The sequence below is a fragment of the Actinomycetes bacterium genome (assembly GCA_022599915.1).
Lineage (GTDB): Bacteria > Actinomycetota > Actinomycetes > S36-B12.
In genome coordinates this window covers 1-115343 of record JAHZLH010000001.1, presented here as the reverse complement: position 1 = coordinate 115343, position 115343 = coordinate 1, and the positions used below count along the sequence as shown (strand labels likewise).

At 61.2% G+C, this 115343-nt stretch carries 110 protein-coding genes and 2 pseudogenes (1 of these 112 running past the window's edge); 19 read left to right on the top strand and 93 right to left on the bottom strand.

Features of this window, described 5'->3' with window-relative positions:
* Positions 1–322 carry the 3' end of a fibronectin type III domain-containing protein gene (locus K0U62_00560; GenBank protein MCH9800007.1) on the top strand. 1364 nt of this gene lie to the left of the window's left edge, so only the last 322 of its 1686 coding nucleotides appear in the window; the start codon falls outside the window, past its left edge; it ends in the stop codon at positions 320–322.
* Between the two features lie 580 nt (positions 323–902).
* On the top strand, positions 903–1088 hold the full coding sequence (locus tag K0U62_00555; protein MCH9800006.1) for a hypothetical protein: 186 nt from the start codon (positions 903–905) through the stop codon (positions 1086–1088).
* Here K0U62_00555 and K0U62_00550 read toward each other — a convergent pair.
* The 6 genes from K0U62_00550 to K0U62_00525 all read right to left on the bottom strand — a co-directional run bounded on the left by K0U62_00550 (position 1085) and on the right by K0U62_00525 (position 6890).
* Positions 1085–2029: an NAD(P)-binding protein gene (locus K0U62_00550; protein ID MCH9800005.1), complete on the bottom strand. Its 945-nt coding sequence runs from the start codon at positions 2027–2029 to the stop codon at positions 1085–1087. The genes K0U62_00555 and K0U62_00550 overlap by 4 nt on opposite strands.
* Positions 2030–2222: 193 nt before the next feature.
* Positions 2223–2570, bottom strand: coding sequence for a hypothetical protein (locus K0U62_00545; protein ID MCH9800004.1), 348 nt, complete (start codon positions 2568–2570; stop codon positions 2223–2225).
* A 257-nt stretch (positions 2571–2827) separates the two neighbouring features.
* A complete protein-coding gene (locus K0U62_00540) occupies positions 2828–3307 on the bottom strand; it encodes a hypothetical protein (protein ID MCH9800003.1) in 480 nt (159 codons plus the stop codon).
* A gap of 383 nt (positions 3308–3690) precedes the next feature.
* Positions 3691–4932: an ABC transporter permease gene (locus tag K0U62_00535; GenBank protein ID MCH9800002.1), complete on the bottom strand. Its 1242-nt coding sequence runs from the start codon at positions 4930–4932 to the stop codon at positions 3691–3693.
* The gene (locus K0U62_00530) at positions 4929–5717 is read right to left on the bottom strand and encodes an ATP-binding cassette domain-containing protein (protein ID MCH9800001.1); all 789 of its coding nucleotides are present in this window, start codon (positions 5715–5717) and stop codon (positions 4929–4931) included. The genes K0U62_00535 and K0U62_00530 overlap by 4 nt, the downstream gene beginning before the upstream one ends.
* Positions 5718–5798: 81 nt before the next feature.
* Positions 5799–6890: a substrate-binding domain-containing protein gene (locus K0U62_00525; protein ID MCH9800000.1), complete on the bottom strand. Its 1092-nt coding sequence runs from the start codon at positions 6888–6890 to the stop codon at positions 5799–5801.
* Between the two features lie 359 nt (positions 6891–7249).
* Between K0U62_00525 and K0U62_00520 the strand changes: the two genes are divergently transcribed.
* The gene (locus tag K0U62_00520) at positions 7250–7633 is read left to right on the top strand and encodes a hypothetical protein (GenBank protein ID MCH9799999.1); all 384 of its coding nucleotides are present in this window, start codon (positions 7250–7252) and stop codon (positions 7631–7633) included.
* 32 nt (positions 7634–7665) lie between these two features.
* Here K0U62_00520 and K0U62_00515 read toward each other — a convergent pair whose 3' ends face one another.
* Together K0U62_00515 and K0U62_00510 are read right to left on the bottom strand one after the other, a co-directional pair.
* Entirely contained in the window at positions 7666–8913 is a 1248-nt protein-coding gene (locus K0U62_00515; GenBank protein MCH9799998.1) for an MFS transporter, read from the bottom strand.
* Positions 8914–8974: 61 nt separating this feature from the next.
* Positions 8975–10546, bottom strand: a complete 1572-nt coding sequence (locus K0U62_00510; GenBank protein ID MCH9799997.1) for a TM0106 family RecB-like putative nuclease — start codon at positions 10544–10546, stop codon at positions 8975–8977.
* Positions 10547–10798: 252 nt separating this feature from the next.
* Between K0U62_00510 and K0U62_00505 the strand changes: the two genes are divergently transcribed.
* Together K0U62_00505 and K0U62_00500 are read left to right on the top strand one after the other, a co-directional pair.
* Positions 10799–12679 carry a hypothetical protein gene (locus K0U62_00505; protein ID MCH9799996.1) on the top strand — a complete coding sequence of 627 codons (1881 nt, stop codon included), beginning with the start codon at positions 10799–10801 and terminating at the stop codon, positions 12677–12679.
* 336 nt (positions 12680–13015) lie between these two features.
* The gene (locus tag K0U62_00500; protein ID MCH9799995.1) at positions 13016–13837 is read left to right on the top strand and encodes a matrixin family metalloprotease; all 822 of its coding nucleotides are present in this window, start codon (positions 13016–13018) and stop codon (positions 13835–13837) included.
* A gap of 112 nt (positions 13838–13949) precedes the next feature.
* Here the strand turns inward: K0U62_00500 and K0U62_00495 are convergent, their stop codons facing one another.
* Complete coding sequence (locus K0U62_00495; GenBank protein MCH9799994.1) at positions 13950–15590, bottom strand: DUF389 domain-containing protein; 1641 nt, start codon at positions 15588–15590, stop codon at positions 13950–13952.
* A 101-nt stretch (positions 15591–15691) separates the two neighbouring features.
* On the opposite strand from K0U62_00495, the gene K0U62_00490 reads away from it, so the two are divergent.
* The 3 genes from K0U62_00490 to K0U62_00480 all read left to right on the top strand — a co-directional run bounded on the left by K0U62_00490 (position 15692) and on the right by K0U62_00480 (position 18558).
* On the top strand, positions 15692–16027 hold the full coding sequence (locus K0U62_00490) for a cupin domain-containing protein (protein ID MCH9799993.1): 336 nt from the start codon (positions 15692–15694) through the stop codon (positions 16025–16027).
* A 71-nt stretch (positions 16028–16098) separates the two neighbouring features.
* A complete protein-coding gene (gene trmB, locus K0U62_00485) occupies positions 16099–16707 on the top strand; it encodes a tRNA (guanosine(46)-N7)-methyltransferase TrmB (GenBank protein ID MCH9799992.1) in 609 nt (202 codons plus the stop codon).
* A 51-nt stretch (positions 16708–16758) separates the two neighbouring features.
* Entirely contained in the window at positions 16759–18558 is a 1800-nt protein-coding gene (locus K0U62_00480; GenBank protein ID MCH9799991.1) for a glycoside hydrolase family 15 protein, read from the top strand.
* A gap of 60 nt (positions 18559–18618) precedes the next feature.
* Here K0U62_00480 and zwf read toward each other — a convergent pair whose 3' ends face one another.
* Genes zwf through K0U62_00460 form a run of 4 tightly spaced genes read right to left on the bottom strand, consistent with a single transcriptional unit; the run spans position 18619 to position 25016 of the window.
* Positions 18619–20016 carry a glucose-6-phosphate dehydrogenase gene (gene zwf / locus K0U62_00475; GenBank protein MCH9799990.1) on the bottom strand — a complete coding sequence of 466 codons (1398 nt, stop codon included), beginning with the start codon at positions 20014–20016 and terminating at the stop codon, positions 18619–18621.
* A gap of 29 nt (positions 20017–20045) precedes the next feature.
* Entirely contained in the window at positions 20046–23402 is a 3357-nt protein-coding gene (gene treS, locus K0U62_00470; protein MCH9799989.1) for a maltose alpha-D-glucosyltransferase, read from the bottom strand.
* Between the two features lie 19 nt (positions 23403–23421).
* Positions 23422–24351: a cation diffusion facilitator family transporter gene (locus K0U62_00465; protein MCH9799988.1), complete on the bottom strand. Its 930-nt coding sequence runs from the start codon at positions 24349–24351 to the stop codon at positions 23422–23424.
* On the bottom strand, positions 24348–25016 hold the full coding sequence (locus K0U62_00460) for a histidine phosphatase family protein (protein MCH9799987.1): 669 nt from the start codon (positions 25014–25016) through the stop codon (positions 24348–24350). The genes K0U62_00465 and K0U62_00460 overlap by 4 nt, the downstream gene beginning before the upstream one ends.
* Positions 25017–25080: 64 nt before the next feature.
* On the opposite strand from K0U62_00460, the gene K0U62_00455 reads away from it, so the two are divergent.
* Positions 25081–25908 (top strand): aminoglycoside phosphotransferase family protein, encoded by an 828-nt coding sequence (locus K0U62_00455; protein ID MCH9799986.1) that lies wholly within the window; start codon positions 25081–25083, stop codon positions 25906–25908.
* Here the strand turns inward: K0U62_00455 and K0U62_00450 are convergent.
* The 4 genes from K0U62_00450 to K0U62_00435 form a co-directional block, all read right to left on the bottom strand.
* Positions 25874–26506 carry an alpha-ketoglutarate-dependent dioxygenase AlkB gene (locus K0U62_00450; protein ID MCH9799985.1) on the bottom strand — a complete coding sequence of 211 codons (633 nt, stop codon included), beginning with the start codon at positions 26504–26506 and terminating at the stop codon, positions 25874–25876. The two genes, K0U62_00455 and K0U62_00450, sit on opposite strands and share 35 nt — an antisense overlap.
* 14 nt (positions 26507–26520) lie before the next feature.
* A complete protein-coding gene (locus K0U62_00445) occupies positions 26521–27096 on the bottom strand; it encodes a recombination regulator RecX (GenBank protein ID MCH9799984.1) in 576 nt (191 codons plus the stop codon).
* Entirely contained in the window at positions 27093–28193 is a 1101-nt protein-coding gene (gene recA, locus K0U62_00440; GenBank protein MCH9799983.1) for a recombinase RecA, read from the bottom strand. The genes K0U62_00445 and recA overlap by 4 nt, the downstream gene beginning before the upstream one ends.
* Positions 28194–28460: 267 nt before the next feature.
* Positions 28461–28655: a DUF3046 domain-containing protein gene (locus K0U62_00435; GenBank protein ID MCH9799982.1), complete on the bottom strand. Its 195-nt coding sequence runs from the start codon at positions 28653–28655 to the stop codon at positions 28461–28463.
* 120 nt (positions 28656–28775) lie between these two features.
* Between K0U62_00435 and K0U62_00430 the strand changes: the two genes are divergently transcribed.
* The gene (locus tag K0U62_00430; GenBank protein MCH9799981.1) at positions 28776–33128 is read left to right on the top strand and encodes a DEAD/DEAH box helicase; all 4353 of its coding nucleotides are present in this window, start codon (positions 28776–28778) and stop codon (positions 33126–33128) included.
* Position 33129: 1 nt separating this feature from the next.
* Here the strand turns inward: K0U62_00430 and K0U62_00425 are convergent, their stop codons facing one another.
* The 10 genes from K0U62_00425 to thyX all read right to left on the bottom strand — a co-directional run bounded on the left by K0U62_00425 (position 33130) and on the right by thyX (position 43830).
* Positions 33130–34044 (bottom strand): PAC2 family protein, encoded by a 915-nt coding sequence (locus K0U62_00425; protein MCH9799980.1) that lies wholly within the window; start codon positions 34042–34044, stop codon positions 33130–33132.
* 8 nt (positions 34045–34052) lie between these two features.
* On the bottom strand, positions 34053–34343 hold the full coding sequence (locus tag K0U62_00420) for a helix-turn-helix domain-containing protein (GenBank protein ID MCH9799979.1): 291 nt from the start codon (positions 34341–34343) through the stop codon (positions 34053–34055).
* Positions 34344–34511: 168 nt separating this feature from the next.
* Positions 34512–35090, bottom strand: a complete 579-nt coding sequence (locus K0U62_00415) for a nicotinamide-nucleotide amidohydrolase family protein (GenBank protein MCH9799978.1) — start codon at positions 35088–35090, stop codon at positions 34512–34514.
* On the bottom strand, positions 35068–35685 hold the full coding sequence (pgsA, locus tag K0U62_00410; protein ID MCH9799977.1) for a CDP-diacylglycerol--glycerol-3-phosphate 3-phosphatidyltransferase: 618 nt from the start codon (positions 35683–35685) through the stop codon (positions 35068–35070). Before pgsA ends, K0U62_00415 begins: the two co-directional genes overlap by 23 nt.
* A complete protein-coding gene (rimO, locus tag K0U62_00405; GenBank protein ID MCH9799976.1) occupies positions 35682–37103 on the bottom strand; it encodes a 30S ribosomal protein S12 methylthiotransferase RimO in 1422 nt (473 codons plus the stop codon). Before rimO ends, pgsA begins: the two co-directional genes overlap by 4 nt.
* 43 nt (positions 37104–37146) lie before the next feature.
* Positions 37147–39585, bottom strand: a complete 2439-nt coding sequence (locus K0U62_00400) for a DNA translocase FtsK (GenBank protein MCH9799975.1) — start codon at positions 39583–39585, stop codon at positions 37147–37149.
* A gap of 55 nt (positions 39586–39640) precedes the next feature.
* Positions 39641–41227, bottom strand: coding sequence for a ribonuclease J (locus tag K0U62_00395; protein ID MCH9799974.1), 1587 nt, complete (start codon positions 41225–41227; stop codon positions 39641–39643).
* Between the two features lie 77 nt (positions 41228–41304).
* The gene (gene dapA / locus K0U62_00390) at positions 41305–42207 is read right to left on the bottom strand and encodes a 4-hydroxy-tetrahydrodipicolinate synthase (protein ID MCH9799973.1); all 903 of its coding nucleotides are present in this window, start codon (positions 42205–42207) and stop codon (positions 41305–41307) included.
* Entirely contained in the window at positions 42204–43094 is an 891-nt protein-coding gene (locus K0U62_00385; protein ID MCH9799972.1) for an RDD family protein, read from the bottom strand. The genes dapA and K0U62_00385 overlap by 4 nt, the downstream gene beginning before the upstream one ends.
* A gap of 7 nt (positions 43095–43101) precedes the next feature.
* Entirely contained in the window at positions 43102–43830 is a 729-nt protein-coding gene (gene thyX / locus K0U62_00380) for an FAD-dependent thymidylate synthase (GenBank protein ID MCH9799971.1), read from the bottom strand.
* A 186-nt stretch (positions 43831–44016) separates the two neighbouring features.
* On the opposite strand from thyX, the gene K0U62_00375 reads away from it, so the two are divergent.
* Entirely contained in the window at positions 44017–44973 is a 957-nt protein-coding gene (locus tag K0U62_00375) for a DUF389 domain-containing protein (GenBank protein MCH9799970.1), read from the top strand.
* Positions 44974–44991: 18 nt separating this feature from the next.
* On the opposite strand, the gene K0U62_00370 is transcribed toward K0U62_00375, so the two are convergent.
* Positions 44992–46617, bottom strand: coding sequence for an FAD-binding oxidoreductase (locus K0U62_00370; protein ID MCH9799969.1), 1626 nt, complete (start codon positions 46615–46617; stop codon positions 44992–44994).
* A 62-nt stretch (positions 46618–46679) separates the two neighbouring features.
* Here K0U62_00370 and K0U62_00365 point away from each other — a divergent pair, with 62 nt between their 5' ends.
* A complete protein-coding gene (locus K0U62_00365) occupies positions 46680–47381 on the top strand; it encodes a TetR/AcrR family transcriptional regulator (GenBank protein ID MCH9799968.1) in 702 nt (233 codons plus the stop codon).
* Complete coding sequence (locus K0U62_00360; GenBank protein MCH9799967.1) at positions 47374–48885, top strand: glycerol-3-phosphate dehydrogenase/oxidase; 1512 nt, start codon at positions 47374–47376, stop codon at positions 48883–48885. The genes K0U62_00365 and K0U62_00360 overlap by 8 nt, the downstream gene beginning before the upstream one ends.
* A gap of 40 nt (positions 48886–48925) precedes the next feature.
* Here the strand turns inward: K0U62_00360 and K0U62_00355 are convergent, their stop codons facing one another.
* The 8 genes from K0U62_00355 to rpsO form a co-directional block, all read right to left on the bottom strand.
* Positions 48926–49174: an SCO4226 family nickel-binding protein gene (locus K0U62_00355; protein MCH9799966.1), complete on the bottom strand. Its 249-nt coding sequence runs from the start codon at positions 49172–49174 to the stop codon at positions 48926–48928.
* A gap of 86 nt (positions 49175–49260) precedes the next feature.
* Entirely contained in the window at positions 49261–49833 is a 573-nt protein-coding gene (locus tag K0U62_00350; protein MCH9799965.1) for a hypothetical protein, read from the bottom strand.
* A 52-nt stretch (positions 49834–49885) separates the two neighbouring features.
* Entirely contained in the window at positions 49886–50356 is a 471-nt protein-coding gene (gene dtd / locus K0U62_00345; protein MCH9799964.1) for a D-tyrosyl-tRNA(Tyr) deacylase, read from the bottom strand.
* Positions 50356–50769 carry a hypothetical protein gene (locus K0U62_00340; protein ID MCH9799963.1) on the bottom strand — a complete coding sequence of 138 codons (414 nt, stop codon included), beginning with the start codon at positions 50767–50769 and terminating at the stop codon, positions 50356–50358. The genes dtd and K0U62_00340 overlap by 1 nt, the downstream gene beginning before the upstream one ends.
* On the bottom strand, positions 50766–51518 hold the full coding sequence (gene dapB, locus K0U62_00335) for a 4-hydroxy-tetrahydrodipicolinate reductase (GenBank protein ID MCH9799962.1): 753 nt from the start codon (positions 51516–51518) through the stop codon (positions 50766–50768). The genes K0U62_00340 and dapB overlap by 4 nt, the downstream gene beginning before the upstream one ends.
* The gene (locus tag K0U62_00330) at positions 51515–52882 is read right to left on the bottom strand and encodes an insulinase family protein (protein ID MCH9799961.1); all 1368 of its coding nucleotides are present in this window, start codon (positions 52880–52882) and stop codon (positions 51515–51517) included. Before K0U62_00330 ends, dapB begins: the two co-directional genes overlap by 4 nt.
* 1 nt (position 52883) lies before the next feature.
* Positions 52884–55088 carry a polyribonucleotide nucleotidyltransferase gene (locus K0U62_00325; protein ID MCH9799960.1) on the bottom strand — a complete coding sequence of 735 codons (2205 nt, stop codon included), beginning with the start codon at positions 55086–55088 and terminating at the stop codon, positions 52884–52886.
* A 166-nt stretch (positions 55089–55254) separates the two neighbouring features.
* Complete coding sequence (gene rpsO / locus K0U62_00320; GenBank protein ID MCH9799959.1) at positions 55255–55524, bottom strand: 30S ribosomal protein S15; 270 nt, start codon at positions 55522–55524, stop codon at positions 55255–55257.
* Between the two features lie 166 nt (positions 55525–55690).
* On the opposite strand from rpsO, the gene K0U62_00315 reads away from it, so the two are divergent.
* A complete protein-coding gene (locus K0U62_00315) occupies positions 55691–56902 on the top strand; it encodes a DUF1211 domain-containing protein (protein ID MCH9799958.1) in 1212 nt (403 codons plus the stop codon).
* Here K0U62_00315 and K0U62_00310 read toward each other — a convergent pair.
* From K0U62_00310 to K0U62_00275, 8 genes and pseudogenes are all read right to left on the bottom strand, one after another.
* Positions 56871–57839, bottom strand: a complete 969-nt coding sequence (locus K0U62_00310; GenBank protein MCH9799957.1) for a bifunctional riboflavin kinase/FAD synthetase — start codon at positions 57837–57839, stop codon at positions 56871–56873. The genes K0U62_00315 and K0U62_00310 overlap by 32 nt on opposite strands.
* Positions 57836–58771 (bottom strand): tRNA pseudouridine(55) synthase TruB, encoded by a 936-nt coding sequence (truB, locus tag K0U62_00305; GenBank protein ID MCH9799956.1) that lies wholly within the window; start codon positions 58769–58771, stop codon positions 57836–57838. Before truB ends, K0U62_00310 begins: the two co-directional genes overlap by 4 nt.
* Positions 58768–59214 (bottom strand): 30S ribosome-binding factor RbfA, encoded by a 447-nt coding sequence (rbfA, locus tag K0U62_00300; GenBank protein ID MCH9799955.1) that lies wholly within the window; start codon positions 59212–59214, stop codon positions 58768–58770. The genes truB and rbfA overlap by 4 nt, the downstream gene beginning before the upstream one ends.
* Before the next feature lie 15 nt (positions 59215–59229).
* Positions 59230–59525 (bottom strand): annotated as a pseudogene (locus K0U62_00295) (DUF503 domain-containing protein).
* A gap of 12 nt (positions 59526–59537) precedes the next feature.
* The gene (gene infB / locus K0U62_00290) at positions 59538–62315 is read right to left on the bottom strand and encodes a translation initiation factor IF-2 (GenBank protein MCH9799954.1); all 2778 of its coding nucleotides are present in this window, start codon (positions 62313–62315) and stop codon (positions 59538–59540) included.
* A 106-nt stretch (positions 62316–62421) separates the two neighbouring features.
* Positions 62422–62688, bottom strand: a complete 267-nt coding sequence (locus K0U62_00285) for a YlxR family protein (protein ID MCH9799953.1) — start codon at positions 62686–62688, stop codon at positions 62422–62424.
* Positions 62689–62727: 39 nt separating this feature from the next.
* A complete protein-coding gene (gene nusA, locus K0U62_00280) occupies positions 62728–63732 on the bottom strand; it encodes a transcription termination factor NusA (protein MCH9799952.1) in 1005 nt (334 codons plus the stop codon).
* Positions 63733–63749: 17 nt separating this feature from the next.
* Positions 63750–64208, bottom strand: a complete 459-nt coding sequence (locus K0U62_00275; protein ID MCH9799951.1) for a ribosome maturation factor RimP — start codon at positions 64206–64208, stop codon at positions 63750–63752.
* 92 nt (positions 64209–64300) lie between these two features.
* Between K0U62_00275 and K0U62_00270 the strand changes: the two genes are divergently transcribed.
* Positions 64301–64756 (top strand): hypothetical protein, encoded by a 456-nt coding sequence (locus K0U62_00270; protein MCH9799950.1) that lies wholly within the window; start codon positions 64301–64303, stop codon positions 64754–64756.
* A complete protein-coding gene (locus K0U62_00265; GenBank protein ID MCH9799949.1) occupies positions 64753–65325 on the top strand; it encodes a ferritin-like domain-containing protein in 573 nt (190 codons plus the stop codon). Before K0U62_00270 ends, K0U62_00265 begins: the two co-directional genes overlap by 4 nt.
* Before the next feature lie 93 nt (positions 65326–65418).
* Here K0U62_00265 and K0U62_00260 read toward each other — a convergent pair whose 3' ends face one another.
* From K0U62_00260 to K0U62_00050, 43 genes and pseudogenes are all read right to left on the bottom strand, one after another.
* Entirely contained in the window at positions 65419–65733 is a 315-nt protein-coding gene (locus K0U62_00260; protein MCH9799948.1) for a fibronectin type III domain-containing protein, read from the bottom strand.
* Between the two features lie 155 nt (positions 65734–65888).
* On the bottom strand, positions 65889–66338 hold the full coding sequence (locus K0U62_00255) for a hypothetical protein (GenBank protein MCH9799947.1): 450 nt from the start codon (positions 66336–66338) through the stop codon (positions 65889–65891).
* A 440-nt stretch (positions 66339–66778) separates the two neighbouring features.
* Positions 66779–68284 (bottom strand): FAD-dependent oxidoreductase, encoded by a 1506-nt coding sequence (locus tag K0U62_00250; GenBank protein ID MCH9799946.1) that lies wholly within the window; start codon positions 68282–68284, stop codon positions 66779–66781.
* A gap of 138 nt (positions 68285–68422) precedes the next feature.
* Positions 68423–70171 (bottom strand): proline--tRNA ligase, encoded by a 1749-nt coding sequence (locus K0U62_00245; GenBank protein MCH9799945.1) that lies wholly within the window; start codon positions 70169–70171, stop codon positions 68423–68425.
* A 112-nt stretch (positions 70172–70283) separates the two neighbouring features.
* Complete coding sequence (locus K0U62_00240) at positions 70284–71147, bottom strand: GNAT family N-acetyltransferase (GenBank protein ID MCH9799944.1); 864 nt, start codon at positions 71145–71147, stop codon at positions 70284–70286.
* Positions 71144–72295, bottom strand: a complete 1152-nt coding sequence (gene ispG / locus K0U62_00235) for a flavodoxin-dependent (E)-4-hydroxy-3-methylbut-2-enyl-diphosphate synthase (protein ID MCH9799943.1) — start codon at positions 72293–72295, stop codon at positions 71144–71146. The genes K0U62_00240 and ispG overlap by 4 nt, the downstream gene beginning before the upstream one ends.
* A 40-nt stretch (positions 72296–72335) precedes the next feature.
* The gene (locus tag K0U62_00230) at positions 72336–73646 is read right to left on the bottom strand and encodes a site-2 protease family protein (protein ID MCH9799942.1); all 1311 of its coding nucleotides are present in this window, start codon (positions 73644–73646) and stop codon (positions 72336–72338) included.
* Between the two features lie 22 nt (positions 73647–73668).
* Positions 73669–74838, bottom strand: a complete 1170-nt coding sequence (gene dxr, locus K0U62_00225) for a 1-deoxy-D-xylulose-5-phosphate reductoisomerase (GenBank protein ID MCH9799941.1) — start codon at positions 74836–74838, stop codon at positions 73669–73671.
* A complete protein-coding gene (gene rlmN / locus K0U62_00220) occupies positions 74835–75947 on the bottom strand; it encodes a 23S rRNA (adenine(2503)-C(2))-methyltransferase RlmN (GenBank protein ID MCH9799940.1) in 1113 nt (370 codons plus the stop codon). Before rlmN ends, dxr begins: the two co-directional genes overlap by 4 nt.
* Positions 75944–76804, bottom strand: coding sequence for a phosphatidate cytidylyltransferase (locus K0U62_00215; protein MCH9799939.1), 861 nt, complete (start codon positions 76802–76804; stop codon positions 75944–75946). The genes rlmN and K0U62_00215 overlap by 4 nt, the downstream gene beginning before the upstream one ends.
* Before the next feature lie 2 nt (positions 76805–76806).
* Entirely contained in the window at positions 76807–77364 is a 558-nt protein-coding gene (frr, locus tag K0U62_00210; GenBank protein MCH9799938.1) for a ribosome recycling factor, read from the bottom strand.
* 36 nt (positions 77365–77400) lie between these two features.
* Positions 77401–78171, bottom strand: a complete 771-nt coding sequence (gene pyrH, locus K0U62_00205) for a UMP kinase (protein MCH9799937.1) — start codon at positions 78169–78171, stop codon at positions 77401–77403.
* Positions 78172–78181: 10 nt separating this feature from the next.
* A complete protein-coding gene (gene tsf / locus K0U62_00200; GenBank protein ID MCH9799936.1) occupies positions 78182–78997 on the bottom strand; it encodes a translation elongation factor Ts in 816 nt (271 codons plus the stop codon).
* A gap of 32 nt (positions 78998–79029) precedes the next feature.
* Positions 79030–80148, bottom strand: coding sequence for a 30S ribosomal protein S2 (gene rpsB, locus K0U62_00195; GenBank protein MCH9799935.1), 1119 nt, complete (start codon positions 80146–80148; stop codon positions 79030–79032).
* A 78-nt stretch (positions 80149–80226) separates the two neighbouring features.
* Entirely contained in the window at positions 80227–80751 is a 525-nt protein-coding gene (locus tag K0U62_00190; protein MCH9799934.1) for a M23 family metallopeptidase, read from the bottom strand.
* A 130-nt stretch (positions 80752–80881) separates the two neighbouring features.
* The gene (whiG, locus tag K0U62_00185; GenBank protein ID MCH9799933.1) at positions 80882–81757 is read right to left on the bottom strand and encodes an RNA polymerase sigma factor WhiG; all 876 of its coding nucleotides are present in this window, start codon (positions 81755–81757) and stop codon (positions 80882–80884) included.
* Entirely contained in the window at positions 81732–82640 is a 909-nt protein-coding gene (locus tag K0U62_00180; protein ID MCH9799932.1) for a tyrosine recombinase XerC, read from the bottom strand. Before K0U62_00180 ends, whiG begins: the two co-directional genes overlap by 26 nt.
* Before the next feature lie 40 nt (positions 82641–82680).
* Positions 82681–83397, bottom strand: coding sequence for a DNA-protecting protein DprA (locus tag K0U62_00175; protein MCH9799931.1), 717 nt, complete (start codon positions 83395–83397; stop codon positions 82681–82683).
* A pseudogene (locus tag K0U62_00170) lies at positions 83394–84904 on the bottom strand (YifB family Mg chelatase-like AAA ATPase). Before K0U62_00170 ends, K0U62_00175 begins: the two are co-directional and overlap by 4 nt.
* Positions 84904–85329 (bottom strand): YraN family protein, encoded by a 426-nt coding sequence (locus K0U62_00165; GenBank protein ID MCH9799930.1) that lies wholly within the window; start codon positions 85327–85329, stop codon positions 84904–84906. The pseudogene K0U62_00170 and the gene K0U62_00165 overlap by 1 nt, the downstream one beginning before the upstream one ends.
* Positions 85330–85374: 45 nt before the next feature.
* Complete coding sequence (locus K0U62_00160) at positions 85375–86079, bottom strand: ribonuclease HII (protein MCH9799929.1); 705 nt, start codon at positions 86077–86079, stop codon at positions 85375–85377.
* Between the two features lie 9 nt (positions 86080–86088).
* Positions 86089–86832, bottom strand: coding sequence for a signal peptidase I (gene lepB, locus K0U62_00155; protein MCH9799928.1), 744 nt, complete (start codon positions 86830–86832; stop codon positions 86089–86091).
* Positions 86829–87188 carry a 50S ribosomal protein L19 gene (gene rplS, locus K0U62_00150; GenBank protein MCH9799927.1) on the bottom strand — a complete coding sequence of 120 codons (360 nt, stop codon included), beginning with the start codon at positions 87186–87188 and terminating at the stop codon, positions 86829–86831. Before rplS ends, lepB begins: the two co-directional genes overlap by 4 nt.
* Before the next feature lie 168 nt (positions 87189–87356).
* Complete coding sequence (trmD, locus tag K0U62_00145) at positions 87357–88073, bottom strand: tRNA (guanosine(37)-N1)-methyltransferase TrmD (GenBank protein ID MCH9799926.1); 717 nt, start codon at positions 88071–88073, stop codon at positions 87357–87359.
* A gap of 2 nt (positions 88074–88075) precedes the next feature.
* Complete coding sequence (rimM, locus tag K0U62_00140; protein ID MCH9799925.1) at positions 88076–88585, bottom strand: ribosome maturation factor RimM; 510 nt, start codon at positions 88583–88585, stop codon at positions 88076–88078.
* A gap of 1 nt (position 88586) precedes the next feature.
* The gene (locus K0U62_00135) at positions 88587–88823 is read right to left on the bottom strand and encodes an RNA-binding protein (GenBank protein ID MCH9799924.1); all 237 of its coding nucleotides are present in this window, start codon (positions 88821–88823) and stop codon (positions 88587–88589) included.
* A gap of 1 nt (position 88824) precedes the next feature.
* The gene (gene rpsP, locus K0U62_00130) at positions 88825–89403 is read right to left on the bottom strand and encodes a 30S ribosomal protein S16 (protein MCH9799923.1); all 579 of its coding nucleotides are present in this window, start codon (positions 89401–89403) and stop codon (positions 88825–88827) included.
* Between the two features lie 169 nt (positions 89404–89572).
* Positions 89573–91096 carry a signal recognition particle protein gene (ffh, locus tag K0U62_00125; protein MCH9799922.1) on the bottom strand — a complete coding sequence of 508 codons (1524 nt, stop codon included), beginning with the start codon at positions 91094–91096 and terminating at the stop codon, positions 89573–89575.
* A 120-nt stretch (positions 91097–91216) separates the two neighbouring features.
* Positions 91217–93589 (bottom strand): [protein-PII] uridylyltransferase, encoded by a 2373-nt coding sequence (locus K0U62_00120; GenBank protein MCH9799921.1) that lies wholly within the window; start codon positions 93587–93589, stop codon positions 91217–91219.
* Positions 93590–93603: 14 nt separating this feature from the next.
* The gene (locus K0U62_00115) at positions 93604–93942 is read right to left on the bottom strand and encodes a P-II family nitrogen regulator (GenBank protein ID MCH9799920.1); all 339 of its coding nucleotides are present in this window, start codon (positions 93940–93942) and stop codon (positions 93604–93606) included.
* Positions 93939–95258 (bottom strand): ammonium transporter, encoded by a 1320-nt coding sequence (locus K0U62_00110; GenBank protein MCH9799919.1) that lies wholly within the window; start codon positions 95256–95258, stop codon positions 93939–93941. Before K0U62_00110 ends, K0U62_00115 begins: the two co-directional genes overlap by 4 nt.
* A 161-nt stretch (positions 95259–95419) precedes the next feature.
* A complete protein-coding gene (gene ftsY, locus K0U62_00105; GenBank protein MCH9799918.1) occupies positions 95420–96589 on the bottom strand; it encodes a signal recognition particle-docking protein FtsY in 1170 nt (389 codons plus the stop codon).
* Between the two features lie 132 nt (positions 96590–96721).
* The gene (gene smc, locus K0U62_00100) at positions 96722–100261 is read right to left on the bottom strand and encodes a chromosome segregation protein SMC (GenBank protein ID MCH9799917.1); all 3540 of its coding nucleotides are present in this window, start codon (positions 100259–100261) and stop codon (positions 96722–96724) included.
* A gap of 96 nt (positions 100262–100357) precedes the next feature.
* A complete protein-coding gene (locus tag K0U62_00095; protein MCH9799916.1) occupies positions 100358–100555 on the bottom strand; it encodes a hypothetical protein in 198 nt (65 codons plus the stop codon).
* A gap of 95 nt (positions 100556–100650) precedes the next feature.
* A complete protein-coding gene (gene mutM / locus K0U62_00090; protein ID MCH9799915.1) occupies positions 100651–101505 on the bottom strand; it encodes a bifunctional DNA-formamidopyrimidine glycosylase/DNA-(apurinic or apyrimidinic site) lyase in 855 nt (284 codons plus the stop codon).
* Complete coding sequence (rnc, locus tag K0U62_00085; protein ID MCH9799914.1) at positions 101505–102212, bottom strand: ribonuclease III; 708 nt, start codon at positions 102210–102212, stop codon at positions 101505–101507. Before rnc ends, mutM begins: the two co-directional genes overlap by 1 nt.
* Before the next feature lie 2 nt (positions 102213–102214).
* Positions 102215–102388, bottom strand: a complete 174-nt coding sequence (gene rpmF, locus K0U62_00080; GenBank protein ID MCH9799913.1) for a 50S ribosomal protein L32 — start codon at positions 102386–102388, stop codon at positions 102215–102217.
* A gap of 1 nt (position 102389) precedes the next feature.
* Positions 102390–102932, bottom strand: a complete 543-nt coding sequence (locus tag K0U62_00075; GenBank protein ID MCH9799912.1) for a YceD family protein — start codon at positions 102930–102932, stop codon at positions 102390–102392.
* On the bottom strand, positions 102929–103408 hold the full coding sequence (locus K0U62_00070; protein MCH9799911.1) for a hypothetical protein: 480 nt from the start codon (positions 103406–103408) through the stop codon (positions 102929–102931). The genes K0U62_00075 and K0U62_00070 overlap by 4 nt, the downstream gene beginning before the upstream one ends.
* A gap of 26 nt (positions 103409–103434) precedes the next feature.
* Positions 103435–103914, bottom strand: a complete 480-nt coding sequence (gene coaD / locus K0U62_00065; protein ID MCH9799910.1) for a pantetheine-phosphate adenylyltransferase — start codon at positions 103912–103914, stop codon at positions 103435–103437.
* 55 nt (positions 103915–103969) lie between these two features.
* Positions 103970–104545: a 16S rRNA (guanine(966)-N(2))-methyltransferase RsmD gene (rsmD, locus tag K0U62_00060; protein MCH9799909.1), complete on the bottom strand. Its 576-nt coding sequence runs from the start codon at positions 104543–104545 to the stop codon at positions 103970–103972.
* Positions 104546–104561: 16 nt separating this feature from the next.
* Positions 104562–106742 carry an ATP-dependent DNA helicase RecG gene (locus K0U62_00055; protein ID MCH9799908.1) on the bottom strand — a complete coding sequence of 727 codons (2181 nt, stop codon included), beginning with the start codon at positions 106740–106742 and terminating at the stop codon, positions 104562–104564.
* A 54-nt stretch (positions 106743–106796) separates the two neighbouring features.
* Complete coding sequence (locus K0U62_00050; protein ID MCH9799907.1) at positions 106797–108419, bottom strand: DAK2 domain-containing protein; 1623 nt, start codon at positions 108417–108419, stop codon at positions 106797–106799.
* Between the two features lie 164 nt (positions 108420–108583).
* Between K0U62_00050 and rpmB the strand changes: the two genes are divergently transcribed.
* Entirely contained in the window at positions 108584–108772 is a 189-nt protein-coding gene (gene rpmB / locus K0U62_00045) for a 50S ribosomal protein L28 (GenBank protein ID MCH9799906.1), read from the top strand.
* Between the two features lie 197 nt (positions 108773–108969).
* Here rpmB and K0U62_00040 read toward each other — a convergent pair whose 3' ends face one another.
* On the bottom strand, positions 108970–109914 hold the full coding sequence (locus K0U62_00040) for a thiamine-phosphate kinase (GenBank protein MCH9799905.1): 945 nt from the start codon (positions 109912–109914) through the stop codon (positions 108970–108972).
* A 59-nt stretch (positions 109915–109973) separates the two neighbouring features.
* Here K0U62_00040 and K0U62_00035 point away from each other — a divergent pair, with 59 nt between their 5' ends.
* Positions 109974–110459, top strand: coding sequence for a DUF3515 domain-containing protein (locus K0U62_00035; protein MCH9799904.1), 486 nt, complete (start codon positions 109974–109976; stop codon positions 110457–110459).
* Here K0U62_00035 and K0U62_00030 read toward each other — a convergent pair.
* From K0U62_00030 to K0U62_00015, 4 genes are all read right to left on the bottom strand, one after another.
* A complete protein-coding gene (locus K0U62_00030; protein ID MCH9799903.1) occupies positions 110392–111483 on the bottom strand; it encodes a D-alanine--D-alanine ligase in 1092 nt (363 codons plus the stop codon). The genes K0U62_00035 and K0U62_00030 overlap by 68 nt on opposite strands.
* Before the next feature lie 163 nt (positions 111484–111646).
* Complete coding sequence (locus tag K0U62_00025; GenBank protein MCH9799902.1) at positions 111647–112240, bottom strand: histidine phosphatase family protein; 594 nt, start codon at positions 112238–112240, stop codon at positions 111647–111649.
* The gene (locus K0U62_00020; GenBank protein MCH9799901.1) at positions 112237–113247 is read right to left on the bottom strand and encodes an NAD(P)-dependent glycerol-3-phosphate dehydrogenase; all 1011 of its coding nucleotides are present in this window, start codon (positions 113245–113247) and stop codon (positions 112237–112239) included. Before K0U62_00020 ends, K0U62_00025 begins: the two co-directional genes overlap by 4 nt.
* A 97-nt stretch (positions 113248–113344) precedes the next feature.
* Entirely contained in the window at positions 113345–114031 is a 687-nt protein-coding gene (locus tag K0U62_00015; protein ID MCH9799900.1) for a 1-acyl-sn-glycerol-3-phosphate acyltransferase, read from the bottom strand.
* A 179-nt stretch (positions 114032–114210) separates the two neighbouring features.
* Between K0U62_00015 and cofC the strand changes: the two genes are divergently transcribed.
* A complete protein-coding gene (gene cofC / locus K0U62_00010) occupies positions 114211–114831 on the top strand; it encodes a 2-phospho-L-lactate guanylyltransferase (GenBank protein MCH9799899.1) in 621 nt (206 codons plus the stop codon).
* A gap of 63 nt (positions 114832–114894) precedes the next feature.
* Here cofC and K0U62_00005 read toward each other — a convergent pair.
* A partial coding sequence (locus tag K0U62_00005; protein MCH9799898.1) for a histone H1-like repetitive region-containing protein occupies positions 114895–115343 on the bottom strand: 449 nt, incomplete at its 5' end.

The window sequence follows — 115343 nt, the reverse complement described above, 5'->3', positions numbered from 1 at the left end:
CACGATATTTGTTGTCGATGCTCGCGACCACACGACGCTCGAGACCCTGTCAGTAGACGCCGCTGTCTCCAGCGTGGCAGTCGCCGACGGCTACCTCTATCTGGGAGTCGCAGATGCCGATCTAGGAGTCGCAGGCACCTCAGGGAATCCGGAAGCCGGATCCGCCAAATCCCAGGTACTGATCATGGAACGCGACAGCCGACAGGTGGTCGACAAGTTAGTCTTCGATGGCCTCTATGGCTTTGTCCAGAATGTGGGCACTGCGGTGATCGTGGGGGTCTTCCGCGGCCCCGGTGACGCAGATACCTACCTCATCGGCTAGCGATCGACGCTACGACCTGGTGTGATCAGCCCCGGGTGGATCGGCGAGAACCGGACCCCTCCTGGTGGTACTGCGATAACGCGTCGCTGAGGCGGGTCAAAGCAACGTCGCGAGGCAGCAGTGCCGGCCAGCTAGATGTCGGCCACGTCACGCACCGGACTTTTCAGTGCACGTCGTGGGCTGCCGATGAACCGCCTGAACTGAGTATTCATACGGGGGTGAACTCATGAGGCAACACGTCGTGTCGGTAGCGTGTGCAGCCCTTGGGCTCACCCTGTTGCCGCAGGTTTCCGCAGACCACGCTCTGGTCAGTCAAGCCGCATCGGCATCACAGTCCGCTGACGTTTCAGTAAGTCTTCGTGCCCGGTAGGTCCAGGGTGCCACCATGATCGCTCCCGAGGTTGGACAGGCGGCAGCAACGATCCAGCGACTGGCAGCCAGCGTGAGTGATGCAGTGAGTCGACACTCCTGAGCGCTGATTTGCTGCCAAGGAGTTCTCGGACCTCGCCAATGCTTCAGGGATGCCTTGTCGGACCCAACCCACACACTCGCTTGAACGAAGCAGACAAGTGGGGGAAGCATGAACGAGCAGCGATCACTCCCGGAAACCGATGCGTTTCACCTGGACACCTACCACGAGTATCAAGTACGGAAGCGCGCTCGGACCGACGATATCGCCACTTGGCTCCTCGCCTGCTTCACCATCGGCGGCTCTTTGGCGCTGCTGGCATTCCTGGCGTGGGTGCTTTTCCTACTATTTCCTTAGTGATCAAAGTTTCCGGCCAGGCCACGATGGGCAGCCAGCGCTGATGTGACGGCACGGTGGACGCCGAGGAATTCGCCACTCGGTTCTCCGACACCATCTCCGGTCATCCAGACCGGCAAGGAGTCACTCACCGGTTGGCCCGCATCCCAATCTGCAGTATTGATGGCGTTGGCGTAGCGCCAACGCTTCACGTCGGCAGTACGCAACGCCAGCCCCGGCAAGACTTCACGGAGGCCGAGAGCCAACCGGGCTTGGGCATCAGTAACGTCCAGATCCCACAGTTGACTGCTGATCTTGTTGTCGGCGTAGGCGGCGAGCCGAACCTGGTCAGAGTCAGCGACTCGATCGACGAACACCTGAGCCCAGCCGTCGTGCTCTTCAGGCACATCACCGACCGGCAGCGAACCCTCCGCCAGCAACACCAGGCGTTGCGTGTACTGCGCGGTTCGCCAGGGGTCTGGAACAGTCAAGCCGCTGCGGTCGAACAACTGTACGGTCTGCGGCAGTGGTGGGGTGAGGACGACTGCATCCACGTCAATGCCGGGAGCGTTCCCCCACAGGTGCAGTCGGACACCGCCGGTCGATGGCTGAGACAGGTGAGTGACTAACCCCTGATGGCGTTCGAACTGCTGCGACACTTTCGCAATCCGAGCAGACGCTGCGGCCGTGATCTGTACGTCGCACCAACCATCAGCCGCGGACCCGACTTCTGCCGCATCACCCAGCAGCTCCTGCAGCACGGCGGACTGTTGGACACCAACCCGACAGGTCCGCACCGAGGTAGGCACCAACTCCCCCAGCAAGGGCCGCGCCGATAGTCGACCGCCGAGCCGCTTGGCCTTGTCTACGATGACGGGTTGCACACCATTGGCAGCCAGTCGCTGGGCCAGGACGAGTCCCGCTATTCCGCCACCCACGACACCGATGCGAGGACTGGTCATGTGAGTAGCCTAGTGCTGACTACTCTGGTCATCCTGACCACTCTGGCCACCCTTCGCTGACTGGCTCACAACCAGTTCACTATTCCTACGTCTCTACTTTTGTAGGCCTAGTCGTCCATGAGGGTTCGAAAGACCCGACTTATCTTCTTCTCATCCAAGCGAAACGTTCAGCGGTTAGACAATCGCACCGGAGTTAGATCGCACTGAAGTGCGCAAAGAGAACACCTGCGACTACAAGAACAATCACAAACATGAAAATAGGCCATGGCTGTTTTTGGAAATCCTTGGCGAAGGCCGTGTCGTGCTCATCCTGCGGTATGTCCTTAGACAGCAGTTGCAGCCGCCGAACGGTGCCGAGTCCAACGATCAAGATGAACAGACCGATTACTGCTGAGCCAACGAAAGCACTACCCGGACTCGGCAGATTTTCGCTGGCTAACACCATCAGCCCCAAGACAAACCACAGAACTACCGCAATGAGCCACACGCTGATAAATATGACTTGATCCCGCACGTAACTGAGAAAAGCCTCTGATTTCATCTGACAAGCCTCCTTGGCGACTTTCGACTCCGGACGGAGTGATGCAAGCCTGACGCATTTCGTAAACGAGATCAGCGGACGCGCCGACAACCGTGCTAAAAAGCCTCTCAGCCTCGCGCAGTGTCGTGAGGCTGAGGATGGTGCCGGAAGTACATCTTCGACTCCTGCAATACCTCAAACTAACTTCGGAGTGTCAAGACCTCAACCGCCGCTATCCCCGTTCCTCGTGGTCAAAAGTAGCGTTCCAAGCGTCAGCCTTAGCCATCACGATGTTCATTGGCCCATTGAGCTGGTTTACCGAAGAAGAGGGAAACAAAACCGAGGAAGAGCAGCGCAGTGAACGCATTCTGAAGAAGGTCATCGACACCTGTCTCGAATAGTGTGGTGTCGGCAGACCCCGTTACGAAAAGAATTTGCCCCGCCATACCTATCGCGAAATAGATAGTGCCAGTCAACCGCACGGCTGGAAGGTACTCACTGCGATAGAGCAAGAATCCAAACATGAAAGTCAGGACGGCCATGGTAGTGAACACAAAAGTTCTCGATGCGAACTCCTCATAAATGGCATCCAGAGTTGATTCGCCGCCCAAGCCCGCAAAACCCTCATCCAACCTACTTTGCACAGCTACCGGACTGGCCCGCACGAGTACGTCGTGCAGGCTTTGCATGACTAAAGTTGCCGCCTGCATAAAGCAAAGCGTTGCCAACGCGACGAACTGCCAAGGACGTTTATTCACATCTCGAATGTACTCTTTACATTAGGGCCTAGGACACTTAGCAGAGCCAAATACGAGAACTAGTAGTTATTGGGACTCCCCAAGCGAGATATTGATGCCAAGGGGTCCCAGTCGCCCAGCGCACTATGTGGCCTGTGGTGATGGCATTAGTGTTTCCAGTCGGTGATCGTCATTCTGGCTTGGGTCAGCGTCCTAAGGCGTGCGGACAATCTGCTCAGGCGTGTGCTTTCTACGCCATCTTGTACTCATGAGCGAGCCTTGCTCCCCAGCAACGGGTATCAGACTCTCAAATGACCCGGACCAACCAGAAGGCTCCGGCTCACTCCGACATCTCTCCTAGCGCGAACCAGCATCAGACGACACCTCGCTAGGACGACCCTCGCCTAGGAAGGTGCTGCTTTGCGGCGGGACAGTGCGTCAACGCTGGCCGCGACCAGCAGCACCAGTCCGGTCACGATGAACTGGATGCCAGCTTGGCTAGTGATCAATGGCAGCCCGTTGGCGATAACACCCACGACCAAACCACCAAGTACCGCATCACTGATCTTGCCGCGACCACCGAACAAGCTGGTGCCACCGATAACAGCAGCACCAACCGCAAACAGCAGTGTGGTGGAACCACCGGTGGTGGGTGAGATCGAGTTGTCGCGGGAGGCGAACAGAATGCCCGCAACCGCTGCCAGGGTGGAACAGATCATGAAGCAGGTGATCTTGATTCGACTGACGTTGATGCCTGCTCGACGAGCGGCCTCGGAGTTACCACCCACTGCATACACGTGCCGACCGAAGCCAGTGCGCGCCAGCACGAAGGTGAGCACGATCATCAGCAGCAGGATCAACGGGATGATGTAGGGCACCCCCTGAATGCTGGTGATGTCGGGTCTGCGGGAACGCTCTTGGTTTAGCAAGAAGGTCGCCACCCCACCAAGGATGATCAACGTTGCTACCTTAAACACCCACACCGATACCGCTTCGTGAGTCAGGTTTTGGGCGATCCGCCGGCGCAGTCTTAGGCCCGAAATCGCAATGTATCCGATCACTACGACCGCAAAAAGAATCCAGCCAGCCAGCGGCGTCAAGTTGCGGTTCTGAACGGCCAAGACGAACTCATCGTTGATACCGATGGTTCCGCCTTCACCGATGATCAGCAGCATCAGTCCTTGCAACGCGAGGAACATTGCCAGCGTTACAACGAACGATGGAATCCCCAGTTTCGCCACCAGCAGGCCGATAAATAAGCCGATGAGTAGACCCGTGACCAGGCAAGCCGACAATGACAACAGCAACGGCCACCCGTTTTGCGTCAATGTCACGCCCAGCACCGCAGCTGATGTACCGGCGGCAAAACCTGCCGACAGGTCGATCTCGCCAAGTAGCAGTACAAAAACCAGGCCCATGGCCAGCACGATGATCATCGCGGCCTGCGACATCAGGTTGGCGAAGTTAAACGCGGAAAAGAACGTCTGTCCCTGCAGCGAAGTGAACAAAACGACCAACACCAGCAAACCCAAGACCGCGGGCAGCGAACCCAGGTTGCCTCCGCGGACCCGGTCAACATATTCAGTGAACGCCCCGCGCAGCCCGTCGGACGAAGTCGGGTGCTGGGTCGCAGTATCGGTACTCATGCGCCCTCCCCGTTCGTGGCAGGCTGCAGACCAATATCACCGCTACGGCCGGCCGTGATGAGTTCCACAACTTGGCCGTGGCTCACCTCGCTGGCCTCCACTTGGGCTGCCATCTGTCCCAAATACAGCGCGGCAATGTTGTCGGCTACTTCCATGACGTCGACCATGTTGTGAGAGATCAAAATGACGGCCAGACCAGAGTCGGCGAGCCGTTTCACCAAGCTGAGCACCTGTTCGGTCTGCGCAACGCCCAGAGCCGCGGTGGGCTCGTCCAGAATGACCAGTTTGCTGTTCCACAACACCGCTCGCGCGATCGCCACAGTCTGGCGCTGACCACCAGACAGACGAGACACCTGTTGACGCACCGACTTCAGGGTGCGAACACTCAAGCCATCGAGCGTTTCTCGTGCACGCCGCTCCATGTCGTCTTCGTTGAGGATGATGCCGCGCTTCTCTTCGCGGCCGAGGAACATGTTGTGAACGACGTCAAGGTTGTCGCACAACGCCAGGTCTTGATAAACGACCTCGATGCCAAGCCGGTTGGCGGCTTTCGGATCATGAACGTGAACCTGGTTGCCTTCGAAGCTGTAGTCGCCGTCGTCAAAGGGATAGATTCCGGCGATGCCCTTGATCAAGGTGGACTTACCAGCGCCGTTGTCGCCTACCAGCGCAGTGACTTTGCCGGAGTAGACGTTGAGGTCCACACCACGCAGCACTTCCACCGCGCCGAAAGACTTGCGGATCCCTTTGAGTGCCAAAAGGGGTTCTGCCGAACTGCCCGCCATGATTGTCTCCAATCGGAAGTGTCCTAGGAAAAGCGTGTGCGGTGGGGCGCCCAGCTGGACACCCCACCGCACACAGCGGGATTAGGAAACCCCGTACTCCTCACAAGCCTTCTTCAGCTCGTCAGTAGTACACAGGTTCTCCGCGGTGGTGAAGCCGTCAGCAACGACGTCCTTCACGTTCTCCGGGAAGATGGCCTGCGGCACGAGTAGCACAGCGGACACCTCTTCACCGGTCTCGGTATCTTCCACCGAACCGTTCACACCGGCGGGCTCTTCACCCTTAGCGATTGCGGCAGCGAGTGCAGCTGCAGCTTCAGCCTCAGCCTTGATCGCCTTGTAGACGCTCATGCACTGGGTGCCGAGCAGCACGCGCTGCAGACCCTCATCAGTAGCGTCCTGACCAGTGACCGGCACCTTGCCCGCTACACCGTTCTTGTCCAGTACCGCGATGGTTGCGCCACCGAGGCCGTCGTTAGCAGCGGCAACGCCGATGAAGTCGCCATCAGCTTTGGTATACATCTGCTCAAAGATCGTGCCGGCCTTGGTGTTATCCCAATCGGGCACAGCCTGATCAGCAGCGATGGTGTAACCAGCCTCAGTGATGACGGCTTCGTAACCTTCCTTGAACAACGTGGCATTGTTGTCGGTCGGCGAGCCATTCAGCAGCGCCACCGGGCCGTCGTTGTTGCCATTGTCCTGCATGCACTGGACTAGGCCTTCACCAATCTTCTCGCCAACTGCCACGTTGTCGAAAGACACGTAGTACTCAGCGTCGCCGCCAAGGGTAAGTCGGTCATAGTCGATGGTCGGAATGCCCTGATCCTTGGCTTTCTTAGTGCACGCGGCTCCTGATTCGCTGTCCAGGTTGACGATCAGCAGTACCGACACGGGCTTATTGATCATCTGGTCGCATAAGGTGGCGAACTTGGCCTTGTCTCCACCAGCGTTCTGAATATCGACCTCAACACCTTCAGCGGCGAAAGCCTCTTCCAGCAGCGGCCGGTCGTTGGTTTCCCAACGGTCCGAAGTGGCACTGTCGGGCAGAATCACGCCCGCAGTACCGGCATCGGCATCCGTTCCACCACCATCGCTGTCGTCGGAGCTACTACACCCCACGACTACAAGAGCAGCGGCGGCCAGACCCACCAACGCTCCCAATTTCTTTGATCTCATCATCAGTACCTTTCATTAAGCAAACCGGCATAAGCCGACAACAATCATGAATCTAGCGAAAACGGGGAATGACCGCGTGGATGGCGCAGTCCGCATATCTTACTGAGCCGAATCGATGTCTTTCCGTGATGGTCCCATGGGTATTTGTCCGAATTCCATGATCGACCGTGGAGACGAGACGTGCGGGTCTTTGACACTCTGCGCGAGATTTGTCCGACAACGTCCAACACGAATGATCAGGAATGCTGACATCGCCGGGTCGGGTGTGACTCTTTCGTCGGACGTCGAATGCTGGGTAAATCGCGTCCCGTGCGTAGGCGACAAGTAGGCCTCAAGACCGATGGCCGGGCGACCTACTATTGACACCTTTGCTTGCTGTTGATGGCATCTTCCAGATTCACGAAGGTGTCCTCGGGCAGATTCCCACGTTGCGACAACCGCTCTGCATCCTGGTTTACGGCAGCCTGGCGCTGGACTTTGTCTACTTGCAGCGCGAACTCATCAAAAGTGAACATGTACTCACCTTCATCGCGGCTGTGGGCTTTCTGGCTATCTCGGCTGCCACTGACAACCTTCGGGACTTGTCATCTTTCGCTTCCTTGCTAGAACAGCCTGGTGCTGCCAAGCCACTGGAGGTGATGTCCTTTCTATTGGAGGACACCGCCAAACTCATCGGCATCCTGCTGTGGCTGGGATACGCGGTACGAAAAGCAGCTCAGTTCCTGCGGTCCTGCTCTGACTAACCGGTCGTTGCCGACAACAGCAACGCTGGCGATTAACCCGGGCTGGCGTCGGATTGCAGCACTGAGCGATGGTGAAGAATCCGCAGCGCTACTGCGGTCACCACCATGAGCGTTGCTCCAATCCAAATGGTGGGGATCGCACCGATCTGTTGAATGCTCCATCCCCACGAAAAGGCCGCCAACGGAGAAGCGAATGTGGCGGCCATTGCCAACACCGCTATTCCTTCCATCGCCATGCCTTTGGGCATGGCAGCGACCGCAGCTCCCTCGTTCATTGAAATGACCGTTGCTCGCAGCGCGCCGAAGCCGATTCCGATCAGTACCCACACGGCTAATTCCGGGATGCCGGACAGCAGTGGTGTGCTGGCCGCAAAGGCGTACAACAAAACGGCAATCCCAAGTGCCGCCAACAGGGCACCCACAACGTCCTTGCGGCCACTGGACTCGATCTTATCCACCACTCGAGGCGTGAGCAGTTTGCCCAGCGACATACCTGCCAACACGATCCCAGCTCCAGAGGGCACCGGATTGTGATCGACATCGTTCAGGATCGGCACGATCAACATGGCGAACGGAAGCGTGAACATCACGGTGGATACCGCAACCAGTGCAACTAGGCGTAGCCGAGGGTTTTCGGCTGTATTTCGCAACGTACTGCGCAACGGATGCGGGGGTACCACAACTTCAGGTGCTTCCTCACTCGGTTCCACCCGAAAGGCCACGACGAGCAATGGCAAACCCATGACGCCACACAGCAAGATTCCGATACCCGGGCCCACCAGATGGATCAGCGCACCGCCTACCAGTAAGGAAACAGCACCAGCGATACCCGCGACAGCTGCTCGGCGGGAGTTTGCGTGCGCCATCCCACCACCGAGGTAAGCCTTAGTCATCAGGGGCGATACCACCCCCAGCAGACCCGCGATCACCCCGAGAAATGGGGCGAATATGAACAGTAGTGTGGTGTGGCTGTCGATGGTCAAGACCAACACTCCCAGCACCAACCACAGCGTTGAATGCGCGACACTTACCCAAGCCCATGTTCTTAGCGCCCCCCAACGTTGCGCGAGCGGCAACGCACGGATAGCCGTGAATCCCGCAAACAGCGTGGTGATGGTGATGTAGAGGCCGGTGTCGAAGCTGCCGTCTTCTTTTCCGCCCTCCAAAGTCGTGGCAGACGTAGCACCCAAATGACCCACAAGCCCACCAGCAACGACCATCCCGATCGCAATCAGATACAGCCGCTGCCTTCGGCGCACCTCTGGGCTGATCTCGCTCATGCGCCTAGGTTAGGGCGCGACCGTACCCGATGTGCTCGGCACCGACTCAGCAGTACGGATATCAGCCGATTGCTTGTTCCCTGATCCAGGTATCTAGGCGATAGGTGCTGCGGCAGTCGACTTCGTTGTAGTCCCGGATGCCCGCCAACTTCGCTTGTGCGGTGGCGCGCAGCTCTGCTGCTCGTTGCGGATCGTGCTCAGCTTCGGCCAACAGATCCAGGTATTCCTCGTAGTCCACGACCGAATCGCCAGCGGTCTGCACGTCCTCGTCACGCACGAGCCCATATAGCGGCTCCAACTTCTTTAATGAGTAGGAGCGTTGCGAAACTCGGAAGCTCCTACGGAAGATCTTCTCTAGATCAACCAGCCGACCTTCGTCGAACCATTGCTGGATCTCCACCTCACAGATCTGGTGTTCTTCGGCGAGTTTGCGCAGTTTGGTTTGTTCATAGTTGGCGTAGTGGTAGATGTGCAGGTCCGGCCAACGATCAATGCGCTGCTGCAGCTGCGCCACGAAGTCGGCCAGCATCGCCTTCTCTTCCGCTGGGGTGTGCGCCCACAGCGCAGTGAACTCTTCGCAGCCGTCAACTGCGGTGAGGTAGCCGAACAGATACTCCAGACCGGCGTCCCCAGGCGCGAAGGGATCGCCTTCGATGTCGAACCAGACATCACCCTCACTGCGCGGTGGCAACTTGGCCACACCACCACGAGCAAAGAACTCAGCCGACACCGATCCGACTGGGTCTGCCTCGCTGCGACCAGCGTCTTGCACCGACTGCAGTCTGGCTTGGCTGCGCAACTTGTCAAAGACTCCCACTGACACCTTCGCTGGCCGCTGACTGGGATCGGCGGACCCCAATGCCTCAACGGTGGTGATGCCTGTCTGCCGCAGCGACTTGATTTGGTTGCCACGGATGCCGTGGATCAGGGACAGGTCGCGGGCTTCATCGCGACCTGCCGCGCAGGTTTCTCGCCACCGGCAGCTACCGCAGGCTGATCGCTTATCCGCCCACAGCGGATCGGGTACCGCTGCCGGGACCGCCAGCCGTTGCTCCATCTCAGCGCGTAACTGCCGCATCTGCTCCAGATAGTCCGCGACAGCGTGACTGGAGATCTCGTCAGTACCCAGCCAGACGTGCATGTCTGTCGGCATGGGGAATCCGAGTCGCGCCACTTGATCGCTGTAACTGGCCAACTGCACGAGCGCAGCCTCTTTGACTGACTTCGCGAGTTTGGTGTCGTACACCTCGTAGCCATCGTCGGTCCGCATCAGGAAGTCGGAGTACCCCAGAAACTGACCGTCGAAGAAACAGCCTTGATAGATCACCTCAGCTCCTGTGACCATCGCCCGTCGGGTTTCGTCCGCGGCAGCAACGAAGCCAGCGATCCCAGCGGTACGGTCAGGTGAATCCACCTCCACCACGTCATATTGCTGTTGCAGTCGCTGCAGTATCCGCTCCTCATGCCGGATGCCATGCTTGCCGGCCAGCGCAACCATGCCCTCAGCTTCGACGGGCTCCACCTCCAGTAGGTCTGCTCGGTAAGCGATGTTCATCTCGGTGGCGTGCTCGCAATCCAACAACAACGTCAAATCACTGGCACTGAACACCCATTGGCTGTCGATGTACTGCACGATCCTCCCGTCACCTCTCCGCACCCAGCACCACTACTTGAATACCTAGCCGGCTACTCGAACTCAGCTATTCGCATTCAGGTATTCGAATACCTACTCATCCTTCTTGTCGTTTCTATCAACTAGGTCCGACAACTACACACGGCACCCAGCCAGGTACTTCCGGTTGTTCCTCGCGGGGACCTGCGCCATAAACTCGCACCAGCAACTGATCGTAAGGACTTAGCCCGCTGTTGGGCATAGGGTTCTAAGATGACCGTCCGCCGCGTCGACGCTCGTCTACGACCCGCCACTCTGCTCATCACTGCCGCTGCTGCCGGACTGCTACTTTCCTCGCTTACCCCGGCCGCCGGTAATGGCACCGCCCCAAGCACTGCACCTGCTGCTGTCGACAAGAAGGTTTCCGGTGACGCTGAAGTCCAAATCACCAAAGTGAAATCGAAGAAGGGTGGGCTGCGGATCGCGGGCAAGGTCGTCGGCGTCCAAGACAAAAAGGCCAACGTCTACCTCGAACACAAGAAATCCAAAAAGAAAGCCAAGAAGAACAAGAAGAAGTGGCGAATCGTTGTCCGATCTAGCACCAACAACGAGGGCAAGTTCAAACTTCGCTACAGCCACCGGAAAGGCAAATACCGCGTCAAAGCGATCTTCCCCTCTCCCTCCCCTACTCCCAGCCCGACCCCACCCAAGCCGACACCCGCGACACCGGTAGCCCTACCCAAACCGGCACCCTCACCATCCCCCGATCAGGGCCTGAATTGGGTGATTGCGATGGGTGACTCCTACATGTCGGGAGAGGGCGCCCCGTACGCCGGTTACGGACCGCAGACCAACTCCTCAGGTGCCTACGTCGACAAATGGTGGACGCAGATCTTTGGCTCGTCCCTGAAAGAAGTCTTCCCCGGGGACTACAGCCAACCGATTCAACAATCCGGGCTCACTGATCAGCAGCGCCGCCAGTACGACTCACCGCTGTATGGCTGGCTATGCCACCGCAGTGGGACGGCATCCATGTATTGGGGCGATCACACTATCGCTGCACTGAACCTGGCCTGCTCTGGCGCAACCTCCAACACCCAAGTCGATACCGGCAAACCTGGCGTCGACTTCCAAAGCGGAACCTACAACTCTCCCGTGGGGCCAGTCGATGTATTGGGACAAGCCGCCCAGCTGCAGAAGTTCGCTACCAAAGCCAAGAAGAGTGGTGACAGCATCGAATACATCTTGTTGTCCATCGGCGGCAACGACATCGGCTTCGACCCGATCGTCACGCAATGCGTGACCTGGTATGTCGAACTTGATGTTCGCAGTTGTGGCTCCAACTCCGGCAGTCTGCTCAATAAGCAGTACAACGGCGGCAACGGCCTGCTCGGCATCAAGGACGCGGTGGTCAACTCGGGCAAGAACATCGTCAAGGCGATGCGCGCCGCCGGTTACAAAGACGGCTCCTACACCATCCAACTGGCTGCCTATCCGATCGGGGTCACCGACAACGCCGGGTTCGAACAACAGTTCACCGGTTACCCCAAACGACAGTCCTACTGCGGTATTGGACTCGACGCCGCAGATTTGGACCTCGTCGCGGGTGGATTCAAGCAACTGCTGCGGCAACGCAGCATCGAGGGCGCAGCCTCACTGGCCACGACCTACCCCAACTTGGGTATCCGTGTGGTTGATGCCTCGGACGCGATGACTGGCCATGACCTGTGCAGCGCCAAATTGTCCTACCCACAGATCAGCACTAGCGGTACCAACACCTTGCACCCGGACTGGTACGGACCAATGGGCGGCAGCACTGCTGCCTGGCTGAGCCCGGTCTGGGCGTGCGCTGAGGTGGGTCTGTTGTGTGGTTTCAGCACGCTGTACAACGAACTTCCGCGGCTGATGACAGCGATGGACTGTAACGCTGACAGCAGCGGGAAATGCAGCAACAGTTTGGCCAAGAGCAACGTGCAAGATCTAGCGCTACATCCCAGCTACTTTGGTCAGCGTGCCCTGTCCAGCTGTCAGCAGGCGGCCACCGATCAACCTGATCGCCGGGTAATTAGGTGCACGCCACCCAGTACACCTGGCTCGTTGGACCCCGTCGGCCGACCTAAGATGAACATCCAGGACACCGGGCGACTGCAGTAGTCTCGTCCGAGGTCGGGACCAGTCAACACTTCCGCATGCCCTACTGCGACGCTGCCCACAAAATTTTTTCTTTCTCCTGGCCTATCCGTCCAGTGATTTGACCTCGACCGCAATTCCGACGCTTTCCCGCGGTGATCTCAGTTAGACCATCGCTATTCGCAGCCGAGTTCCGCTTCCGCTGCGTTATCGACAGCCATATCTCGTCGTGGTGCACGTGCGGCTCGTGCCAGCGAATGCAGCTCTGCCATTTCTGCCGCAGCAATCACTCAAGGAGCGCCTGCGCCTGCCGATACCTGCACCAAGGCAGGGAGAATTATGCGGCGCAGCACAATCCTGATGGCAGCCACGATAATTGCGGTTTCAAGCCTGGCGGCATCCCAACCAGCTATCGCTGAACCGGCCCGCGCCAGCAGCAATAGCTTTCAGTATCTGATGACCCAACCCGAGGATTCCGCCCTCCCGGTCCGGTGGGATCCGTGCCGCACCACCACCTGGCAGTGGAAGTCCAGCAGGAAGGTTGACCGCAAACTCACCAGAAAAGCCTTCCGTAAGATCACGGCCGTCAACGGCATGAAGTTCCGTCACAAGAAACAGGGTGGCGCGGATATCGTCATTCGGTTCGCATCGTTGCCGAACGGTGAGGCAGGCCGCGGCGGTTACGGCTCCCGCGGCTGGGACGGCTATCTCCATGTACCGACCGGTGGAACCGTCACTTACCACGTGGAGAGCAAGCGCTACGCCAAACGAGACCGACTGCACCTGATGATGCACGAGATTGGCCATGCAGTCGGACTGCACCATACCGATAGCTCGCGGGACATCATGAAGATCGGCAACTACAAGCTAGGCACGAAGTTTGGTCCGGGTGATCGCGCCGGGCTTAAGGCACTTACCCGTGGTGGTTGCGTCGAACTACCCGAGACCGCCGCGCACATATCGGCCACCGATACCGGCAACGGCACTAACGTGACCTGGCACTATCCCGGCAGCTATCCGGAGTTAGTTGATTCAGTCAGCGTCAAGGTGGGCTCGGAAAAGACCCAGCTATCGAGCCATTCCGGTACTGCCGCAGTGGCAACTTCATGTAGCCCTGGTGAACAAGTCTCGGTGCAGTTGACCTCGCCATACGGCACCACCACCGGCTACGGACACTGCTAGCTCTACCGCGGCAGCAGTGTCGATAGCAGCAGCTTGTAGCTAAGCCTTACCTGAGCGCGTCGCATTCGTGCTCCAAGTCGGTGCATACCGATAAACCGCAGCTGACTGGGCGCTAGCGTGTCTCCCCGGTGGTTGAGGAGTAGGTGGAGCTTTGCGTCGGGGTCAGCAGGACTTCCACACTGACCGCAATCCCTAGATCCTCGCTCAACTGATCCGCCAACGACTGCGAATCCGGCAGCTCTTCCGCCCCCTCCAGCCGAACGGTCACCTCGGTGCCACTGGTAGTAGTTTGGATGATCGCCAAGTCAGGGGCGTTCTCTGCGACCCAGTCAGTCACCGTACGCGAAGCTGTTGCCTGATTCGCCGACTCCTGCAGCACGCCCTGCGAGGTGAACAGCAGCGGCAACATGATCACCATTGCCGCGGCTAGCACGGTACCGGTCGTAATCGCGATGCTGGTGGCGTTGGATCGTAGCCGTTGGATCGACGCCCAACCGCCAAGGACGAATATGCCGGTCGCTGACAACAAGATGGCCACGAAGTTCGTCAGGAATAGCAGGAAAGCACCCCACGCCATAGCGAAGGCGCCAGCTTCCAGCGTCAAACCCACCACTCCCAGCGGTGGTACCAACGCCACCGCGATCGCCACCCCAGCGAGACCGCTTGCCACTCGGTTGTTGATCGTGGCGAAAGCACCGGCAGCGCCTGCCGCAAGCGCAATCGCCATGTCGATGACGTTCGGCGAGACTCGACTGGTGATCTGGGTATTGATCTCCAGCGGAATGGTGCCTGGGGTCCACTTACCGATAACGACCGCCAGCAGGATGGCAGCCCCGACTCCACCAGCTACCAACAACAACGAAGAGATCAGCCGCGATTTTCGACCGTTCACGATCGCACCGGCCGCTCCCAGAATCGGGGTCATCAACGGTGCCACGAGCATCGCGCCGATCACCACAGCAGTCGAGTCCTGCAAGATGGCATAGGTCGCGATCGCAACGCTGAGCACAAGCATCACCCACCAGGATCCCAACTTGGCAGCCCGGTCCGGCGGCTCGAAATACAGTCCGCCGGCGATCCGGTTTCGTTCATCGGCGCCGAGGTCAACCGAAAGCATCCAGTGCTTCCCGATTTTCGCCAACGTGTCCGTATCGACATCGGTGGTGTCTTCGCGACGACGCAGCCCATAAGCAAGACTGACCCCGCCCAACAACAGCAGGACGATGGCCGCCGTGCCGATGATGGCTTGGATCACTGCACCCGGCAACAAAATCAGCATCACGCCAAGCGAGAACTGCACACCCGCTGCAATGACATCCATCACCACCGACGCACTGCGACGCAACAGCAATCGCAGGCCGGCGCCGGCACCACGCAACAGCAGATAGATACCGATAAAGGTCAACATCAAACTGACGCCATCGGCTATCAGCAATACCGACAGTCCCGTGAATAGCGACAACAACCCGAGGGCCACCCCGTTGACGCCGGTATCTGACCAGTGCCTGATCACCAGCCACAACTCGGTCAGGCCGAAGACCATCAGACCAATCGCTACCCCCGCACGAACAATGGGGGTGGACAGGTCGGGCGTCAACAAGATGAAGACCCCTACGGCCATCATCAACACGCCTTTAGTGGCTGCCGGATTCAGATAGAAGACCCAGCTGGGACGTTCGGTCGTCGGCTCAGGCTCGGCAGTAGCCACTGATTTACTCTCAGATGACGACGATTCACGCTGCGACTCGACCATGCCCCCATTCTTGGCTGTCGGCCGGATGGTTTCTGGCACCGTAGCTTCTCGGAGTGTCGGCCACCGGGCGGCGGCGTCTCCCGCATCGATAGGCTGCCGTCATGACAAGCCGGGTGCTGGCCGGACCAGCGACACAGATTGATTCGCTGCCGCTACCGAAAGATCAACTGGTAGCAGGGGCTCCCAATGCCGGAATGCTCGACTTTGGCACTGCTGGGTTCGCCTGCGGTTTGTGGGAACATAGTGAGGGGGTATCCACGGATGTGGAAGCAGACGAAGTTTTCGTGGTGTTGTCCGGGCGAGCCCGTATCGAAATCGTCGGCCAACAAGACTTGGAGATTGAACCAGGCAACGTCGTGTTACTGGAAGCCGGCGCTGAAACCACCTGGCACGTCACCGAGCCGCTGCGCAAGTTCTGGGTGACCGCGACCGGCTAATCGGGTCAATCGCCATGGACCGAAGTATTCGCACTTACCACGCTCGCGGGGGTCGGTCACAGCCAAAAGCGGTGCGGGCAGTCACTGATCTGCTCCCCCGCTACGGCGTCTCACCCTCCGGGGATCCACTGACGCCAAGTGAACTCTTCGATCCGCCTCTGCCGGCCGTGGTGGAGTTTGGTTCGGGCATGGGCGATGCGACGGCAACGATGGCTGCTGACGACCCGGCGACTGGCATCATCGCCGTCGAAGTGCATACCCCGGGCGTGGGTCGGCTCCTGCGTCGCATCGATAACGCGGGTCTAACCAATGTGCGAGTTGTCCACGGTGATGGCGTGTTGTTCTTACACGAGCGGGTTCCGCCGGGGTCGCTGGCTGGTTTTCGCTGTTTCTTTCCAGATCCTTGGCCGAAGAAGAAACACCACAAGCGGCGCCTGATCCAGCCAGAACTACTGCGGCTGATCGTGTCGCGGCTGGCCCGCAGCGCTCCAGTGCACTTAGCCACCGATTGGGCCGACTACGGCGAGCAAATGATCGAGGTGGTGACAGCGGAACCGGACCTCGATGTCGTCTTCACCGGTGCTGGTGACTGCCCGCTGCCCCGGCCGGAAACAAAGTTTGAGGCAAAGGGCAAAGCCAAAGGCCACCAGATCTGCGACATCGTCGCCTACCGGAAGTAGTGCTTTTCGTTTTCGCACGCATTACCGGCGAATAACCGCCAAACTGAGGCCATGTCCGCACCCATAGAAGACTATGCACTCATCGGCGACCTCCATACTTCGGCACTGGTGTCGCGTGCGGGTGCGATCGACTGGTTGTGCTTGCCGCGACTGGATTCCGACGCCGCATTTGCGTCACTACTAGGCGACGAGAGCAACGGGCATTGGACCGTTCGACCCACCGAACCTGTCACCAGCATCACGCGCAAGTACATCGAAGGCACTCTGGTGCTGGAAACCACCATGAACACGAAGTCTGGCTCGATCACCGTGACCGATTTCATGCCGATTCGGGAAAACCATCCGACGATCTTTCGGATCGTGCGCGGGGTATCCGGCACCGTCACTGTGGGCTCGGAGATGGCGCTGCGGTTCGGTTACGGCCGGATCACCCCCTACTACACCGACTCGGCAACTGGGGTTCACGCCCAAGCGGGACCCGACGCGGTGCTGTACGTGACTCGGGCCAAGACCTGGCTAGCAGATAAGAACATTCACAGCGAGATGACTGTGCGGGAAGGTGAAACCTATGCGATGCAGGCAATTTGGTATCGCCCCTGGGACAAGGCACCGCTGCCCCGGGAACCGTTCGCTGCGGAACGAGTGACGGAAGCCTGGTGGAAGGAATGGTCTGGTCGCGCCACCTACCGCGGCCCTCACGAGCATGCGGTGGTTCGGTCGCTGATCACGCTCAAGGCCCTGACGTATCTGCCCACTGGCGGTGTTGCCGCGGCGGCCACCACGTCGCTGCCGGAAACGCTGGGCGGAGAACGAAACTGGGACTACCGCTACACCTGGCTACGGGACGCCTCCATGACCTTGCAGTCGCTATTGCTGGAGGGCTATCGGGAAGAAGCCATGGCGTTTCGCGGTTGGTTACTGCGGGCAGTGGCTGGTGACCCCCAGGACATGCAGATCATGTACAGCCTGACCGGTAAACGTCATCTCCCGGAGTTCACCTTGGACTGGTTGCCGGGTTACGAAAACTCCGCGCCGGTACGAGTCGGCAATGGTGCTGCCGATCAGTTCCAGTTGGACGTCTATGGCGAACTCAGCGATGCGGCATATATGGGCCGACGGATCGGCTTGGTCAGTGCCAAAAACCCCGGTGCCGCCTGGAAACTGCAGTTAGCGACGGCGCGGTTTGTCGCAAAGAAGTGGCGGGATCCGGACGAAGGCATTTGGGAAGTTCGCGGCGGTCAGCAGCACTTCACCTACTCCAAGGTGATGGCCTGGGTGGCTGTTGATCGGATCTTGAAATCCGTCCGCGACTTCGGTTTCGACGGCCCCGAGGATGAACTGGCCGCGCTTGCTGACGAAATCAAAACCGACATCCTGACCCACGGGGTGGATCCGGATCGTAACTGCTTCACCCAGGCCTATGGCAACAAAGCGATGGATGCCAGCCTGCTGATGATTCCGCTGGTGGGTTTCCTGCCCCCCGACGACGAACGGATCATCAACACGGTTCACGAGGTGGAGAAGGAGCTGTCCCACGACGGCTTGTTGTTGCGGTACCTCACCCACGAAACTGATGACGGCCTATCCGGTGAAGAGGGCACTTTCCTGATCTGTTCGTTCTGGCTAGTGCAGTGTCTGGCCAAGATTGGCGAGCGCGACAAGGCGGAGAAGTTGTTCGACAAACTGTGTTCGCTGACCAATGATGTGGGTTTGCTCAGCGAGGAATACGACCCGAAAGCGGGCCGGATGCTGGGCAACATGCCACAGGCATTTTCCCACATCGGCCTGATTGGGGCTGCGCATGCGCTGCGGCCGCCGCAGGACGGGAACTTCCGGCTACCGCAGGACTGACCCTGGAGTAGTGGCGGCAGTTCACCCGGTCGGTGGTTCACCGTGATGGTTCCCGGGCAGTTACTGCGGATCGAGCCACGGCTCGTGCCAACTGTCCACTCCCGCGAGTAGTTGGTCCGCCTCCTTGGGTCCCCACGACCCTTGCTGATAACTGACAACTGGTGGCCGGTCATCCAAAAGTGGCTGCACGATCCGCCAGGTTTCCTCGACCGCATCTTGCCGAGCGAACTGGCCGTGGTCTCCGGCGATGGCCGCGGTCAGCAGCTGCTCATACGGGGTAGGCCCAGCACCACCCTCGCTGGCGAAATCCATATCCAGATGGATCGGTCGTGTCCGCTCCCCTTCGGCTGACTTGGCGACCAGTCGCAACTGGGCACCAGGGTCGGGATCGATCCGCAACACCAACTGGTTGGCATCTTGGCGATGGCTGGCCGCGTGCCGACCGATCGGTGGTGGTCGCCGGAAAACCACCCTCACTTCGGTGACTCGTTCCGGCAATGCCTTACCCGCCCGAATCACGATCGGCACACCGTGCCAGCGCCGATTATCAATGTGCAACTTCAGTGCACAGTAGGTTTCGGTTTCCGAGTCGGGGGCAACCCCGGCCACGTCGAGGTAGCCGTCGTACTGACCGCGAACATAGTTGCGCGACTGCGCTGGCGGCATGCTGCGAAATACGTCAGCTTTGCGGTCGTTGATGGCGGTGGCGTCCGCTCCGGCGGGTGGCTCCATCGTCACCAAACTCAACACCTGCAACAGATGGTTTTGCACTACATCGCGCAGTGTCCCCACTGGGTCGTAGAAGGACCCCCGGTCCGCAACACCGAAGTTTTCCGCCATGGTGATCTCGATCGCTGCCACATGATCGCGGTTCCACACCGGCTCTAGGATTTCGTTGGCGAACCGCAGATAAAGGATGTCCTCCACCGCCATCTTGCCGAGGAAGTGGTCAATGCGGAACAGCTGATCTTCAGTGATGTGAGCGTGCAGCGCCTGGTTCAACTCACGAGCCGACTCCAGATCGTGCCCGAACGGCTTCTCGACAATCACTCGCGCGTCTTTGGTCAAACCCGCATCAGCCAGATGACCCACCACCATCGCAAACAGTGACGGCGGGATCTCCAAGTAAAACGCTGGCCGCTGTTTACCCGAGATCGCCTCGGCCACCCGTCGGTAGGCGGCCGGATCACCGAAGTCACCGCTGACGTAGCTGAACCGGTCCATCAACCGCTGAAATACGCTGTCATCGATCGTGACACCAGTCCCGGTGATGGCGCTGCGAGCGTGAGCTGCGAGATCCTGCTGACTCCAGTCGTCGCGAGCCACCCCCACCAACGGGATGTTCAGCAACCCGCGGTCCTCTAGGCGATACAGCGAACCAAAGGTCATCACTTTGGCTAGATCGCCGGAGATACCGAAGATCACCAGGACATCAGCAGGTTGTTCAGGTGCAGCCATTGCTCTCCTCAGAGTTCACCACGGGCATGTCATTCGCTTTCGCTATCCGCCAGCGCCAGCAGACCACGAATAGGAACGGCAAGCCAGTCAGGACGGTGATGTAGCTCGTGCTCCAGTTCGAAGGCCGCTTTTTCAATCAAGAACGCTCGCAGCAACACGTCGGTGGCTTCGCGGTGCTCTACTAGTAGATCGGGACCAATGCGCTGACAGTAGTTGTCTAAGAAACTTCCCCCCGCGACCGCAGACCAGTATCGCGCCGACCGGAAAACCGCGTCTCGGCGCCGCCGCACGTTGTAGCGATCGCAGTACTCTTCCGCTGCTCGCAGTGCCGCATAGTCCAACGAGCGCAACATGGAAGCCACATCCCGCAACGGCGAACGTTTCAGCCGGCGAATCGGCAGCGTTTGCGCACGCAGCCCATCGAAATCAACGACAGTGAAACCTCGGCCATCAAAAAGTGTTTGCCCTAGGTGATAGTTCCCATGAATCCGCATCCGCAGGCCATCGATGTGCAGCCCCTTGACTCGATCCAGCAGCCGGTCCAGGTCTGCTTCTGCCGCGAATAGGGCGGCCGCCAGCGATCCGGTACGCGTATCCAAATCGACTTGGCGCCCCGCCAGTGTGTTCAACGAACGACGCAACCGGTTGCGGATGGATTGATACAGGGACCGCTGATAGTGACTGGTGAATGGCTCGGGCCGCAGGTCAGCATCCACCTCGTTGGTGGCTAGCGCCAAATGCATGTCCGCTGTGGTGGCAGCCAACGTCTCGATGTTCTGCAACATCGCGCCAAACATTTCTTCCGCCAGCTGCGGTGGCTGCGAGGCTCGCAGGAGCGGTGGGATTGAAGTTTCCCGGATCCGCCGCACATGGGTAGTTGGCACCTGTTCGAAGAATGTCCCCAACTGGCGCAGGAAATAGGTCCAGCCATCTTCTTCGTGCGGCACATATCGATGCAGTACCGCGGCCGTTCGAGTTTTCCCGCCGGTCGACACCATTTCCAACGCTCCCAACGTGGGCGCGATCTCGGCGAGGTCGCCAGCTTCGGTGAGGAAACGCCCCAACTCCCAATCTGGACTCACCCCATCCTCGCTGCGGCGGTACAACTTGAGGATGAGTCGATCTCCGTAGGCCACCGTGGAGTGCACCTGGCCACCGCGCAGCAGCCGTGGCCACAACCAGAGGCTGTTTTCCTCGGCAGGAACGTCAGCCAGTTCGGGTTCCAGTTGGCTGGTGGTTAAGGCCCTGATTTCCCCGTGGTCTCCCACCAACGGCTCTCCGGTCAGAATCCGTCGCAACAGTTGCACCGTGAACTGTTCCTCAGCCATCCCATCACAAATCACTCCGGCAAGTGTCCCGTCCACACCAGCCGTTACCCGGATCAAACCGGCGCCGGGATGATCCCGAAGAAACTCCTCGGCATACATATCGGGTAGGAACGTCACTGGCAGCAAGTAGCTGGCTGGCTCCCCGAGGGAGAAACTCACATCGACCACCAGCAGCCGGCCCGGCAGTCGGTTGCCAGCCAGCGGGACCGGATAGTCGTGAGAGATGGAGACGTTGGTGATTCGCCGGCCGGCTCCAGCGAACCAATGACGTTCCGGCAACACCTCCGGAAGCACGTTTTCTATCCGTTCCCGCGAGCGACGATCGTGGAAGAGTTGCTCCCAATCGGTGGTGGTGGTGATACCGGGCAATTCCTCGGAATGAGTCTGATCACCGGGAGCACGCGGTTCCAGACGGAACCAGTAGAACGCATGTGGCCCCAACGTCAACAGATACGGCAGCGCGCCAATCCGGGGAAACTCCGACTCACCGAATAGTTCGACCGGAGTGAAGCCCTCGTAGTCCTGTAGCTCCAGTTCTACGTACTGAGCGAACCGACTGAGGTTAACGACCACAAGCAACGTTTCGTCGTCATCGGAGCGCAAGAAACACAACACTTGGCTGTTACTCGGCAGCAGAAACTCGATATCACCGGTACCGAAGGCTGGATGTTGCTGCCGTATCTGGATGAGTCGCCGCATCCACAGCAGCAGTGAGTTGGGGTTGCGTTCCTGCGACGCCACATTGACCGACTCATAGCGGTATTCCGGATCGATATTCACCGGCAGGTACAGCTGTTGCGGATTGGCTGGCGAGAATCCGGCGTTGCGGTCGCCCGACCATTGCATCGGTGTGCGGACCCCGTCCCGGTCGCCGAGATAGATGTTGTCGCCCATCCCGATTTCATCGCCGTAGTACACGATAGGGGTGCCGGGCAGGGACATCAGCAAACCATTGAGAAGTCGAATCCGCGCCCGATCATTGTCCAAGAGCGGGGCTAGTCGCCGCCGAATTCCTAAGTTGATCCTCGCCCGCTGGTCGGTGGCAAAGACCCGGTACATGTAGTCGCGCTCTTCGTCGGTCACCATTTCCAGCGTCAACTCGTCGTGGTTACGCAGGAACAACGCCCACTGCGCAGACTTGGGGATGTCCGGGGTCTGTTCAATGATGTCCACCAGCGGAAAGCGATCTTCCATCTGAACAGACATGTACATCCGGGGCATCACTGGGAAGTTGAACGCCATATGACATTCGTCGCCTTCACCGAAGTAGTCGCGGGTGTCTTCTGGCCACTGGTTAGCTTCCGCCAACAACATCCGGTTGCTGAATCGCTCGTCGACGTGGGCGCGGAGTTTCCGCAAGAACTCGTGCGTCTCCGGCAGGTTTTCGCAGGTGGTGCCTTCCCGCTCGTATAGGTAGGGCACCGCATCCAACCGCAGACCGTCTACACCCGCCTCTAGCCAAAAGTCCACCACCGACAACACCGCATCGTGTACTGCGGGGTTGTCGTAGTTCAGGTCGGGTTGATGACTGTAAAACCGGTGCCAAAAGTAGGAATTTGCGACTGGGTCCCAGGTCCAGTTGGAGGACTCGAAATCGGTAAAGATAATCCGCGCGTCTTGGTATTTACGGTTGGTCTGACTCCAGACATAAAAGTCGCGCCACTCGCTGTCTGGCGGGGCATTCCGGGCTCGTTGAAACCATTCATGCTGGTCACTGGTGTGATTGATAACCACCTCGGTAATCACCCGCAACCCCCGCGCATGCGCCTCTTGCACGAAGGTTCGAAAGTCGGCCATGGTGCCGTAGTCGGGGTGGATTCCGGTGTAGTCGGAAATGTCATAACCGCCGTCGCGCAACGGCGATGGGTAGAACGGCAACAACCAGATAGCGGTAGCGCCCAGTTCCTGGATGTAATCCAACCGGGACGTCAGACCTTCGAAGTCGCCAATGCCGTCACCGTTACCGTCCGCGAAACAGCGCACGTGAACTTGGTACAGCACTGCGGTGCGGTACCACTCCGGATCGTCCGAGACCTGGACGCCATTAACCAACGTCACCCCCCTAGCCAACCACAAACTACTCGATGGGATGTTGTCCTTCGTGAGTGTCGTTCCAAGCTCGCGGATCTTCTAGCGGTTCGAGGTGAGTGGTGACTTCAGCCCCCGGGATGGCGTTTTGGATGGTTTCCTCCAGCAGGTGGCAGACATCGTGGCCGGTCATCACGTCCCAGTCGCCGGGCACCAGCACGTGCATGGAAATAAATGCTTGTCGACCAGCCCGTCGGGTTTGTAGCCCATGCACCGAGACCTGATCACCAGTGAAGTTGCTAATTATTCCGGTGATCTGGGCGACATCTTTGCTCGGTAGCGCTTGGTCCATGAGGCTGGAGGTGCTTGAACGCAACAGCCGGGCCCCGACGATGATGATGTTGATCGCCACCGCAATCGCGATCAGTGGGTCGAGTACGTTCCAACCCGTGAAGCCGACCGCAAGGACCCCGATCACAACACCGCCGGTGGTCCACAGGTCAGTGAACAGGTGGTGGGCGTCTGCCTGTAACGCCATGCTGTTTTGCTTGCGACCGACCCGCAGCAAGATCACTGCCACGATCGCGTTGAGCACTGATGCGCCAATGGCGATGAAGATGCCTAGACCGATTTCCTCCAGCGGTTGCGGATCTCGTAGCCGCTCTGCTGCCGAGAAAATGATGAGCGTTGCTGCGACACAGATCATTCCACCTTCGACTAAGGCAGAGAAGTATTCCGCTTTACCGTGGCCGAACTGATGACGCCGATCCGGTGGTCGGCTGGCGGCTCGCAGCGCGATGATTGCCACGATTGCCGCGGCGATGTTCACCAGCGATTCCAGCGCATCGGACAACAACCCGACCGATCCGGTGACCAGCCAGGCCGCCAGCTTCATCGTGAGGACGACGAGGCCGACCGCTAGCGATAGGAAACCGTACTTGGACAGGTCAGGAATGGTGTTGTTGTTCTGGTTGCTCATGTGACCAGGTCCGGCTGCAGGTGCTCAGTCCGGTTGTGAGCCAACAGCCACCAGTCGGGGAAGTTCGGCATCGGGTGGTATTGCAGATGGGTGATGCCGGTGTGATTCGTGTGAATCGCCACCACACTCCACGGACCCTTCTCAAACACGTACTCAAACACTGCTTCGATGACACCGGCGTGGCAGACCACCGCTACTTTCTCGTCGGCGATGCGCTCAGCGAGTTCCGGGTCACCGAACCGGCTGCGCGCCGGGACGAGTTCTTCTACGAACGAGCCGACCCGGGAACGGAACTGCATCCAGGATTCGCCGCCCACGGTGACTGGCTCGTAGGGCCGAAGCGTTCCCCACATGTCCGGAACGTAGGGCTCCAGTTCCGATTCTGGCACTGGCCGACCATCGGGGTAGGCGGTACCGATCTCGCGCAGCCGATCATCGAACGTCGCTGCTAGGCCCGCCTGCGCCGACACCGCGGCGGCGGTCTCTGCTGCCCGTGCCACCGTGCTGGCGTACAACTGGGTCGGCTTTATCCGCTCGGCGACATGTTTCGCCACCGCCGTTGCCTGCTGTCGGCCGATGTCGGTCAACGGCGCATCACGGTGATCAGCCGTCAAATCCGCCAGGTTCACGTGGCTTTGGCCATGGCGGATTAGGTAAAGATGCACGCCGTTCACCCTAGTCGGTACACATCGCCGCCGCAGCCAGCTTGCGATGGGCCACACTAGACTTATGCCGTCGCCATTTGCTGCCCAATGTGTAGCCACGTTGCAGCAACTAGGAGTGCCTGTCGACGATGTCATCGATACCGGAGCGCAAAACTGTGTGGTGTTGACCAACGAGGGCGCTACCGTCCACCGGTTTCCTCGCTTCGACCCAGAACGACTCCCCGAGGTGATCGCGCGGTATGAGCGGATCTCCGAGCTCGGGCTGCCGACCGCTGAGATGGTGGCAGTGACGCACGGCGAACCCGGTGTCGCGCATCTGGTGCTGCGGCGGGAAACCGGCACCCCGTGGCGGGAAGCAATCGCGCAAATTGACACTGTCGGCCGACAACGAGCGGCGCAACAAATAGCGGAACTACTGCAACAGTGCCGAACTGTGACCGTGACTGATTGGCCGTTTGCGAATCTGTCGTGGCTGCGGATGTGGTCGGGCTTACAGACCCAGTTGGCGAACCCCCCTCGGCAGGCAGAAGTGTCTGCGGTGGACCACCAACATGTCGCCGATGCGCTAGCTACCGCCGAGCAGGCCCCCATGGGCTTGATCCACGGTGACCTGGCCTGGGGCAACATCCTGCTGTCTGATGTCGGTGACATCACCGCCGTGTTGGATTGGGACTTCGCTGTGATTGCCGATCCCGCCATTGATGTGGCCGCGGTGCTGTATGACGTTCCCCCAGATATGACCGCGGCGTTTGCCGAGGTTCATACGCATGTAGACGCTGACCTCAAACGATTCGATCGCTACCTGGCCACCTGGGATCTCCAGCACCGGCTTTGGCAGCACGAGGCGCCGAGTGATCTCAGGCCACCCCACTCGGTCGAAACTGCACACTGATTCGTGGTCCGTGGGCGTGGCGAGTCTTGGGTACGCAGTGGTCATAGCTGCGTTGACAACTGCCCCCCATCACCAACAGATCGCCATGACTGAGTGGGAATGACAAAGATTCGCCACCCCCGCGAGCGCGCAATGCTAACCGTCGTTGACTACCCAGCGACAGAATCGCCACCAAGACGTCCTTGCTGGCCCCCCGGCCAAATCGATCGCCGTGCCACGCCACGCTGTCCTCACCAGTGCGGTACAAACACAGTCCAGCACTGCGGAAGGGTTCCCAGCCAGTCCGGGCATAGTGCTCAGAGAGCCGTTCGCCTGCTGTCGCCACCAAGGCGGCTGGCACGTTGGCGAAAGATCGGTAGTGACTCGTCAGTCGCGGTACATCAACATCGTGGTCGTACATCCGCCGACTACCTGTTTTCCACGGTACCTGCTGAAGTAGCTGACTCATCAACTCGTCGGCCCCAACCAGCCAGCCGGGCAGGTGATCGATCCAGGCACCCGAATTCAACTCGGTACGCTGCAACTGACTCAGCGGTCGCCAAGTGGGTCCCCCGGCCACGCCCAAGGTCGGCTGCCACAGCTGCTCGTCAGGTGCCATTGCTGTTATCGAAGTCACGGCGACACCACTGTGTCCCAGTCGGTGGACTCCTCAGCACCGTCCTGCTCATGCTGAGCCTCCGCCAATGCGGTGCTGATGGTGTTGGGAGTGAAACCCCGGCGAGCCAACAGAGCGTACCGTCGATTCACTTCTTTACGGTTCGAGGGATCGAACTGGCCTTTGCGCCGCAGCAACGCCACTGCACTGGCTAGTTCCTCTTCGTCACTGATCTCAGCCACTCCTGACTGCACCAGTTCGCGGTCTACCCCTTTGCTGACCAGTCGGTGATTGATCCAGCGGCGGCTGCGACCAGGGGTTGCCCGACACGACTCTAAGAAAGCGGCGACGTAGGCCTGATCATCAACCAGACCGACCTCTTCGAACCGATCCAGCACCGCGGCTGCGACCTCGTCGGGAATCTCCTTACCCGCTAGCGCTTTCTCCAGTTGGGCCCGGGTTTGCTGCGAGCGACTGAGCCGACGTAGCGCGATATCGCGTGCCGACTGCAGCAGTTCGCGTTGATCCCCAGACAACTCCGACTCAACGACCGGTGATAGCGGCCGTTGATCGGAGTGATCTGGATAACTCACAGGTCAATCGGTGATGGCGGAGCGGCAGCTGTTGAACGACTCTTACGCTTTGCTGGTGCCGCCTTGGCTTCCGGTGCCGGCTCTGCGACCGGCTCATCAACTTTCGGACCGATCCCCATCGTTTCCTTGATCCGCTTTTCGATTTCGTCAGCAAGATCGGGGTTGTCAAGGAGGAAGGTTCGGGCATTCTCTTTACCCTGACCCAGCTGATCACCTTCGTAGGTGTACCAGGCACCGGATTTGCGAACGAGGGCGTTGTCCACGCCCAGATCTAACAAGCTACCTTCGCGCGAGATACCTTCGCCGTACAAGATGTCGAACTCGGCTTGCTTAAACGGCGGGGCGACTTTGTTCTTAGCGACCTTCACGCGAACCCGGTTACCCACTGGCTCACTACCGACCTTGAGTGTTTCGATCCGACGCACATCTAGCCGCACTGACGAATAGAACTTCAACGCTTTACCACCGGTGGTTGTTTCCGGAGAACCGAACATCACACCGATCTTCTCGCGCAACTGGTTGATGAAGATAGCTGTGGTGTTCGACGCGCTGAGCGCACCCGTCATCTTGCGCAGCGCCTGGCTCATCAGTCGCGCCTGCAAACCGACATGGCTATCTCCCATTTCGCCCTCGATCTCCGCACGCGGAGTTAGTGCGGCCACTGAGTCGACCACGATGAGATCGATTGCTCCTGAACGCACCAAAGTGTCGGCAATCTCTAGCGCCTGCTCACCGGTGTCCGGCTGTGAGACGTAGAGGCTGTCCAAATCCACGCCGAGCCGCTCGGCGTATTGCGGATCGAGTGCGTGCTCGGCGTCAATGAACGCCGCGATACCGCCCTGCCGTTGCACACTTGCAAGGGCATGCAGCGCCACGGTGGTCTTACCACTGGCCTCTGGACCATAGACCTCCACGATCCGCCCCCGCGGTAAACCACCAATACCCAATGCCACATCGAGGGCAATCGCTCCGGTGGGAATCACCTCGATCGGCGCTCGAGATTCCTCCCCGAGTCGCATGATCGAGCCACTGCCAAACTGTCGTTCGATCTGGGCTAACGCGCTATCTAGCGCTTTCTCGCGGTCGTTGGCGGCCATGGGTCCTCCAGTCGCAGGTACGTGGGCCGAAGCCCGTTGCCACCGAACCTAGGAATAGGGTCCGACAATCCGGCGGTATCGGGTCGAACTGTGGATACTGTCACCCAGAAAACCTCCGGGGACAAGCCGCAAGTGCTGTTCCGATAGCCCCACCCTAGTGCGAACATGTGTTCGAACTCGCATTGATTCCGGGTGTGTCGCAACAGTGGTGCCGCTGCCGAGGTTCGACTCAACACCGTCGTTCCCAGGTGGGTGACCCGTACCGAACTAGCGAAGGTTCGACGGCACGTCGGCGTGCTGGCAGACCGCTCGCCATACCTGTTTAGCTGGCACCCCCGCCTGCAGCGCAGCGGTAACAGAGCGACTGTCCAGCTCCGCCAACGTGACGTCGCGCGCCCACGACTCGGCATACTCTTCGCCGAAGACCAGGTGCATGCGGCGCCAAAACTCGGTGAGTCTCACGCCCCGATCCTGCCACTGCCGCAACAACAACGGCATAGTCGGGCCATCGCTGGCGGCTGGCTGCGCCAGCAACTACGGGTCGATGTGGCCGAAAGCGCGCGAGAGGTCCACCATGGGGTCGTGAACGATTCCTCGCCACTGAGTGGTTTCGGCGGCACCACTCGCCAGTGGTTTGCCGAATCGTTCGCTGCACCGACCACCGCCCAGGCACAGGCGTGGTCCGCCATCGGGTCCGGGGATCACACCCTGGTCGTGGCCCCCACCGGGTCAGGCAAAACATTGGCGGCCTTCTTGTGGGCGATCGATCAGTTAAACCGCCGCGATGACACTGACGCAGCAGCCGGGACCTCGGTGCTCTACATATCGCCACTCAAAGCATTGGCCGCCGACATCGAACGGAATCTGCGCGCGCCACTGGCGGGTCTGCAGCGCATCGACCCCAACGCTGCCGAGATCACCGTCGGAGTGCGCACCGGGGACACACCCAGCAACGAACGACGACGGATGCAGAACCATCCGCCCGATATCTTGATCACCACCCCCGAGTCTTTATTCCTGCTGCTCACCTCGGCTGCACGCACCACGCTGGCGAACGTCCAAACCGTGATCGTGGATGAGATCCACGCGTTGGCCGGCAACAAGCGCGGCTCACATCTGGCTTTGAGCCTGGAACGACTCGAACAGTTAGGCTGCCAACCCCAGCGGGTCGGACTGTCGGCCACCGTCCGACCGGTGGAGGAGGTGGCGAACTTCCTGGGAGGTGATCGCCCAGTCACCATCGTGGCCGCTCCGCATGACCGTCGGTTGGAACTGCAGGTGGAAGTACCGGTAGCCGATCTAGCGAACCCACCACCGGTCGAGACCGAAGACGGTGACACTACTGGCGCACCGTCTATCTGGCCGCATGTCGAAGAGGCAGTGACCGATCAAATCGCTGCCCATCAATCCACCTTGGTCTTCACCAACTCCCGGCGACTAGCTGAACGACTCACCACCCGGTTGAACGAGATCTGGACGCAGCGCCTGCCGGAGGAGCCGGTGTTGGCGCGTGCCCATCATGGCTCGGTTAGTAAGCAACGCCGCACAGTTATTGAGGACGAACTCAAAGCCGGAGCGTTGCGCTCCGTTGTGGCTACCAGCAGTTTGGAACTGGGCATCGACATGGGCGCGGTAGACCTAGTGGTGCAGGTGCAATCCCCGCCGGGGGTGGCAGCCGGCCTGCAGCGCGTTGGTCGCGCCGGACACCAGGTGGGAGCGGTGTCGCGGGCCGTGTTCTATCCCACGCACCGCGGTGATCTGTTGGCGGCGGCGGTCACAGCAGCCGAGATGACCGCCGGCGAACTGGAACCAACTCAGGTTCCGCGCCATCCCCTGGATGTGCTCGCGCAACAGATCGTGGCTGCCGTGGCGATGGACGAATGGGATGTCGACGAGTTATACGCCACCGTGCGACGAGCCTGGCCCTACCGGCAACTTCCCAGCAGCGCCTATGAAGCCGTGCTGGATATGTTGGCTGGTCGGTATCCCTCTGAACAGTTTGCCTCGTTGAAACCGCGACTGATCTGGGACCGCAGCAACAACCGGCTGGCCGGTCGGCCAGGTGCCCAGCGACTGGCCGTGACCAGCGGCGGCACCATCCCCGATCGGGGTCATTTTGGCGTGTTTCTTATCGGCGATGACGGCAATAGCCGAGTCGGCGAACTCGATGAGGAGATGGTGTACGAGTCGCGCGTCGGTGACGTCTTCGCATTGGGGTCGTCATCCTGGCGAATCGAAGACATCACCCCCGACCGGGTACTGGTCTCCCCCGCCCCGGGCCAACCCGCGAAGCTCCCGTTTTGGCATGGCGACAACGTCGGCCGCTCCGCCCAATTGGGCCAGGCGATTGGGCAGTTCCTGGATAACTGGCCGGACACCCGAGCAGAACCACCACCGGCGTTGGCTGCGGCGGCAGCGAACAACCTGGCGGACTATCTCGACGAGCAACTGTCTGCCACCGGAACGCTACCTGGTGCCCAACGGGTGGTTGTGGAACAGTTTCGCGATGAGTTGGGTGATCGGCGAGTCGTTGTTCATTCGCCCTACGGTGCCCGGGTGCACGCGCCGTGGGCACTGATCCTGGCTGACCAACTTCAGCAACGCTACAGCGTGGACGCCCAGGTCATGCCCGCGGACGACGGCATCGTGCTGCGACTACCTGACGACGGTTCGCTGGATTCGCTGCCGGAGTTGGCGGATCTCCTGGCCGTGACGCCGGAGTCGGTGCAGGAGCAACTCACGGCATTGGTGGCAGGTTCGGCGTTGTTCGCGGCCCGCTTCCGGGAATGCGCCGCCAGGTCATTGCTTTTCCCACGACGCGACCCCACCCGCCGCGCGCCGCTATGGCAGCAACGGCAACGATCCGCACAGTTGTTGTCGGTAGCAGCCGAATATGATTCGTTCCCGGTGGTACTGGAGACCTACCGGGAGTGCCTGCAAGACGTCTACGACCTACCGGCGCTCACCGCACTGCTGGAGCGAATCCGCGACGAGCAAGTGGAGATTGTGGAAGTCACCACCACTTCGCCGTCCCCGTTCGCCCGGTCACTGCTGTTCAACTACGTGGCGTCCTTTTTGTACGAGGGCGATTCACCGTTAGCGGAACGAAAGTCAGCTGCACTGGCACTCGATGAAGGAATGCTGACGGAACTGCTCGGCACCGCGGACTTGCGGGAGTTGTTGGCACCGGACGCGCTGCGGCTGGTGGCGAGCAGACTGCAGCACCTCGGCGATCGTGCTGCCCGCACCGCGGAACAGTCCTGGGATGTGCTGCGCCGCATTGGGCCGCTACGCGAAGACGAACTCGCCGATCGTGGCATCAGCCTCCAATTCCGTGAGGAGCTGGCACGTGCCCGCCGGATCTTTGGGTTCCGACTGGCGGGCACCTCATGGTGGGCGGTCACCGATGATGCGGGTCGGCTGCGCGATGGTCTCGGCATCGCCCTGCCACCGGGCCTGCCGGAAGCTGTCTTGGCCACGGTTCCTGCGGCTCATACAGATCTACTGCTGCGCTATGCCCGCTGTCACGGACCCTTCACCACCAGCGAGGCTGGCGAACGCTACGGCCTCACCGAGGGCACAGTGACGCAAGTCATTGCCGAATTGGTCGCTCGCGGGGACCTGCTCTCGGGTGAGTTTCGACCTGGCGACACTGGATCGGAGTGGTGCCATCCCGATGTGCTGCGCAATATCCGGCGAGTGTCCGCGGCCATGTACCGCGACGAAATCGAACCGGCCGACCCAGAACAGTTGGCCATCTTCCTCCCGGCATGGCAGCAGGTAGTGCCACACGGCGGCCGACCACGACGGCGTGGAACCGACGGGCTGCTGGACGCTATTGAGCAACTGGCAGGGGTACCGCTCCCGGCGTCACAGCTGGACGCACCGATTCTGAGTAGTCGAGTAGCTGACTATCAGCCAGCCATGTTGGACGAACTCACTTTGTCCGGTGAGATCAGCTGGTGGGGTGCGGCCGCACTACCCAAGGACGGCTGGATCTGCCTGGCGCCCAGCGATCAAGTCAATGCGCTGCTGCCAGAACCACAGATGCCCGATCATCCGATCGACGTGGAATTGTTAGCGCTGCTGGAGTCAGGTGGGGCCTGGTTCACCCACGATCTGCACGATCGACTCCCGCATTTTGAGGGCATTCCGCGTGCGGATGTGGAAGCGGCATTGTGGCGGCTGGTCTGGTCGGGCCGCGTCACCAACGACACCATTTCGATCGTGCGCCGTCGCGCGCAACCCACCCCACGACGAACAACATCGCGTCGAGGTCGCCGCGCCCGGATCGCGCGGCCACAACCCTCTGGACGCTGGAGCGCTCTCGCACCCGGGGTCGAACCAGATCCCACTCACGCCATCACTCAGGCCGAAGTACTGCTGGAGCGGTACGGCTTAGTGTCGCGCAGCACGGTATCGGCGGAACGGCGCAGTTACGCTCCGATCTACCGGGCGTTGTCTGCCCTAGAGGATCGCGGCCGTTGCCGTCGGGGCTATGTTGTGGCCGGTCTGGGTGGCTCGCAGTTTGCGCTGCCGCAGGCAGTTGACCAGCTCCGAGCGGCCGAACCGCAACATCGAGTGCACGTGTTGGCAGCTGGCGATCCGGCCAACCCTTACGGCGCGGCGTTGCCGTGGCCAGATCACCCGGGCGCAGCCCGACCGGGCCGCAAGGCAGGTGCGCTGGTGGTGCTGATGGACGGCGCATTACTGGCCTACGTGGAACGAGGTGGCGGCAGTGTGCTCACCTTCAGCGACGAATCACCACAGTTGCAGTCTGCTGCCGCGGCACTGGTGTCTGCGGTCACCGAGTCGTCGCTGTCACCGCTGGCGATCAAGAGGATTGATGGTGGCGGTTTAGATCATCCTTGGACGGCTGCTTTGGTGGCAGCCGGGGCAGAACGAACGCCTAACGCACTTCGGGTGAGGCGCTGATTTAACCGTTGGAGTCCGGCCGACGGATATCCATCTCGGATAGGAACCGCTCCACCTGCGCACCAATCTGATCGGCATCCGGCAACGGGGAGCCTGCGCCCTCTTCCACGGCAGTGGTCTCACCGGAAACACCAGCGTCGTATTGATCTTCTAAAGCCGACAGCAGCGGACCGAACTCCTCGGCATCTCGGGTCTGCCGATCGATCTCCGCGTCAGCGGCGGAGGCCGAAACCTCCAGTTCGTCAGTGGGCAGCACTAGACCAGTGGAGCCAGCCAATGCCCGCAGCAGCGCAATGGCCGCCCGCGGATAGTCGAACTGCACCAGATAATGCGGGACCTGCACCGCCAGCCCCATGGCGTCACGGCCCTCTTCACCCAGTCGCAGTTCCAGCAAGGCAGCCACGTGACCGGGGATTTCGATCTCACCCAAGTTGGAGGTATGTCCGGTCAACAGATCCGGGTTGGTGGCGTGGAAGGTCACTCCCACGGGGCGGGTGTGCGGGGCAGGCCAGGGAATACCGATCATGCCCACGGTCAGTCCCACCGAGAACATCTCGATCAGATCCTGAACGGCGGATGTGAACTCCTGCCACCGAAAATCCGGCTCAGGTCCACTGAGCAGCAAGAACTGAGTGCCCCGCAGATCAGTTAGCTCGTGCAGGGTGACCGTGGGGATGTCCGCAGCGGTAAATCGATTCACGTCGTACACCATCCGTGGCCGACGAGCCCGGTAGTCCAATAGGTGATCCGAATCGAACTCACCGATGAGGGTGCTTTCGCAGTGGTCCAGCAAATGAGACACCGCTAGTTGCGAGGCCGAACCAGCATCCATGAAGCCGGAAAAAGAATGCACCAAAACCCGCGGGCCCTCTTGGGGGGTAGGTTCCGCGTATTGGGTGAATATCAGGTCGGGCATGCCGACACCTAGGCGGCCAAGATGTGCGCCGCCTGCGACCTGCCGATGAGCCTAGCCGCCTGCAGTTCTTGCAAGGCAGCTTCACTGGCAGCGGCGGTGAGCACCTCTGAGAGAGGCGCCGACAAGGCGGTGCAGATCGCGATGAGCAGTTCGGATGACGCCTCTTTTTGTCCCCGTTCCACCTCTGACAGGTAGCCAAGGGAGACCTTCGCATCACCGGAAACCTCACGTAGCGTCCGACCCTGATCTTGGCGACGCTTGCGGAGTTCAGCACCAATTACTTCTCGCAATACGACCATGTGATCCTGCCTCCCTTCCAACCCGACCATACCCCGACGATACGACACCTACCATCTGGTAGATCGGATCGGTTCTTTCACACTTACTCACAGACAACCACGACCACATCGAACAGATTCCCGAATCCAGAACTTTTCCGGTGACGGATTGGTCACGACGCCCAAGTGTTAACCCGTGGGAAACCTGAGCTCTGCCTGCGCCACTCCGTGATCCACCGTTTCTACTGGCCGATGCTGGCCCAAGTCCGCTGCCGTTAATGCGCCATTGCGGGCACATTGCACGATGATGCTCATCGCCAACTCCACGGCTTGCGCCCGAATTTCCCACCGGTCTCCGGACAACTGCGCCTGCAGCACGCCACCGGTGCCGTCAGTCCACCACCCGAACAACACCTGACCTGGTGTAGATCCGCCGTGTGGTTCCGGCCCAGCCACGCCTGTGGTCGCCAACGTCACGTTGGCACCGAACCGCCGGGCGGCCCCGAGCGCCATCCACATGGCAGTGTCGGGATGAACCGGACCGGATTGCTCGAGCACCGCTGCCGGCACCCCCAGCATGCGCTGCTTGACCGAAATGCTGTAGGCGACAACACCGCCGAGGACGACCGCCGAACTTCCCGGAACGGACGTCAATCCGCCCACGACCAGTCCCCCGGTAATGGATTCCGCGGTCGCGATTGTTGCCTGCGCCTCACGCAACGCTGCTACTGCCGCCTCGGCCGCGCTAGGCAGTGGTGCCGCTGTCATCGAGGGCTTCTCTGCGCAGTTCGGCGTCCCGGCGTACCTGTGCGGCCCGGAAGCAGTAGTCGATACCGGTCACGATGGTGAGGATGACCGCAATGGCCATGATCCAGACAGCCACCGTGGCCAGGAACCCGGTCAGCGGCAGCAGGTACATCACAATGGCGATCATCTGCGACACCGTCTTGAGTTTGCCGCCCATACTGGCCGCGATCACGCCGTCTTTGATCACTGCAAACCGAACGACGGTGACGAGTACTTCTCGACCCAGAATGATAATCGTCCACACCCAGGAGAGGTCACCCATCACTGACAGACCGATGAGAGCGACACCGGTCAATGCCTTGTCCGCTAGCGGGTCTGCCACCTTGCCGAAGGTGGTAACCACATTCATCCGACGTGCCAAGAACCCGTCAACCCAGTCGGTGAAGCTGGCCAGGACGAAAATGAGCGCCGCAATGTAGCGATACAGCTCGTAGTCAGCGCTGCCCGCTTCCTGAGCGAAAAGGAAATATGCAAAGACTGGTACCAGCAGCAGCCGAAGCGTGGTGAGCGCATTCGGAATATTGACGACGGAGGCCTTGGCCTCCTGCTCAGTCATTCAGGTACTACCTCTCCGGCAAGATCAACTCCTGAGGCTGAGACTAGCCGGACGGAAACCAGATCGCCGGGAGAAAGCGGTTCGGGTACTGACAAATCGCCATCTTCTGGACCTTGAAACTCTGCCGAACCGGATACACCATCGGGCGATGTGGCGGTGACTAGCAGTTTCGTCGTGGCTCCGATGCGATCCTGGGCGCGGTTGGCGGTGAGATGCTCAGCCAGCGAACTGATCTGCTCAACCCGAGCTGAGATCACGTCGGGATCGATCTGACCCGGAAGTTCGGCGGCTTCGGTGCCATCTTCGGGTGAGTAGCCGAAGACACCAACCGCGTCGAGTTCTGCCGACGTCAAGAACTGCTCTAAGACAGCAAGATCCTCATCGGTCTCCCCGGGGAATCCCACAATGACATTGCTGCGAATCCCGGCATCCGGCGCCAAACGCCGGACATTCGCGATGAGCTCCAGGAAGGAGTCATGGTCGCCGAACCTGCGCATACTGCGTAGCAATGGACCACTGGCATGCTGAAAACTGATGTCAAAGTAGTTGGCCACCGACGGTGTGGCGACCATGGCCTCGATCAGGGTCGGCCGCAGTTCGGCGGGCTGCAGATAGGTCACCCGGATGCGATCGATGCCGGACACCTGATCGAGCTCCGGCAGTACCTCCTCCAACAACCGTGGCTGGCCCAGATCCTTGCCATAGGAGGTGGAGTTTTCACTGACGAGGACTAGTTCACGCACGCCTTGCTCGGCCAGCCAGCGGGCCTCATCCAAAATCTCACCCGGGCGGCGGGACAAGAACGAACCCCGGAACCGCGGAATGGCGCAAAAGGCGCACCGGCGGTCACACCCGGAAGCGATCTTCAACGGGGCAACTGGACTGTTGTCTAGTCGCGTGCGCAGTATTGTCGTGCCCGGTAGGTCCACCGCAACGGTGGCACCTGCGTGTCCCGGCGGCACCATGCGATCGGGACGCTCTACTGGTGAGATCGGCAGCAACTCCCGCCGATCGCGCGGGGCATGGCTATCAATGGACTCCCCAGCCGCCACGCGCCGCAACGTGTCCGGCAACTCGTCGTAGCCGTCGAAACCAATGACTGCTGCCGCTTCTGGGAGTTCCGCCGCCAACTGTTCGCCGTAGCGTTCTGCCAGACAACCGACCGCTACCACTGGAGTGTCAGCATCAGCAGCAGCCAGAATCTCGTCAATGGATTCCTGCTTGGCGGCTGCCACGAAACCGCAGGTGTTGATCACGACGACGTCGCCAGGTTCGTTGGCGTCACCCTCATCGGCGATGCGCCAGCCATCCCCCACCAACCGGGCTGCCAGCTCCTCGGAGTCGACCTCGTTGCGGGCACATCCCAAGGTCATTAAGTGAGCGGCTGGCTTTCGAGCCTCTACGGCGGAATCGGACATTTCTTCAGGTTACGGGCCCGACGCCGGTTAGCCACCGGCAGGACTACAGCTCCCCGTTGCGCAGCAGTTCCAGTAGTTCCGGCAGTTGATCTGGTTTCGTAAGGACCTCGCGCGCTTTTGAACCCTCCGAGGGGCCAACGATGCCGCGAACCTCCATCATGTCCATGACCCGCCCGGCCTTGGCAAAGCCGATGCGCAGCTTGCGTTGCAGCATGGAGGTTGAACCAAGTTGGGTATCCACCACTAGCTCGATGGCCTGACACAACAAATCCAGGTCGCCGCCAATATCGCCATCGACATCGCGCCGATCTGTCGAGGCGGTGAACACATCATCGCGAAACTCCGCGGTCTGCTGTTCCCGGCAGTGCGCGACCACGTCGCGGATCTCGGTTTCTGCGATGAACGCACCCTGCAGTCGTACCGGCTTACTGGCGCCCATCGGCAGGAATAGCCCATCGCCTTGTCCCACCAGCTTCTCCGCACCGGGCTGATCCAAAATGACGCGGCTATCGGCCAGACTCGAGGTGGCGAAGGCAAGTCGGCTGGGCACGTTGGCTTTGATCAAGCCGGTCACCACGTCCACGCTGGGGCGCTGGGTCGCCAGCACCAGGTGAATCCCAGCTGCCCGCGCCAACTGAGTGATGCGCACAACCGAGTCTTCGACGTCACGTGGCGAGACCATCATCAGATCCGCCAACTCGTCGACGACCACCAACAGGTACGGATAGGGCCGCAACTGTCGCTCACTACCCGGCGGGGTGGTCAATGTGCCAGAGCGCACTGCCCGGTTGAAGTCGTCGATATGGCGGAAGCCGTGGGTGGACAAGTCGTCGTAACGCAGGTCCATTTCCTTCACAACCCATTGCAGTGCATCCGATGCCCGGCGGGGGTTAGTGATGATGGGAGTGATCAGGTGCGGGACACCCTCGTAGATGGACAGTTCCACTCGCTTGGGATCAATCAGGATCATCCGTAGTTCCGCGGGAGTGGCCCGCATCAGCAGCGAGGTGATAAATGAGTTGATGCAAGACGACTTACCAGCGCCGGTCGCCCCAGCAACCAACAGGTGCGGCATCTTCGCAAGGTTTGCGCAGACGTGGCCGCCTTCCACATCTTTGCCTAGTCCGACCAACAGCGGGTGGTGGTCACTCGTAGCAACTCGCGACCGCAGCAGGTCACCGAGCATGACCCATTCCCGATCCGAGTTGGGAATTTCAATCCCGATGGCGCTCTTACCTGGAATCGGGCTGAGGATCCGCACATCGGCAGAAGCCACGGCATAGGCAATGTTCTTGCTCAGGGCCGTAACTCGCTCAACTTTGACCGATGGCCCCAGTTCGATTTCATAGCGGGTGACAGTCGGGCCACGCTGAAAACCCGTTACCCGGGCGTCGATCTCAAACTGCCGCAGCACCTCAGTGAGAGCCGCAACCACCGTGTCGTTGGCTGCAGTTGCACGTTTTCCGGGCGGTGCACTCGCGAGCAGGTCCGGATCAGGCAGTGAGTAGTCAGCGTCATCAGTGAGCCGGAGTTGCTCGACCCGCTCCGGGGGCGGCTCCGATTCGAGTTCGGGTCCAATCGCCAACGCGGCCGCAGCCGGTGGCGCATCATCCGCAGTGGCCGGCGATTCAGCGACGCTCGGTTCGGGATCCGGCGGTGCCGCAACCACGGGGCTAGCAAACGGCTGATCATTCTCCAAGGGCTCGTCTGCTGGGGAACGCCGCAACTTTCCGGCGGCTTGTTTGATCGCCCGACCGGCAGATCGAAAGCGATCAGGTACGGCGGCAATAGGTGTGGCGGTGAGAATCAACACCCCGATCAACATAAGCAGCAGCATCAGCAAGACTGCCAGGATCGGACCAATGGAGGTGACGAACGGAGCCGTCAGCAGCCAGCCCACGAACCCACCGGCAGTCATCAATCCCTCGACGCCTTCGGTTGGTGATGGCGATCCGACCGCGACGGCCCGCAATCCACAGAACGCCAGCACAAGCGACGACCAGCCGAAGAACAACCGACCGGTTTCTTGTCCTAGTGCCGGGTGACGCATCAGTCGCCAGGCCAACCACAGCAGCAAAATCGGTACTGCCCAATGCCCCAAGCCAAAGATGGCCGACATGAACCAGGACACGCCTTCGGCGACCGGCCCGTCCTCGGCGAACCATGACACTGCGATCAACGTGATCGCTACGCAGATCAACAACAACGCCGCGCCATCGTGTCGCACCAAGTCGTCACGTTCATCCTCAGGCCGGATGGAACGGATCACCGCGCCGAGCATGCTGGCTAACCAGCCCCATGCCCGACTCAGTCCCCGACCGATCGCGGCAAAGGACCGGACAACCGGACCGCGACTAGTCCCGGACTTTCGCGTACCACTGCTGCGGGTACTGGAAGTGCGCCGACTGGAGGAAGAACTGGACTTAGACTTTCGGGAAGCAGACTTCCCCGAGGAGCGTTTAGTTGCCGCGCGGGATGCCATGGCCCGACTCTAACCGGCCGGACCGACAGCGCCCGGAACCGAAACGCGACAGGGCTCAGACCTCCACGACCACCGGCAGAATCATCGGCCGACGGCGATGGCTGCGAGACACCCACTGACCGACAGTTCGTCGGACTACCTGCTGTAGTTGCCGAGTTTCCTTGGTCTTACCCGCCAGTGCGTCTTCCAGCGCAGTCTTGATCAGCGGCCGCACCTCATTGAAGATGTCATCGTCATCAGCGAAGCCACGTTCGTGGATTTCCGGCTCCGCCACGACTTTGCCACTGTTGGTGTCGACCACCACGAAGACGGAAATGAACCCTTCATCGCCCAGAATCCGCCGATCCTTCAACTGGCTTTCGGTGATATCACCCACGCTGGAGCCGTCCACGTAGACAAAACCCACCGGGATCTGACCCGTAATCTGCACCTGGCCATCTACCAGGTCCACTACTGAACCGTTTTCCGCCAACACGATGTTGTCCCACGGCACCCCGGTCAGTTGCGCCAACGCGGCGTTGGCGTGCAGATGACGCCATTCGCCGTGAACCGGCATGACGTTGCGCGGCCGTACGATGTTGTAAAAGGTGAGCAACTCCCCTGCTGATGCATGTCCCGACACGTGCACCCGGGCATTGCCCTGATGCACCACCGTCGCACCCTGCTGGGTCAACCCATTGATTACTCGGTTGACGGCATTTTCGTTGCCGGGAATCATCGATGAGGCCAGCACGACGGTGTCGCCTTCGCCCACTTCAATCTTATGATTACGGTTGGCGATCCGCGACAACACGGCCATCGGCTCGCCCTGGGAACCGGTGCAGACCAAGACCGCTTCATCGTCAGGAAGATCCGGTAGCGACTCTGATCTGACCAGAGTGCCGCCAGGCACGTTCAGATAACCCAGATCTCGCGCCACGTTCATATTGCGCACCATGGAGCGACCCACGAATGCCACCCGCCGGTCGTGAACTACTGCCGCGTCTAACACCTGCTGCACCCGGTGAATGTGAGAGGCAAACGACGCCACGATGATCCGGCCGCGAGCGTTGGCAAAAACTCGGTCCAGCACCTCGGCAATATCTCGTTCGCTGGTCAGATACCCCGGCACTTCCGCATTAGTGGAATCGACGAGCAGCAGGTCGACACCGTCACTGCCGAGCCGAGCTAACCCCGGCAGGTCAGTAACCCGGCCGTCCAGCGGCAACTGATCCAGTTTGAAGTCACCGGTATGAACCAGTCGCTGACCACCAACCACGATGCCCACCGCGAGCGCGTCGGGAATGGAGTGCGTGACGGCAAAGAACTCCAGCGAGAACGAGCCGACCTCCGCCTGCTCACCTGCTGCCACTTCGTGCAAGTCCCCAGGAATTCGATGCTCCCGCAACTTGGCGGCAAGCAGCGCCAGCGTTAGCTGCGACCCATAGATCGGGATATCTTGCCGGGAACGCAATAGGTAGGGCACCGCACCGATGTGGTCTTCGTGCCCATGAGTCAGCACCAAGGCTTCGATATCTTGCCAGCGGTCTTCGAGGTAGGAAAAGTCCGGCAGGATCAGGTCCACGCCGGGCTGTTCATCTTCGGGGAAGAGAACCCCGCAATCGACGATCAACAGTCGACCGTCGTATTCGAACACAGTCATATTTCTGCCGATGGCACCCAGCCCACCGAGCGCGATCGTGCGGACTCCGTTCGCTGGCAAGTCCGGTGGTGCGGCGTTCACAGTTCGAAACCGCCGAGTCGCAGGTCTTGGCGCAGTTGCTCTTGTTGCCACTTGTCGGCGGCCAGTAATGGCGAACGCAGCACCCCGCCACCGCTACGCTCCAACATGTCTAACGCTGCTTTGACTGCGACAGCGCCCTGCATCCGGTCCATGATTCCGACAATGACTGGGACCAGCTGGTGGCTAGCGATACGAGCCTCCGCCAGTTCACCGGCCTGAAAGGCAGCGATCATGGCAGCCAGTCGGTCGGCCACCAGATGCCCGACGACGCTGACCACTCCGACTGCCCCGACACTCAGTAGTGGCAAGACGAGGGCATCGTCACCGGAGTAGTAGGCCAAGTCGGCTTCCGCTATCACTCGTTGTGCGGCAAAGACATCGCCTTTGGCATCCTTATTGGCCACGATGCGCGGGTGCTCGGCCAACCGCAGCAGGGTGTCGTGCTCGATGGCTACTCCCGAGCGGCCGGGAATGTCGTACAACATCACTGGCAGTTCGGTGGTGTCCGCAACCTGCTGAAAATGATGCAGCAGGCCGGCTTGCGGCGGTTTGTTGTAGTACGGGGTCACCACGAGCGCTCCGTGAGCACCTGCTGCGGCCGCGGCGCGAGCGAGTTCCTGGCTATGAATAGTGTCGTTGGTTCCCACCCCGGCGATCACTCTGGCGCGGTCACCTACGGCGGCGACGACTTCCGCCACTAGCGCCTGTTTCTCGTCATCAGTGGTGGTGGGCGATTCACCGGTGGTGCCATTAACAATTAGTCCGTCGTTGCCGAGGTCCACAAGATCATTCGCCAACTCAGCAACTGCCGCGAGATCAAGTTTGCCGTCGGAGGCAAAGGGGGTCACCATGGCGGTGAGCACGTGGCCGAAGGGGGCCGGGTCTGTTTCACGGTTCATCGTGCCGGGGGTCCAATCAGATCTGCTCGCTCCACCACCGTACCCGCTGCGGCGTCCTGCCACGTTCGTCGCCGGGAATCCCACACCGGCCAGAGGTGGCAAGCCCCCCACAACAGCAAGCTGAGCAGGCAGGTAAATGGCGCTAGCAACAATAAGACTATCGGGATAAGCCACCGCAGCAGCGCCGAGCCGAGACCCGGCACTCGGCGACCCCGCCGCACCTTGCGAATCTGCACCATCCGGTCACCGATGGTTTGGCCCGACCCGGACAGCACCAAGACGCCGTTGAAGAAACTGCACAACAGCCATAGCCCCACGGTCCACAGCACTGCGGCGCCCAAACCTGGTCCTACCAGCGCTTCTACCTCGGCATTGCTGGGTTGGTACCCCGGATCTGCTTCCACTTTGGTCAGCAGTGCCGACCACGCTTGCCGGTCGACGATGCCGTCGAAGCCGACGGTCGCGGCCACGACGATCAAGGCCAAGAACCCCGCGATTGCCGTGACAATGAGCCAGTCCAACAACCAGCCCCCCGCACGACGAGCGAAATCGGCCAGCACCTGACCATCAGGACCTACTTTCTCCCCCGCAGCCACCGGTCTGGCTGCGCCAGCTGCCGAAGAGGCCGCGGCCGGCTGTCCCTGTTGCTGTTGCTGTTGCGCCGCACTGAACGGCGGTGGCGGTATCTCGGGCTCGATGGGTGGCGGCGGCGGTGGAATGGCTCCCTCGGGCGGACCGTCCACTAGTTCCTGCGGGGTGTCCGGCACCACCGGGTCCTCCGGCAGCTCCGCTGGCGACACCTGATCGGTCCACTCGGCACCGGACCAGTACCGCATCCGATCCGGCTGATCGGGATCCGGATACCATCCGGCTTGACGTTGGTTCATCTCAGAATCAAGGAGCGACGCGACCGTTCGCTTCAAATGAAGCGTGGGTCAATGGCATGAGTTCCCGCCACTGCTCTTCCATCAAATCAGCCACCATCTCGATCTCCCGCTGCGGGAACGAGGGGAACGTAGAATCTTCCCGCTTGGTGCGCAGGGACAGAAAGTTCATCAACGATCGAGAGTTCAGCGTCACGTACATCGAGGAATACGTGGCTACCGGCAGCACGCCTCGTGCCACCTCACGGGCAACGCCGGCGGAAAGCATTTCCTGGTAGGCGGCGTACGCGGCTTCACACGCAGCGATGGTTTGCTCGGTCACGAGTCGATGCTGCTGCGCAGTGCCCGGAACGAATTCATACGCACCTGGCTTGCCCTGTTGCACCAGATTGCGCTCCGGCCCCGGCACGTAGAACACCGGCTCCAACTCGCGATAGCGGGCGCTTTCTTCGTTGTAGGAGGCGATGCGATGCCGCATGAACTCCCGGAAGACAAAGATCGGCGCCGAGACAAAGTACGTGAGTGAGTTGTGCTCAAACGGTGTGCCATGCCGATCCCGCATCAGGTAGTTGATCAGCCCTTTGGAACGCTCTGGGTCCCCGGTGACGTCATCGAGCGACGACTCACCCTTCGTGGATACCCGGGCAGCCCAAATCACATCAGAGTCGGCAGCGTTGGCCTTGATAAGTTCCACGCTCATATCGCTGCGGAACTTCACGGCTGGACGGGTGTCGGTCATAGCGGATCCTTTCGCTGCAACAGGCTAACCCGCGGGCCCGATAGGGCCGGGCATCAGGTCTTCCCGGCGTGGTGGCCATACAACGGGAATCCCACCTCAGAAGGGCCTAGTCTATTCGCGGCGCCTAGGACCGAAAGGCAGGTGGCTGTGACCCGACCGACAGTTATTGACGACGATATCGAGCGCATGTCGAACGGTGTCCTGCTGTCCTACGGCAAGGACTCCAGCAAGAAATACTCCGCGTATTGGATTCTGCTGCTGCTATCCGGCGTTATCGCTACCGCTGGTGTCGTCGGTGATTCCACCGCCGTAGTGATCGGTGCCATGATCGTGGCGCCGCTGATGACCCCCATTCTGGGCACTGCGTTGGCCTTGGTGCTGGCCGATCGCAATCGCATGTTGCGGTCACTATCGACTGTCATCGGCGGGGCGCTGATGGTCATCGCCGTTGGCTACGGGGCGGGATTGCTGGATCCGGTCGGATCGCTGGTGGAGAACAACGGTCAAATCACCGCCCGAGTTAGTCCTCGACTGCTCGACCTCATCGCCGCATTGGCCACTGGTACGGTCGGCGCCTTCGCCTTGGTTCGATCCGACATCTCCGACACATTGCCCGGAGTCGCCATCGCGATCTCCTTGGTGCCACCCCTGGCCGTGGTGGGACTGACGTTTGAAGCCGGCAACTACGGCGATGCTCTGGGCGCCACCCTGCTCTTTCTCACCAACGTCACTGCCATCATCTTCACCGCCACTATTGTGCTGCTGATCTATCAAGTGCGAGATGTTGCTGAAAGATCCGGGCATCCGGTGGGTAATCTGAGTGGCAGCACGCTGGCTGTCGTGGTGCTGACCGTGTTGGCGATCGCGGTACCGCTAAGCATTAGTACCGCGAACTTGGTCGATGACACCCTCACCGAACACGAAGCTGCCACGACGGTGAATGACTGGGCCCGCGACGCCGGTTGGAAAATCATTGACTACGAAGTGTTGGAACACGAGATGGAAGTGACTGCGCTCGGACCAGCCCCGCGACCTTCGTCCAAAACATTGCGAGAAGCCCTGGATACAGCTGGATTTGCCGACATCAACTTGGTCGTAAATCTGGTTGAGGGCGGCCAAGCCGTCCTGCCCGGTACCGGCTAGCTCGCTACCAACTGTCCATTACGGGAGCAGCACTCCTGGGTTCATGACTCGCTGCGGGTCCACGCAGGCCTTGATACTGCGCAGCAGCCGTACTCCCTCTAGCCCAATCTCGGCTTCCATCCAGGGCGCATGATCTCGGCCCACCGCATGGTGATGGGTGATAGTGCCGCCGTGTCTGACCATCGCATCAGTGGCAGCCCGTTTAGCCATCTGCCACTGCGCGACCGGGTCTGCGTCCGCGCGCACCAGAACCGTGAAATACAGCGAGCCGCCGGTTTGGTAGACGTGCGACACGTGACACATCACGTAGGGAGCATTGCCTCGATCGGCGAGGGATCGACCAAGGGCATCGCGCACGCCGGCGTAGACCGCTGGGATATCCCGCCAATGGCAGGCGGTTTCCAGCGTTTCGGCTAGGTAGCCCTGATCGAGCAGTTCGTCACGCAGGTAAGGCCCGTCGAATCGATGGCGGCGCCAGGATGCACCGACCGAACTGCCTAGCGATACCGCTCCGTGCCCCCGCAGGATGCGGGCGGCTGCTCGCCGACGACCGTTGACCGCGTCCCGCGACCATCCCTCCCAACCCAGAATCGCCAGCGAACCATCGCCGACGCCACGCAGGTTGAGGTAGCGCTGCACGACTGCCGCCGTCGAGCCCTGTGGTCCAGACATCTGCATGGTGGCGGCAGTTTCATCGACATCAGATAGCCGCATCACGTCAGCGGTAGCCCGAGTCTGAGCGAGATCTCGGAAGGCGGCGACTCCCTCACCGAAGCCTGGCAACATGAAGCCCTCGTATTTCACCACCTTGGCGGTTCGGCGGAGTCGCAGCGTGATTTCAGTGATGATGCCGAGAGCGCCTTCGGAGCCGATAAATAGTTGTCTTAGGTCCGGTCCAGCCGCGCTCTTGGGCCCATGCCCCAACTCCAACTCACCCACCGGCGTCGCCACCCGTAGCGCCTCGACCATGTCGTCGATTCGGCCGAATCCGGTGGATGTTTGACCAGCCGACCGGGTCGCTACATAGCCGCCAATACTCGCCCGCTCCCATGACTGCGGGATGTGGCCCAGGGTCAAGCCGCGCCGCGCCAGCACCGCCTCCAACTCGGGGCCGGTGATGCCTGGCTGCACGGTCGCAGTTTGCGAGATCTCATCGATGTCGAGTAGCCGGTTCATCCGCTCCAGCGAGATCGAGATCCAGGGTGTTTCTTCCCGACCATGTCGATCAGGATTGAGCCCGCCCACCACTGAGGTACCGCCGCCAAACGGCACTACCGGGATGGCGTTGTTCGAGCAGAAACCCAAGAGTTCGTGAACGCTGTCGTGCGATTCCGGTCGCACGACCGCATCCGGAACGGCAGCCTCACCATTCCGGAGTTGTAGGTAGTCCACCAGGGAACAGCCCGATACGTGCATCAGTCGGTCACCAGCACTCGTGGAAACGCCGGCATTTCCGAGTACCTGCATCAACCCGGCAAACTGTTCACCCGACAGACGCGACTCGGAGACCGCAAGGTCCTGCAGTTCAACCGCGGCCCGAGGCTCCGCAACACCCAAGGTGTCCTTCAGGAACCGTTGGGCTGGCTCGGCCAACTCGACGGGCTGCGGTGGTGTGCCCCAGCGGGCGAAAGTGGGTGCGGACATACTGCCTCCTGCGCGCTGTGCTGATGCTGGTGAACCCTACAACTGTTACACTTTTACTCATTGTGTCACACGTATCCGATGGCTCTACTACCCCATTGAAGTCTGCTGGTCCCCGCACTACCTCAGTCGCACTGGCTGAGCTGACGAGGCGAGCCCCAGATGACGCCGGGGCGATGGATGACCCCATTTTGACTGCGGCTCGCGAGGTCCTGATGGCCCGCGGCCCTCGGCGAGCAACACTGGCTGAGGTTGCCCGGGTGGCGCAGGTATCTCGGATGACGGTCTACCGCCGGTTTGACTCCCTGGAACGGCTACTGGCAGAAGTACTGACGGTCGAGCTCGCTCAAGTCCTAGCGCAGGGAGCCACCGGTGACACTACGGGCACGGCACGGCAGCGGTGTGTGATGACCATTGCGGCAACCACCCATAGCGCCGCTACCAATCCAGTGCTGCAACAGATTCTGGCGGTCGACCCCGAGTCCTTGACCCCGCTCATGGTGGAAAGATTCGGTCGAACTCAGCGAGCGGCTGCCCAGCTACTGGAGCCGTTGTTCATCGAGGGAATGGCCAGTCGCGGGGGCGATGGCAGTATTCGCGATACCAACCCCACCGCACTTGCCCATGGAGTGGTGCTGTCCGCTCAAGGTTGGGTCTTTGCCGCGGCCGCGATCAGCCAGCACCTCGGCGAGGAGCTCATGTGGCAGGAATGGCCGGCGATAGTCGACGGCATCTTGCGCCCGACAGAAGGACCTGATCATGCCTAACCACCCCACCTTTGCCCCGCTAGATCGTCGGACCCAACTCAATGACGCCCGTCGGGACCGGGATCGGCAGTCTGCACAGAAAGTGGACGTTGTGGTGATTGGGGGTGGCATTACGGGCGTGGGCGTCGCATTGGACGCAGCCGCACGGGGGCTGGACGTGGTCCTGCTGGAGAAGCACGATCTGGCATTCGGGACATCGCGATGGTCCAGCAAACTGGCCCATGGCGGATTGCGCTATCTCGCTCAGGGGCAACTCGGAGTCGCACTGGAAAGTTCCCGGGAACGGTCTGTGCTGGCCACTCAGGTCGCACCACACCTGATCGCGCCATTGCCGCAGGTAGTGCCAGATTTCGATGAAGATCGGCGCACCGCTCGACTCGCTATGGCCGGCTTCCGCGCCGGCAATGTACTGCGCGCCGCGGCGGGCACCCCTCGCTCGGTGTTGCCTGCTCCACGCCGCGTGACGGCGGAGACAGCCCTACAACTGGTTCCCGGGCTGCGCCAGACCGGACTTCGGGGTGCTGCCGTGGGCTGGGAATGTCAACTTATCGACGACGCTCGACTCGTCATTGCCATCGCACGCACAGCCGCTGGCTACGGCGCGAAGATCCTGCTCGGTGCCGAGGCCGCTGCCGTGGACACTGACAGCGGCGAGGTTATTGTGCGTGATCACCGCCACGGCGACACGTTCACCATCTCGGCTGGCACCATCGTTAATGCAGCGGGAGTCTGGGCCGGGGAGTTCGATCAAGACTTGAGCCTGGAACCGTCGCTCGGCACCCACGTCGTCATGCCCACCGCACTTGTCGGTGCGGGTCGAGGTTCGTTGACCGTGCCCGTGCCGGGGCACACTAGCCGCTTTGTGTTCGCACTCCCGCAACCGGAAGGAGTCAGCTACGTGGGCATCACTGATCGACCCTCTCCTGACGGGATAGTCGATGTGCCCATGCCACCCGAGGAGGATGTCGAGTGGATCCTGGACATCCTGTCGGGAGCTTTGCAGCAACCCGTAAACGCCACAGACAGTCTGGGTGCGTTTGCTGGACTACGGCCCCTTGTTGCTGATCCGACCGGCGGTCACTCCGCAGACCTGTCACGCAAGCAACTACTGCGTCGTAATGGCCGAATGCTGTCTATCGTGGGCGGGAAACTCACCACCTACCGGCAAATGGCTCAAGACGTGGTGGACGAGATCTCTCATCACCCCTGTCCCACCGCCACGTTGCCACTCGTCGGAGCGAGCAATGGCGCTACCGATGCCCAGATCCCCGACGTGCTACGACGCTGTTACGGCAGCGAGGCTGCCGCGGTGTGGCAGGCCGGACGTGACAGCAGCGATGACACCGTCGACCCAACAGTTGCCGCGCGCCTTCAGTTCGGGCGCGACTTTGAGGGCGCGGTGAACCCGACCGACCTCTTGGAGCGGCGCACCAGACTCGGGCTGCTGCCCGTACCGGCAGCCGTCTCAAGCTATGCCCAGCAGTTGTGCAGCGCCGACAACTGACGCATCAGTTACTGCAAGAAATCCCCATCAGCGGCAACGGCTAGACCTCTACCCCGATCGCATAGATCTCGTCAGCTGGATGTCCTGCCTGCTCGTGAACCCGCTGCACCGCTGCCATGTCCGGGCCGGTCGACAAACAAAACACCATCCCAGATTCTGGATCGGCCCAGGCGTGGGTGAATTCCACACCTTCACCGTCTTGTAGCGCCAGATCCGCGTCGTGTGCCGCTGCAAGCGCCTCGGGACTAATGTCATTCATCCCACGATGAATATCCATGAATTTTGCCATCACTGCTCCTCTGCCGTAGTGATGCTTTCGAGCCTAGGACTCAGACCAGACGAAGTCCTGTCGAGTGACCCAGAGGGTTACCGCAGCTATGCGGCGGTGTCGCCGCTCGATTGCGAGGGGACATCTGCTGCGGCTTCACCATACTTCCGATAGAGAGTGACCACGCGGGCGGTGGATTCGCAGAAGATGATGACCAATCCGGCCGTCAGCACCAGGGTGAGCCAATACGGGAAGGTGAAAGCGCCGCCCTCCGCAGTCCCCTCCAGTACCTTGAGGAACACGATCGCTGCCAGCCCGATGAACTCGCCCTTGGTGTGTCGCACGATCACGGCTCGGTGCTTGGGCACCGCCTCAACAAAACTCTCGTTGGCCCGATACCGGCCCATCAAAAGACCGGGAACGATTGCCAGCACTGCTACGAGAACGTGAGTGACATCCGTAGTGAGTTCCTCCCACAGCAAAACGCCGATGAGGGCGAGCTCCAACGGCGGCTCCAATGCCTCCATCGCCAGCAACCGCAACCGGGTTCGCTTCGAGTAGCCGAGTTGCTTGCGCAGCCGGCGAGAACGAACGCTCAAAACGAGCAAGATCACGATGAGGCCGAACGCGATCAAGCTCGCGATGCTCGTTGCAGTGGTCATGTCACCGGTCTCCGACATGCTTCGAAAGATTATCTGGCGCAAGGTCGGTTAGCACCCGACAACGTGATTCCTACACCTCAACGATCAGCGTGATGGGGCCATCGTTGGTCAGCGAGACCCGCATGTCTGCTCCGAAAGCTCCGGTCGAAACGGTAGCCCCTACTCCCCGGAGGGCCGCGACAAACTCATCTATCAGCGGCTCTGCCTCCTCACCACCAGCGGCATCCTCCCAGGTGGGTCGACGGCCTTTGTCTGTGCGCCCGTACAGCGTGAACTGGCTGACCACCAAGACTGGAAGTTCCAAATCAGCGGCGGATACCTCACTGCTACCGCTGGGAGGAGCACAGGTGAGCTCTGGATAACGGTCGGGCCGAAAAATCCGCAACCGCCAAATTTTTTCCGCAAGCTTAGTCGCCTGTTCGCGGGTATCCCCTCGTCGAATCCCCAACAGGACCGTCAGGCCGGGACCAGTGAATCCACCGACCTGCTCCCCCGCAACGACCACTTCGGCGCTATCGCACCGCTGCACTACCGCTCGCATCAGGCGGTTTCGCCCCGGCGGAACAGATGTTCGGCGTGCCGAATAGACGACCGAGCGCGACTCTTGTCGCCCGCCACGGCATAGGCAAGTCCGAGCCGAAACCAGCAATGCCAATCGTCGGGGAACTCTTCTACTTCGGCTTTAGCTGCTTCGAATGCTTCCGGAGTGTTTTCAGGCACCGGTAGGCCTTCTGCTTCCCATTGCCCTTCGAGCCGTTGCGCTCGAAAGCCGAACGCGAGTTCCCGCCAGATGAACCAAATCCCAAACAACGGGAACACCAGGATCGCCAGACCTAAGCCAATGCCCACCGGAGTTCCGGAACCGATCAGCCCCCAACCGATCTGACCAATCAGCAGGATGTAGATGAGGGAAGCACCGGCTAAAACTAGTGCTGCCGCCCGGGAAGACTTCACGCATCCTCCGCTAGCAGCGAATCGATGCCGACGGTCAGCCCGGGCCGTTCCGGTACGGCTCGCACTGCCAACACCACGCCCGGCATAAAGGATTCTCGATTCAACGAGTCGTGCCGAATCTGCAGCGTCTCACCGGCCGAGCCCAGCAACACTTCCTGGTGGGCCACCAAACCGCGCAGTCGAACGGAATGAACCGGCACCCCGGCAATCGATCGCCCCCGTGATTCCCGATCACCCTGGGTGGCGTCCGGCCCGTTCGTCACTCCCGCCTGGCTGCGTGCTTCTCCCATGAGTTCGGCGGTGCGCAGTGCCGTTCCCGAAGGCGCATCGACTTTGTCCGGGTGGTGCAGTTCCACGATCTCCGCGGATTCGAAGAAGCGAGCGGCCCGCACCGCGAATTGCATCATCAGCACTGCACCGATTCCGAAGTTCGGGGCAATCAAGACGCCGACCTGCGGATTGTCGCCCAAGAGCTCTGCAACCTCTGCCAGCCGATCGGGGGTGAACCCAGACGTGCCCACTACGCAGTGAACACCTGCGGCGATGCAGAACTCGATGTTGGTCATCACGACCTCGGGAACGGTGAAATCCACCACTACTTGGACATCCTGCTCGACCAGCAAACTAAGGTCATCACCTTCGTCTAGTGCTGCCGCCAGCGACAGGCCGTCCGCTGCCTTGACCGCGCGGCAGACTTCACTGCCCATCCGACCAGCCGCGCCTAGGACGCCCACAGTAATTTCACTCATCGGCTGCCTCCCGCACTCAACTTCTCGATCCGCTGTCGATCACGCTTACGTTTCGGGCCGCCAATAACGGTTGTGGTGAAGGGCGCAGCCAGTACCATCTGGGCGACTCGATTCAGGTCCGCCGAGGTGACCGAATCGATCCGGTCGCGGGCTTGCGTCAACGTGAGTAGTTCGCCGGTGGCGACTTCCGCCCGACCTAGGGTGGCCATTCGAGAGGAAGTATCCTCACCGGCCAACACCAAGCTTCCCGCTAGATGACCGCGGGCACGCTCTAATTCCTCGGGGCTGATGCCGTCCGCAAGGACTGCACCAATTTCCGCCATGATCAGTTCCACGACATCAGCTGCGCGGTCAGGTTGGCAGCCCGCTGCCGCACTCCACAGTCCGGCATCGGTATAGGCGCTGTGGCCAGATTGCACCGCGTACGCCAATCCATGCCGCTCCCGCACACTTTGGAACAACCGGGACGACATGCCGCCGCCGATGATCTCGTTGAGCACATCCAACGCCACGCAGTCAGGGTGAGCCCGCGGAAGCCCCGGAACGGCCATCGCCACGGTGCACTGCTCGCCCGGCCAGTTCTGCCAGGACAACTGCCCCGATCGCTGCCGGCGACGGCGAAGGGATTGGTTGCGGTGGAGTGGCCGGGGCCGTGCCTCTGGCCAACCCAATTCTCGGGTAGATCTACGCACCATCGACACCAGTTGTCGATGGTCGACATCACCAGCCACCGTAAGGGCCAGTCGATCAGGCCGATAATGCCGCCGGAAGAAGGATCGAATCGCCGCAGGCTGCATGTTCGCAATTGACTCGCGGGTGCCTAGGATCGGGCGACCTAGTGGACTGCCCGCAAGGATCTGTTGCTCGAGCGCCTCACCTGCCCGATCACCGGGATCATCCTCATGCATACCGATCTCTTCGACGACAACGGTGCGCTCCGCATCGATGTCCTCGTCAGCAAGCGTCGGCTGGCTGGTCATGTCCAGCATGACGTCGACGGCAACCGACAGGTCACGGCCGAGCGTTTTGGCGTAGAAGCAGGTGAACTCTTTGGAGGTAAACGCGTTCGCCATCCCACCGACCGCATCGATTTCCGAAGCAATCTGCAGCGCGGAACGACGTTCCGTGCCCTTGAACAACAGGTGTTCCAGGAAATGCGCCGCCCCACGACTGTGATCGGTCTCGTCGCGCGAGCCGACCCCGGCCCAGACCCCCAACGTGACGGATCGCGCGCCGGGCACTGCTTCGGAGAGCACTCGCAGCCCGCTCGGCAGCACCGTCCGCCGTACGGTCGTCCCATCGGACTCCCGCAACAGGGTCTTGGTGCTGCCGGGCGGCTGCTCGGCAGCCGGGAAGAACGGCACTTTACTGCGCCGTCTCGGCCGATTCCTCGTCATCCAGCACTGGGGCCAGCGACAGCTTGCCGCGGTCCTGGATTTCCTTGATCTCGACCTGGACCTTCTGGCCCACCGACAGCACGTCATCCACGGAGTCGATCCGCTTGCCGCCGACCAACTTCCGCACCTCAGAGATGTGCAGTAGGCCATCTTTGCCGGGCATCAGGGAGATGAAGGAACCGAAGTTCATGTTCTTCACCACGGTGCCGAGGTAGCGTTCGCCGACCTCCGGCATCGCCGGGTTCGCGATGTTGTTGACAGCAGTGCGAGCGGCCTCAGCAGCCGACCCATCAGCAGCCCCGATGTAGATCGTGCCGTCATCTTCGATGGTGAGCTCAGCACCAGTGTCCTCTTGGATCTGGTTGATGATCTTGCCCTTCGGCCCAATCACTTCACCGATCTTGTCGACCGGGATGTTGATCGCGATGATCCGAGGCGCATGCTCTGACATTTCTCCGGGAGCCTCAATGGCGTCGGTCATGACGCCTAGGATCGTGGTCCGAGCCTCCTTGGCCTGGGTCAGCGCACCGGCCAAAATGCTGGCGGGGATACCGTCCAGTTTGGTATCGAGCTGCAAGGCGGTCACGAATTCCGGCGTGCCGGCGACCTTGAAGTCCATGTCGCCGTAAGCGTCCTCGGCACCCAGAATGTCGGTAAGCGCGACGTATTCGGTCTCACCATCGACAGTGTCGGAGATCAGACCCATGGCGATACCCGCCACCGGAGCCTTCAGCGGCACACCCGCGTTGAGGAGTGACAGCGTTGAGGCACACACCGAACCCATCGAGGTCGAACCGTTGGAACTCAGCGCCTCCGATACCTGCCGGATGGCGTAGGGGAAATCTTCCCGGCTTGGCAACACCGGCATCAGGGCACGCTCGGCTAGCGCACCATGGCCGATCTCACGACGCTTGGGTGAACCAACCCGACCGGTCTCTCCGGTGGAATACGGCGGGAAGTTGTAGTTGTGCATGTACCGCTTGCGCGTTTCCGGGTGCAGCGTGTCCAGCTGCTGCTCCATGCGCAGCATGTTCAGCGTGGTCACACCCATGATCTGGGTCTCACCGCGCTCGAACAGTGCGGAGCCGTGCGCCCGCGGCACGATATCCAGTTCAGCAGACAGCGGCCGGATGTCGCTCAAGCCGCGGCCATCGATGCGCACCTTGTCGCGCAATACTCGCTGACGAACAACCTGCTTGGTGAGTGAGCGCAAGGCGGCTTTGATTTCGCCTTCCCGCTCCGGGAACTGCTCAGCGAGTGATGCCACCGTGTCTGCGCTGATCCGATCCAGCTCATCGTTGCGCTCCACCTTGTCAGCGATGGTCAGCGCGGTAGCGAGCTGCTCCTGGGCAGCGCTTTCGACCGCAGTGAAGACGTCATCTTCGTAATCGGGAAACACCGGATACTCGGCAGTCTCCTTAGCGGCTGTGGCTGCCACCTCGCTCTGGGCATCGCACAGCGCACGAATGAATGGCTTGGAGGACTCGAGTCCCTCCGCGACAATCTCTTCGGTCGGCGCGGTGTGACCTTGCTCCACCAACTCAATGGTGGCGTTGGTGGATTCCGCCTCCACCATCATGATCGCGACGTCGTCACCGACTACACGACCAGCGACCACCATGTCGAAGGTGGCTTCCTCTAACTGCTGGTGAGTCGGGAACGCCACCCATTGACCGTTGATCAGGGCCACCCGCACGCCGCCGATCGGACCGCTGAACGGAAGTCCAGCCAGCATGGTGGACATCGAGGCGGCATTGATCGCCACCACGTCGTAGAGATGACCGGGGTACAGCGACAAGACGGTGACCACGACCTGTACTTCGTTTCGCAGACCCTTGACGAATGAGGGACGCAACGGCCGGTCGATCAACCGGCAAGTCAGGATCGCTTCTTCACTGGGACGACCTTCGCGCCGGAAGAACGAGCCGGGGATCCGCCCGACCGCGTACATCCGCTCTTCGACGTCGACCGTGAGCGGGAAGAAGTCGAGATGCTCTTTGGGCTTCTTCGATGCGGACGTCGCCGACAGCAACATGGTGTCGCCGTCGAGAGAAACGACCGCTGAACCACCAGCTTGCCGAGCAAGCCGACCGGTTTCGAACGTAATAGTGCGGGTGCCGTACTCGCCGTTATCAATCACGGCTTCGGCAGAATGAACTTGGGTACCCTCCACGGGCCCTCCTCTGATTTGACCGAGGCTCACCCTGTGGTCGGCCTTCGATCGAGGAGCACGGGCATGGCCCGGGGTCCACCACCGAGGACCGGCATCTTTGTGCGTGGCCCCGGATAGGGATTGGATTATTTAGTTGTGAGTATGTCGTGGGGCAGCCAGTCGCCGATTAGCGGCGGATACCCAGTCGCTCGATCAGTGAGCGGTAGCGCGTAATGTCACGGTCTGCCAGGTAGTCCAGCAAGCGGCGGCGTTGGCCAACCAGCAACAGCAGCCCACGGCGACTGTGATGGTCGTGCTTGTGCTCCTTGAGATGGCCAGTGAGGTCGTTGATGCGCCGACTAAGCAGCGCGACCTGAACCTCAGGACTACCGGTATCCCCCTCATGGGTGGCGTACTCGGTCATGATCTCTTGCTTGACTTCCGCAGACAGCGGCATGTGAACCTCCGGGCGCATCTGGCAATCGAGTTGCGGTTGGTAGTCGCGAATCTCGGGGCGCCCGCCCCAAGACCGTCAAGACGATGGTAACGCATCAGAAGCAAAACTCCGACACGCCACCGGGGGTGCTGCTGACGGCGCCCTAGCGATCCGGGAGAGTATATCCATGCATCGCGCTGATCCCGTCCATACTGAACGTGGCTTCGACCGTCTCGTCAACTTCACTGACGCGGTGGCAGCCATTGCCGCTACGTTGCTGATCTTGCCGTTAATCAGCCGTGTAAGCGATTACAACGGGGATCCGGATGCTGAAAACATCCTGCTGCAGCCGGAGACCTGGTGGCAGGTGCTGTGGTTCGCGCTAACGTTCTGGCTCATTACCCAGTTCTGGTCGACTCATCATCAGATTTTCGAACGAGTCAAGGACTACACCCCACGACTGATGGTGCTGGTGTTCATTTGGCTAGCCGGCATCGTCTTCCTCGCTTTTCCCTCCGGTCTCCTGAACGAAGCATCAGCGAGCAACTTCATCGGACTCATGTATTTCGGTGGCTTAACTGTGGTCACCGTTGCGGCGGCTTTGATGTCCAATTACGTAGCTGATCAGCCGCAGTTACTGATAAATCCCGACCAGGCAAAGGTCAATCAGTGGCTATGGCTTTTCCCGGGACTCTTCGCCTCCATGGGGCTGTTGAGTCAGATCGAATTGACCGCTGACTACGTGTATGTCGGCTTTTTGCTGATTCCGGTTATTAGTGGGATTACCGCGAAACATAATCCGCCCGCACCGCCACACACCGAACGCGGCTTCGATCGAATCGTCAATTTCTCAGACGCTGTCATTGCGATCGCCATCACTTTGTTGATTCTGCCGCTGATTGATGTCGTCTCCGACGCCACCGACAGTGGCGATATCAGCGATTTGGACATAGACGCATTGTGGAAGGGCGGCGCTTTCTTGGTGACGTTCTTCGTGATGGCCCGCTTCTGGTTTGTGCACCATCGGATCTTTGAGACGCTGAAGGACTACTCGCCAAGACTGATCACGTTGTCCTTAATCTGGCTCATCCTGATGGTCTTTTTGGCCTTCTCGGCCGGGTTACAGGGAGAATCCGAGCCAGCAGAAGGTAGTGCGCTGCTCTACCTGGGAACGATGTCACTGATCAACCTGGTTGCATTCGCTATCGACGCCTATGCTCATCGACATCCGGAGTTGCGGACCGACTCGGACGATCAGCGTGCGCCGAGCAAGTTCCCGTTGATCTTCGCGGCGCTGTTCCTCATCATGGGTGTGGCTTCCCTCTTCATCGGCCCATGGTGTTTCCTGGGATTTCTGCTGATGCCGGTCATTGGCCGGATGTGGGCACGTCGGCAATAACCCGGGCAGCAGCCACATCAGCTGCGATCGCGGAGACCAACTGATCTGCTGAGTCGAAGGCCACCATGGGTCGTAGTTGCTGTTGAAAATCTACTGCCACGAACTTGCCGTATAACTGCAGATCATCATGATCGATGGCATGGGCCTCAACCCGCGGCGTGGTGGCCCCGAAGGTGCTGTTGATTCCCACCGAGATCGCGGCTAGGTAACTCTGTGGTTCTACCCCATACGGATCCACGACCAGACTTCCGGCATACACACCGTTACCGGGTCGGCAGTACTCGGCCGGTACGTCGAGGTTAGCCGTCGGAAAACCCAAGAGCCGACCCCGCTGGTCACCCGGAACTACCAGACCCTCACACCGATGCAGCCGGCCCAGCCCTACCGATGCTGACTGGACATCACCGCTGCGCAACAGGTTTCTGATTCTGCTAGAGGACCACACCTCGCCGTCGCGACTGGTGTGAAGCCCAATCGGCTCCACCGAGAAGTCGTAGGTTTTTCCTAACTCTTGCAGCAGGTCGCTGTCCCCTTGCGCCTTTCGTCCGAACCGCCAGTTCTCCCCCACTACAACGTGGGCAGCAGCAAGATCTGCCACGAGGAACTGTTCAACGAAGTCTTGCGGCGAGAGCGCCGCGGTCGCCTTGTCGAAGTTGACGACTCGCACTGCGTCTGCCCCAGCCGCTGCCAGTAACCGAACGCGCAAACCTAAAGTGGCTAGCGCACATGGAGCCTGTTGGGACGCTACTACCGAGCGAGGATGTGGGTCGAACGTCATCACTACCAGCGGCAAACCTGCTCGGTCTGCCGCCGCCCTGGCCTGGGCAATCAGCCAACGGTGACCACGGTGAACGCCATCAAAGACGCCGATACACACCACGGCCCGCTGTGTCGCCTGGGGTCGCGGTGGTCCGGTGATGATGTCGATACCAGTCATGACTCCTCCACCCTGCCAGAGCCGCGTGCGAATGCGGGAATCGCATCCATGGGAACCACCATGGCATACCGATAGCGCCCCTGCTCGACCGTAGCCACTGCCAGCAGATCTCCCTGTTCATTCAGCAAGGCATAGGGTCCGCTACCGGTCCCTATCGTCGGGATGCGCTGGCCCAGTGCCACCGCCCGATCCTGGCCTGTTGGTAGGACAACGCTGGGGAGTACGGCCGTTGCCGCTTCTCCCAATGTGAGCAGTGTCGTTGTTGAACTCACATCGTCGAGGCTGCATGAATCGCTGCTGTGAAATGGTCCAACTCTGGTACGACGCAAGGCGATCAGATGCCCAACTGTGTCTACCGCCTCCGCCAAATCGCGCCCCAACGCCCGGACATAGGTGCCACTCGACACGGTTACGGCGATATCAACGTCGATGACTGGCAGGTCGTCTGCCCTTGCCTCACGCTGCGCCAGGATGTCGAATCGCTGAACTGTGACTGGCCGCTCAGGCAGCTCGACCTCCTCACCGCGCCGAACGCGGCGATAAGCCCGTTGCCCGTCAATCTTGATCGCCGATACCGCCGACGGTCGTTGCAGCAGATCTCCGGTCAGTTGCGCCGCAGCGGCGGTGAGATCAGCAACCGACTCACATCCAGGCGAGGCAGTGGGCTGCCCGTGAGCGTCCTCGGTATCAGTGGCGATACCTAGTCGCACCGTCGCGGTGTAGTCCTTATCGAGCCCCACAAAGTACCTGAGGAGACGAGTCCCCGCCCCGATACCTGTGACCAGCAACCCCGTAGCAGCCGGATCTAGTGTCCCGGCGTGACCGACCTTGCGGAACTGACCGGAACGTTTCACCCGGGAAACGGCCGCCTGACTACTGATACCTGCTGGTTTATCCACCAGCAGCACCCCGTGCCCTGTTGCGACCACTATTGATTCGCTTCCGGTTCCCCGTCCTGCTCGTGCCGGTAGGGATCGACCTCCCCGGCAAACTCAGCTCCGGCGGCCTGCTCGTGGACTCGGGCATCATCGCGAGCTGCGCGGTCTAACAACTCCTCAATATGAGCCGCCGTGGTGGGCAACGCGTCATGAACAAAAGCAATCGTGGGCGCGAACCGTACGCCGGTAATACGTCCTACTTCGGTACGGATCATGCCGGTGGCCGACTTCAGCGCAACCGCGGTATCCGCCTGCTCAGACTCATCACCCATGACGGTGTAAAAAACTGTGGCTTCGCGCATGTCGTTGGTCAGCCGCACGTCAGTCACCGTGACGAAACCCAGCCGCGGATCCTTCACTCGTCGCCCCAGGAGTTGAGCAACAATTTCATGAATGCGATCGGCTAGCCGCCGGACCCGCGCTTCGTGGTCACTCATGAGTCATTCCTCTCTTCACTCCCCGTCCGCCAACCAGAAGATCCGTCGGCCACAACTGAGCAACTCAATCTCCGGTCGCGCGGCGACGAGCTGTTCACAGCGATCGAGCACGTGATCTCAGTGTTGCGTATCAGTAGCGGTCACTGCCACCCCGAGTTGAGCGCGTCGATACAGATCCTGGTCGGCCACTTCCGCGGCCGACACCTCGAAGCTTCGTAGCGACTCCACTATCGGTCGCAGATCATCCGCTTGTGCTTCAGCGAACGAACATCGCCAAGTAATCAGTCGAACTCCATCGCTCCGACAAACATCGACTGCCCCTATTACGTGCGCGGCTTCTCCTGGTTTTCGAAGGTCTCGATCACGTCGCCCTCCTTGATGTCGTTGAAGCTGCCGAGCCCGATGCCGCACTCGTAGCCGTCCCGCACCTCGGTGACGTCGTCCTTGAACCGCCGCAGCGACTCGACCTTGAGATTGTTCGCAACCACAGTGCCATCGCGTACCAGCCGAGCCGAGCTGTTGCGCTTGACCTGGCCACTGCGAACGACACAACCAGCGATGTTGCCAAACTTGCTGGACCGGTACACCTCACGAATCTCAGCAGTACCGAGTTGCACTTCCTCGTACTCCGGCTTCAGCATGCCCTTCAGCGCGGCTTCGATGTCATCCAGCGCGGCGTAGATCACCGAGTAGTACCGGACCTCAACGCCCTCGCGATCAGCCATTTCGCTGGCTTTGCCCTGGGGACGGACGTTGAAGCCGAGAATGATCGCATCGGAGGCGGCAGCGAGCATCACGTTAGTTTCGGTGATGGCACCCACGCCACGGTCGATGATGCGCAGCGATACCTCTTCGGAAATCTCCAGTTTGACCAGTGCGTCTTCCAACGCTTCGACCGAACCGGACACATCGCCCTTGAGAATGAGGCGCATTTCCTGAACTTCGCCCTTTTCCTTCTGGGATAGGAACTCTTCCAAAGTGCGGCGTGGCCGTGCTTTGGCCAGCGCAGCGTTGCGCTCTCGAGCTTGCCGAGTTTGGGCAATCTGACGCGCCACCCGATCCTCGGGCACGACCAAGAAAGAATCACCGGCGCCCGGAACCGACGTCAGGCCAAGCACCTGTACCGGTCGGGACGGTACAGCGCTTTCCAACGCTTCACCGTGCTCGTCCAGCATCGCGCGGACCCGGCCGTGTGCGTCGCCACACACCACCGAATCACCCGGATGCAACGTGCCTCGTTGCACCAGCACCGTCGCCACCGAACCGCGACCGCGGTCCAAGTGGGCCTCGATCGCGACACCTTGTGCGTCTTGATTCGGGTTAGCGGTGAGTTCCAAAGTGGCATCGGCGGTGAGAACGACCGCTTCCAGTAGTTCCTGAATTCCGGTAGCTTGCTTAGCTGACACCTCCACGAACATCACATCGCCACCGAAGTCCTCGGCAACCAAGCCATATTCGGTGAGTTGGGTGCGCACCTTAGTGGGGTCCGCACCTTCCTTGTCCACCTTGTTGACGGCAACCACGATCGGCACCTCTGCGGCTTGCGCGTGATTCAACGCCTCAACCGTCTGCGGCTTCACACCGTCGTCTGCTGCGACCACAAGGACGGCGATGTCGGTGACCTGCGCACCTCGAGCACGCATGGCGGTGAACGCCTCGTGACCCGGGGTGTCGATGAAGGTCAGCGCCCGATCTTCGTCACCGACAGTGGTGTGCACCTGATATGCACCAATGTGCTGGGTGATGCCGCCGGCCTCATCCGAGACCACATCGGCAGAACGGATCGCATCCAACAGTTTCGTTTTGCCGTGATCGACGTGACCCATGACCGTGACAACGGGTGGGCGGGCCGTGAGATCGTCGGAGGAACCTTCGTCCTCACCGTATTCCAGATCAAACTTCTCCAGCAGTTCGCGATCCTCGTCCTCTGGCGACACTATGTCCACTAGATAATCGAGTTCGGCTCCCAACACCTTCAAAGTGTCGTCGTCAACGCTTTGCGTGGCGTTGACCATTTCACCCAACTTGAGCATGACGGTCACCAAATCCGCGGGACTGGCGTCGATTCGCTCCGCGAAATCAGTCAGTGAAGCACCGCGGGGCAACCGCACGGTGGCGCCGTCACCCTTGATGACACCTACGCCACCAATGGTGGGCGCTTCCATGTTGTCGAATTCCTGACGCTTTGCGCGCTTGGACTTGCGGGCACGAGTCTTGCCACCGGGTCGGCCGCGACCACCGGGGCCACCGGGACGACCACCGGGACGACCACCGGGACCACCGGGACCTCCGCGGGGAGGACCAAAACCGCCGCCGGGGGCGCCACCGGGCCCGCCGCGGTAGTTGCCACCACCGCCGCCACCCGGACGACCGCCGGGACCGCCGGGACGACCACCGGGACCGCCGGGACGACCACCTTGGCGCCCACCGGGACCGCCGGGGCGACCGCGACCACGTTCTGGGGCGCGCATCTGACCTGGATTCGGACGGGGACGCGGTGGCATGGAGCCAGGCGTGGGAGCAGCACCCGGACTGGGTGCGTTGCCGGTGTAGGGGTTATTGCCCGTACCGCTGCGTGGCGTTCGGGTAGGGGCATTGCCAGAGAACGGGTTGTTGCCCGGCGTCGGCGAAGGGCCACGACTGGGCTTGGGTTTGTCCGGCGCTTCCGGTGCCGCGGCGTCGGCCGCTGGTGCGCTGGCTTCCGCTGCCGGTGCGCTGGCTTCCGCAGCGGGCGCTGGGGCCTGCTCGACGGGGGCCGCTTCCTTGGCCGCAGGCACCTCCGGCTTCTCCGCTGCCGCTGGTTCTGCCTTCGGCGTTGGTTCGGCCTTCGGCCGCAGCGTAGCGCTACCACCACTCGGGCGGCGGGTGCTGCTGCCAGCCGGCGGCCGCCGAAGGGTGCTCCCCGAGGCGGATCGACGCGCTGGCTTGTCGCTGGCGGGCTTGTCACCGCCAACGGCATCGCGCAGTTTGCGCGCTACCGGAGGTTCAACGGTGGAGGAGGCAGACTTGGCGAACTCGCCAATCTCCTGCAACTTCTCCAGGACATCTTTACTTTCGAGTCCGAGCTCTTTAGCGAGCTCATAAACCCGGACCTTAGACACTTTTCTCCTGTCTCGGCCCGGGGATCCGAGCCGTCAACGCTGGTTTGTTTGCTTCATGATGAGGAACTCATCGGGTGCTCATCTCGTTCTCCCGAAGCTCTGACGGTTATTGGCTCTGCAGTAGCACCGCTACGGCCTCCGTCGACAGTGGACCCGAGATCCGTAAGGACCGAGGGAAAGCCCGCCGCTGAATCGCCAACCGCAGGCACTCCGACCGAGGGTGCAGATACGCACCTCGACCAGGCTGTCGAACGGGACCATCCGGAACCAGATCGGAACCGACGGCGACCACTCGCAGTAAATCAGCCTGTTGAGCCCGTTGTTTACACCCGACACAAGTCCGGGTGGGGCCTAACTGACTGATCTCGGGCAAGTGTAGCCCCTTCTTCCGCTTTGCTGACAATCCGTGGCGCTACGGCGTCCGTGGCGCCGCTGCCGCGTCGTCACTGGGGTTCTGATCGGAGCGGATATCTATGCGCCAACCGGTCAACCGAGCCGCTAGCCGTGCGTTTTGTCCTTCCCGGCCGATTGCCAACGACAACTGGTAGTCGGGCACGATCACGCGGGCCGCTCTCGCCGCGGGATCAGTGACAATCACTTCACTAACCTTGGCTGGCGACAGCGCGCTGCCGATGAACTTTGCCGGGTCGGAGTTGAAATCGACGATGTCGATCTTCTCTCCGTTCAATTCCGCCATCACCTGCCGCACCCGCTGGCCCATGGGACCAATACAGGCTCCTTTGGCATTGACTTCATTGGAGGTGCTGGACACCGCGATCTTGGTCCGGTGCCCGGCTTCCCGAGCGATGGCATCAATCTGGACGACCCCGTCGGCGATCTCGGGTACTTCCAACGTAAATAGATGGCGGACCAAGTCAGGATGGGTTCGACTCACCGTGACCAGCGGCCCGTGCATGCCCCGACGTACGGACACGATGACGGCCCGGATGCGTTTGCCGTGGCTGTAATCCTCACCGGGTACTTGCTCGGCTGGCGGCAACACTCCTTCGAGGTCCTTGCTGAGTTGCACCTTGATGCCGCCGGACTCGTTGGACTGTTGCACGGTGCCGCCGACGATCTCACCGGCTCGCCCGGAGAACTCGTCGTAGGTGATATCGGAGGTGGCTTCCCGCAGGCGCTGGGTCAACACCTGACGCGCAGTGGCAGCCGCCACTCGGCCAAATCCTTCCGGGGTGTCGTCGTATTCGCGAAGCTGATTGCCGTCCTCATCGGATTCAATCGCCAAGACCGTGACATGCCCGGTCTTGCGGTCCAGTTCTACGCGAGCTTGTGGCTTGGAGCCAGGCTGATGGTGGTAGGCGCTCAGCAGCGCCTCCTCGATGCTGGCTACTACCAAGTCGAACGAGATGGAGCGCTCGCGCACTAAACTACGCAATGCGTCTACATCGATATCCATAACTTCTCCTCCACCACTCAGCGCTTCTTCAGCTCGATCTGCACTACGGCCCGTTTCACATCGGCGTAGCTGACCGACTGTTCACTGCCCGCGACGTCCAACACCGCATGGTCGTCGTCAGCGGAAACGATTCGCCCCAGTATCGGATCTCCCTGCAACGGAACCACTCGGACCAGACGGCCCGCATTGCGTTGCCAGTGTTTTGGCACGCTCAATGGTCGGGAAACCCCGGGGCTGGTCACTTCGACCACATAGGAACGCTTGCCCATGACACCGGACTCGTCCACCACCTGTGAGACCGACCGGTTAATGTCCGCGGACTGATCGAGGGTGAGGCCACCGTCACTATCTGCGGTGACTTTGACCACGGGGCGATCCTTGTGCCCCACAACGGCGACATCCTCAAGATCTGCGCCGTGGGATTTCACCGGTTCTACCAAGAGTTCGCGCAACCGGGCGATGAGTTCGTGACCCATACGGTCCTCCTTCGCACGCGGTGCGCCCCTTGTTCAGTTTCCTGGCTACTGCACCTTAGGGTAGTGGTTCGGTTCTTTCCTCTGGAGCATGCATGGAGATTTCCCGCCGAGCGGTCCTGCTTGCGGCTGCGGTTGCCCCGGTAGGTGTGGTCGCCGCATGCGGTGGTGACGACTCCGGTCCGCCACCACCAGAAGACCTGGATCAACAGGCACGAGAATCCGCCGCCCAGTCCGAGTCGGAGTTGATTGCGGCCTATCGTGCCGCCGCAGCCAACAATCCTGATCGAGCTGTCGAGCTGGAGTTCTTGGCCAGCCAACACGAGCAACACTTATCGGCGCTGTATCCCAACGGTGACGGGCCAGTTCCCGCTTCCCCGGTAGGCCAGGCACCGGGGCTGTCGGCATTGCGCAAACTCGAGCAAGCGGCGGCGAAGCAGCGCACCAGCGCCGCGGTGTCGGCCGCTGATGTGGCCCTGATCGCGACACTGGCTCGGATTGCAGCGTCGGAGTCGGGTCATGCCGCCTACTTGGCGAGGACTGGCGCATGAGCGAAGGCACTTGGCGCACCATTGCTGAGGGAGAAGCTGCAGCGGTGTACGCCTACGGCATCCTGATCCCCCGACTACCGTCGGGCGAACGTCCGACAGCTAGGGATGCGCTGATCTTTCATTCCCGGCAGCGCGACGCAGCCATCGCAGAGCTGGCAGCCATGGGGGTTGCGATCGAATTACCGATCGTTTTCGAGATTCCCTTCGCCATCAAGACCGCTGACGATGCTGCCCGGCTAGCCGCCATCGTGGAGAACCGGCTAGTGAACATCTACTGCACCGTGGCAGCCGTATTCTCCGGCGATCAGCGACGTGATCTTGTGGCCACTGCCCGTGCTGACAGCGCTCGGGCGGTGTTCTGGGGGCAACGCCCCGAGGCCTTCCCCGGCACCACTGATCCAGTGATGAGTCCGATCGGGAAAGATGACCAGCCACCGCAGCCGCAAGGCGAAGAATCGCCCGACACTTCTCCCACCGATCCGCCACCGGTGACAGAGCAACCCGCACCGGAGTCGCCGGCACCGGCGCCGACCGGAACCGGTGGCGACGGCGCCGCCATCGTCAACTAGCAGGCAGTCCCGGTAGCAACAGACATTGTTGTCCCATCCTCCCGTTGAACTGCACTGCCCGTGTCGTGGCGTTAGTCGCAGGAAGGCCCGGTGTTAGCCGTTGCCCGGTTTGGTGGGGATGCCCTTGCGGTCAGTCGTGAACCTCACCGATCGTTTCGGACCATGAACATCTTCGGACCAGGCGCGTACCTGCACCTTGTACTTCGTGTTCGGCGAAAGATTCTTGTAAGTGCGGGACACCCAGCCGTTCAGGTTCGGCTGCGGATTCCTACCTGACCACTTCTTCCAGCTTCCCTTCCTCTTGATCCGAGTCTGATACTCAGTGATCGTCACCTCACCCTTCGGCCGCTTCCACTTCACCTGCGCCTTCTTCGCAGTCAACTTCTTCGCCGGGGCTTTCAGTGACAATCACTTGATAACCAAGTTCTTGAGTACCCAACACGTTGTTCGGTTCATCAGCGCGCGCTTGAGACGTAGAGAAAATGTTAGCGAAAACCCCAAACTTGTCAGGGGTGGCTAACTGCACCTCCTAATAGCGTCTGCCCTCACTCGAAACACGCACGTCAATGGTGTCCTTGTTCTGTAGGGTGCCAGTCGGCCTGCAAAATTGGCCCCCCCAAGTCTTCGAAAAGGAATTTCCCTGTTTCTACTGCTCTGTAGTCAAGGGAGCGGGACGTCATCTTGACATCAAAGATGTAACACCCACCGGCAGCAGTGATTTGCCTGCATGTCACTGACGTGCCCTTCGAAGGCATCCCCGGCCACGCCGCCGCCTTACCCCACAAGAAAATACCCCCGACGTCAAAGAGCTCACCGGCGTTGGCCGCCAACTCATCCTCCGTATAGTTCAACTCAACACTTTGAAACGACAACTTCCCGGAACTAGCAGCGATATAGAGGTCAAACTTATCGAGTGTCGGTTCCCATCCTTGAGATTCAGCGTTCGCGGCACCAGACACTCCACCCATCACAGCAACAGCCGCAACCAGGGCCACCGCAAATAGTTTTTTCATCTGATGCCGCTTCCTTCACTTCAAGATATGCACTAGGTTCACCGTGAACGTGACGAGTGACCACGAACGCCTGGATGAGAAACCTTCACCAGGGCCGTTCTCCTCACGGTCTGTGCTCGCTACCCCACGCACGCTCCCTATCCCCACATCCGTCGCTGCACCACGAAATCGACCCTCCCCCCACCCCAGTCCTCAGCAAGAAACGGACAACCCGGACATACCGGTCACGCGTGCATCGTGCAGTTCGCGGCCGTGGCTCCTTCGTCCAACGCCGGGCTGAGGAATCCACTTCTGTGTGGAACTGATCATCTTCAGTCGCCCTCGCTCTGCCCGCTTGGAGAACGACGCATGCTTCAGTCTTGATGAGTCACCAGCAAGAACGTACAGGTGCAGGCGGCAGCCCCCGCCAAAGGTGAAGCCCCGATGCGCCCCCCGGGGGTCTAGCCGTCGGTTCTGTAGTCGGCTCGGTTGATGGCCTTTGCTGCTGCGTTGCCGCTTTGCACAGCGCCCTCCATGCTGGCGTACTTCGTTCCGGCGTATTCCCCCGAAAGGTGAAGTCGTCCGATGGGCTGGCGTAGTGCGGACCAGAAAGACGTGACCTGCCCGGGAGCCCAGGCTGCGTTGAGACCTGGTGAGTACTGGTTGGTCGTCCAATCGAATGACGTTGCTTTCCCTGATGGGTTGGCGGGGACGCCGGGGAAGATCCGGGCGAACTCTTTTTGGCAGCGTTCGATGGTGACATCGGGATCAGCGTCGACAGTGATTTCGTTGGCTCCTGGGCCGGTGCTGAAAAAAGTGATGATTCCGCTGGTGCCAGCCTCGTTGAGTGTGGAATCCCAGGTGGAGCCGATGGGCTCATCAGAAGAGACCAGGCCGGAGTATCCGCCTTCCCGCCAGACCCGGTCTGGGTATTGCACCTGGGTGGACGCACACGGGCCATAGCGGATTTCGCTGGCAGCGCGGGCAACCGGCTCTGGTAGCCCTGGCTGGATGTCGATAGCGGCCAGGGCCGGCAGCGGCACGGCAATGACAGCTGCGTCGGCTTGCACTGTCCCCCCTGGGACACCGACTTCGACTCTGGTGCCATCGTCAACGACGTAGTCCACCGGAGAGGACATCCGGAACTTGTCCTGACCAATGCGCGATGCAAATGCGTTCACCAGCTGGGAGTTGCCTCCCTGGATCGGCGCGACCGTTGCGCCACGAGCCGGCTGCACTTTCGTGAAGTAAGCCGCGGCCTGCACTGCAGCCAGCAGCGAGACATTCTGCGGCCCCACGGCACTGTAGGCCACGTCATTGCCGATCAGGAACTTTGTGCGGCGATCCAGATTCAGATCCGCAAGGAATGACGCCAAGGACTGTGAATCCAAGCGTTTGGCATCCGGGGCTCTTTCGGGTCGAGCCAGATTCTTGATCGTGCCGGCTAGCTCATCAATGGCCTCGTAATACCGGCTCAGATCCTTGCCCACGACTCCGTTGTCCCGGGACTCGAACGCGTCGCGCGTCGTCAGCGTGGACCCGTAGAACACGCCAGGCGCAAGCTGGGCAGCATCCGGAGCTGGTGTTTGGACACTCAGTCCGAAGTCAGCAATGTATCGGCGCATGCGCAGGTCGTTCGCACCCACATACTCGGCACCCGCGTCCACATACTGGCCGTCACTCCAACCATCAGTAAGTGTGAGTACCTTGCCGCCGAGGCGATCAGTCGCCTCAACAACTCTGACGTTCCATCCCGTGCGCGTCAGTTCATAGGCGGCAGCCAGCCCGGCAAGTCCCGCGCCAATGATGACTACCGAACGACTCTTGGCGTTGAACTGCGAGTCAGCGGTTGATATTTCAGACTCGCTGCAGCCGGCGAGGACTCCCCCGGCCGCGATAACTGAACCCCCGACGGCTACCGCCGAGGCGGCGCCGCGCAGAAACTCGCGTCTGCTCAGATCTGTCAACGGCCTCACACTCTCGAGGAACAGTGGGCGTCGAGCTGAATGCTGCGCTTCCGCCCGTTCATGGAGATACGCGGGAGTCTAGTGACGCTTCCGCAAGGATTTCTCGCGAAGTTCCGCGCCGGGCGCCCGGTCAATGGGCTAGTTCCCCGTGAGTTCGGCGACCGCATTCGCCACTGGGAGTCGCCGCCGGTCCCCGGTTCGGCGATCCTTAACCTCTATCTCACCGTCCGCCAGTGCTTTGCCAACTATCACGATCGTGGGGATTCCCAGCAGTTCGGCGTCGTTGAACTTCACACCGACCGACACCGACTTGCGATCGTCGATCAGGACTCGCATGCCGGCAGTTTCGAGTTGGGTCGCGAGATCTTCGGCTCCAGCAATGATGTCGTCTTTTTTGCCAGCGACGACGATATGGACATCCGCAGGCGCTACTTCCCGGGGCCAGCACAATCCGGCCTCGTCGTGGCTTTGCTCCGCGATCGCCGCCACTGCCCGGGACACACCAATGCCGTAGGAGCCCATGGTGACTGTGACCAACTTGCCGTTCTCGTCCAGCACCTTCAGGTCCAACGCTTCGGCATATTTGCGGCCTAGTTGGAAGATGTGACCGATCTCGATGCCACGCTCGATCTCCACTGCCCCACCGCAGCGTGGGCAGGCATCCCCAGCTCGCACCTCGGCAGCTTCAATGGTGCCGTCGGGGGTGAAGTCCCGACCGGCCACCAAACCGAACACGTGGTGGTCGGCCTGATCAGCGCCGGTCACCCATGCGGTGCCCGTGACCACCCGCGGGTCCACTAGGTACTGGATCCCCGCGGCACTGTCTGCGCCCAAAGCACCAGGGCCGATATATCCACGCACTAGCGCGGGGTGAGCAGCGAAGTCGGCCTCCTCGAAAGGTCGTACCTCCGCTGGCGATACAGCTGCTTCGAGTCGCTTCATATCGACTTCCCGATCACCGGGGACCCCGACGACCAGTGGACTGCTTTCACCGTCGGGGTTGGTCAGCATCACCACTACGTTCTTCAACGTGTCCGCAGCCGTCCACGATCGATCCGAACGCTGCAAATCCTCCCGGTCGTTGGCCATGTCAACCAGCGTCTCGATGGTTTCAGTTCCGGGAGTATGCGCCACCACGGCTGCTGGCACACCGTCAGTCGAAAGCGGCTGCGGTGCGGGTATGGTGACCGCCTCGGTGTTCGCGGCATAGTCGCAGTTTGGGCACCGCACAAAGGTGTCCTCACCGTACTCACACGGCGCTAAGAACTCTTCCGACGCCGATCCACCCATCGCACCTGACATGGCGCTGACGATGACGAAGTCCAAACCGAGTCGCTCGAAGGTGCGGATGTAGGCCTCACGGTGAGCGTCGTAACTGGCTTGCAGCCCGGCGTCGTCCACGTCGAAGGAGTACGAGTCCTTCATCACGAACTCGCGGCCGCGCAAGATTCCCGCGCGGGGGCGCGCTTCGTCGCGGTACTTGTTTTGGATCTGATACAGCGACACCGGAAGATCTTTATAGGAAGAGAACTCCTGCTTCACCATCAAGGTGAACATCTCTTCATGCGTGGGACCCAGCAAGTAGTCGCCGCCCTTGCGGTCGTGCAATCGGAACAGCGTGTCGCCATAGTCCTGCCAACGTCCGGTGACCGTATACGGCTCCTTGGGTAACAGCGCCGGGAAGTGCACCTCTTGGAAACCAGCCGCGTTCATCTCCTCGCGGATGATCCGTTCGACGTTCCGGTACACCTCATACCCCAGCGGCAACCAAGAGAAGATACCCGGTGCGATCCGGCGAACATATCCCGCCCGCACCAGCAGCCGGTGGCTGGGCACTTCCGCATCGGCAGGATCCTCACGCAAGGTGCGTAGGAATAGTTTGGTCATCCGTTGCACGCCGACCTCCAGTTTCGTCGAACCGGTCCAACATACCGGGCGACTCATAGTGGGCTACTCACGCCATACCTGGCTGTTCGGTGTGGGATAGGTGCGGGGTCGGCTAGAACAGCACGCTGGCGAACTCGCCCACGGTCTCGAAGCCAGCGGCCTGATAGGCACGCAGCGCTGGTTTGTTGTACTGGTTGACGTACAGCGAGGAAGCGCGGGAATGTTCCGTCGCCAGTCGCACCACCGCGGCCATGGCCGGTCCTGCTAGGCCGCGACCTCGATAATCCGGATGCACCCACACGCCCTGGATCTGCGCGCACTCGGGCGTTATGGCGCCCAGTTCGGCCTTGAAGATCAACTTGTCGCCGTCGAATCGTGCATAGGCTGCTCCGGCGGCGATGATTTCCGCGACCCGGGCCCGGTAGGCACCTTCAGCGCCGTTGGCGACCGGGGACACGCCCAACTCTTCGGTGAACATGGCGATGAAAGACGGCAGTACTGCTGAGAGTTCCGCCGGTACAACCCGGCGAACCTGCGGGTCTGGTGCCACTGTAACTGGCTGACGAGCCACCATGAGCGGCTGATCGAGCCGCTCCTCCCGCGCTGGTCCCCACGCTGGTTCCAGTAATCGCCACAGTTCCATCACTTCGGCACGGGGTCCGACGATGCAGGAGGATCGGCGGCGGCGTTCACGAAGGTGCCGTGCGAACTCTTGCCGACTGTCCGGGGTGGAGTCGATCGGAATCAGGTTGGCCGACACCATCAGTGCTGAGGTCAACTCGTCACCGACCTGGTAGCCGAGGATGTAGCCGCCCAGCCCGGCCATGGTCAGTCCACCGTCAGCCACCCGAGCGGCGGTCAGACAGTGCGCCACTGGATCGCGCCGCAACAAGGGCAACAACAATCCTTCATCACCATGGCCTAAAAGTCGCAGGGAACCGCGCGTGTCAGCACGGCCCGCTGCAACGGCGGTCATGGGACGACGCCCACCTCAGGGGATCCCGATTCGGCACTGTCCTCGGCGAGGCGCATCGCTTCTTCGATCAGCGTTTCCACGATCTGGGACTCGGGCACGGTTTTAATAACCTCACCTTTGACGAAGATCTGCCCCTTGCCGTTGCCGCTGGCGACCCCGAGGTCAGCCTCCCGCGCTTCACCGGGTCCGTTGACCACACAGCCCATGACGGCTACCCGCAGCGGAGCGGACAACCCTTCCAGCCCGGCGGTCACTTTGTTGGCCAGTTCATAGACATCCACTTGGGCGCGACCACAGGATGGGCAGGACACGATTTCCAGGCCCCGTTCCCGCAGGTGTAGGGACTCCAGGATGGCCCGACCGACTTTGACCTCCTCCACTGGCGGCGCGGACAGCGATACTCGAATGGTGTCGCCGATCCCCTGTGACAGCAGCGCCCCGAACGCCGTCGCGGACTTGACGGTGCCCTGTTCCTTAGGTCCAGCTTCAGTGACGCCCAGGTGCAGCGGGTAGTCACATTTCTCCGACAACAGCCGGTATGCCTGGATCATCACCACCGGGTCATGGTGCTTCACGGAAATCTTGAGGTCGCGGAAGTCGTGCTCTTCGAACAGCGAGCATTCCCAAAGCGCTGATTCGACGAGTGCTGCTGGGGTGGCTTTGCCGTATTTCTCCAGCAGCCGCGGGTCGAGCGAACCGGCGTTCACACCAATCCGAATCGGGGTACCGACATCTTTCGCTGCGCGGGCTATTTCGCCGATCTTGTCGTCGAACTTCTTGATGTTGCCCGGGTTCACCCGCACCCCTGCGCAACCGGCGTCCAGGGCGGCGAACACGTACTTAGGTTGGAAATGTATGTCGGCGATCACTGGGATAGCGGACTTGCGGGCAATAATCGGCAGCGCCTCGGCATCGTCAGCGCTGGGCACTGCTACTCGCACTACCTCGCATCCGGTAGCTGTCAACTCAGCAATCTGCTGCAATGTGGAATCCACGTCCGCAGTGACTGTGGTGGTCATGGACTGCACTGAGATCGGCGCACCACCGCCCACTTTCACCGGATGAGTGGGGTGGTGCAGCGTGATTTGCCGAGTCGGTCGCCGTTGCGCGAGGCTCGGCGTGGTGGGGGTTCCCAAGTCTATGGTCACAAGTTCTCCTGTTCCCTCACCATTATGGCCCCTAGCGCGCTTAACCGCCCAAGGTGATCGGCTTGACGATATCGGCCCAGATCACCATGCTGCCCACCAAGATCAATCCAATGGCCACGGTGTAGGTGAGCGGCAGTAGTCGAGCAGTGTCCACCGGGCCCGGATCGGGCTGGCCTTTACGTCGTGCCCGCCGTCTGCGAATACCCTCGACCACTGCCGCGGCGGCGTGTCCGCCGTCTAACGGCAGCACCGGCAATAGGTTGAACAAGAAGAGGAACAAGTTCAGCGAGGCCGCTAGTCCGAGGAAGGAACCGATTTTGGCCTCCGGTGGAACTTCAGCAGCGGCAATCTCGCCACCCAGCCGACTCACGCCGACCACACTCACCGGGCTCTCCACTGAACGGTCACCGTTGTTGACTAGCGTCCCACCAAGTTCCCAGAGCCGCTGCGGCATGGTGACCAAAGCTCCTACTGATAGTGAGGTGATATCCCACATGTAGGCGGGTACTGCGCTGATCGGTTGGTTTTCGTATTCGATCTGCGGGCGCACGCCGAGGAACACCCGCTGCTCGGTCTCGCCGGTGGGGTTGCCGGCGTTGTCATAAAGCGGATACGGCACGGTCTGCAGATTCACTGCGAATGATTCGGTCTGCCCGTCACGTTCCACCACCACCGTGGCTGCTCCGCGCGCCGATTCCAGCGCTGGCGCTAGATTTTCCCAGGAGTCGACTGGCTCGCCGTTCACACTGACGATTCGGTCGCCCGCGGTGATACCTGCGGCTGCCGCGACAGACGCCGCGCCGTCGCAGTTCCCCTCAGCGTTGGGGACACCGTTGGGGTTGGAGGCGGTGGGCACACAGGCCACGGCATCAGCGACAGTCGTGGAGGGTTGCGGCAGGCCGACGGCCACCAGCATGGCACCGAACAGCACGATGGCAAGGAATAGGTTCATAAAGGGGCCGGCGAGCATCACCACAATCCGCTGGCGTACCGGGAGTTTGTAGAAAACTCGGTCTTCATCCCCTGGCCCGACCTCGGCCAGCGATTGTCGCCGGGCATCGCGGACCAGTTCCGCCATTCGGCCGGCGCGTGGGGGCGAGCCCTCCTTCTCCGGCGGGTACATCCCGATGATTCGGACGTAGCCACCCAGTGGGATCGCCTTTATGCCGTAGGTGGTTTCGCCACGGACGCGGGACACCACGGTCGGCCCGAAGCCGATCATGAACTCAGTGACTTTGGCGCCAAACCGGCGGGCGGTGCTGAAGTGCCCCCACTCATGCAACCCGATGGAGAGCATGATCAGGAAAAGCAGCAGGAGGATGCCACCGACATTTGCCCAAAACTCAGCCATGTCACCCTCCTGTTCGGATCAGTTAGCCACTGATGACTTGTTCCGCCGTCCGGCGACCCCACTCATCTGCGGCTAGGACGTCTGCGACCGTTAACTCGTTCCCGTCCGCGGCCGCACCACCATTGTCATACATATCGACAACACGCGAAACCGTCTGAACAATCCCGGGGAACGGAATTTTTCCCGCGAGGAAGGCTGCGACGGCGATTTCGTCGGCGGCGTTGAAGATTGCTGGCGCTACTCCGCCGGCTTCCGCGACCCGGCTGGCGAGTTGGATTGCCGGGAATACCTCATGGTCGACCGGTTCAAAGGTCCACTGGGTGGCCTTCGTCCAGTCACAAGCAGGGGCGGCTTCCGGTACCCGATCAGGCCAGGCAAGACCGAGGGCGATGGGTAGCCGCATATCGGGTGGGCTTGCCTGCGCGATGGTGGAGCCATCACAGAACTCGACCATTGAATGCACCACTGACTGCGGGTGTACGACGACTGCGATCCGGTCCAGCGGCACATCAAACAGCAGGTGCGCCTCGATCAGTTCCAGTCCCTTGTTGACTAAGGTGGCGGAGTTAATCGTGACCAGCGGCCCCATGTCCCAGGTCGGATGATCCAACGCTTGTGCGGGCATGACCGCCGCTAGCTGCTCGCGACTCCAGCCCCGAAACGGTCCGCCGCTGGCGGTCAAGATGAGCTGGCGCACCTCAGCTGCGGTGCCACCGCGAAGCGACTGGGCGAGTGCCGAATGTTCCGAATCCACCGGCACGATCTGACCGGGCGCCGCCAGTTTGGTCACGACCGGACCGCCGATAATCAACGACTCCTTATTGGCTAGTGCCAGGGTGGTGCCTGCGGTGAGTGCGGCCACGGTGGGTGCCAACCCTGCAGCCCCGGCAATGCCGTTGAGCACCACGTCAGCGGGCCGCGCGGCCAGTTCCGCGGCCGATTCGGGTCCGGCAAGGACTTCCAGCGCAGGGAATGCCTCCTGCACCTTATGTGCAGCAACCGGGTCACTGACTGCGACCGTTGCTGGCTGTAGTGCTTCGGCTTGGGCCAGGAGTTCGGTGAGCCGACTACCAGTGGCCGCCAGGCCAACAACATCGAATCGATCCGGATTGCGGCTGATGACATCGGCGGCCTGAACGCCGATGGAACCCGTGGCACCCAGGCTGATCACCCGCCGCACCTGCTGGGTCATTGCTGGACCGCCGCTAGCTGGCCACAGGCACCATCGATTTCCCGACCGCGCGTGTCGCGCACGGTGGTGCTGATCCCTGCCGCCCGCAGCCGAGCAACGAACTCTCGCTCATCTTTCGGGTCCGAAGCCGTCCACTTTGAGCCTGGAGTGGGATTCAATGGGATCAGGTTGACGTGCGCGAGGCGGCCTTGCAGCACCTCGGCCAGCCGGTCTGCCCGCCAGGCGTGGTCGTTGATGTCGCGGATGAGCGCGTATTCGATGCTGTAGCGCCGACCGGTACTGGCGGCGTAGTGGTCGGCCGCGGCCAAAACGTCCGCGACTGGCCAGCGGTGATTGATCGGCACCAGCGAATCGCGCAGTTTGTCGTCGGGGGCATGCAGTGACAGTGCCAGCGTGACCGGGAGTCCTTCATCGGCGAGTTGGCGCATCCGCGGTACTAGCCCGACCGTAGAGACGGTGACGGAACGCGCGGACATATCGAAACCGGCCGGAGCCGGGTCGATGATGCGGTGCAGTGCTGCGACCACGGCGCGGTAGTTGGCCAACGGCTCCCCCATTCCCATGAACACGATATTGCTGAGTCGTCCATTGCCGCCGATATCACCATTGGCGGCTGCCAGCCGGGCTCGTCGCACTTGTTCCACGATCTCGGCAGTGGTCAGATTGCGAGTCAGACCTTGCTGGCCGGTGGCGCAGAACGGGCAGCCAATCCCGCAGCCAGCCTGCGAACTGATACAGGCGGTGACTCGATCGGTGTAGCCCATCACTACGCTTTCCACCAATGCGCCACCGTGGAGCCGCCAAACGTTCTTGACGGTGCGGCCGTCATCGCAAGTGACTGTGGTGACTTCACTGAGCAGCTCCGGAAAGAACTCCTCGCGGAGTTGTGCCGCGAGAGTTTTGGACAGATCAGTCCAGTCCTCGGGAGCCGCGGAATCGCGAGCGAAGTAGTGCCGACTCACTTGGTCGGCCCGAAACTTCGGCAGACCCGCGGCAATCATGGCCTCCGCCCGCTCCACCTGATCTAGATCAGCCCAGTGCCGGGGTGGTTTGATCGCTCGAGAGCGCTCCGAACTGGTGATGCCGGCGAGCTGCAGTTCCTCGGTCATGTGCTGGAGAGCAACAGCGTGAACAGAAGCCAGGAGACAAAGGCGTTGGGGATCAGCGAGTCGAGTCGATCCATCAGGCCACCGTGGCCCGGCACGACTGAGCCCATGTCCTTAATGCCGAGATCTCGCTTTATGCCGCTTTCGATGAAGTCGCCGGCAGTGGCAGTCGCTGCCATCACCCCACCGGTGATAGCTCCTGCCCACCAGGGAGCGCCCAAGAGCCAGGTGAACAACCAAATGCCGATGAGCATTTGGAACACGACTGAGCCAGCGAACCCTTCCCAAGATTTCTTCGGGCTGATGTTGGGGGCCATCGGATGGGAACCGAAGAGCACCCCAGCGAAGTAACCGCCGATGTCGCTGCTGACCGTCAGCGCGATAAACACAACAATCCGCAAGTTGCCGGCCGGATCGTCCGTCGCCAGGGTGAGCATGGCAAACCCCAGCATCAGTGGCAGATAGGCCGCCACCATGATGTTGGCGGTGGTGTCGCGAACGTACTCGTCAGTCCCTCGAGTGAGTTGAGCCAACATCAGCACAAGCACTAGGCCACCGAAGGTGCCGACCATGGCGGTCGGACCCCACACGTAGGCAGCCACCGATATAACCGCAACACCCACGTACATGATCGGTGCGAAAATGCGGATCCCGCGGGTAGCCATACCGGAGGTGATCTCGCTGACGCCGACACACACCGCAGCAACGCCCAAGACCACGAACAGCAGACCATCCCAGAGCAGTAGGCAACCCAGGGCGACGGCGCCGAGTAAGACCCCGACGGCGATGGCCAACGGAAGATTGCGGCCAGCCTTGCCGTGATCCTTCTTGGCGCCCTCTGCTTCTGCGGTTTCAGCCATAGCTATACCTCGAGAAGTTCGGATTCCTTATGCTGAAGCATGTCATCTATGTGACCGACATGCTTGTTGGTGACGTCGTCAAGGTGTTTCTCGGCCCGCTTCACATCATCCTCACCAGCGTCGCCGTCCTTGATCATCTTCTCTAGGACTTGGTTGGCGCTTCGGCGGATGTTACGAACCGCAATTCGAGCCTCCTCAGCTCGACCTTTGGCCTGCTTCACGTATTCCTTGCGCCGCTCCTCAGTCAACTGGGGCAAGGCCACCCGAATGATGTTGCCATCTGAGGCTGGATTGACGCCCAAGTCCGAGTCGCGAATCACTTTTTCGATGGCATCCATCGCGGACTTGTCGTAGGGGGTGATGACGATCATTCGAGCTTCCGGCGTAGCGAACGATGCCAACTGCTGAATGGGAGTGTCAGTGCCGTAGTAGTCGACCGTCATTTTGTTGAACATCGCCGGATTGGCGCGACCAGTGCGGATTCCCGCAAAGTCATCCCGCGCGACAGCCAGCGCCTTATCCATCTTGTCTTCAGCCTCGAGCAGAGTGTCGTCTATCACCAGTGACTCCTTCGTAGGTCATCTTGACCCATGGGGTCAGTCAATCAGGGTTCCGAGCTTCTCACCACGCACCGCGCGGGCGATGTTGCCCTCCTGCAACAGATTGAACACCACGATGGACAACTTGTTGTCACGGCAGAGGCTGATTGCGGTGGCATCAGCCACCTTCAAATCACGCTGCAATACGTCGTCGTAGCTGAGCTGCTCAAATAGCCTGGCATCGGGGTTGGTGCGGGGATCTGAATCGTAGACCCCGTCTACGCCCTTGGCCATCAACACAATCTCAGCACCGATCTCCAGTGCGCGTTGCGCGGCCGTGGTGTCAGTGGAGAAGTACGGCGCACCTAGCCCGGCGCCGAAGATCACCACGCGGCCCTTCTCCAGGTGGCGCTGTGCCCGTCGTGGGATGTAGGCCTCGGCTACTTGGCCCATGGAAATCGCCGTTTGCACCCGGGTATCGATACCCTCTCGCTCGCAAAAGTCCTGCAAGGCCAAACAGTTCATGACCGTGCCGAGCATTCCCATGTAATCGGCACGGGCCCGTTCCATACCGTGCTCGGACAGTTCCGCGCCACGGAAGTAGTTACCGCCACCAATGACGACCGCTATTTCGACACCACTGCGAGCCACATCAGCGACCTGGCTGGCAATAGAGTTGACTACCCCAGGGTCAACGCCCAATCCCCCGCTCCCGGCGAACGCCTCGCCGGAAAGTTTGAGCAGTACTCTGCGGAAGCCACCAGGTGGCGATTGCGGCCATAGTTCCACGGTGCCTCGCAAGGATGGTTGGTAGGGCGATTCGGCCATCACAGTCAGCCTAGGACTTGCCTACCTCGATAAGCGCGAACGCCGTGACCGAAGTCCCGGCGTCGTCCAGAACTTGGCCGACTGTCTTCTTGTTCTCTTGCACCGACGGCTGATCGAGCAGGACCGACTCCTTGAAGTAGCCCTTCAGTCGACCCTCGATGATGTTGGGCAACGCCTTTTCCGGCTTGCCTTCCTCTCGTGCGGTCGCCTCGGCAATGCGACGTTCGTTATCGACTACATCAACTGGCACGTCATCACGATTCAAGAAGCGGGGCTTCATGGCGGCGATCTGCAGCGCGGTGGCTCGGGCGGCTGACTCGTCGCCGCTGTAACTCACCAGCACACCAATGGCTGGCGGCAAGTCAGCGGAACGGCTGTGCAAGTAGCTGACAACGGCGCCGTCCAGCACCGCAAAGCGACCCAGTTCTAACTTTTCGCCAATGATTCCGGACAGATCAGACACGGAAGCCGCAGCAGTCTTGCCATCGGGCAAAGTCACGTCGGCGAACGCGGCATCATCAGCCGGTCGGGTGGCGTCTACCGCCTCGGCCAGCTGCTGAGCCAGCGCCACGAAGTCTTCGCCCTTAGCGACGAAGTCGGTTTCGCAGCGCAACTCTACGAGTGCATTTCCGTGTTGGGCTACCAGACCGTTACTGGCGGTGCGCTCCGCACCTCGCTTGGCGGCCTTGGCTGCACCCGAGATGCGTAACATCTCGACAGCCTTGTCGAGATCGCCGTCAGCCTCGGTGAGCGCTTTCTTGCACTCCATCATTCCGGCACCAGTCAGATCGCGAAGTTTCTTCACATCGGCAGCGGTAATGGACATGGGATTTCCTCCAGTTTTGCGGGAAGTTAGGACTACTTGTCTGCGGTGGCTGCAGCTTCGGCAGCCTCGGCGGGCTTATCAGCTTCAGCGGCAGCCTCGACAGGTGCAGCCTCAGCGGGCTTCTCCGCATCGGCGGGTGCAGCTTCAGCGGCAGCCTCGACAGGTGCAGCCTCAGCGGGCTTCTCCGCAGCAGCGGGTGCAGCTTCAGCGGGCTTCTCCGCAGCAGCGGGTGCAGCCTCAGCGGGCTGATCGGCCTCAGCGGGCTGATCGGCCTCAGCAGCAGTCTCGGCGGGCTTGTCCGCAGCGGCGGCCTGCTCGCCTTCATCGGAAGCCAAGATTTCCTTCTCCCACTCAGCGAGCGGCTCAGCGGCACCATCGTCCTCGGACTTGGCCCGCGCCTGCAGCCCGTCGGCGACCGCGTCAGCGATCACCCGAGTCAACAGTGCGACCGAGCGCATCGCGTCGTCGTTACCCGGTACTGGGTAGTCGACCTCGTCGGGGTCACAGTTGGTGTCCAAGATTGCCACGACCGGGATACCCAATTTTCGGGCTTCCTTGACGGCAATGTGCTCCTTGTTGGTATCCACTACCCAGACAGCACTCGGTACTTTGTCCATGCTGCGAATTCCGCCGAGGGTGGCTTCCAACTTGTCTTTCTCACGACGCAGCGACAGCAGTTCCTTTTTGGTCCGGGTGGAACCAGCTACATCGTCAAAGTCTATCTCTTCCAACTCTTTGAGTCGTTCCAGCCGCTGGTGCACGGTGTTGAAGTTGGTGAGCATGCCACCCAACCACCGGTTAGTCACATACGGCATGCCAACGCGGGTGGCCTGCTGTTCCACACTTTCCTGCGCCTGCTTCTTGGTGCCCACGAACAGCACCGTTCCGCCATGAGCCACGGTTTGACTCACGAACTCAAAGGCAGAATCGATGCGCAAGAGCGAACCCTGCAGATCGATGATGTGGATACCGTTGCGCTCCGTCATGATGAAGCGGTCCATCTTGGGATTCCAGCGCCGAGTTTGGTGACCAAAGTGCACACCGGACTCAAGCAACTGACGAATTGTGACGACAGCCACGACACGTCCTTTCAGCGCCGCAGCGCGGCGCGGTCGGTTACAGCTAGCACGCGGTGCGCCAGCCCCTAGCATCCCTACGGCCGCCTCCCGAAGGACCGACAGCAACCGCATGAGGTGAGATGCGCGAATTCCGGCGAATCGCCGGTCTCGCTAGTGTAGCGCTGCTTGGTCCTGCACTGAAATCAACCTGACTCGACCGCCACCGAGCAACAACCGGGGATCCAGATAGTGCTCCCCAGCGCGGAGGCCCCAGTGCAGACACCGACCAGCACAGTGACCACCTCGCGGGGCGATCCGACCGATCACCGCTCCACTAGCGATGGCCGCTCCGGGAGACAGCGATGTCGCAACCGGCTGATAGGTCGATCGAACTGTGCCGTGCCAAATCGTGATGATGGGTGTGCCAGCGATCTCTCCGACGAAGCCGACGACACCGGCGCGGGGTGCCAGCACTTTCCCGCCGATGGTTGTGCTCAGATCTAGGCCTCGGTGGCCAGGTAGCCAGTCTTGCTCGGGTGGGTGGAATTCGGTCTGCACTGGGCCAGGAACCGGCAGAGCTCCAAGATTTGTAGCGGCCGATACCGGCGGTCTGCCGATGATCAGAGTTACTAAACCCAGCAGCATTACCCAAACGCCGAGCTTTCCAAGGGACAAGTTGCCGCGGAGTATCGCCATACCGTCACCGTGTCTCACCTGACTCGACAACCCGGACGTGCGGCACTGTTGTGGCTAGTGCGTGACCGACGACAGTTGTGGAGAACAGCCACCGGGAAGCTAGAGCTCCGGGCGACTCGAGCTGCAGTAGCTAAGCAGCCATCTCGGCAAGCTTGCCTCGTAACTGCAGGACCGCGCGAGTGTGCAACTGGGAGGCACGACTCTCGGTGACACCCAGCACCTGACCGATTTCGTTCAGGGTCATGCCCTCGTAGTAGTACAGCGAGATGACGATTTTTTCCCGATCGTTCAGCATCGACACCGCCTCACCGAGAATGCCCTTGGTCTCCTCCGCCTCGAAGGCACTGACCGGGTCCTCCATCCGATCATCGACCAACGTATCGCCCAGGGTGACCCGGTCTGATTTCTCGCCGCCCACTGACATCAACTCGTCGAGGGCTGCCACGTGGACGTACGACACCTGACGGAAGATCTGTCGCAAAGACTTCACCGAGATAGTCAGTTCGTCCGCCACCTCTTCGTCGGTGGGGGTGCGGCCAAGGTCTGTTTGCAGGGTGGAGTAGGCACGCTCGACGTCACGCGCTTTCTGCCGGACAGAACGTGGCACCCAGTCCTGGCTGCGCAACTCGTCGATGATCGCGCCACGGATCCGAGTCACCGCGTAAGTCTCAAACTTGTTGGCGCGTTCTGGGTCGTAACGCTCGATGGCGTCAATCAAACCGAACATTCCGTTGCTGACGAGGTCAGCTGAGTCCACATTCGACGGTAGTCCGACGCCCACACGACCAGCGACGTATTTCACAAGCGGGGCGTAGTGCAGGATCAACTGCTCTCGAGCGTGGGTATCACCATCGTCTTTATAGTCCGACCACAGCCGCGTCAGCGAATCCTCCACTGACTCTGCCGATGCTGGGTCCCAGTCCGAGCCGAATCCCGCGCCGGCCTCATCGACAGCCTTATCTGCTGATACAACGGCGACACTACGCTCTTGGATGCGCTTGGTCATACGACGCCCTTAGTCTGTCTACGGATACGTGGGTGTAGATCTGCGTTGTTGCAAGACTGGAGTGCCCCAAGAGTTCTTGCACTGCACGCAAATCTGCTCCTCCTTCAAGCATGTGTGTCGCCGCAGTATGGCGCAAGGAATGTGGGGTCACACCCAATAGGGTATCCGAAAATAGGGTCATTTGAGAGATCCGTTCCCGGACCCTACGGGGTGTAGTTCGTCCACCACGCTGAGCGAGAAAAACTGCCGCCGGCGAATTTCCGCGAACCCGGTGCGGTCTGCCCCGATCAAGCCACGCCTGAATCGCGGCTGCGGCCGGTGGCCCCAGCGGGACCGTCCGCCATTTATCTCCCTTGCCCCGCACCCGCAGTGTGCTGACGTGAAAATCAATGTCGTCAATATCGAGACCGCACAATTCGGAAACCCGCAGACCCGAGCCATAGAGCAACTCCACCACTGCCACATCCAGCAGGCGCTGCTCGTCATCGTCGGCAGCCTGACCAGCGATTTCCAAAAGTTCTTGCATCTGTTCTGGGGTAAGAACCTGCGGCAACCGCTGCGGCCCCTTGGGCGCACTCAGTTGTGCAGCCGGGTCGTCTGATAGCACGCCGCACCCTTGGGCCCACTGACAAAAGCACCTGACCGCTGCGACTCGCCGCTGCAATGTGCGAGCCGCCAAATCATCCCGTCGCATCTGCGCCAGCCAGCCACGTAGACTCCGCAAATCAACAGCGCGCAAGCCAGCCTCACCGCCACTGGCAAGAAAGCCACTGAGGGCACGGATGTCGCTGCAGTAACTGCTGGTCGTGGTTGGAGCTAGACCTAACCGCAAGCGCAGGTGGTCAGCAAAATCAGCGATTATCGCTTCATCAACGTCCTGCATGGTTGGCACACTTTGATCATGCCGGGTTAAACCGCCATTGTCAGCCACGACTCCACGTCCAGTGTCGTGATGTCTCCTCGTCAGGGAACTCACCCATCCCCGCCAGCATCTCCCAGACGTCCGCAGTATCGCGCACCAGAATGGCCCGGCCGTCTGGAATCGCTGCGTGGGTACCTCGGCTCATCTCTGCCAACACCGAGCCGGGCATGGCCATCACCATTCGCCCGAGAGATTCTGCCCAGCGGGCAGTGTTCAACGCCCCGGATCGCTCGGCAGCCTCGATTACTACGGTGGCGCGAGTGAGTGCAGCGATAAGACGATTGCGATGCAGGAAACTGTGTCGTTGCGGCGGTCGGGAACCTGCCTCCTCCGCGACGAGCAGGCCGTGCGCAGCGATGCTTGCTGCCGTTCGCCCCGGCCCAGCAGACACTTGCCGATCGATCCCGCCGGCCAGGACGCCGCAGGTGACACCACCGGCAAGCACAGCACCTCGGTGGGCGGCAGTGTCGATGCCATGGGCGGCGCCGGACACGATCGTCCACCCTGCGGCTGCGAGATCACCAGCCAATCGCTCAGCGGCGGCAAGCCCGCTAGGAGTGGCACGACGCGCCCCTACGATCGCGACTGAGTGCACCAGCAACTGTCGCAACTCCCCCATGCCCCGAACAACGAGTTGCTCAGGCCGTTGCTCCCCCAAGTCATCCAATTGCGTCGGCCAGTTCGGCCCTGGCGTGACGAACCGGATGGGAAGAGTCATGGCTGGGCACCCATTGCGCCTTGACGCATAGCAGCTGCCTCGTGGCTCTCATCTTCCCCGGGGACATCAAGGTCTGCCAGGTCAGCGATCGTCCAGCACAGCCGCAAGATCCGGTCCAGTGCCCGCATCCCGAGACGTTGCTCGTTGCGCCAGCGCTCCAGGAGTTCCACTCCGGTTGAGTCTGGTGGGTGCATTCGTCGTAACCATTCCCCGGGCACTCGACTGTTGATGCGCTCGCCACTGCCCTGCAACCGCCGCCCGGAACGCTGCCGAGCCGCTTGCACACGCTCCCGCACCTGCGCCGTCGGATTGCCGGGCTGCTGCCCGCTGGGCGGCCCTACCCGAATCCTCATATCGATGCGATCGAGCAACGGTCCCGACAATCGCTGGCTGTAACGTCGCACCTCCGCCGCCGTGCAGGTACAGGTAGCAGTTCCCACATCACCACAAGGGCAAGGGTTGGCCGCCAAGATCAGTTGGAATCGTGCGGGCAATTGTTCGCAGAACGCCGCGCGCGCAATACTCACGCTCCCCGATTCCAGCGGTTGCCGCAGTGCCTCCAGCGTCTGTCGGTGAAACTCTGGCGCTTCATCGAGAAAGAGAACGCCATGGTGAGCCTGACTGATCTGACCGGGTCGCAGGATGCCACCGATGGCACCACCCACCATCGCCACATGGGTGCTTGAGTGGTGGGGCGCCTGAAATGGCGGGCAATGGTCGAGGCTGAGCAAGCCGCCTTCGGCTGCGTCGCGGACTGCGGCTACTTCCAGCGCCTCGCCGTTGGTCAGGGGTGGCAGCAACCGGGGCAGCCGACGAGCCAACATGGTCTTACCTACGCCGGGTGGGCCGTGGAGCAGCAGATGATGACCACCCGCTGCAGCGATTTCTAACGAGCGACAGGCTCTGCCCTGGCCGATCACATCCGCCAGATCTGGCGGGGTGAGGGTTGGGGCTGGGGCTGGGGCTGCCGGGTTGACTTCGGGAGCGGTGGCCACTCCGGTGAGGATCTGTACCACCTGCTGCAGATCGATCGCCGGCAACGACACCACCCCGGGACCGCGGAAATCTGCGCTGCAGTCTGCGGACTGGCGACAATCTGACAATCAGGTCGACCTTTAACGATGGCCAATGCCATGGCAATAGCGCCGGGCACTGCCCGCAGCGATCCGTCCAGTCCCAGCTCGCCCAGAAAGATCGTGTCAGCAACGGCTGCAGCGGGCACGGTATCGGCGGCGGCCAGCACTGCCATGGCGATGGCAAGATCTAGAATGGAACCGCGTTTGTGCTCGAAAGCAGGCGACAGCCCCACCGTGATTCGTCCGGTGGGCCAGGTGAAACCGCAACTCGCCACTGCCGCCCGTACTCGATCTCGGGCCTCACTGATTGAAGTATCGGGCAGTCCCACGATGGTCATGCTCGGTAGACCGTTGCTGAGATGTGCCTGCACTTCAACAAGTTGACCCATCACGCCATTAGCGAGCGCCCCATGGCTGATCCGCACTGGCATCAGGCCACCCCCCGGACGTGCTCGATGGTGCAGCGACCATCCCGGCTGATCTGAATCCCTAGGGCATCGATGCGAACTAGGAAATCGCTGTGCTCCTGAGTCGCCAACCAGACAGCCGCTAGTCGCCGGAGTCGCCGTTGCTTGCGCAATGTGATGGACTCCAAGGCTGAGCCAGTTCGACTACGTCGGCGAGTGCGTACTTCACACATGACAATTTCGGGTGCTTCCCAGGCGATAAGGTCCATTTCCCCTTCACAACATCGCCAGTTGCGTTCCAAAATCAGCAGACCGCGTCCCGCGAGATAGTTGGCAGCCAGGTCCTCACCCCAGCGACCCAATACCTTCGGTGCGGCTGTTCGCGGGTCGGGAGCGGATGATGCCGGCTGGGACTCGGCAGGGACGATGCGGGTGTCAGGGCGATCCATGAACCCATTGACATCTCCGACCGGCCAGCGATGAGGGAAACTCCGCTAGTTGGGGGCAGTGAACCCAGTTGCCTGGGTGTGGAACGGCGTGGCGGCCTCAGGTCCGCAGCCAGGCAACTGCCAACTGCGCCGATGATGCCGCGAAGGTCCGAACCGCACCAATGCTTGCGTATGGGTCGCCGACGCGTAGCCCTTGTTGGCTGCCCAGTCGTAGCGGTGATCCACCTGATGCAGTTCCACCATCTCGCGATCTCGTGCCACTTTCGCCAGCACACTGGCTGCTGCGACCGCAGAACAAGACTGATCGGCCTTCACCCGCATCGTCACTTCAGGCATACCTGATGCCGGAGTGGGCAGGAATAGGTCATCCTGGTCACCACCGCTCAGCCAGTCGTGGCTGCCATCCAAGATTGCGGTATCCACCGGACCGACTTCGGCCAAGGCTCGCAACGCCGCCAACCGCAGTCCCGTCATGATTCCCCACTGGTCGATCTCCACCGACGACGCCGAACCCACTGACCAGCGAAAGGCCCAGCGACGCAGCCGCGGCAGTAGTTCCTCCCGACGAGCGGGGCTGAGCAACTTGGAGTCGTTAAGGCCGCGTGGCGCTGTAGGAGTACCCGCAACGACGACAACGACCCCCACCGACACCGGGCCAGCTATCGATCCCCGACCCACTTCATCTATGCCGGCCACAGTTACCGCGCCACTGCGCAACAGTGCTCGCTCTCGACGCAAACTGGGGGCCACGGCGTCAGCCTACGACGAGGGTGGGTCCTCAGCGTTCATCCGCTCTGCCCATTCCGGAGTCGAGAGCCCTTGCCACTGACTGAACGGCCAAATGACCGAGAATGCTGGGCCGATCGTGCGATCCACCGGAACAAAGCCACCGCCAGGATCCCCCATGTGGGATCGCGAGTCGGCAGACGCAGAGCGGTGATCACCCATGACCCATAACTTGCCTTGCGGCACCTTCACATCAAACGGCGTTTGACTGGGAGCGTCGCCGGGGAACAGGTAGGGCTCGTCAATCGGCGTGCCATTCACCGAGATCCGGCCCTGTTTGTCGCAACAAACCACGCGGTCACCGCCAACACCAATGATGCGTTTCACGAAAATGGTGTCCGGTGGCGGCACCACACCGATCGTGCGGCCGATTTCCTTCAGCAGATCTGATACCGGCCCCTCGGATGGTGGGACCGCAGACGCCGGCAAGAACGAATCCACACCGTCGAAAACGACTATCTGACCGCGTTCTGGCTCACCAAACCGGTAGGCCATGCGATTGACGGCCACCCGATCGCCCACCTGCAGCGTCTCTTCCATGGACCCCGAGGGAATATAGAAGATTTGCACCAAGAAGGTCTTAGCCAGAAAGGCGAACAGGATGGCCGCGATGAGGATGAGCGGCAGCTCAATCCAAAACGGCAGGCCTTTTCGCTTGTCTGACGCGGGCTGACCGGTCTCTTGAGTTGCGGTCACTGACTGTCCTGAGGGGTTCAGACCGAAGCGGAGTTGTCGCGCTTCTCCCTGATCTTCGCCGCCTTACCCTTGCGGTCGCGCAGGTAGTAAAGCTTGGCCCGACGCACATCACCGCGTGACTCGACCTCGATCTTGTCGATGATCGGGGAGTGGACTGGGAAGGTTCGTTCGACACCGGTGCCGAACGACAACTTACGAACGGTAAAGGTTTCCCGGATGCCCTCTCCCTGGCGACCGAGGACAAAGCCCTGGAACACCTGAATACGGGAGCGGTTGCCTTCGATGACCTTGACGTGCACCTTCACGGTGTCACCGGGCCAGAAGTCGGGGATATCGCTTCGCAATGAGGAAGCGTCAACAGAATCGAGTTTGCGCATGATGCACTCTTCCCAACGGACGCCGCAGATCGCCCGCGCTGTAGTCGTGGCCGCGGAAACCAAGCCCACTCCTCTGCGGCAGAGCCGGGCAAAAAACCGCGTCCTCGCAGTATGCCCGACGCCAGCGCCGAGGTCCAAACTGCATGCCAGGTCGCTTCGCTCCGGTGTCTAGACCGGGTCGGATCCCCCAGGGAGCAAGTCGGGCCGGATCTCCGCCGTCCGACGGTGGGACTCCGCCGCCCGCCAGGCGGCGATCCGACCGTGATCACCACTCACCAGCACGTCCGGCACCGGAAAATCCCGCCAAACCCGAGGTTTGGTGTACACCGGGCCTTCCAGTGGGGCGCCAGCTCGGTCACCGGAAAATGAATCATCGCCAGCGCTCTGTTCATTGCCCAATACCCCTGGCAGCAGCCGACCGACGGATTCCACAACAACCAAGGCAGCCGCTTCGCCGCCCGCTAGTACGTAGTCGCCAAGGCTGATCTGATCGACCGGAAATTTCGTGCCGAAGTGTTGCCACACCCGATCATCAATGCCCTCGTAGCGGCCGCAGGCGATGACGATACCCGGCGTTGCGGCATACTCCTCGGCCTTGCGCTGGCTGTAGGGCCGACCTGATGGCGTCGGCACCACAATCCGGGTTCCGGGTGCCACATCGGCCAGCACCTCATCGAGCGCCCGCCCCCAGATTTCCGGCAACATGACCATCCCAGGACCGCCGCCGAAAGGCGTGTCATCCACGGTGCGATGCCGGTCGGTGGCCCAGTCACGCAGGTCGTGAACTCTCACATCCACGGTGCCCGCGCTTATCGCTCGGCCGATCACCGACAGCGAAGTAGGCGCCAGGTAATCGGGAAAAATAGTGAGGATGTCGACTCTCATGGTCAATCCACCTCAAGATCAGCTGCCAGCAGACCGCCAGGTGGATCCAGTAGCACACCGTCGTCGTCGATGGCCAGCACGATGGCCGACACAAACGGCACCCGGGCCTGATGACCAATCGGGGTTCGTACAACCAAGACGTCATGGGCCGGCGGATGCTCGACTGCCACGACCTCACCCAACTGTTGGCCGGCCTCGTCTCGGCAGGGCAAGCCAATCAGATCGCGGTCGAACCACTCGTCGTCCCCGGAGGGCTGCTCGTCGGCCGGTACCTCGGCAAAAAGTTCCGTACCCCGCAGCGCTTCGGCGGCATTGCGATCTGTGACCCCGCTGAGACGGACCAGCCAGATCTTGCCGTGGCGTCGGGAACTTTCTACCGACACCTCACCGTTTTCGGTGGTGAGCGTCGAGCCTGGCCCGAGTCGACGTTCTGGCTCGTCGGTGAACAGCTGTACGGTGACTTGGCCAGCCACTCCGAACGGCTTTCCAATGCGGGCGACCCGAACCTGCATGTCAGCGAGGCGCGCCGTCCACGAAGTCCACCCGAACGCTGTTGCCGCCCAGGGCGGACATCACCGTACGGAATGCAGTCGCCGTGCGACCACCGCGGCCGATCACTCGACCCAGATCTTCGGGATTGACGCGAACCCGCAGGGTCGAACCCCGGCGATGGCTGCGTTCTTTCACCGACACGTCTTCTGGGTTGTCTACGACGCCGCGAACCAAATGCTCCAGAGCCTCGACAAGCACGCTACTCGCCAGCCTTCTCTTCGGCCGGCTTCTCCGCAGACGCTTCAGCCTTCTCTTCGGCCGGCTTCTCCGCAGACGCTTCAGCCTTCTCCTCGGCCGGCTTCTTCTTGGACGCTTTAGCCTTTTCCTCGGCCGCCTTCTCAGCAGCCGCCTTCTCGGCCTTCTCGCCCTCGGCGCGCTCCTTGGCAGCCTTCTTGGCTGCAGCCGCACGTGCCTCGGAAACGCGATCCTTCTCCACCACAGCGTCCTTGGCCGCCTGATTGAAGATCTCGGTCTGATCCGACTTGGCTTCAGGCTGCTGCAGGGTGCCCTCAGCGCCCGGTAGTCCCTTGAACTTCTGCCAGTCGCCAGTGACCTTGAGAATGGCCATGACTGGCTCAGTGGGCTGCGCGCCCACACTCAACCAGTACTGAACCCGGTCGGAGTCGACCCGAATCAGGCTTGGATTCTGTTTGGGCTGGTAAATCCCCAGCTCCTCGATAGCGCGCCCGCCGCGCGCAGTTCTAGCGTCCGCAACAACGATGCGGTACTGCGGTACCCGGATCTTGCCGATCCGCTTCAACTTGATCTTGACAGCCACAACCGTGACATCTCCTGTCGTTTATTGGGCACCGGGACGCGGGGATGGTGGGGACATCTCCGTGATCGGATTCGAACTATCGACCGCCCGATGAGAGAGCCGAGGCGATCGACCGCTCTAGTGTGCCAGATGCACCCCGACCGGCCCAAACGCGGCCAACCGCAACTGACTACTCCTTGTCGCCCAACAGGTCCTTAAACTGCTGCGGCAGCTCTAGGGAGTCGGCGTCTACCAGTGGACCAGCAGCTGCCGCCTTCTCCTGTTGGGCACGTTTTGCCGGGTTGCCGGAACGTCCACGCTTCTGTTTGGGCTTGCCTTTACCTTTGCCTTTGCCCTTACCTCGAGACGGGGCACCAGGCATCGCCGGCATGCCCGGGAGCCCGGGACCCTTGCCACTGCGCATCTGTCGCATCATCTTTTGAGCTTCGCCGAAGCGCTCGATAAGGGCATTGACTTGCTGGACTTCGACGCCGGAGCCGCCCGCAATGCGAGCTCGGCGGGATCCGTTGAGAATTTTCGGATCACTGCGCTCCTGCGGCGTCATGGACTGAATGATGGCCGCCACCCGATCGATATCTCGATCGTCGATGCTATCCAGTTGCTTCTTGACGTCCCCCATGCCGGGCATCATGCCGACCAATTTAGTGAGCGAGCCCATCTTCTTGACGGCCTGCATCTGCTCCAGGAAGTCCTCAAGAGTGAAGTCTTCGCCCCGCTCCACCTTGCCGGCCATGCGCTGGGCCTGATCGGCATCAAAAGCCCGCTCGGCCTGCTCAATGAGCGTCAAGATGTCGCCCATTTCCAGAATGCGACCGGCCATCCGGTCAGGGTGGAAAGTCTCGAAGTCCTCCGGCTTTTCGCCAGTAGAGGCAAACATCACCGGTTTGCCGGTCACGCCCACGACGGACAGCGCAGCGCCACCACGGGCGTCACCATCCAGTTTGGTCAACACCACGCCGTCGAAACCAACTTGTTGGTCAAACAGCACCGCGGTGTTAACCGCGTCCTGGCCAATCATGGCGTCAACGACGAGCAACGTCTCGTCAGGCTTTACGGCCTCCCCCACCGACCGCAACTGCGTCATCAAGTCCTCATCGATGGCTAACCGACCGGCGGTATCGATCAGGACGATGTCGTGCAGCTTCAGTTCAGCCTCAGCTTTGGCCCGACGAGCCACGTCCACCGGGTCACCGACACCGTTGCCGGGCTCGGGCGCAAAAACGGGTACGTCAACGCGCTCACCGACAATGCGCAACTGATCCACGGCGTTAGGGCGCTGCAAATCGGCGGCAACCAATAGCGGCTGATGACCTTGATTCTTCAGCCAGGCGGCCAGTTTGCCAGCGAGGGTCGTTTTGCCTGCTCCCTGGAGACCAGCAAGCATGATCACCGTCGGGGGGGTCTTGGCGAACTGCAATCGTCGGGTCTGACCGCCGAGAATCTCGATGAGTTCTTCGTTGACGATCTTCACAACCTGCTGAGCTGGATTGAGCGCTTCCGATACCTCGGCACCCAGGGCCCGTTCTTTGACTCGAGCACAGAATGCCCTGACCACTGGTAGGGCCACGTCAGCGTCCAGCAACGCCATCCGAATCTCGCGGACGGTCTCGTCGATGTCCTGTTCCGACAACCGACCGCGGCCACGCAGATTCTTGAAAGTGTCAGTCAGCCGATCCGACAGCGAAGCGAACATTGGTGCCTCACGGCTCCCCTCGACGATGGTCTACTGCTGTGGCCTTGGTGCGATCCAGATGTAATCGATCGAAATCCACCGATGGCGCCCCAAGCGTATCGTGCCACCCGACCAGTCAGGTCACGCCGGCGAGACCCCCACGACGTCTTGCAGTCGCTTGAGAACCTCAGCGCCCTCGCGGTGATCCAGTGGCGCGCCGGTAGCGCCTCGCAGATAGAAAACATCAACCACACTGGCACCCATGGAATCCGCCCGCGCCAACACCACGTCCACCCCACAATCTGCGATTGCCCGGGCCAGCTGGAACAGCGTGGCTGGCCGATCGTAGGTCCGCACTTCCACCACCGTGGCGATTTCGGAGGCATCGGCCACAAACTCCACCCGCGGCTCCAGCACTGAGTCGGTCGCGGTGGCGTAGTAGGACTCGCGCCGAGCTAGCCGCTCATCGACGTCGAGAGTTCCAGCCAACGCCCGCCGCACATCCTCCCGCAACCGAACCAGGTCGGGCGGGTCACCAAAGGCGGGATGAACTGTCCACTCCGAAAGCGCGATATCTCCCCGATTGAAGGCTCGCGAGCCCCGAACATCCAGTCGATTCAGAGCCAAAACCCCGGCGACGGTGGCTAGCAAGCCGACCCGATCTGGTGCAGCTATCGTGACGGTTAGCATCTCTCCGGGGGCTTCATCCTCGACCAGCACCTCCGGGAGTTCCGCTGCCAGGAGACCTTCCTGCGGCTCGCTCAGGGCATCGTCCGGTTCGACGATCTCGCCGCGCAACTGGCTGCGGACCCGCGCTACTAGGTCGGAAATCAACGCCGCCCGCCACGAACTCCAGGCGGTGGGACCAGCAGCTTGCGCGTCGGCTTTGGTGAGAGTGGCAAGGAGGTCCAACATGGCGACGTCACCGACCGCCGCCGCTACGGCAGCCACAGTGGCCGGGTCGTCCGGGTCACGCCTCGTGGCCATCTCTGGCAACAACAGATGGTCACGAACCAGACTCACCAGCGCGTCGGTATCAGCCGGTGAGAAGCCCAACTGGGGCCCGATCTCACCCATCAACTCCACTCCCACATCGGTGTGATCTTGGTCCGGCCGACCCTTACCGATGTCGTGGAACAACGCTGCGATCAACAGCAGGTCGGGCCGAGACACGTCCCGCTGGTATCGGGCTGCCTGCACCGCGGCCTCCACCAGATGCCGATCGACGGTGTAAATGTGGATCGGGTTGCGCTGCGGGGCACCCCGAATGTGTTCCCAGTGCGGCAACAACTTGCTGGTGAGACCCGCTTGATCCAACTCCTCCCACACCGGTAGCGCTGCTCGCCCCGCTCCGAGGAAAGACACCAGCGCGTCTCGAGCCTCCGCCGGCCACGGCACTGGCATAGGTGCGGAATCTTGCGCCAGCCGATCCAATGCAAACGGCGCAATCCGAATGCCTGCCTGGGCGGCAGCAGCTGCTGCGCGGATTACCAACACCGGATCGCGCTCCGGCTTGGCTCCCTCCGCCAAAACAACCTCGCCGTCCTGCTCCACGACTCCCTCAGCCAGCGGCCGCCGCTGTTGCCGGTTCAACCGGCGGAAGGGTCGTCGCGGCGAGCGCCGAGTGGCGCGACCCACCCGATACCAAGTCTGATCCGAGGCGTGCGCAATGGCGCGACCGGCCAATGAGATTTCGGTCATCAACGCAGTTGCATCTGGTATTCCCAACGCATCCGCGACCCCCTCTTGCTCCTGCATCAGCAGTCGATCGGTGGCCCGACCGGTTCGGCTGTGCAGTGCGTCGCGCGCATTGGCCAGCAGCAGTGCTGGTTCGTCAATTGCGGTTTGCGGCACATCAGTGATCCAAGACGCCTGCAGCGCACGCAACACGGTTAGTTCGCGGAGCCCGCCGTAGGATTCCTTCAAGTCCGGTTCCAGCAGATGGGCCACTTCACCATTGCGAACCCTGCGTTCCTCAACCACCGTGCGCAGATCGTCCACCCGCTTGGGCGCAAACCCTCGCCAGTCGGATCGAATGGAACTCGCCAACCGCTCCGCGAGCATTTCGTCACCCGCTACCGGTCGACAGTCCAGCAGACCCAGCACGGTCTTGACGTCGTCTGCGGCCACCTTGCGAGCCTCAGCCAGCGTTCGCACCGAATGGTCGAGTTTGAGTCGGCTGTCCCAAATCGGGTACCAAATGCGATCTGGGATATCCCCCGGATCCCCCTCATGGAGCAGCAGTAGATCGATGTCACTGCCCGGCGAAAGTTGCTCACGACCGAAACCGCCCACTGCCACCAGCGCCATCCCGTTGTCCGGGGCACCGGCGAGGCGGTACAAGTCCTGCAACCACTCGTCGGTGAGTGCCGCCAAGGCACGACGTCGCCCCGGGCCTGGTGGCCCGGGGCGGCGTAGTAGTTCTGCGCGGGCTGCTGAGAAGGCTTGGGTTGCTGACCCTGAATCCGCAGATCCAGTGATCACCAAGCTCTCCCCATTCTCAGCAGCCTGCATCAGATTTTCCCCTCCTAGAGCGCGTCCTCGCCGCGCTCACCGGTACGGACACGGACGACGCTGTCGACCGGCACAGACCATACCTTGCCATCTCCGATCCGACCGGTCTGTGCGGTCTTCACGATGACATCGACGACTGACTGAGCGTCATCCTCGTCGACAAGGACCTCAACCTTGATCTTGGGAACCAGATCCACGGTGTATTCCGCGCCTCGGTAGACCTCGGTGTGACCCTTCTGTCGGCCGTAGCCACTCGCCTCGCTGACGGTGAGCCCGTTGATGCCATAGGCCTCGAGGGCGGACTTCACCTCATCCAACTTGAACGGCTTGATTACTGCGGTGATGAGTTTCATGCTTTCACCTCCTCGGCCTGCTTGGCCCGAGCTGCGCGCTCGCTGGTGCCGGCGAACGAACCACCCGCACCGGAGTCGCCCAGTTCGTAGGCGATTTCAGCGTGCTCGACCACATCGACCCCGGTGATCTCGGTGTCCTCGTCAACGCGGAACCCGATCACCAGATCCAGGATCTTGGCGATGATCAGTGTCACCACGAAGGCGAAGGCGAGTACCGCGAAGGCTGCGATCGCCTGGCTGACCAGTTGCTCAGTGCCGCCACCGTAGAACAGGCCATTGACGCCAGCTGGAGCGGCCTCAGTAGCCAGGAAGCCGATCAGCAAGGTGCCGACCAGGCCGCCGATCAAGTGGACACCGACGACGTCAAGCGAGTCGTCGTAGCCCAACTTGTACTTGAGTGGAACGAACAGAGCACACGCTGCGCCGGCCACGATACCCAGAATCAGGGCACCGACTGGACTGACTGCAGAGCAAGCCGGGGTGATCGCGACCAGACCGGCCACGATGCCGGAAGCCGCACCCAAGCTGGTGGCGTGTCCGTCGCGGATCCGCTCCACTAACAACCAAGCCAGCGCAGCAGCACAGGTAGCAGCAATGGTGTTGACGAAGACCACAGCAGCAGTGTTGTCGGCGGCTAGGGCAGATCCAGCGTTGAAGCCGAACCAGCCGAACCACAGCAGACCGGCACCGAGCATGACCAAAGTCAGGTTGTGCGGCTTCATCGGAGTCTTGGGCCAGCCCAGACGCTTTCCGAGAATCAGTGCCAGAGCCAGGGCAGCCGCACCCGCGTTGATGTGGACCGCAGTACCACCAGCGAAGTCGATAGCCGGAACCCCGTTTAGCGGGCCCATGCCCTCGAAGATCCAGCCGCCGGTACCCCACACCCAGTGGGCGACCGGGAAGTAAACAATCGTGGCCCAGATTCCGGCGAATACCATCCAGGTGCCGAACCGAGCGCGATCAGCGATCGCACCAGCGATCAGTGCCACGGTGATGCAAGCGAATAGTGCCTGGAAGCCGACGAAGGCCATGACCGGCAATGTAGCTTCCGGATCATCTGCCATCAGGCCCTCAAGGCCCAAGAACTCGGTCGGGTCACCGAGGAGACCACTGCCACCATCGGTTCCGAAGGCAACGGAGTAACCGTAGAGAATCCACAGCACGCCCACTAAGAACAGAGCCCCAAAGACCATCATCATCATGTTCAGCGTGCTCTTGGCCCGAGTCATGCCGCCGTAGAACAGGGCAAGCCCTGGCAGCATGAGCAGGACTAGGGCGGCGCTGACAAGAACCCAGGCGGTGTCGCCAGTGTTCAACAGCGATTCCTCCATCGCTAACTCCTTTCACTATTGGGGTAGTTCCCCAACGGATGTAGCGATGATGGCTGTGCAGTGTTTCCACTGATGACTACTCAGGTTTCCTTCGTGTGACGGTTTCGGTGGTCGTGTAACGAGTATGTTTCGCGAAATGCATCCGACTATCGAGAAATGATCGCGTCGACGAAGGTTTCCGCCTCAAATGGCGCCAGATCATCCGGGCCTTCGCCCAATCCGACCAGTTTCACCGGTACTCCGAGCTCCCGTTGCACCGAGACAACGATCCCGCCCTTGGCAGTTCCGTCTAGCTTCGTCAGCACAATTCCGCTGATGTCCACGACCTCTGAAAAAACCCGCGCCTGGGTCATTCCGTTCTGACCAGTGGTGGCGTCCAGCACCAGCAACACCTCGCTGACCGGTGCCTGCTTCTCGATGACGCGCTTCACCTTGCCGAGCTCATCCATCAAGCCCACCTTGGTGTGCAACCGGCCTGCGGTGTCCACTACGACGGTGTCGCTTTCCCCATCGATTCCCGCTGATACTGCCTCAAACGCCACTGAGGCGGGATCGGACCCTTCCGGTCCGCGCACGACTGGCACGCCCACCCGGTCACCCCAGGTCTGCAACTGCTCACTGGCAGCCGCTCGGAAGGTGTCCGCCGCGCCGAGGAGAACATCGCGGTCCTCAGCCACCAACAGCCGGGCCAGTTTGCCGGTCGTCGTGGTCTTCCCGGTGCCGTTGACACCGACAACTAGCACCACTGCAGGCACGTCACCGATTCGTTCGGTAAACAGTGTCCGATCCATATCGGGATCAACGGACACCAACAGTTCCTCCCGCAGGACTTGCTGCATCTGCTCTGGGTCGGAAATTCCTTCGACACGGACCCGCGTGCGCAGCCGCTCTACCAGCTCAGTGGTGCCGGGCACGCCTAGGTCGGCCAGCAGGAGAGTGTCCTCAATTTCCTCCCAGGTTGCCTCATCTAGTTGGTCTCGCGATAGCAACGCCAGCAATCCTCGCCCGATGGAGTTGTTGGAGCGAGCCAACCGCGCTCGCAGTCGAGCGAGTCGACCTGCCGCTGGGGCTGGCACCTCCAGTTCGGCAACCGGTGGCTCAAGCACCGCGGTATTGGTACCACCGTCAAGGGAAAGGTCTTCGATATCCCGCCGCGGTGTATCTCGCGGTTCCGAAGCGTCGTCGTTGATGCCGGGCAACACCTCGGGGGTTTCCAACGGCGCCGGTGGCGCCGACCCACCCCGGCTACGGAGGGCCACCAGCGCAATCACGGTGACGACGAGCAAAAGGACGACAAGACCGATCAGGATTTCCACGATGCCGATTGTCCCCTATCCCGTCAGCCTGATGTCCCGCCGGTTAGCCGGCATTGACCGAGTGGACCAATCCGCAACGGCAGAGCTAGCGGCGGGTTGCTGCCACGGGCAGGCCAGCAGCGGTCACGCGCGTTAGATGGGGACGGACTCGCGCAGCCGCTGGGAGATCACGTTACTGACGCCGTCACCCCGCATCGAGACGCCGTACAGGGCATCAGCCGATTCCATCGTGCGCTTTTGGTGTGTGATCACGATGAGCTGACTGTCTTCGCGCAACTCCTCAATCACTTCGAGCAGACGACCCAAGTTGGTGTCGTCTAGCGCGGCCTCAACTTCGTCGAGCACGTAGAACGGGCTCGGGCGGGCTTTGAACAGCGCAACCAGGAAAGCCACCGCAGTCAGCGAACGTTCGCCACCCGACAACAACGACAGTCGCTTCACCTTCTTGCCTGGCGGCCGGGCTTCGACTTCAACACCTGAGGTGAGGATGTTGTCCGGGTCTGTCAGCACCAATCGACCGGCACCACCGGGGAAGAGTCGGGCGAACACCCGCTCAAACTGCACCGAGGTGTCGGCAAATGCTTCCGAGAACACCTGCTCCATACGGTCGTCCACCTCTTGGATGATGCCGCGCAAGTCCTGCTGGGAGTTGCGCAAATCCTCCAATTGGGTGGAAAGGAACTGGTGACGCTCTTCCATCGCGGCGAACTCTTCCAGCGCCAGTGGGTTGACCCGACCCAGCAATGACAGCGCCCGCTCCGCTGACTTCAGCCGTCGTTCCTGTTCACCACGGTCGAAGGGATACGGCTCCGGGTCTGGCCCGCCATCTTCTTCGTCCCCAGGAGCCCGGGGGCTGGGCGGTACCATCACCTGCGGGCCGTACTCGGCGACAAGTTCCTCGGTGGCGATGCCATGTTCGGTCATCGCTTTTTCTTGCAACTGTTCGATCTTGACGCGTTGCTCGGTGCGCACCATTTCGTCCCGATGCACCGAACTAGTGAGGTCATCCAGTTGTTGGCTCAACTGTTTGATCTTTGCCCGCAGTTTCCCCAACTGCTGGTCGCGCTCGACTCGCTGCGCCTCCAACTGATTGCGCTGTTTCTCAGCCACGTCACCCAGCCGATTCGAATATGTCACCGAAACTTCGGCCGCGACCAACACGGCTGCGGCCATGGCACGCTGCCGCTCTCGCCGCTCGCGGGCGCGCTGCTGATCTTCCCGGGCCTTGCGCTCTTGCTGAGCGGCTGCCAGCAGTTCATTGGACCGACGGGCGGCCACGCTTGCTCGCTCCTCCTGCGTTCGCAGGGCCAAGCGAACCTCGACCTCGTGGTTGTGCGCGCTGCGCAGTTCCTCGGCCAGATCCTCACGACGATCCGGTCCCGGCGTCGCGGCCTCCTCGCCAGCGTCGGTGGCATCCACTGCAGCGAGGGCTTGCTCCGCCTCAGTCAGTACCGACTCATCGCTGGCCAGCGCCTCCTGTGCTGCCGTCAGATCTGCGGCAAGGCGTTGCCCCTCGGTACGAGCGGATCTAACCGCTGCGCCCAGGGAACCCAACTGATCTGCCACGGCGGCCATAGCCGCGTCGGACTCGTGCAACGCCCGCAGCGACTCCGCCAACTGCCGGGCAGCCTGTTCGGCTCGTTCTCGGGCGGGCTCCAAGGCGAACTTCACGCGATCACATTCGGCTGAGATCGCCGCCAGTTCATCAGCGGCGGCATCTACTCGGGCCGACAGTTCCAGTGCGCTGGCCTCTTTGTCGTCCCAGGTGATCAAGCCAGCTCGACCGAGCAAATGGCCGGCGCGGGTCACCACCCGGTCGGCTCCCTGCGCGATGAGCTCCACTGCGGCGTCGAGGTCCTCGGCCAATACGATGCCCGCTAGCGCCGCCGCCACCGCAGCCTCACTCTCCGGCGGTGCGGTGATAACAGTTGCAACTGATCGACCCGACCCACTGCTGCTGGTGGGCGCTCCGGCATCGGCTACCAGCAGTCGCAGTGACTCGGCTGGCTGCTCCCGATGCAATCGGACCGCATCCGCCAGCGAATCCACGACAGCACCGTCCACCAAGTCCGCTAGCGCGCTGGACACGGCCAGTTCCCAACCGGGTTCGATCTGCAGGTGCTCAGACACCAGGCCACGAACCAAGGGATGAGCCAAGACGTCGTCACTGACGCCGCCGCGGCTGCGTACCGCGCTTTGCAAAGCTTCGAGTCGCGCCCTGGCGGTGTCCCGACTTCCCGCCAGTTGCTGCTCCTTTTCGGTCAGCGTGGCCAACTCGTCGGCAGCGCTTTCCTCTTGCTTGCGGCACTCCTCGTACTGACTGTCCAGATCTGCCTCACCGCGATCCAGACCGGACACCTCACGCTCGAGTTCGGTGAATTTTCCGGAGGCCTGCTGTTCGCGCTCGTTGGCAGCCGCCAACGCTGCCTGCAACCGGTCGATTTCGACGCCGCGAGCCTCGACACGACTACGCGCCGCTGCTGCTCGCCCCTGCAACCGCACCTGTCGTTCTCGCTGGGCGGCGGCCGCGCGCGCCTCGGTTTCGACCCGACGCTCTTCGTCTGCGAGGGCCGCCTCCGCAGCAGATCGGGCAGCTTGTGCGGCGCTGAGTTCTGCTGATCGCTCGCGGGTAGCGGTTGCAAGTTGCTCGTGCTCGTCTTGCAGTTCGCGGGCCTGCGCTTCCAACTCTTGCGGGTCTGCCCCGGTTCCCGCGACCACGTCGGACTCGTCCACAACTCGCAGCCGCTCCCGGCAAACGGACACTACTGCGCGAAACCGCTCGTGCAGACCGGAAATGCGAAACCAGGCATCCTGGGTCTGCGACAGCACCGGTGCCGCCTGCTCAGCTGCCGCGATCAACTCTGCTTCGCGGGCCTCGTCGGCCAACAGGGCCGATTCCACCTCACCCCGCTGTTCCCGCAACTGCTGCTCGTCGGCCTGCTCTTGTGCCAGTGCCTCAGTGAGTGCCACATAGTCGTCAGCAAGTAGCCGCAGCCGGGCGTCGCGCACGTCGGATTGGATAACGACGGCCCGCCGAGCTACCTCAGCCTGCCGTCCTAGCGGTTTGAGTTGTCGACGGAGTTCGGTCAGCAGATCAGACAGTCGGCTCATCTTGTCGTCAAGCGCTGACAGTTTTCGCTGCGCCTTCTCTTTACGTTTACGGTGCTTCAGTACTCCAGCGGCTTCCTCGATGAACCCACGCCGATCCTCCGCAGTGGCGTGCAGAATCGAGTCGAGTTGGCCCTGGCCGACTATGACATGCATTTCCCGACCAATGCCGGAGTCAGAAAGCAGCTCCTGCACGTCGAGCAGTCGGCAGGCGGTGCCGTTGATGGAGTATTCCGAACCCCCAGAACGGAACATGATTCGCGAGATGGTGACTTCGGTGTAGTCGATGGGCAAAGCCCCGTCAGTGTTATCGATGGTGAGGCTGACCTCGGCCCGGCCAAGCGGAGCCCGGTTGCTGGTTCCTGCGAAGATGACGTCTTCCATCTTGCCGCCGCGCAGACTTTTAGCTCCCTGTTCCCCCATGACCCAGGAGAGCGCATCCACAACGTTGGACTTCCCAGATCCATTGGGACCAACGACCGCGGTGACACCGGGCTCGAATTTAAGGGTGGTGGGAGAAGCGAAGGACTTGAAGCCCTTCAGGGTGATGCTCTTTAAATGCACGCCGACTCCTGGGGATCTTGACGACCGTTTCGCTCAGCCCAAGAAGGCTAACCCGATCGGGTGGTCAACCCGGGAAGCGGCACGCTGACGGTGAAATCAGACGGTAGCTGGGGCCAATTCTTGCTCGAAATCGGCGGATTCAACGGCGCCGATCGGATCCATGGCGAGTTCTCGCGCCATTTCCAGTTGATCCACGAGATCTTCCAGTTCACGAACCCGAGCCCGCAACCGTGCGACCTCAGCCAGGAGGCGCTGATCGGCAACCGCCATGTGGCCATACAAAGCCTTAGCCATGCCAACTCACTTTCTACCCATGGAAACGCCGGTAAATGCCCGCCCCCGGCGTGTCTCCATTGTGCCACTTACAACCCATTTGTGGAAGACGCAACTTAATGTGGCGGTGCTTGACATTTCGGACACCGATGCGAGGAGCGATTCGTGAAGCGTTCCCGCATGATCGGCGCCCCACATCGTCGGCACGGCTCGCCCTCCCGACCATAGACATCCAGGGACCGTTCGAACCAGCCTGATTCGCCGTTGACCGCAACGTAGAGCGGATCAAATGACGTGCCGCCGGCCGCCAGCGCTGCCGCCATCACTGATTGCGCCTGTGTTAAGACTTCGGCGCACCGCTGCTGACCGAGCAGCACTCCAGGTGTTTCCGGAAACACCTCAGCCCGCCACAACGCCTCATCCGCGTAAATGTTGCCAACGCCGGACACCACGGTCTGACTCAAGAGTTGTCGTTTGATGCCGGAGTTTGACGAGGCCAGTCGCGCCGAGACCGCAGCTAGGTCGTATTCGGGGTCAAACGGATCTCGCCCGATGTGCGCTACCGCCTCGGGGACGCCAGTGGCTCCGATATCGGACAACAGCAACCAGCCAAAGGTGCGCTGATCCCGGAACAACAGCGTGCGACCGTCTGCGAGGCGCAGTGCAGCACGGGCATGATTGTCGTGAATGCGCTGTTTCTCCGTGACCCGAAACTGTCCGCTCATGCCCAGATGCGCCACTAATGCTGCGCCATCACAGCCACCGTCGGCCAACTCCAACCACAGATACTTTCCCCGACGTTGTACCGACGTGATCCGACTACCAGCCAGCGCGATGGTGAAGTGCCGGGCGCCGCCGGGCTGGCGGCGTACCACTCGCCGGTGGCGGACTTGAGCCGAAACAATATCCGCAGCAAGTACCGCTGAGGCCAATCCCCGCCGAACGGTTTCGACCTCGGGAAGTTCTGGCATTACTGCTTCCCGCTGCCAGCCTCGGCAGGATCGGACAGTTCCGCGTAGGTGAGTTGAGCGGCCTCTTGTTCTGCGATCTTTTTGCTACTGCCACTCCCCCGACCGTGGTAACCGTCTTTCAGTTTCACGAAGGCGGTAAACACTTTCTGGTGCTCGGGACCAGCCTCCTTGATGACGTATTCCGGGGCACCGAGATCTAACTGTGCGGTGAGTTCCTGCAACGAGGTTTTCCAGTCCAAGCCAGCGCCCAACGAAGCCGTCGCCCGCAACTGTGGCTCAGTGAGACGCAGAATCATCTCGGTGGCTACCGCCATCCCTCGGGAAACATAGACAGCACCAAAAACCGCTTCCAGCGCGTCGGCCAGAATTGATTTTTTCTCTCGGCCACCTGTGGTTTCTTCGCCACGACCTAACAAGACAAACTCGCCGAGACCTATCGAGCGCGCCAACTCCGCCAAAGCTTGTGCGCTGACCACCGCTGACCGCATCTTGGCCAACTCGCCTTCAGCGGACTCTGGATGGCGAGTGAACAGCGCATCGGTGATGATGATGCCCAGCACAGCGTCGCCTAGGAACTCAAGCCGCTCGTTGGGCTGGGTGTCATGCTCAAAGGCGTAGGAGCGATGGGTCAGCGACTTGATCAGGATGTCGTCGGGGATATCGACACCTAGCCGATCGCGCAGAACCTGCAGATCGGGATTCGCCATCGTTAAACGTCGAGGACAGTCCGCTTGTTGTAGGTGCCACAGGTTGGGCACGCGTTGTGCGGCAGCTTCGCAGATCGGCACCGGTCACAGGTCGCCAACTTGACCGGCTTGGCCTTCCACTGCGAACGGCGCGCGCGAGTGTTGGAGCGGGACATCTTCCGCTTGGGTACAGCCATCTCAATCTCCTTCAGGCGATGGATCTGACTCGCGCCATCCTGCGAGTTCGGACCATCGGGGGTCTATGCGCTCGTGCCGGTGCTCCGGATCATCCGCCAACATTGCACCACATTCTGGGCACAGTCCCGGGCAATCTGGCCGACACGTAGGAGTTAAGGGTAGTGCCAACACCACCGCATCATGAAATGCACCGGTCAAATTCAGCTCTGGATCAGTGATCGGGACGATGTCAGAGTCCTCGTCATCCGGCTGCTCGACGCCTGGATAGGTGTAAAACTGCCTAAATTCCACTGGTAATTCCACCCGCAGCGGGGTCAAACACCGGACGCACTCCCCAGTCACTGGAATTGTGGCGGCGCCGGTGGCCAAAATCCCATCCAGCACCGACTCCAGGAGCACGTGAACCGTCGCCGCACCGGGCTCTGCGCGCATGACCTCGCCGGCAAAATCCTCGCCAATCGTGACTGGAACGACAACCTCGAGCGAGGCCCCGGGCTGGCGCGGCAGTTTGCGACTGTCGACCACCAGCGGGGAATCGGTCACTGCGGCAGCACCTCGTCCATCGGGTATTCCTCAACCTGTCCGGCCAGTTTGGCTCGACCGTTGGCAACCGACTCCAGCGTGCGCTGCAGCGTGCCTTCAAACGCGGCCAACTTGCCGTCAACGTAGGCGTCAATCTCGGCCTGCTTGCGGTGGGCCTCTTGCTCCGCGTCACTGATGATGCGCCTGGCCTCGGTGTGGGCGGCGATTGTCACCTCATCCGCAGAAACAAGCGCAGCAGCTTCAGCCCGAGCGTGCTCGCGAATCTGCTCCGCCTCGCTGGCGGCCGCGTCGATCAACGAATCGCGCTCCGCGAGTACTCCGTTAGCGCGGTGGATTTCCTCCGGCAGCGCTTCCTGAATCTCCTCGATCAGCTGCATCGCTCGATCTTTGTCGATGATCGCGCCGCCGCCGAGGGCACGCGATTTTGCTTGCGACACCAGTTCGGTGACCGAATCAAGTGCTTGGGTGATGTCCACCGTTTTCCCTCCCTGCCCGGAATCAGTTATCCGGAGCCCAACTTCTCTTTCAGTCGGTTCTGCACAGTATCCGGTACGAGACCGGAAATGTCACCGCCATATGTGGCGACATCTTTCACCAGACTGGATGACAAGTAGCCGAAAGCCGGGTTAGTGGACACGAAGAGCGTCTCCACTCCGGCAAGCCGGTAGTTCATTTGCGCCATCTGCAGTTCGTAGTCGAAGTCCGACACCGCCCGCAGACCTTTGACGATGGCCGAGATGCCCCGATGTTGGCAGTAATCGACCAGTAACCCGTAGAACGAGTCAACAGAGACGTTGGAGTAGTCCGCCATGCACTCTTCCAGCATGTCGATGCGTTCTTCGACCGTGAACAGGCTGGACTTCTTCTTGTTGATGAGGACACCGACAGTCACATGTTCGAAAAGATCTGCCGCCCGTGCGAAGACATCAAGGTGGCCATTGGTGACCGGGTCGAACGATCCCGGACAGATCGCAGTAGCCATGAGGCTCCGGTACCGCCTTCCCTACTCGTATCGTTGCGCTGAGTGCCGTGGCCACCTAGGTATTGTCGACAGCCACCGAACTGACCCGACCGTACCAAATTCGAGTGTCGCCGTAGTCGCGTGAATCGAGCGGGTCGACTGCTGCCGGCCACGGCTGACCCGTAGCCCGCTTCGCAGTCTCGGCCACCACCAGCCCGTCGACCGCAATAGCGGCTCCCTGAATCAGCGTCGCGAAGACTGCTGCTATGTGGGTCATGGTCATGTCGTAGGGCGGATCGGCAAAGACGATGTCGAAAGGTTCTGGCCAGGACCGGTCGGTGAGTTTCGCGGCATCGCTAGCCAACACCGTGGCGTTCGCCTGCAGCTTGGCTACGTTGTCGCGCAACACCTGAACTGCCGTTCGGTCACGTTCCACCAGAACCGCCGTGGCGGCACCACGGCTCAGCAGCTCCAGGCCTACCGCCCCCGACCCAGCGAAGATATCCAGCACTCGCACGCCGGTCAGACCGCCGCTGAGGTGTTCCAGCCGGTTGCATACCGCTTCGCGGACGCGCTCCGAGGTGGGGCGAACACCGCTACGAGGAACAGCGAGTCGCCGACTACCCCATTCTCCGGCAACGATTCTGGTCATCGAATGAATCCTGCCGTCAGGCTTTTTCCAGGTAATCCGACGATTGCTGCAGTTCATCAGCGGCGGCGGCTAACAACGGATACTCGGCCAACTCTGGATCGGTCGCCACGATGTGCGCCGCGTCCTCGCGAGCATCCTGAATCAGGTCAACATCACGCAATACTGACAACAGTCGCAACGAACTGCGCCGCCCCGACTGCACTGCACCCAAGACATCACCCTCGCGCCGTTGCTCGAGGTCCAACTGCGCCAGTTCGAAGCCGTCATTTGTGCCTGCGATGCGTTGCAACCGTTCGAATGCGGGAGATTCGGGATCTGCCTTCGTGACCAGCAGACACAGCGCTTGCTGACCTGCGCGTCCCACTCGACCGCGTAGTTGGTGCAACTGGGATACGCCGAATCGGTCAGCGTCCATAATCACCATCATCGCGGCGGCGGGCACATCGACGCCCACCTCAATCACCGTGGTGCTGACCATGACATCTAAACCGTCCTCGGCAGTCGGACCTACAGCGAACCGCGCCATCAACCTGTCCTTCTCCTCCGCCGGCAGTCGGCCGTGCATCGCAGCCACGCGGACCTCTGCCAGTGGCCCAGCCACCAGTTCATCCACCAGACTCAGAACCGCGTGGGTGGCGGGCGCCTCCGCTGCCTCCTCGAGTAGTTCACCCTCAGCCGAGTCTCCTTCTGAGATCCGCGGGCACACGACAAAGACTTGCCGGCCTGCTGCTACCTCTTCACTCACCCGCTGCCAGGTTCGGTCCATGTGCCGAGGTTGCGTCAACTCGGCGACTACGTGACTGACCACTTGCGACGCGCCTGTGGGTCGCTCCCGCAGCGTCGATACGTCGAGATCGCCAAAGACGGTCATCGCGACAGTGCGTGGGATCGGAGTAGCGGTCATCACGAGCAGGTGCGGGCGTTGCCCCGGCACTCGATCCAGCAGCAGCGACCGCTGCTCGACTCCGAAGCGATGCTGCTCATCGACCACGATCAGTCCCAGGTCCGCGTACTGCACCTGATCCTGCAACAAGGCGTGGGTACCGACCACGATGCCGGCTTCTCCACTGGCGATTTCCAGCAGCGCGCCACGACGTTGTGCTGCGGTCATGGAGCCAGTCAGCAGCGCGACGCGGGTGGCGTGCGCAGACCCGCCAAGGAGTCCGCTCTCAGCGAGTGGTCCCAGCAGTTCCCGTACGTTGCTGTAGTGCTGCTGGGCGAGCACTTCGGTAGGGGCCAGTAACACTGCTTGACCGCCCGAGTCCACGACTTGCAGCATGGCTCGCAGGGCGACCAGGGTCTTACCGGAGCCGACATCGCCCTGCAGTAACCGGTGCATTGGATGCCCGTCCGCCATGTCTTCAGCGATGCGTTTGCCGACCTCCCGCTGACCGTCGGTGAGTTGGAACGGCAAATCCGCGTCAAACTCGCCCAGCAGTCCGTCAGCCGTGCCGGGTCGGGGAATTGCCGACAGCACTGCAGTTTCGTGTCGTCGCTGCGCCAGGATCACTTGCAACACCAGCGCCTCGTCGTAGGCCAGCCGCCGGCGTGCCCTGCCGACCTCCGCGAGGTCTTCTGGGGAATGGATGGCGCGCAGTGCGGCGTCAAAGGGCAACAGGGTGCGGTTGCCGACGATCTCGGCTGGCAACGGATCCGGCAGCGGATCCAACATTTGCAGCGCCACCTTGACTGCTTTCGCAATCCGAGGGCTATCTACCGCCGAGGTGGCGGGATAGACCGGAATCAACTCTTTGGCGAAGATCTCCGCAGCCTCGCGATCATCCGCGTCGTCGGCGAAGTGGCAACCAGGGTTCACCAGTTGCAGCCGGCCCCGATAATCGCCCACCTTTCCGGAGAACAGTCCCCGGCGACCCGGTCGCAGATCGCGCGCCCGCCAGACTTGATTAAAGAAGGTAAGGGTCAAAGTTTCGCGACCGTCAGTCACGGTCGCTTCGACGCGGCCACCGCGCCGACCACCGCGGCCGGGGACAGTTCGACAGCTCTTCACTTCCGCAACGATGGTGGCCTGCTCACCGGGAACCAAGTCGGCGAGATCGGTCAACTCACCCCGACTTTCGTACCGTCGCGGGTAATGCTGCAGCAAATCGCCCACTGTCTCGACCTGCAAGTGTTCCGCTAGCGGCTTGGCCGTGCGACCTCCAACGACATCTCGTAGCCCGTCAGCTAAACCTGCCATGACTTCAGGGTCGCATCCCGCCGCCAGCGTCCAGCGCAGCGCCGCACCGGGTCACTATTCCACGCCAAAGATCAGTGGCCAGATCGGCTGACCGCCTTCGTAGACGGTGACATCCGCCCCCGGATGGTTGATTGCCAAGTTGCCGTTCAGCCGGTCTACCACCTCGCCAGCCAGGTCTGCACCAGAAACGATCGTCACTAGTTCGCCGCCACTAGACAACATCAGGTCTAAGGTCTGACCTGCGACGCTCTCCACATCCTCACCGATCTGCAAGATATCGCCATCCACGATGCCGAGTACATCCCCTGGTTTACAGGGACCAGCGGTGGTGATGGCTTCTTTGGTGGAGATGGTGACCGCACCGTATCGAGTGGCGGCCGCTGCCCGCGACATCGCCACCACGTCGTCATCGAAGTCGGCTTCCGGATCGTGTACCGCGACCGCCGCCAGCGTCTGCACCACGGAGCGCGTCGGCACAACGGCGACACGCAAGCCATCTTTGCGCGCCGCGTGCGCGGCTGACTCCGCTGAGGAGGTCACGTTCTTGTCGCTGGGCAGCAACACGATCTCACCAGCGTCGGAACTCAAGGCCGCCTGCAACAACTCTCCGGTGGCAGGCGCTTCGCCAGGTTCTGCTGTGACGACCGCAACCTCCATTTCCGCTAGTAACTGCCCCAGGCCTGGGCCATGAGCCACGGCGACAATCGAACGCTGACGCACCTGCACGTGGCCGGTACCGGGGGTATCAAACAACCAGGTGATTTTGATTCGATAAGGCCGGCCAGCGGCCATACCCGCCTCCACCGCAGCACCAGCATCGTGAACGTGTACGTGGATGTTCCACAGTCGATCGCCACCTACCACCACCAACGAATCACCCAGTTCCGCCAACGCTGACTTGAGTCCCGGAATGTCCTCGTCATCGGCTTCTAGTAAGAACATCACCTCATAAGCCGGACCGGAGTAGCCGGTGTGGGAGTCCCCAGTGACCGCTACCGCGGGGACATCCGCATCCGGCGGCGGTCGTCGAACGCCGGTGACGACTTCCAGCAGGGCCGACAGCACCACAACGATTCCGTAGCCGCCCGAATCAACCACACCGGCGCGGCGCAGCGGTTCTAACATCTCTGGTGTCCGTGCCAACGCTTCTTCGCCGCCCTCCACGGCCGCCCGCAAAACATCGGCTAGGTCACCGCCGGCCTCGGCTGCCGCTTCTGCCGCGCACCGCATCACGGTGAGCATGGTGCCCTCTTGCGGCTCGGCTACCGCCGCATAGGCCAATTCAGCTGCCTGAGTCATGCCGCGCCGGAAGGTGTCGGCCGGATTCATGACTGCACTGGCGGTCTCCTGTGGCGAAATGCGCACCAAGCCACGCACGATTTGGCTCAAGATCACCCCGGAGTTGCCCCGAGCTCCCATGAGCGCCCCTCGGGCGAGCGCGCTAGCCGCAGAGCTGACGAGTTGTGGACTGTCGCTAGCGTCAGACTCCTCGGCCACTAGATCGGCAGCCATCGCCTCCCGCGCCGCCACCATAGTCAAGTACATATTTGTTCCGGTATCGCCATCGGGAACCGGGAATACATTCAGCGCATCGATGTCCTCACGAGCAGACGCCAGCGCCTCGGTGGCAGTGTTGGCCCAGTCCCGAAGGAACTCGGCATCAACCTGGCTGGACATGGACACTTTCCTGGCCTCTCTGCGTCTGCGCAGGCAGAAACATCGATACGGATTTCACACTACCGACGCCGTTCGGTTAGAGTAGTGATTCGGCTGGGAGAACCGGCTTACACCGGCCTGGGATTTCAGCATCAGGTCGAACCTAGTTCATTGGAGCGTGTGACGTGGCTGCGAAGTGCGATGTTTGCGGCAAAGGACCCGGTTTCGGTCATAACATCTCCCACTCCCATCGGCGGACCAAGCGTCGCTGGAATCCCAATATCCAGTCAGTGCGCACGGTCATCGGTGGCACCCCGCAGAAGGTCAACGCTTGCGCCTCTTGCATCAAGGCCGGCAAAGTCACGCGTTCCTAGCGATTCAGTGCCCTGCCCAGGCGCGGGTCACCCTCGCTTCCGATCATCTACCCGCCACCCCTAGTTCGTCCTGAAACAACCGCGATGTTCGGCGACTTGGCGCCCTCCCGCCGCGCTAGTTACGCCCAGCCAAAGCCAGCCAGCCCCGTCTGATCGGCCGCTACCAGCGATTAGCCGGCTGCCTTGCAGCCATCGGACTACCGGAAATGGTCGTGGCCGCCCCGACCACTCCAATGGCGGCCATCCACCGTCACCCCCGGTTCACCAGAGACCACCTCAGTGATCCGGCCAATCGGAATGAAGAGTTCCGGCAGGGCAACACCCGGCGGGAAGGCTGCCACCAGCGAGTGGTCGTCACCACCAGCCATCACCCACATCAACGGGTCCACATTGAAAGCTGACGAGGTTTCCCGTAGCTGATCGGCTACTGGAACTGCTTGTGAGTCCAGTTCTGCGACCGCGCTGGATTCAACAGCCAGATGGCGCACATCCGCCAACAGTCCATCACTGATATCGATCATCGCCGTTGCCCCAGCAGCGGCTGCTTGCGGGCCGCTGTCATACGGCGGGTGCGGCCGTTGATACGCCTCAACAAGAGCCCGTGGTGAGCGAAACCCTCTGGACAGTACGGTCAAACCGGCAGCAGCCCAGCCTTGCCGACCTGCGATAGCCAAGACATCTCCTGGCCGAGCGCCAGCGCGAGTAACTGGGCGCTCCGCCCGCCCCAGGGCGGTCACCGACACGGTCGTAGTCTCCGACTGGCACAGGTCACCCCCCACTACTTGCGCCCGGGCGACTTGGGCTTCAGCAACGAGACCGTCGAGCAGTTCGAGGGCCCAGGAAACCTCGGTATCGGACGGCATGGACAGCGACACCAGTAGCGCCGAAGGCTGACCACCCATGGCAGCAATATCTGCGAGGCCAGCGGCAGCAGCTCGATGGCCGACATCGGCTCCGGAGCACCATTCCGGCTTGAAATGCCGGTCCGCCACCAGCGTGTCCACGCTGGCTAGGGTGCTGCCGGGTTGACTCAAGACGGCGGCATCATCTCCGATGCCCAACTGGGCATCACCAACTGGGACTCGCTGTCGAATCAGCTCGATCAAACCGAACTCACCTATGTCTGCCACCGTCTCGGCCATGTGGCCCTCACTTTCCGCCGGATCACATCCCCTAGCCTGGTCAACGTTAGTGGAGGGCTGTGAGCACGATGAAACCGATCCTCGCCGTGTCGCTGGTGACCCTGCTGGTGGCAGGTTGCGGTCGCGCGGTCCCGGTGACGCCAGCCGAGCTGGACGAGGCGACTCAGCAGAAATGTGCTGAGTTGGCCCAGGCGCTGCCCCCGGAGTTGGCAGGCGAACGACAAATTGAAACCATGCCCGATCCCGACACCACTGCCGCCTGGGGGGCGCCGGCGCTGGTGTGGCGCTGCGGTGTACCGGAACCGGACACCTACACGTCCACCTCGCAGTTGGTGGAAATCAATGGCGTGGATTGGTATCCGCAACTGTTAACTGGTGGCTACCGATTCACCAGCGTGAACTCGAATCCGCGCTTGGAACTGACGGTGCCCGGCGGATACTCCGATCCGGCCGAGGTTGTGGCGGAACTCCAGCCAGCTAACGAAGACCCTGCCGACGACTCAACGCCTCGCCAATCAGGGAAGCCACCAACTGCTGATAGCTGACCCCGGTTTCCTGCCACATCCGCGGATACATCGAGATTGCGGTGAAACCGGGCATGGTGTTGATTTCGTTAATGCTGACCTCGCCGTCGGCGCCAACGAATACATCGACGCGAGCCAAACCTTCACAGTCCATCGCCTGGAAAGCCGCAATGGCGAGTTCCTGGATCCCGGTCGACACCGCTTGCGGAATATCGGCAGGCACAATCAGTTCAACGCTGTCGTCGAGATACTTGGCTTCGAAGTCGTAGAACTCGTGCTCGGGTCCGACTTTGATCCGAGCACAGACGCTAGCGCGGGGAACCCGGTCGGGACCAACTAGCACGCCACACTCCACTTCGAGGGCGTTCTCTACTGACGCTTCCACGATGATGCGCGGGTCGTGCGCACCAGCGGCATCGATGGCTGCTTTGAGTTCTTGCTCGTCGCGGGCCTTGCTCACCCCAACGCTGGAGCCAGCTCGGGCAGGTTTGACGAAAACCGGCCATCCCAACGTCGCAATCCGTTCTCGGTGATCTTCTTGTCCCCACTCATCGTGTCGCAACGCATGCCAACGGCCGGCCGGGATCCCCTCAGCGCTGAGCAGTTTCTTGGTGTGGGCCTTGTCCATGCAGGCGGCGGAGGCGAACACGCCACTACCCACAAATGGCATACCGGCTACCTCAAGCGCCCCTTGGACGGCACCATCTTCGCCGTAGGGGCCATGGAGCACTGGAAACACCACATCCACCGGCTGCCAGTCGCGGCCTCCCGCAGCATCGGTCAACCACAAGCCATGCCGCTGCGGTGACAGCGACAGTTCGACCCGACCTTCACCAGTCACGACGGGAAGCTGGCCGGCTTCCGACCGAAGCTCGTCAGGATTACCGGAGTGGCGCACCCAGTCACCGGCTTCGGTGATACCCACCGCGACTACCTCGTACTGATCCCGGTCAATGGCCGCCAAGATGCTGCCCGCGCTCAGGCACGAAATGGAGTGCTCGCTGCTGCGGCCACCGAAAAGCACCATGACGGACGGCTTAGTCATGGCCCGACCCTACCTAGCACTTCGATGACGCAGCAGCATCACGCGCCGGATTGAGGATCGATCGGCCAGATTCACCGGTGATCTGCTCACACCAGCGGGGTTCCTGACGCGATGCAACTCCCACCAGGAGGTTTCGAACCAGGCTTGCGTTCAGTCGGAGCAGCTAATGACTGTTCCAAGAGTTGATTGTGTGCGTCTCGTGCTCGTAGCCCAGTTCACTGATCGCGCCGGCATCCAACACGAAAAGCCGACCATCCACCGCCGGCAGTCCCAACCAGGTAGCAGTAAGAATACGCAGGAAATGACCGTGAGCAACCAGGGCGCAATCGTCACCCTGCTGCAAGAAAGGCTCCACCCGGTCCAGCACTGCCCCGGCACGAGCAGCAACCTGTTCCGGCTGTTCCCCGGGGGTCTCCCCCGGCGGGATCGGGTCACGCCAGATGGTCCAGTCTTGGTCGCCAAGATCGTTGCGAATGTCTACGGTCTTGCGGCCTTCGTAGGCGCCGTAGTCCCATTCCAGCAAATCGGCGTCAATCTCTCCGCTCAGTCCGGCCAGGCTGGCCGTCTGCTGTGCGCGTTGCAGCGGCGAGATCAGCACCAGCCCAAAGGTTCGAGCCGCAATGATCGGTGCCAAAGCGGCGGCATCCGCCTCACCTTTTTCCGTCAACGGCAGGTCGGTGCGACCCGTGTGTTGGCCACTGCGGCTCCACTCGGTTTCGCCGTGGCGCAGCAGCACCACTTTCCCACGCTGGGTCATGACTGCTGGCCTTGCTCCTCACGAGTGGGGCGCGACATCAAATGCTGCAACATTTCTGCCGGGGGCATCCCATCGTGCACGACCTTCACCACCTGCTCGGTGATCGGCATCTCGACCCCTGCGTCTTGCGCCATCTCCAGTAGCGGCTTGCAACTCTTGACCCCTTCACAGGTCTGCTTGGTAGCCGCCTCAGTTTCCGCCACGGTCAGCCCACGACCAAGGCTCTCCCCAAACGTCCGATTGCGGGACAACGACGAGGAGCAGGTGGCGATCAGGTCACCGATTCCGGCCAGACCGAGGAACGTCATCGGGTTCGCCGACAGCGCGACCCCCAACCGAGTCATCTCCGCAAGCCCCCGAGTAATCAATGCCGCCTGTGAGTTCTCGCCAAATCCTTGACCGACTGCCATGCCGTTGGCGAGTGCGATGACGTTCTTGACCGCACCGCCAATCTCGACACCGATCACGTCGGTGGTGAAGTAGGGCCGGAAGTAGTTGGTAGTGGAAGCCTCTTGCAACCCGATGGCACGTTGCTGGTCGACGCAGGCCACCGTGGTGGCTGCCGGTTGCCGTTGAATGATCTCGCGGGCGAGATTGGGGCCGGAGACCACCGCGACTTGATCCGCGGGCACTTGTCCCACTTCCGCCAGCACCTGCGACATTCGCAGCTTGGTGCCCTTCTCAATCCCTTTCATCAAGGTGACCAGCAGTGCGCCCGACTCCAAATGTTCCCGCCAGATAGTGAGGTTCTCGCGCAGCGTTTGCGAAGGGATAGCGAGCACGACGATTTCAGCGGCAGAAATTGCCTCTGCTGGCTCGCCGGTGCAACGCAGCGATGCCGGCAGATCCAGACCAGGGTGGAAGGTTTCGTTGCGGTGGTTGTCATTGACATCCGCCACCACCTCCGGTTCCCGGGCCCACATCATGACATCGCAACCAGCATCCGCCATGACCATGCCGTAGGCAGTGCCCATGGAGCCACCGCCCATAATCGCTACTTTCGTCATCTGCGACCTCCTACGCTTCTCCGGATTCAACCGGCACAACTAGCACGGTAGTGGCTGGCTAACTCGCTGTCGTGCCCATTTGCTCACCGGTAGCAAATCACTCCGGCTGCGGCAGCGGGTGCTCGATGGGGAGTAGTTCCTCCGCCTTCATGTCCCAGCGCAACTCAGGTACTTCCTCCCCACGTAGCTGCGCCAACTGGATCGCGATGGCGTCCATGATCCGACTAGTCGCTTCGGTCAGCACCTCCGGCGTCAGTTCCTGGTCGCGCAGATCGTCAAGATCGACCGGCTCACCGACCGCAATGGCAATCTTCGGTGGCGGGATGATCCGAAACTCCTTCTTGTACGGTCGCATCACTTTCTGCGCACCCCAATGCGCCAGCGGTACCACCGGAGCACCCGAGGTCAGCGCGATGCGAGCCGCACCAGTCTTCCCAGTCATCGGCCACAGTTTCGGGTCACGAGTCAGCGTCCCCTCCGGATACACCACGACCGCTTGCCCCTCGGACACCGCTGCTACCGCCGCACTAACCGCCTCGGCCGCGTTTTCGGAATCCCGGTACACCGGGATCTGCCCAGTTCCGGAGACGACTTTCCCGAAGGCCGGGACATCGAAAAGCGCGTCCTTGGCGAGGAACCTGGGTATTCGATTGTTGTCGTTCAGAATATGGCAGATGACCATCGGGTCGAACCAAGACATGTGATTGGCAGCGATCACCATACCGTCCTGTGGTCCGCCTAGGTTTTCAACGCCGCGCCAATCCCGGCGAGTGATGGTCATCATGACCGGCCACAGCGTCGCCGCCGCCGCCGTGTACCACGGTCCTACGGGCTGCTGTGATGGAATGGCACGCACGCATTACTCCTTGAACCGTTATCAGCCACCCCACGTGAAGACGTACGGCGGGGTGCACATCTCGAATGCTGCCAGATCGGCTTGAATGAGGTCAGGAGATATCAGGAATGTCAGTAACTGCGATTATCCCGCTCAAGCCACCAGCACGGGCAAAGAGTCGACTGCTGCTCGATGCCGAAACGAGAGTCCTGCTGGCCAACGCGTTCGCCCGCGATCTGATCGACCAATGTCTCGGCTGTCCTGACATCGATAAATGTGTTGTGGTAGGAGCTGGCCCGCCCGAGGCCCCGGTGCCACAACTGTCTGACCCGGGAAAGGGCCTGAACTACGCATTGTCGGCCGCCGCCGCAACCATTCCTGCGACCGATTCGGTAGTGATCCTGATGGGAGATCTACCGTCTGTCCTCAGCGAAGATCTGAGCCTGGCTCTCAAAATTTGGCGCGACGATAAAGCCGCACAGTCGACTGGCGCTTTCGTCAGTGACCTCGCCGGAGTAGGTACCACCGCCGTATTGGGCCAGGCCGGTCGGGTCCAGCCCGAATTTGGTGCTCGTTCTCGCGCCGCCCACCACAGCAGTGGGCTTGTAGAACTCCATCAGCCTGAACTGCGGCGACTGCGGCGTGACGTCGATTCGTTGGTGGATCTCGCCGACGCGTTGCGCTTGGGAGTGGGGCCACACACTCGCGCCTGTGTTGTGGACCTTGATTTGGTGCCGAAACTCAGCTAGCGCAGTCGGCTAAAGACAACTGTGGCGCGACCCCACGGGGCCGCGCCACAGTCAACAGTCTCGCTACTTCTTCTTGGCGGTCGACTTCTTCGCCGTTGACTTCTTGGCCGCAGTCTTCTTAGCGGTCGACTTCTTGGCCGCAGTCTTCTTGGCGGTCGACTTCTTCGCCGCAGTCTTCTTGGCGGTCGACTTCTTCGCCGTTGACTTCTTCGCGGTCGACTTCTTCGCCGTTGACTTCTTCGCGGTCGACTTCTTCGCGGTCGACTTCTTCGCGGTCGACTTCTTCGCCGCAGTGGCCTTCTTGGTCGCAGTCTTCTTCGCCGCAGTGACCTTCTTAGTCGCAGTCTTCTTGGCCGCAGTGGCCTTCTTAGTCGTGGACTTCTTGGCCGCAGTGGCCTTCTTAGTCGTGGACTTCTTGGCCGCAGTGGCCTTCTTAGTCGCGGACTTCTTCGCCGCAGTGGCCTTCTTAGTCGCGGACTTCTTCGCCGCAGTGGCCTTCTTAGTCGCGGACT

Bases quoted from the DNA above. Each gene is read 5' to 3' on its own strand.
- rimM (MCH9799925.1), bottom strand. From the start codon at position 88,585: ATGCAGGTTCGGGTCGCCCGCATTGGAAAGCCGTTCGGAGTGGCTGGC.
- K0U62_00355 (MCH9799966.1), bottom strand. From the start codon at position 49,174: ATGGCAAAATTCATGGATATTCATCGTGGGATGAATGACATTAGTCCC.
- K0U62_00025 (MCH9799902.1), bottom strand. From the start codon at position 112,240: ATGACCCAGCGTGGGAAAGTGGTGCTGCTGCGCCACGGCGAAACCGAG.
- K0U62_00550 (MCH9800005.1), bottom strand. From the start codon at position 2,029: ATGACCAGTCCTCGCATCGGTGTCGTGGGTGGCGGAATAGCGGGACTC.
- K0U62_00525 (MCH9800000.1), bottom strand. From the start codon at position 6,890: ATGAGATCAAAGAAATTGGGAGCGTTGGTGGGTCTGGCCGCCGCTGCT.
- K0U62_00455 (MCH9799986.1), top strand. From the start codon at position 25,081: ATGCCGTCGCCATTTGCTGCCCAATGTGTAGCCACGTTGCAGCAACTA.
- K0U62_00115 (MCH9799920.1), bottom strand. From the start codon at position 93,942: ATGAAACTCATCACCGCAGTAATCAAGCCGTTCAAGTTGGATGAGGTG.
- pgsA (MCH9799977.1), bottom strand. From the start codon at position 35,685: ATGACTGAGCAGGAGGCCAAGGCCTCCGTCGTCAATATTCCGAATGCG.
- K0U62_00425 (MCH9799980.1), bottom strand. From the start codon at position 34,044: ATGCCCGACCTGATATTCACCCAATACGCGGAACCTACCCCCCAAGAG.
- K0U62_00040 (MCH9799905.1), bottom strand. From the start codon at position 109,914: ATGGCCGAGACGGTGGCAGACATAGGTGAGTTCGGTTTGATCGAGCTG.
- rlmN (MCH9799940.1), bottom strand. From the start codon at position 75,947: ATGACCGAGGAACTGCAGCTCGCCGGCATCACCAGTTCGGAGCGCTCT.
- K0U62_00180 (MCH9799932.1), bottom strand. From the start codon at position 82,640: ATGCAGGACGTTGATGAAGCGATAATCGCTGATTTTGCTGACCACCTG.
- K0U62_00400 (MCH9799975.1), bottom strand. From the start codon at position 39,585: ATGGCATCCCGCGCGGCAACTAAACGCTCCTCGGGGAAGTCTGCTTCC.
- K0U62_00490 (MCH9799993.1), top strand. From the start codon at position 15,692: ATGACAAGCCGGGTGCTGGCCGGACCAGCGACACAGATTGATTCGCTG.
- K0U62_00395 (MCH9799974.1), bottom strand. From the start codon at position 41,227: ATGACTGTGTTCGAATACGACGGTCGACTGTTGATCGTCGATTGCGGG.
- dapA (MCH9799973.1), bottom strand. From the start codon at position 42,207: ATGAACCGTGAAACAGACCCGGCCCCCTTCGGCCACGTGCTCACCGCC.
- rimO (MCH9799976.1), bottom strand. From the start codon at position 37,103: ATGTCCGATTCCGCCGTAGAGGCTCGAAAGCCAGCCGCTCACTTAATG.
- pyrH (MCH9799937.1), bottom strand. From the start codon at position 78,171: ATGGCCGAATCGCCCTACCAACCATCCTTGCGAGGCACCGTGGAACTA.
- K0U62_00505 (MCH9799996.1), top strand. From the start codon at position 10,799: ATGACCGTCCGCCGCGTCGACGCTCGTCTACGACCCGCCACTCTGCTC.
- rpsB (MCH9799935.1), bottom strand. From the start codon at position 80,148: ATGCTAGGGGCTGGCGCACCGCGTGCTAGCTGTAACCGACCGCGCCGC.
- K0U62_00245 (MCH9799945.1), bottom strand. From the start codon at position 70,171: ATGACCAAACTATTCCTACGCACCTTGCGTGAGGATCCTGCCGATGCG.
- K0U62_00120 (MCH9799921.1), bottom strand. From the start codon at position 93,589: ATGCAGGCTGCTGAGAATGGGGAGAGCTTGGTGATCACTGGATCTGCG.
- coaD (MCH9799910.1), bottom strand. From the start codon at position 103,914: ATGGCTACTGCGATCTGTCCGGGATCGTTCGACCCGGTCACCAATGGC.
- rsmD (MCH9799909.1), bottom strand. From the start codon at position 104,545: ATGACCAGAATCGTTGCCGGAGAATGGGGTAGTCGGCGACTCGCTGTT.
- K0U62_00310 (MCH9799957.1), bottom strand. From the start codon at position 57,839: ATGACTGGTATCGACATCATCACCGGACCACCGCGACCCCAGGCGACA.
- rbfA (MCH9799955.1), bottom strand. From the start codon at position 59,214: ATGAGTGACCACGAAGCGCGGGTCCGGCGGCTAGCCGATCGCATTCAT.
- K0U62_00385 (MCH9799972.1), bottom strand. From the start codon at position 43,094: ATGAACCAACGTCAAGCCGGATGGTATCCGGATCCCGATCAGCCGGAT.
- K0U62_00415 (MCH9799978.1), bottom strand. From the start codon at position 35,090: ATGACAGCGGCACCACTGCCTAGCGCGGCCGAGGCGGCAGTAGCAGCG.
- K0U62_00465 (MCH9799988.1), bottom strand. From the start codon at position 24,351: ATGAGCAACCAGAACAACAACACCATTCCTGACCTGTCCAAGTACGGT.
- K0U62_00515 (MCH9799998.1), bottom strand. From the start codon at position 8,913: ATGAGCGAGATCAGCCCAGAGGTGCGCCGAAGGCAGCGGCTGTATCTG.
- nusA (MCH9799952.1), bottom strand. From the start codon at position 63,732: ATGGATATCGATGTAGACGCATTGCGTAGTTTAGTGCGCGAGCGCTCC.
- rpmF (MCH9799913.1), bottom strand. From the start codon at position 102,388: ATGGCTGTACCCAAGCGGAAGATGTCCCGCTCCAACACTCGCGCGCGC.
- rpsO (MCH9799959.1), bottom strand. From the start codon at position 55,524: ATGCCGCTGTCTGCGGAAGTCAAGCAAGAGATCATGACCGAGTACGCC.
- K0U62_00015 (MCH9799900.1), bottom strand. From the start codon at position 114,031: ATGATGACCATCACTCGCCGGGATTGGCGCGGCGTTGAAAACCTAGGC.
- K0U62_00265 (MCH9799949.1), top strand. From the start codon at position 64,753: ATGAGCGAAGGCACTTGGCGCACCATTGCTGAGGGAGAAGCTGCAGCG.
- thyX (MCH9799971.1), bottom strand. From the start codon at position 43,830: ATGACCGACACCCGTCCAGCCGTGAAGTTCCGCAGCGATATGAGCGTG.
- K0U62_00545 (MCH9800004.1), bottom strand. From the start codon at position 2,570: ATGAAATCAGAGGCTTTTCTCAGTTACGTGCGGGATCAAGTCATATTT.
- K0U62_00500 (MCH9799995.1), top strand. From the start codon at position 13,016: ATGGCAGCCACGATAATTGCGGTTTCAAGCCTGGCGGCATCCCAACCA.
- whiG (MCH9799933.1), bottom strand. From the start codon at position 81,757: ATGACCAAGCGCATCCAAGAGCGTAGTGTCGCCGTTGTATCAGCAGAT.
- dapB (MCH9799962.1), bottom strand. From the start codon at position 51,518: ATGAGTGAAATTACTGTGGGCGTCCTAGGCGCGGCTGGTCGGATGGGC.
- cofC (MCH9799899.1), top strand. From the start codon at position 114,211: ATGTCAGTAACTGCGATTATCCCGCTCAAGCCACCAGCACGGGCAAAG.
- K0U62_00030 (MCH9799903.1), bottom strand. From the start codon at position 111,483: ATGACTAAGCCGTCCGTCATGGTGCTTTTCGGTGGCCGCAGCAGCGAG.
- K0U62_00535 (MCH9800002.1), bottom strand. From the start codon at position 4,932: ATGAGTACCGATACTGCGACCCAGCACCCGACTTCGTCCGACGGGCTG.
- mutM (MCH9799915.1), bottom strand. From the start codon at position 101,505: ATGCCAGAACTTCCCGAGGTCGAAACCGTTCGGCGGGGATTGGCCTCA.
- K0U62_00530 (MCH9800001.1), bottom strand. From the start codon at position 5,717: ATGGCGGGCAGTTCGGCAGAACCCCTTTTGGCACTCAAAGGGATCCGC.
- K0U62_00230 (MCH9799942.1), bottom strand. From the start codon at position 73,646: ATGGCTGAGTTTTGGGCAAATGTCGGTGGCATCCTCCTGCTGCTTTTC.
- recA (MCH9799983.1), bottom strand. From the start codon at position 28,193: ATGGCCGCCAACGACCGCGAGAAAGCGCTAGATAGCGCGTTAGCCCAG.
- K0U62_00050 (MCH9799907.1), bottom strand. From the start codon at position 108,419: ATGTCCAGCCAGGTTGATGCCGAGTTCCTTCGGGACTGGGCCAACACT.
- K0U62_00095 (MCH9799916.1), bottom strand. From the start codon at position 100,555: ATGGCTAAGGCTTTGTATGGCCACATGGCGGTTGCCGATCAGCGCCTC.
- K0U62_00555 (MCH9800006.1), top strand. From the start codon at position 903: ATGAACGAGCAGCGATCACTCCCGGAAACCGATGCGTTTCACCTGGAC.
- K0U62_00315 (MCH9799958.1), top strand. From the start codon at position 55,691: ATGCATCGCGCTGATCCCGTCCATACTGAACGTGGCTTCGACCGTCTC.
- K0U62_00450 (MCH9799985.1), bottom strand. From the start codon at position 26,506: ATGGCACCTGACGAGCAGCTGTGGCAGCCGACCTTGGGCGTGGCCGGG.
- K0U62_00480 (MCH9799991.1), top strand. From the start codon at position 16,759: ATGTCCGCACCCATAGAAGACTATGCACTCATCGGCGACCTCCATACT.
- trmD (MCH9799926.1), bottom strand. From the start codon at position 88,073: ATGAGAGTCGACATCCTCACTATTTTTCCCGATTACCTGGCGCCTACT.
- K0U62_00495 (MCH9799994.1), bottom strand. From the start codon at position 15,590: ATGGTCGAGTCGCAGCGTGAATCGTCGTCATCTGAGAGTAAATCAGTG.
- K0U62_00360 (MCH9799967.1), top strand. From the start codon at position 47,374: ATGCCTAACCACCCCACCTTTGCCCCGCTAGATCGTCGGACCCAACTC.
- zwf (MCH9799990.1), bottom strand. From the start codon at position 20,016: ATGGCTGCACCTGAACAACCTGCTGATGTCCTGGTGATCTTCGGTATC.
- K0U62_00240 (MCH9799944.1), bottom strand. From the start codon at position 71,147: ATGACCGCCGTTGCAGCGGGCCGTGCTGACACGCGCGGTTCCCTGCGA.
- K0U62_00375 (MCH9799970.1), top strand. From the start codon at position 44,017: ATGTCGAACGGTGTCCTGCTGTCCTACGGCAAGGACTCCAGCAAGAAA.
- K0U62_00020 (MCH9799901.1), bottom strand. From the start codon at position 113,247: ATGACGAAAGTAGCGATTATGGGCGGTGGCTCCATGGGCACTGCCTAC.
- K0U62_00255 (MCH9799947.1), bottom strand. From the start codon at position 66,338: ATGAAAAAACTATTTGCGGTGGCCCTGGTTGCGGCTGTTGCTGTGATG.
- K0U62_00420 (MCH9799979.1), bottom strand. From the start codon at position 34,343: ATGGTCGTATTGCGAGAAGTAATTGGTGCTGAACTCCGCAAGCGTCGC.
- rnc (MCH9799914.1), bottom strand. From the start codon at position 102,212: ATGGCGAATCCCGATCTGCAGGTTCTGCGCGATCGGCTAGGTGTCGAT.
- K0U62_00270 (MCH9799950.1), top strand. From the start codon at position 64,301: ATGGAGATTTCCCGCCGAGCGGTCCTGCTTGCGGCTGCGGTTGCCCCG.
- K0U62_00175 (MCH9799931.1), bottom strand. From the start codon at position 83,397: ATGACTCTTCCCATCCGGTTCGTCACGCCAGGGCCGAACTGGCCGACG.
- K0U62_00370 (MCH9799969.1), bottom strand. From the start codon at position 46,617: ATGTCCGCACCCACTTTCGCCCGCTGGGGCACACCACCGCAGCCCGTC.
- tsf (MCH9799936.1), bottom strand. From the start codon at position 78,997: ATGTCCATTACCGCTGCCGATGTGAAGAAACTTCGCGATCTGACTGGT.
- dtd (MCH9799964.1), bottom strand. From the start codon at position 50,356: ATGCGAGCGGTAGTGCAGCGGTGCGATAGCGCCGAAGTGGTCGTTGCG.
- K0U62_00190 (MCH9799934.1), bottom strand. From the start codon at position 80,751: ATGGCGATACTCCGCGGCAACTTGTCCCTTGGAAAGCTCGGCGTTTGG.
- K0U62_00215 (MCH9799939.1), bottom strand. From the start codon at position 76,804: ATGGCTGAAACCGCAGAAGCAGAGGGCGCCAAGAAGGATCACGGCAAG.
- rplS (MCH9799927.1), bottom strand. From the start codon at position 87,188: ATGCGCAAACTCGATTCTGTTGACGCTTCCTCATTGCGAAGCGATATC.
- ffh (MCH9799922.1), bottom strand. From the start codon at position 91,096: ATGTTCGCTTCGCTGTCGGATCGGCTGACTGACACTTTCAAGAATCTG.
- K0U62_00165 (MCH9799930.1), bottom strand. From the start codon at position 85,329: ATGGATCGCCCTGACACCCGCATCGTCCCTGCCGAGTCCCAGCCGGCA.
- K0U62_00055 (MCH9799908.1), bottom strand. From the start codon at position 106,742: ATGGCAGGTTTAGCTGACGGGCTACGAGATGTCGTTGGAGGTCGCACG.
- K0U62_00350 (MCH9799965.1), bottom strand. From the start codon at position 49,833: ATGTCGGAGACCGGTGACATGACCACTGCAACGAGCATCGCGAGCTTG.
- K0U62_00275 (MCH9799951.1), bottom strand. From the start codon at position 64,208: ATGGGTCACGAACTCATCGCCCGGTTGCGCGAACTCTTGGTAGAACCG.
- dxr (MCH9799941.1), bottom strand. From the start codon at position 74,838: ATGACCCAGCAGGTGCGGCGGGTGATCAGCCTGGGTGCCACGGGTTCC.